Source organism: Allokutzneria multivorans (assembly GCF_039537405.1).
GTDB classification, from domain to species: Bacteria; Actinomycetota; Actinomycetes; order Mycobacteriales; family Pseudonocardiaceae; genus Allokutzneria; species Allokutzneria multivorans.
In genome coordinates this window covers 171,469-286,811 of sequence record NZ_BAABAL010000008.1, presented here as the reverse complement: position 1 = coordinate 286,811, position 115,343 = coordinate 171,469, and the positions used below count along the sequence as shown (strand labels likewise).

At 70.1% G+C, this 115,343-nt stretch carries 98 protein-coding genes and 1 pseudogene (1 of these 99 running past the window's edge); 31 read left to right on the top strand and 68 right to left on the bottom strand.

Going from position 1 to position 115,343, the window contains the following annotated elements; translation table 11 throughout:
* From ABD798_RS14650 to ABD798_RS14545, 22 genes are all read right to left on the bottom strand, one after another.
* A protein-coding gene (locus ABD798_RS14650; RefSeq protein ID WP_344874886.1) for an eCIS core domain-containing protein crosses the window boundary here: on the bottom strand, positions 1-928 show its 5' portion. 527 nt of this gene lie to the left of the window's left edge; 928 of the gene's 1,455 nt are visible here — the first part of the coding sequence; the start codon lies at positions 926-928; its stop codon lies off the left edge, out of view.
* A gap of 22 nt (positions 929-950) precedes the next feature.
* Positions 951-2,393 (bottom strand): DUF6519 domain-containing protein, encoded by a 1,443-nt coding sequence (locus ABD798_RS14645; RefSeq protein ID WP_344874884.1) that lies wholly within the window; start codon positions 2,391-2,393, stop codon positions 951-953.
* An 11-nt stretch (positions 2,394-2,404) separates the two neighbouring features.
* Positions 2,405-4,537: a hypothetical protein gene (locus ABD798_RS14640; protein WP_344874882.1), complete on the bottom strand. Its 2,133-nt coding sequence runs from the start codon at positions 4,535-4,537 to the stop codon at positions 2,405-2,407.
* Entirely contained in the window at positions 4,537-7,818 is a 3,282-nt protein-coding gene (locus ABD798_RS14635) for a putative baseplate assembly protein (protein WP_344874880.1), read from the bottom strand. Before ABD798_RS14635 ends, ABD798_RS14640 begins: the two co-directional genes overlap by 1 nt.
* A gap of 35 nt (positions 7,819-7,853) precedes the next feature.
* Positions 7,854-10,718 (bottom strand): putative baseplate assembly protein, encoded by a 2,865-nt coding sequence (locus ABD798_RS14630; protein ID WP_344874878.1) that lies wholly within the window; start codon positions 10,716-10,718, stop codon positions 7,854-7,856.
* The gene (locus tag ABD798_RS14625; protein ID WP_344874875.1) at positions 10,715-11,077 is read right to left on the bottom strand and encodes a GPW/gp25 family protein; all 363 of its coding nucleotides are present in this window, start codon (positions 11,075-11,077) and stop codon (positions 10,715-10,717) included. Before ABD798_RS14625 ends, ABD798_RS14630 begins: the two co-directional genes overlap by 4 nt.
* Entirely contained in the window at positions 11,077-11,406 is a 330-nt protein-coding gene (locus tag ABD798_RS14620; protein WP_344874874.1) for a hypothetical protein, read from the bottom strand. Before ABD798_RS14620 ends, ABD798_RS14625 begins: the two co-directional genes overlap by 1 nt.
* Before the next feature lie 10 nt (positions 11,407-11,416).
* The gene (locus tag ABD798_RS14615; protein WP_344874872.1) at positions 11,417-11,947 is read right to left on the bottom strand and encodes a phage baseplate assembly protein V; all 531 of its coding nucleotides are present in this window, start codon (positions 11,945-11,947) and stop codon (positions 11,417-11,419) included.
* Positions 11,944-13,071, bottom strand: coding sequence for a hypothetical protein (locus ABD798_RS14610; RefSeq protein ID WP_344874870.1), 1,128 nt, complete (start codon positions 13,069-13,071; stop codon positions 11,944-11,946). Before ABD798_RS14610 ends, ABD798_RS14615 begins: the two co-directional genes overlap by 4 nt.
* Positions 13,061-13,423, bottom strand: a complete 363-nt coding sequence (locus tag ABD798_RS14605; RefSeq protein WP_344874868.1) for a LysM domain-containing protein — start codon at positions 13,421-13,423, stop codon at positions 13,061-13,063. The genes ABD798_RS14610 and ABD798_RS14605 overlap by 11 nt, the downstream gene beginning before the upstream one ends.
* A 4-nt stretch (positions 13,424-13,427) precedes the next feature.
* Positions 13,428-14,081 (bottom strand): hypothetical protein, encoded by a 654-nt coding sequence (locus ABD798_RS14600; protein ID WP_344874866.1) that lies wholly within the window; start codon positions 14,079-14,081, stop codon positions 13,428-13,430.
* Positions 14,082-14,121: 40 nt separating this feature from the next.
* Positions 14,122-15,081, bottom strand: a complete 960-nt coding sequence (locus ABD798_RS14595) for an OmpA family protein (protein ID WP_344874865.1) — start codon at positions 15,079-15,081, stop codon at positions 14,122-14,124.
* Between the two features lie 12 nt (positions 15,082-15,093).
* Positions 15,094-16,563 carry an eCIS core domain-containing protein gene (locus ABD798_RS14590; protein WP_344874864.1) on the bottom strand — a complete coding sequence of 490 codons (1,470 nt, stop codon included), beginning with the start codon at positions 16,561-16,563 and terminating at the stop codon, positions 15,094-15,096.
* Positions 16,553-16,798: a hypothetical protein gene (locus tag ABD798_RS14585; RefSeq protein ID WP_344874862.1), complete on the bottom strand. Its 246-nt coding sequence runs from the start codon at positions 16,796-16,798 to the stop codon at positions 16,553-16,555. The genes ABD798_RS14590 and ABD798_RS14585 overlap by 11 nt, the downstream gene beginning before the upstream one ends.
* Positions 16,798-18,813, bottom strand: coding sequence for an ATP-binding protein (locus ABD798_RS14580; RefSeq protein ID WP_344874860.1), 2,016 nt, complete (start codon positions 18,811-18,813; stop codon positions 16,798-16,800). Before ABD798_RS14580 ends, ABD798_RS14585 begins: the two co-directional genes overlap by 1 nt.
* Positions 18,813-20,021, bottom strand: coding sequence for a Pvc16 family protein (locus ABD798_RS14575; protein WP_344874858.1), 1,209 nt, complete (start codon positions 20,019-20,021; stop codon positions 18,813-18,815). Before ABD798_RS14575 ends, ABD798_RS14580 begins: the two co-directional genes overlap by 1 nt.
* The gene (locus ABD798_RS14570) at positions 20,018-20,761 is read right to left on the bottom strand and encodes a hypothetical protein (RefSeq protein ID WP_344874856.1); all 744 of its coding nucleotides are present in this window, start codon (positions 20,759-20,761) and stop codon (positions 20,018-20,020) included. Before ABD798_RS14570 ends, ABD798_RS14575 begins: the two co-directional genes overlap by 4 nt.
* The gene (locus ABD798_RS14565; RefSeq protein ID WP_344874854.1) at positions 20,758-21,459 is read right to left on the bottom strand and encodes a T4 family baseplate hub assembly chaperone; all 702 of its coding nucleotides are present in this window, start codon (positions 21,457-21,459) and stop codon (positions 20,758-20,760) included. Before ABD798_RS14565 ends, ABD798_RS14570 begins: the two co-directional genes overlap by 4 nt.
* Positions 21,456-21,989: a phage tail protein gene (locus tag ABD798_RS14560; RefSeq protein WP_344874852.1), complete on the bottom strand. Its 534-nt coding sequence runs from the start codon at positions 21,987-21,989 to the stop codon at positions 21,456-21,458. Before ABD798_RS14560 ends, ABD798_RS14565 begins: the two co-directional genes overlap by 4 nt.
* 13 nt (positions 21,990-22,002) lie before the next feature.
* Complete coding sequence (locus tag ABD798_RS14555; RefSeq protein ID WP_344874850.1) at positions 22,003-23,661, bottom strand: phage tail sheath family protein; 1,659 nt, start codon at positions 23,659-23,661, stop codon at positions 22,003-22,005.
* A 7-nt stretch (positions 23,662-23,668) separates the two neighbouring features.
* Entirely contained in the window at positions 23,669-24,493 is an 825-nt protein-coding gene (locus ABD798_RS14550) for an N-acetylmuramoyl-L-alanine amidase (RefSeq protein ID WP_344874848.1), read from the bottom strand.
* 138 nt (positions 24,494-24,631) lie between these two features.
* Positions 24,632-26,143, bottom strand: coding sequence for a peptide ABC transporter substrate-binding protein (locus ABD798_RS14545; RefSeq protein ID WP_344874846.1), 1,512 nt, complete (start codon positions 26,141-26,143; stop codon positions 24,632-24,634).
* Positions 26,144-26,226: 83 nt separating this feature from the next.
* Between ABD798_RS14545 and ABD798_RS14540 the strand changes: the two genes are divergently transcribed.
* The 3 genes from ABD798_RS14540 to ABD798_RS14530 all read left to right on the top strand — a co-directional run bounded on the left by ABD798_RS14540 (position 26,227) and on the right by ABD798_RS14530 (position 29,134).
* Positions 26,227-27,615 carry an LVIVD repeat-containing protein gene (locus ABD798_RS14540; protein WP_344874844.1) on the top strand — a complete coding sequence of 463 codons (1,389 nt, stop codon included), beginning with the start codon at positions 26,227-26,229 and terminating at the stop codon, positions 27,613-27,615.
* The gene (locus ABD798_RS14535; protein ID WP_344874842.1) at positions 27,605-28,369 is read left to right on the top strand and encodes an SDR family oxidoreductase; all 765 of its coding nucleotides are present in this window, start codon (positions 27,605-27,607) and stop codon (positions 28,367-28,369) included. The genes ABD798_RS14540 and ABD798_RS14535 overlap by 11 nt, the downstream gene beginning before the upstream one ends.
* Before the next feature lie 342 nt (positions 28,370-28,711).
* Entirely contained in the window at positions 28,712-29,134 is a 423-nt protein-coding gene (locus ABD798_RS14530) for a hypothetical protein (protein WP_344874840.1), read from the top strand.
* Here the strand turns inward: ABD798_RS14530 and ABD798_RS14525 are convergent.
* The 3 genes from ABD798_RS14525 to ABD798_RS14515 are packed head-to-tail and all read right to left on the bottom strand — an operon-like array spanning position 29,131 to position 33,622.
* Positions 29,131-30,618, bottom strand: coding sequence for an FGGY-family carbohydrate kinase (locus tag ABD798_RS14525; protein WP_344874838.1), 1,488 nt, complete (start codon positions 30,616-30,618; stop codon positions 29,131-29,133). The two genes, ABD798_RS14530 and ABD798_RS14525, sit on opposite strands and share 4 nt — an antisense overlap.
* Positions 30,619-30,628: 10 nt before the next feature.
* Positions 30,629-32,200: a family 43 glycosylhydrolase gene (locus ABD798_RS14520; RefSeq protein WP_344874836.1), complete on the bottom strand. Its 1,572-nt coding sequence runs from the start codon at positions 32,198-32,200 to the stop codon at positions 30,629-30,631.
* Between the two features lie 6 nt (positions 32,201-32,206).
* Entirely contained in the window at positions 32,207-33,622 is a 1,416-nt protein-coding gene (locus tag ABD798_RS14515; protein WP_344874997.1) for an L-fucose/L-arabinose isomerase family protein, read from the bottom strand.
* Between the two features lie 140 nt (positions 33,623-33,762).
* On the opposite strand from ABD798_RS14515, the gene ABD798_RS14510 reads away from it, so the two are divergent.
* On the top strand, positions 33,763-34,758 hold the full coding sequence (locus ABD798_RS14510; RefSeq protein WP_344874834.1) for a LacI family DNA-binding transcriptional regulator: 996 nt from the start codon (positions 33,763-33,765) through the stop codon (positions 34,756-34,758).
* Positions 34,759-34,766: 8 nt separating this feature from the next.
* Here the strand turns inward: ABD798_RS14510 and ABD798_RS14505 are convergent, their stop codons facing one another.
* The 8 genes from ABD798_RS14505 to ABD798_RS14470 form a co-directional block, all read right to left on the bottom strand.
* Complete coding sequence (locus tag ABD798_RS14505; RefSeq protein ID WP_344874832.1) at positions 34,767-34,895, bottom strand: hypothetical protein; 129 nt, start codon at positions 34,893-34,895, stop codon at positions 34,767-34,769.
* Between the two features lie 52 nt (positions 34,896-34,947).
* Complete coding sequence (locus ABD798_RS14500) at positions 34,948-37,569, bottom strand: glycoside hydrolase family 172 protein (protein ID WP_344874830.1); 2,622 nt, start codon at positions 37,567-37,569, stop codon at positions 34,948-34,950.
* Positions 37,570-37,609: 40 nt separating this feature from the next.
* Entirely contained in the window at positions 37,610-38,260 is a 651-nt protein-coding gene (locus tag ABD798_RS14495; RefSeq protein ID WP_344874828.1) for a YwaF family protein, read from the bottom strand.
* A 60-nt stretch (positions 38,261-38,320) separates the two neighbouring features.
* The gene (locus ABD798_RS14490) at positions 38,321-41,011 is read right to left on the bottom strand and encodes a glycoside hydrolase family 172 protein (RefSeq protein ID WP_344874826.1); all 2,691 of its coding nucleotides are present in this window, start codon (positions 41,009-41,011) and stop codon (positions 38,321-38,323) included.
* Between the two features lie 48 nt (positions 41,012-41,059).
* Positions 41,060-42,007, bottom strand: coding sequence for a substrate-binding domain-containing protein (locus tag ABD798_RS14485; protein WP_344874995.1), 948 nt, complete (start codon positions 42,005-42,007; stop codon positions 41,060-41,062).
* A gap of 59 nt (positions 42,008-42,066) precedes the next feature.
* Positions 42,067-43,080: an ABC transporter permease gene (locus tag ABD798_RS14480; RefSeq protein WP_344874824.1), complete on the bottom strand. Its 1,014-nt coding sequence runs from the start codon at positions 43,078-43,080 to the stop codon at positions 42,067-42,069.
* The gene (locus ABD798_RS14475; RefSeq protein WP_344874822.1) at positions 43,077-44,627 is read right to left on the bottom strand and encodes a sugar ABC transporter ATP-binding protein; all 1,551 of its coding nucleotides are present in this window, start codon (positions 44,625-44,627) and stop codon (positions 43,077-43,079) included. The genes ABD798_RS14480 and ABD798_RS14475 overlap by 4 nt, the downstream gene beginning before the upstream one ends.
* A 134-nt stretch (positions 44,628-44,761) precedes the next feature.
* Complete coding sequence (locus ABD798_RS14470; RefSeq protein ID WP_344874820.1) at positions 44,762-46,339, bottom strand: hypothetical protein; 1,578 nt, start codon at positions 46,337-46,339, stop codon at positions 44,762-44,764.
* 785 nt (positions 46,340-47,124) lie between these two features.
* On the opposite strand from ABD798_RS14470, the gene ABD798_RS14465 reads away from it, so the two are divergent.
* Complete coding sequence (locus ABD798_RS14465; protein WP_344874818.1) at positions 47,125-48,138, top strand: aminotransferase class V-fold PLP-dependent enzyme; 1,014 nt, start codon at positions 47,125-47,127, stop codon at positions 48,136-48,138.
* Between the two features lie 130 nt (positions 48,139-48,268).
* On the opposite strand, the gene ABD798_RS14460 is transcribed toward ABD798_RS14465, so the two are convergent.
* Positions 48,269-49,147 carry a ScbA/BarX family gamma-butyrolactone biosynthesis protein gene (locus tag ABD798_RS14460; RefSeq protein ID WP_344874816.1) on the bottom strand — a complete coding sequence of 293 codons (879 nt, stop codon included), beginning with the start codon at positions 49,145-49,147 and terminating at the stop codon, positions 48,269-48,271.
* Positions 49,148-49,374: 227 nt separating this feature from the next.
* Here ABD798_RS14460 and ABD798_RS14455 point away from each other — a divergent pair, with 227 nt between their 5' ends.
* The 3 genes from ABD798_RS14455 (at position 49,375) to ABD798_RS14445 (ending at position 52,751) form a co-directional block, all read left to right on the top strand.
* Positions 49,375-50,034 carry a ScbR family autoregulator-binding transcription factor gene (locus ABD798_RS14455; RefSeq protein WP_344874814.1) on the top strand — a complete coding sequence of 220 codons (660 nt, stop codon included), beginning with the start codon at positions 49,375-49,377 and terminating at the stop codon, positions 50,032-50,034.
* A gap of 279 nt (positions 50,035-50,313) precedes the next feature.
* Complete coding sequence (locus ABD798_RS14450) at positions 50,314-51,384, top strand: helix-turn-helix transcriptional regulator (RefSeq protein WP_344874813.1); 1,071 nt, start codon at positions 50,314-50,316, stop codon at positions 51,382-51,384.
* A gap of 536 nt (positions 51,385-51,920) precedes the next feature.
* Positions 51,921-52,751 (top strand): SDR family NAD(P)-dependent oxidoreductase, encoded by an 831-nt coding sequence (locus ABD798_RS14445; protein WP_344874812.1) that lies wholly within the window; start codon positions 51,921-51,923, stop codon positions 52,749-52,751.
* 347 nt (positions 52,752-53,098) lie between these two features.
* On the opposite strand, the gene ABD798_RS14440 is transcribed toward ABD798_RS14445, so the two are convergent.
* A complete protein-coding gene (locus ABD798_RS14440) occupies positions 53,099-55,210 on the bottom strand; it encodes a transglycosylase domain-containing protein (RefSeq protein WP_344874810.1) in 2,112 nt (703 codons plus the stop codon).
* Positions 55,211-55,485: 275 nt separating this feature from the next.
* On the opposite strand from ABD798_RS14440, the gene ABD798_RS14435 reads away from it, so the two are divergent.
* Positions 55,486-57,162 (top strand): bifunctional 3'-5' exonuclease/DNA polymerase, encoded by a 1,677-nt coding sequence (locus ABD798_RS14435; protein WP_344874808.1) that lies wholly within the window; start codon positions 55,486-55,488, stop codon positions 57,160-57,162.
* A gap of 143 nt (positions 57,163-57,305) precedes the next feature.
* Here ABD798_RS14435 and ABD798_RS14430 read toward each other — a convergent pair whose 3' ends face one another.
* On the bottom strand, positions 57,306-60,242 hold the full coding sequence (locus ABD798_RS14430; RefSeq protein ID WP_344874806.1) for a helix-turn-helix transcriptional regulator: 2,937 nt from the start codon (positions 60,240-60,242) through the stop codon (positions 57,306-57,308).
* 52 nt (positions 60,243-60,294) lie between these two features.
* Positions 60,295-60,498 (bottom strand): hypothetical protein, encoded by a 204-nt coding sequence (locus ABD798_RS14425; protein ID WP_344874804.1) that lies wholly within the window; start codon positions 60,496-60,498, stop codon positions 60,295-60,297.
* Between the two features lie 321 nt (positions 60,499-60,819).
* Here ABD798_RS14425 and ABD798_RS14420 point away from each other — a divergent pair, with 321 nt between their 5' ends.
* The 4 genes from ABD798_RS14420 to ABD798_RS14405 all read left to right on the top strand — a co-directional run bounded on the left by ABD798_RS14420 (position 60,820) and on the right by ABD798_RS14405 (position 67,544).
* The gene (locus ABD798_RS14420) at positions 60,820-63,744 is read left to right on the top strand and encodes an AfsR/SARP family transcriptional regulator (protein WP_344874802.1); all 2,925 of its coding nucleotides are present in this window, start codon (positions 60,820-60,822) and stop codon (positions 63,742-63,744) included.
* Positions 63,745-63,895: 151 nt separating this feature from the next.
* Entirely contained in the window at positions 63,896-65,431 is a 1,536-nt protein-coding gene (locus ABD798_RS14415) for a glycoside hydrolase family 10-like protein (RefSeq protein WP_344874800.1), read from the top strand.
* A 110-nt stretch (positions 65,432-65,541) separates the two neighbouring features.
* Entirely contained in the window at positions 65,542-66,783 is a 1,242-nt protein-coding gene (locus ABD798_RS14410) for a C39 family peptidase (RefSeq protein WP_344874993.1), read from the top strand.
* Positions 66,784-67,022: 239 nt separating this feature from the next.
* On the top strand, positions 67,023-67,544 hold the full coding sequence (locus ABD798_RS14405) for a DUF4240 domain-containing protein (RefSeq protein WP_344874798.1): 522 nt from the start codon (positions 67,023-67,025) through the stop codon (positions 67,542-67,544).
* A gap of 51 nt (positions 67,545-67,595) precedes the next feature.
* Here ABD798_RS14405 and ABD798_RS14400 read toward each other — a convergent pair whose 3' ends face one another.
* From ABD798_RS14400 to infC, 10 genes are all read right to left on the bottom strand, one after another.
* Positions 67,596-68,252, bottom strand: a complete 657-nt coding sequence (locus tag ABD798_RS14400) for a DUF3558 family protein (protein WP_344874796.1) — start codon at positions 68,250-68,252, stop codon at positions 67,596-67,598.
* Positions 68,249-69,277: a hypothetical protein gene (locus ABD798_RS14395; RefSeq protein WP_344874794.1), complete on the bottom strand. Its 1,029-nt coding sequence runs from the start codon at positions 69,275-69,277 to the stop codon at positions 68,249-68,251. Before ABD798_RS14395 ends, ABD798_RS14400 begins: the two co-directional genes overlap by 4 nt.
* Positions 69,278-69,290: 13 nt before the next feature.
* Positions 69,291-70,031, bottom strand: a complete 741-nt coding sequence (locus ABD798_RS14390; protein ID WP_344874792.1) for a hypothetical protein — start codon at positions 70,029-70,031, stop codon at positions 69,291-69,293.
* On the bottom strand, positions 70,028-71,131 hold the full coding sequence (locus tag ABD798_RS14385; protein WP_344874790.1) for a hypothetical protein: 1,104 nt from the start codon (positions 71,129-71,131) through the stop codon (positions 70,028-70,030). Before ABD798_RS14385 ends, ABD798_RS14390 begins: the two co-directional genes overlap by 4 nt.
* 210 nt (positions 71,132-71,341) lie before the next feature.
* Entirely contained in the window at positions 71,342-73,840 is a 2,499-nt protein-coding gene (gene pheT, locus ABD798_RS14380; RefSeq protein ID WP_344874788.1) for a phenylalanine--tRNA ligase subunit beta, read from the bottom strand.
* 5 nt (positions 73,841-73,845) lie between these two features.
* On the bottom strand, positions 73,846-74,913 hold the full coding sequence (gene pheS, locus ABD798_RS14375; RefSeq protein WP_344874784.1) for a phenylalanine--tRNA ligase subunit alpha: 1,068 nt from the start codon (positions 74,911-74,913) through the stop codon (positions 73,846-73,848).
* A 237-nt stretch (positions 74,914-75,150) separates the two neighbouring features.
* A complete protein-coding gene (locus tag ABD798_RS14370) occupies positions 75,151-75,942 on the bottom strand; it encodes a TrmH family RNA methyltransferase (protein WP_344874782.1) in 792 nt (263 codons plus the stop codon).
* 29 nt (positions 75,943-75,971) lie between these two features.
* Entirely contained in the window at positions 75,972-76,352 is a 381-nt protein-coding gene (gene rplT / locus ABD798_RS14365) for a 50S ribosomal protein L20 (protein ID WP_344874780.1), read from the bottom strand.
* Between the two features lie 69 nt (positions 76,353-76,421).
* A complete protein-coding gene (gene rpmI, locus ABD798_RS14360; RefSeq protein ID WP_344874778.1) occupies positions 76,422-76,616 on the bottom strand; it encodes a 50S ribosomal protein L35 in 195 nt (64 codons plus the stop codon).
* A 50-nt stretch (positions 76,617-76,666) separates the two neighbouring features.
* A complete protein-coding gene (gene infC / locus ABD798_RS14355; RefSeq protein ID WP_344874991.1) occupies positions 76,667-77,263 on the bottom strand; it encodes a translation initiation factor IF-3 in 597 nt (198 codons plus the stop codon).
* A 294-nt stretch (positions 77,264-77,557) separates the two neighbouring features.
* On the opposite strand from infC, the gene ABD798_RS14350 reads away from it, so the two are divergent.
* Positions 77,558-77,905, top strand: coding sequence for a DUF1844 domain-containing protein (locus tag ABD798_RS14350; protein ID WP_344874776.1), 348 nt, complete (start codon positions 77,558-77,560; stop codon positions 77,903-77,905).
* On the opposite strand, the gene ABD798_RS14345 is transcribed toward ABD798_RS14350, so the two are convergent.
* From ABD798_RS14345 to ABD798_RS14330, 4 genes are all read right to left on the bottom strand, one after another.
* Positions 77,899-78,495 carry a hypothetical protein gene (locus ABD798_RS14345; RefSeq protein WP_344874774.1) on the bottom strand — a complete coding sequence of 199 codons (597 nt, stop codon included), beginning with the start codon at positions 78,493-78,495 and terminating at the stop codon, positions 77,899-77,901. The genes ABD798_RS14350 and ABD798_RS14345 overlap by 7 nt on opposite strands.
* A gap of 213 nt (positions 78,496-78,708) precedes the next feature.
* Positions 78,709-79,092: a RidA family protein gene (locus tag ABD798_RS14340; RefSeq protein ID WP_344874989.1), complete on the bottom strand. Its 384-nt coding sequence runs from the start codon at positions 79,090-79,092 to the stop codon at positions 78,709-78,711.
* Positions 79,093-79,106: 14 nt separating this feature from the next.
* Positions 79,107-79,892 carry an IclR family transcriptional regulator gene (locus ABD798_RS14335; RefSeq protein WP_344874772.1) on the bottom strand — a complete coding sequence of 262 codons (786 nt, stop codon included), beginning with the start codon at positions 79,890-79,892 and terminating at the stop codon, positions 79,107-79,109.
* Positions 79,889-80,869: a sugar kinase gene (locus ABD798_RS14330; protein WP_344874770.1), complete on the bottom strand. Its 981-nt coding sequence runs from the start codon at positions 80,867-80,869 to the stop codon at positions 79,889-79,891. The genes ABD798_RS14335 and ABD798_RS14330 overlap by 4 nt, the downstream gene beginning before the upstream one ends.
* Positions 80,870-80,961: 92 nt before the next feature.
* Between ABD798_RS14330 and ABD798_RS14325 the strand changes: the two genes are divergently transcribed.
* The 3 genes from ABD798_RS14325 to ABD798_RS14315 are packed head-to-tail and all read left to right on the top strand — an operon-like array spanning position 80,962 to position 85,243.
* Positions 80,962-82,242: an amino acid deaminase gene (locus tag ABD798_RS14325; protein ID WP_344874768.1), complete on the top strand. Its 1,281-nt coding sequence runs from the start codon at positions 80,962-80,964 to the stop codon at positions 82,240-82,242.
* Complete coding sequence (locus ABD798_RS14320; RefSeq protein WP_344874987.1) at positions 82,239-83,843, top strand: N-acyl-D-amino-acid deacylase family protein; 1,605 nt, start codon at positions 82,239-82,241, stop codon at positions 83,841-83,843. Before ABD798_RS14325 ends, ABD798_RS14320 begins: the two co-directional genes overlap by 4 nt.
* Before the next feature lie 5 nt (positions 83,844-83,848).
* On the top strand, positions 83,849-85,243 hold the full coding sequence (locus ABD798_RS14315; RefSeq protein WP_344874985.1) for a GntP family permease: 1,395 nt from the start codon (positions 83,849-83,851) through the stop codon (positions 85,241-85,243).
* Positions 85,244-85,607: 364 nt separating this feature from the next.
* Here ABD798_RS14315 and uvrA read toward each other — a convergent pair whose 3' ends face one another.
* Positions 85,608-88,568 (bottom strand): excinuclease ABC subunit UvrA, encoded by a 2,961-nt coding sequence (uvrA, locus tag ABD798_RS14310; RefSeq protein WP_344874766.1) that lies wholly within the window; start codon positions 88,566-88,568, stop codon positions 85,608-85,610.
* A gap of 147 nt (positions 88,569-88,715) precedes the next feature.
* Positions 88,716-90,017: an MFS transporter gene (locus ABD798_RS14305; protein ID WP_344874764.1), complete on the bottom strand. Its 1,302-nt coding sequence runs from the start codon at positions 90,015-90,017 to the stop codon at positions 88,716-88,718.
* Positions 90,018-90,196: 179 nt separating this feature from the next.
* On the opposite strand from ABD798_RS14305, the gene ABD798_RS14300 reads away from it, so the two are divergent.
* Entirely contained in the window at positions 90,197-90,997 is an 801-nt protein-coding gene (locus tag ABD798_RS14300; protein ID WP_344874762.1) for a maleylpyruvate isomerase family mycothiol-dependent enzyme, read from the top strand.
* A 152-nt stretch (positions 90,998-91,149) separates the two neighbouring features.
* Here the strand turns inward: ABD798_RS14300 and ABD798_RS14295 are convergent.
* Positions 91,150-92,067: pseudogene (locus ABD798_RS14295) on the bottom strand (acyltransferase family protein); the annotation flags it as partial.
* Between the two features lie 171 nt (positions 92,068-92,238).
* Here ABD798_RS14295 and ABD798_RS14290 point away from each other — a divergent pair.
* Complete coding sequence (locus ABD798_RS14290; protein WP_344874760.1) at positions 92,239-92,916, top strand: MBL fold metallo-hydrolase; 678 nt, start codon at positions 92,239-92,241, stop codon at positions 92,914-92,916.
* 280 nt (positions 92,917-93,196) lie between these two features.
* Here the strand turns inward: ABD798_RS14290 and ABD798_RS14285 are convergent, their stop codons facing one another.
* Positions 93,197-93,754, bottom strand: a complete 558-nt coding sequence (locus ABD798_RS14285) for a hypothetical protein (RefSeq protein ID WP_344874758.1) — start codon at positions 93,752-93,754, stop codon at positions 93,197-93,199.
* Between the two features lie 192 nt (positions 93,755-93,946).
* Between ABD798_RS14285 and ABD798_RS14280 the strand changes: the two genes are divergently transcribed.
* Positions 93,947-94,645 (top strand): DUF5710 domain-containing protein, encoded by a 699-nt coding sequence (locus tag ABD798_RS14280; RefSeq protein WP_344874756.1) that lies wholly within the window; start codon positions 93,947-93,949, stop codon positions 94,643-94,645.
* A gap of 228 nt (positions 94,646-94,873) precedes the next feature.
* Here ABD798_RS14280 and ABD798_RS14275 read toward each other — a convergent pair whose 3' ends face one another.
* Entirely contained in the window at positions 94,874-95,629 is a 756-nt protein-coding gene (locus ABD798_RS14275) for a glucose 1-dehydrogenase (protein WP_344874755.1), read from the bottom strand.
* Between the two features lie 422 nt (positions 95,630-96,051).
* The gene (locus ABD798_RS14270; protein ID WP_344874753.1) at positions 96,052-96,885 is read right to left on the bottom strand and encodes a helix-turn-helix transcriptional regulator; all 834 of its coding nucleotides are present in this window, start codon (positions 96,883-96,885) and stop codon (positions 96,052-96,054) included.
* A 54-nt stretch (positions 96,886-96,939) separates the two neighbouring features.
* Between ABD798_RS14270 and ABD798_RS14265 the strand changes: the two genes are divergently transcribed.
* From ABD798_RS14265 to ABD798_RS14250, 4 genes are all read left to right on the top strand, one after another.
* The gene (locus ABD798_RS14265) at positions 96,940-97,506 is read left to right on the top strand and encodes a hypothetical protein (RefSeq protein WP_344874751.1); all 567 of its coding nucleotides are present in this window, start codon (positions 96,940-96,942) and stop codon (positions 97,504-97,506) included.
* A 186-nt stretch (positions 97,507-97,692) separates the two neighbouring features.
* A complete protein-coding gene (locus ABD798_RS14260) occupies positions 97,693-98,874 on the top strand; it encodes a S8 family peptidase (protein ID WP_344874749.1) in 1,182 nt (393 codons plus the stop codon).
* Positions 98,875-98,973: 99 nt separating this feature from the next.
* Complete coding sequence (locus ABD798_RS14255) at positions 98,974-99,624, top strand: hypothetical protein (RefSeq protein WP_344874747.1); 651 nt, start codon at positions 98,974-98,976, stop codon at positions 99,622-99,624.
* A 157-nt stretch (positions 99,625-99,781) separates the two neighbouring features.
* Entirely contained in the window at positions 99,782-101,719 is a 1,938-nt protein-coding gene (locus ABD798_RS14250) for a UvrD-helicase domain-containing protein (protein ID WP_344874745.1), read from the top strand.
* Here the strand turns inward: ABD798_RS14250 and ABD798_RS14245 are convergent.
* Entirely contained in the window at positions 101,692-102,132 is a 441-nt protein-coding gene (locus ABD798_RS14245; RefSeq protein ID WP_344874743.1) for a VOC family protein, read from the bottom strand. The genes ABD798_RS14250 and ABD798_RS14245 overlap by 28 nt on opposite strands.
* Positions 102,129-102,479 carry a PadR family transcriptional regulator gene (locus ABD798_RS14240; RefSeq protein ID WP_344874741.1) on the bottom strand — a complete coding sequence of 117 codons (351 nt, stop codon included), beginning with the start codon at positions 102,477-102,479 and terminating at the stop codon, positions 102,129-102,131. Before ABD798_RS14240 ends, ABD798_RS14245 begins: the two co-directional genes overlap by 4 nt.
* Positions 102,480-102,540: 61 nt before the next feature.
* Between ABD798_RS14240 and ABD798_RS14235 the strand changes: the two genes are divergently transcribed.
* Entirely contained in the window at positions 102,541-102,921 is a 381-nt protein-coding gene (locus ABD798_RS14235) for a glyoxalase superfamily protein (protein WP_344874739.1), read from the top strand.
* Positions 102,922-103,049: 128 nt separating this feature from the next.
* On the opposite strand, the gene ABD798_RS14230 is transcribed toward ABD798_RS14235, so the two are convergent.
* The 3 genes from ABD798_RS14230 to ABD798_RS14220 all read right to left on the bottom strand — a co-directional run bounded on the left by ABD798_RS14230 (position 103,050) and on the right by ABD798_RS14220 (position 105,117).
* The gene (locus ABD798_RS14230) at positions 103,050-103,565 is read right to left on the bottom strand and encodes a hypothetical protein (RefSeq protein WP_344874737.1); all 516 of its coding nucleotides are present in this window, start codon (positions 103,563-103,565) and stop codon (positions 103,050-103,052) included.
* Positions 103,566-103,612: 47 nt separating this feature from the next.
* Entirely contained in the window at positions 103,613-104,530 is a 918-nt protein-coding gene (locus ABD798_RS14225) for an exonuclease domain-containing protein (RefSeq protein WP_344874735.1), read from the bottom strand.
* Positions 104,531-104,655: 125 nt separating this feature from the next.
* Complete coding sequence (locus ABD798_RS14220; protein ID WP_344874733.1) at positions 104,656-105,117, bottom strand: NUDIX hydrolase; 462 nt, start codon at positions 105,115-105,117, stop codon at positions 104,656-104,658.
* Positions 105,118-105,243: 126 nt separating this feature from the next.
* Between ABD798_RS14220 and ABD798_RS14215 the strand changes: the two genes are divergently transcribed.
* Complete coding sequence (locus ABD798_RS14215; protein ID WP_344874731.1) at positions 105,244-105,840, top strand: class I SAM-dependent methyltransferase; 597 nt, start codon at positions 105,244-105,246, stop codon at positions 105,838-105,840.
* 16 nt (positions 105,841-105,856) lie between these two features.
* Entirely contained in the window at positions 105,857-106,231 is a 375-nt protein-coding gene (locus ABD798_RS14210) for a YchJ family protein (protein WP_344874983.1), read from the top strand.
* Here ABD798_RS14210 and ABD798_RS14205 read toward each other — a convergent pair.
* Complete coding sequence (locus ABD798_RS14205) at positions 106,212-107,330, bottom strand: endonuclease (protein ID WP_344874981.1); 1,119 nt, start codon at positions 107,328-107,330, stop codon at positions 106,212-106,214. The two genes, ABD798_RS14210 and ABD798_RS14205, sit on opposite strands and share 20 nt — an antisense overlap.
* 276 nt (positions 107,331-107,606) lie before the next feature.
* Between ABD798_RS14205 and ABD798_RS14200 the strand changes: the two genes are divergently transcribed.
* Positions 107,607-108,176: a TIGR03086 family metal-binding protein gene (locus tag ABD798_RS14200; RefSeq protein ID WP_344874729.1), complete on the top strand. Its 570-nt coding sequence runs from the start codon at positions 107,607-107,609 to the stop codon at positions 108,174-108,176.
* A 68-nt stretch (positions 108,177-108,244) separates the two neighbouring features.
* Here the strand turns inward: ABD798_RS14200 and ABD798_RS14195 are convergent, their stop codons facing one another.
* Both ABD798_RS14195 and ABD798_RS14190 read right to left on the bottom strand, forming a co-directional pair.
* Entirely contained in the window at positions 108,245-108,565 is a 321-nt protein-coding gene (locus tag ABD798_RS14195; RefSeq protein ID WP_344874727.1) for a hypothetical protein, read from the bottom strand.
* 110 nt (positions 108,566-108,675) lie between these two features.
* A complete protein-coding gene (locus ABD798_RS14190) occupies positions 108,676-109,875 on the bottom strand; it encodes an MFS transporter (RefSeq protein ID WP_344874725.1) in 1,200 nt (399 codons plus the stop codon).
* 122 nt (positions 109,876-109,997) lie between these two features.
* Here ABD798_RS14190 and ABD798_RS14185 point away from each other — a divergent pair, with 122 nt between their 5' ends.
* Positions 109,998-110,798: an IclR family transcriptional regulator gene (locus tag ABD798_RS14185; RefSeq protein WP_344874723.1), complete on the top strand. Its 801-nt coding sequence runs from the start codon at positions 109,998-110,000 to the stop codon at positions 110,796-110,798.
* Between the two features lie 4 nt (positions 110,799-110,802).
* Here the strand turns inward: ABD798_RS14185 and ABD798_RS14180 are convergent, their stop codons facing one another.
* Positions 110,803-111,336, bottom strand: a complete 534-nt coding sequence (locus tag ABD798_RS14180) for a hypothetical protein (protein ID WP_344874721.1) — start codon at positions 111,334-111,336, stop codon at positions 110,803-110,805.
* A 134-nt stretch (positions 111,337-111,470) separates the two neighbouring features.
* Complete coding sequence (locus tag ABD798_RS14175; protein ID WP_344874719.1) at positions 111,471-113,066, bottom strand: carboxylesterase/lipase family protein; 1,596 nt, start codon at positions 113,064-113,066, stop codon at positions 111,471-111,473.
* A gap of 267 nt (positions 113,067-113,333) precedes the next feature.
* Here ABD798_RS14175 and ABD798_RS14170 point away from each other — a divergent pair, with 267 nt between their 5' ends.
* Positions 113,334-113,708: an FKBP-type peptidyl-prolyl cis-trans isomerase gene (locus ABD798_RS14170; RefSeq protein ID WP_344874717.1), complete on the top strand. Its 375-nt coding sequence runs from the start codon at positions 113,334-113,336 to the stop codon at positions 113,706-113,708.
* A 51-nt stretch (positions 113,709-113,759) separates the two neighbouring features.
* Here the strand turns inward: ABD798_RS14170 and ABD798_RS14165 are convergent, their stop codons facing one another.
* Positions 113,760-114,170: a hypothetical protein gene (locus ABD798_RS14165; RefSeq protein WP_344874715.1), complete on the bottom strand. Its 411-nt coding sequence runs from the start codon at positions 114,168-114,170 to the stop codon at positions 113,760-113,762.
* 142 nt (positions 114,171-114,312) lie between these two features.
* Here ABD798_RS14165 and ABD798_RS14160 point away from each other — a divergent pair, with 142 nt between their 5' ends.
* Positions 114,313-115,281, top strand: a complete 969-nt coding sequence (locus tag ABD798_RS14160; RefSeq protein ID WP_344874713.1) for an isopenicillin N synthase family dioxygenase — start codon at positions 114,313-114,315, stop codon at positions 115,279-115,281.
* Positions 115,282-115,343: the final 62 nt, after the last annotated feature.

Genomic DNA, 115,343 nt, shown 5'->3' with positions numbered 1-115,343 from the left:
CGTTGGCGACGAACACCGCCCTCGTCTCGATCACGTCGATCTGGAGCAGGTCGAACGCCTCGTTCATCTTGTCGAGGTAGCTGAGGACCTTGGCGGTGACGTCGGCCTCGCCCATCGACTTCGGCGCGTTGCCGACCGCCTTCTCCTTCCATTTCGGATCGATCAGGGTGAGCTCGCGCTCGGTCACCGGCGGGAGCCCCTGGACGTCCACGGCGCTCTCCTCGATCCAGCCCTTCGCCTTCTTGAGATCGGGAAGGGCGCGCAGCTGCAGGAACCCGTTCTCCGCCGGTCCGACGAGCACCTTCCGCCCGGGCGGCAGGAGGAACTTGTGCTTGCCTTCGGCGCCCGGCTTCGACCGGACGGCCGCGGCCGGCGCCACGACCACGCCCACTCGTGTCCCCGTGTACTTGCGGCCAGCGACCGGTTGGCTGGACGGGGTCAGCGGGTCGATGCCCTTCTTGACCGCCTGGTAGTTGCCCGGTTCCTTGCCGCCGTAGGCCGAGCCCCACGTGGACGCGACCTGGCGGGCCACGACCGGCCGGTGGGCGGCGATGTGACCGCACTCGGTTCCACGCGACACCGCGTCGGCTTGGTACTCGGTGCCGTGGTGTTCGGCGCCGATCTCCAGGTCGGACGGTGGGAGGGCGCCGCGGTGCTGGACCACGTGCGTCAGTTCGTGCGCCAGCAGGCGATCGCCCGCTGCGGAGCCGGGGCGGTACTGGCCGGGAGCGAACGCGATGTGGTCGCCCACGGTGTAGGCGTTCGCTCCCACGGCTCCGGCGGAGTCGGCGGCCTGCTGGTCGGTGTGCACGCGGACCTGGCTGAAGTCCTTGCCCAGGCGCGCTTCCATCACCTGGCGGGCCGTGTCCTCCAGCGGAAGGCCCGGCGTCCGCAGAACGTCGTGGACGATCTGCGGCGCCCTCGTCACGTGTTCGCGGTCGCCGGACACCTCAGGCGGGCTTCCGGGAGCGCTTGGCGGGCTCGGCAGGCTCGGCGGGCTCGGCGACGGGAGCCGCCGGGGTGACGTCCTCGGCCCGGCCCGCGAACTGCTTGCGGTAGTCCAGCTGAGCGCCGGTCATCGGCACGAACGCCAGCGGTGCGTAGTGGTAGGTCACGCCGTGCGCGGGCACGTACGCGGGCCCGGAAGGGTCTTGGGGCCACTGCACGTCGCCGAGCAGAGTGCGCGCGGGGATCAGCCAGTGGTCCCCGGTGGTGTAGCTGCCGTCGGGCTCGAACATGATCCGGATGCCGTCCTCCAGCTCGATCCACTCGCCCTCGACCAGGGTGATCGCGTTGTCGTCGGCCCGGTAGGGCCCGGAGGAGCCGTCCTTCGGCTTCTCCTCGGGGCGCTGGTCCCACCGCCGCAGGAACGGGTGCAGGGTGCGCCGGGTCGCGCGGGGCGGGCCGCTGAGCGTGATCCACTGGCGTTCCGCGTCGATCGACTCGACCTGGAGCAGCGACTCGGACCGCCCGCGCACCGCGTAGGCGTCGTCGACGAACTCGACCCAGTCACCGACGTCGAGGTCGAGCTTGTGGTCGCGGCCGGCCGAGGCGAGCCGGACCTTCTCCCCGGACACGGCGGCCACCGGGAACACGACGGAACCGTTGTCCCGAGACCAGGTGAAGGTCGGCTGGTTCGCGAGCGCGTCGGTGTTGCCGACCTCGCCGCCCCGGTGGATCTCCACCCGGTACAGCTGGTTCTCCAGGCCGCGGTAGCGCGCGTCGGGCGCGGCGCTGCACGGGTTTTCCTTGGCGTCGTTAGGGGTTTTCGCGCTGACCTTGAGGCGTCGGTAGAGCTGCTCGTCGCGCTTGCGCCAAGCCTCCCACTCCGCCAGCACCTTCGCGCGCACGTCCGCGGTGATCTCGTCGAACTTCGTGCCGCCGGGCAGCTGTGGCGTCGCGATCACCTGCCAGCTCACCTTGCCGCGCACGGAGGTGTCCGGGGCGAGGTCGCCGAGCGCGACCTCGCGCAGAGCGGGGTCCTGCACGGAGCTCACCATCCGGTCCCAGACCTTCAGGTAGACCAGGAAAGCCTTGTCGGAGGGCAGTTCCTCGGCGTCGGCCACCCGGTCGAGGTAGCGCTCCGGCTGGGTCCAGAACGTCGTGTCCTCGTCGTTCTCGGCGGGCGAGCCGTCGACGTAGTACCGCCCCTTGGTGATGGTGAAGTCGTTGCGTGACACGGGTTGCGTCGGCAGCTTGACCTCGAAGCCGAGGCTCGCCGCCGGGCCGCCGTGCTGCCCGACCACGTCCGCGACGACCATGCGCAGCAGGTGCTGCTGGATCGCGGCCTGCTCGTTGAGGTCAGCGTCGAGGTTGACCCGGCCCTGCTGGGCCAGCACCCCGGAGTGGTGCTTGCTGCGGTCGAAGGTCGACCGAGAGAAGTCGCCGTGCATCGGAGGTCCCCCTAGGAAACGAAGAAGAGTCCGGCGTCGCAGCCGGCCGGTGTGAACTCGTCGATCCGGGCGCGCAGGTTGTCCTCGCGCTGCGGCTGGAACAGGTCGTGGAACGCGCCCATCTCGGAGCCGTCGTCGGCGCCTCGCCGGACCTCCTCGGAGCAGTCGAGCGCCAGCTGCGCGTACCCCGGTTGGCCGTAGCGCAGGCTGGTGAAACGCGGACGCAGTCTCCCGACGGACTCTGTCGTCTCCGGCTGGCACTCGTGCCGTCGTGGTGTGCGCGAGCCCGGCTCCACCCAGCTGAACCGGATGCAGCCGTCCATCCTGCGCGCGACGCACACTTCGCCGAGCAGAACGCTGTTGTCCACCAAGCCGATCTGGTGCGTTCGTATCCGACCGACCACAGTGGACCGTGCCGCGCTGAACACGGCGTGCGCGTGGCAGTCCTGCGGCGCGGTGAGCGCGTCCAGGTGCGTGGCGGTCGCGTCGAGCACGCTGTCGGACAGGAAGATCGGCAGCGGCTCGGTGCTGACCTCGTTCTGGTTCACCCGGATCGTGCCGAGGACGCTGTGCTCGATCTGCGTGCACGCGGTCGTGTCCACGAGTTCGAGACTGGGTTCCTCTTCGAACGCGGGTTCACAGCGCTGGTCCAGCGACCAGCCCGGCACCAGCGTGCAGTGCCGGATCTGGACCCTGCCCAGCCATCCGCTCACGCACACGCTGCGCCCGGTGATCACGAGCCCGTCGAGCACGACCTCGGGCTTGGCACAGCAGTCCGCGTCCTCCGGCGGGCACTCGGGTCCGCTGATCCGCAGCGCGTCGGGCCGGTTGCTGTACCAGTCGAGCAGCCGCAGAACCGGCCGCTTCCCCTGTGCGGCGCGGAGGACGAGCCGTTCGCCGGGACGCACGTCGAGATCGATCTGCTCCTGGTAGGCACCGTTGTCGCAGATCTCGATGATCGCGTGCGGGTGCTCCTCGCGTTCGCGGTACCACCTGACGACCGCGTCCATGATCCGCCGATGACCCCCGTCACCGCCGACGGAGTAGACCTCCGCGTCACCGGTACTGAGTTCCCGGTGGTACTCACCCCCGCCGATGTCCGCCGAGAAGCCGTGGTGGTATGTCACCCACACCCCGGAGTCCGGTGGGCGCCCGCCGAAGACGAACCGGCCGAGCTCGGGATCGACGGCCACCTGTCCCGGCTTCGGCCGGTAGCCGTCGCCGCTGAGGTTCGCGGGCACGATCGCGCTCAACGGCACCGGGTCTTCCTGATCTCCACGCCAGATGCACAGGCTCTTGCCCTCGCCGTAGTAGTCCGCTGTGCGCTCTTCGAACGCGCGCCTGCGGATGAACGTCGGCACGTTGTCCTCGGCGGCGATGTGCAGAACAGGTGGTTCGGGCACAGGCTTGGTCATCAGGGGGATTTCGTTGCCCAGAATGGAGAACGTGTAGGTGGCGCTCTTGCGCTCCTCACAGTTCGCCGGAGCGTCTGTGACGGAGTACGGGCGCAGCCGCCACAGGAACACGCCGACGTTGGGGATGTTCGTGCGCCCCTGCCGACGCCGCGAGGACGACCGCGACACCTCGACGGTGTGGCTCAGCTCGTCGAACGGACCGGACAGCCCGGCGTGCAGCGTTCTCCCGCCGGAGAGCCGGTCGAGCGCGTCACCGTCGCGCAGGTCCGCCAGGCGGCCCCGGCGGCGGCGCACCGCGTTCATCCCGGCATCGGTGCCGTACAGCCGCACGGGCTGGGTTTGGCTCAGCAGTCGGTAGAACTCGACCGCGCGGGCGGGCCAGGCGGCCACGTCGAGCGCGAGTTGTTCGAGGAGCGCGAGGCTTCCCTTGCGGCGGCGGTTGGCGATCGTGTTCGCGATGTCCCGTCGCGGGGCGAGCGCGGAGATCAACCCGGGCGGCCCCTCCTCACCCGGGCCTTCGAGCGGCCGGTAACCGACCAGATCGCCGATGTAGGGCGCGATCCAGTCCTGGCAGGTCTCGATGAACCAGTTGTCGTAGAGCTGGTCGAGGTCCGCCCCGATCAGCCGCGCCTGCTCCTCGATGACGCCGAGCAGTTCCCGCAGCGGGAACCCGAGTTCCTCGTCCTTGCTCCGGTGCACCGCCGGTAGCAGTTCGTACAGCCTGCTCATCACAGCCTCCGCAGGATCAGCGTGTCCCGGACCGCCGGGTTGAACACCACCAGCTCCGCCGGGGAAAGTCCTTGTGCGACAACGAGCTTCTGCCCGGCGGTCAGCTCGATCGAGATCAGCCCCGGGTTCAGCTCGACCAGCTCGGCCAGGTCCAAGCCGTACTGCTGGGCGACCGAGGTCAACGTCTCCCTTGCCGTCACCACGTGCACCGTGTCCAGCAGGCGCGCGGGGCGCGCCGGGACGACCACCCTCGGCTCCTTCAACCGCTGGGCCAGGTCCACGATCTGCTGCGGGGTGAGCCGTCCCGGGACCCCGTCGAAGACGTCCACATCGACGTGGTCGACGCCCTCGGTGCCCTGGATGACCGAGACGATTTCGCTCTGGTACACCGGCTCCGCCAGCTCCCGCGCGGTGAAGTCGAAGTGGCTCAACAGGTTCTGCCGAACACGCGGTTCCACCTGCTCCCACTCGTGGTCCGGGTGCACCTTCACCCCGGCGCTGAGCACGAGCACGACCAGGTCGCGATTGTCCACCGTGACCGGTAGCCCCAGCTGGCCGAAGTGGCTCAACGAAGCCACCAGCGACCGGTGCAGCCGTGAAGCGGGGTCGATCGGCGCGTCCTTGATCCCGGCGATCGTCACGTGCACGACATCGCGCTGGCCGTCGGAGAGCTCACGAACGCTGGCCTTGCCGATTCCCGCGCGCGCCTTGGTGAAGCTCTCGTAGTCGGCGACGGAGACCAGGCGGTCCAACGCGATCGTCCTCAGTGGAGTGACGCGGCGCGCGTCCGCCGGACCGTCGCCGTCGCCACCACCGGAGGCCGCGATCGGGTTGGTGACACCCGCGACCCCGAGCGGCCTGCTGACCGGCTGAGTGATCGTCTCCGCGTCCACGTTGCCGCCGTTGCCCGCACCCGCGCGGTAGCGGGCTTGCACGTTCTCGGCCCCCGTCGGCAGCCGGGAGCCGTGCACGCCGTCACCGAAGGCCACCGTCGTGGCGCCGCCATCAGCCACCCTGGTCAGGTGTGCGCGCTCCTCTGGGCCGAGCAGGCTCACCGCTTCGGCCTCGTGCCAACGAACTCCGCCGACGCTGACCCGCAGCGTGCTCGTCGCGCCGAGCGGGGTGTCCGAGGGCAGCCAGGTGATCGGCGTGCCGCGCACGGGGAAGCTCTGGTTGGCCTGGCTCGCGTCACCACTGCCGAGCACTTCGAGGCGGCTCTCCCCCTGCGTCGCCTCGACCACGTTGCCGTGCAAGCGAACCGTGTCGCGGTGGTAGGAGTACGCCAGCGGCTCCGCCAGCACCAGCGTGGTCAGCGGTTTGCTGCCCGGGGTCGGTTTGGTGCTGCCCGGCTGGGTGTTCGCCGACTGCTGGACGCCGCCGATCATCACCAGCTCGCTGGCGCGCACCCCGCGCATCCGGCGCGGCAGGTCGGAGCGCTCGCCGGAGACGATCAGGTAGCGACCGCTGCGCAGGTCGGAGTGCAGCTCGGCCAGCTCGATCCGCTTCCCCTTGACGTCGGCCGTCACCGGGTCGCCGAGCGGGGTCAGCGCGTCGGCCTTGAAGCGCACCGAGTACCGCGCGACCTTGGCGAGGTCATCGGCCGGGGCCCGCCAGTCCTTGTCGAGGGTGAGCACGGTGACCGTCGCGGACGCGCGCTGGCCGTTGACAGTGAGCGAGACGAGCTTCTGTTCGACGCCCGTCACCTTGAAGAACGCGTCGTTCCTCGAAGGGTTGTCGCCGCGCGGCTTCTCGACCAGGATCCAGCTGCCGGGCGCGATCCCCTCGTACGGGCCGGAGAGTGCCAGCTCGTTGAGTTTGTCGGCCCCTTCGGGCGCGTACTTCGCCGTTTCCTCCGCTGCGAGGTGAACGCCACCACCACCCGACGGCGGTGTCTTGGGCACGAGGTTCGCGCCGAACACGGTGCCGTTCTGCCGCAACACGTACAGCGTGCTGAGCTTCGGCGGATCGGCGAGTTCCAAACCGCGCCAAGCCTTGTAGAGCGTCGGCCGGAGTCGCGGTTGCGCGGCGGCGATCAACTGCGGTCCGACGTCGGAGCCGGGCGCGAAGGCGTCCTCCACCTTCCGGTCCAGGTTCGACGAGCCCGCGGGCGGACGCGACGGCTCCTTCGTCAAGGGGGAGAGCAACCGGGCGAGGGCGACGACGGCGGTGGGATCGTTGTCCGGCAACGGCTCGCACGTGCACTCGTCCGAGCCGTCGTCAAGCAGCTTGGCTCCGCCGCCACCGCACTCGCAGCCGACCGGGGGCTCACCCGGCGGGCGCACACCCAGCAGGGCCGCCCGCAGCACGAGGAACTCACGGAGGTTCGTGGCGATCCCGGCCGCCGCACTGGTCCAGACGGGGTCCGCCAGCGCGTTGCCCTCGGCGAGCGCGGCCGCCTCCTCCGTCTCGAAGAGGTAGCGCACGAGCCTGTCGAACTTGCCCACCTCGGCACTGCTCGCCAACTCCGCTTGGAGCTTGAGGACCACCTGCGTGTTGACCTGGTCGCTGAAGGTCGTCCGCGCGGTGGTGGGCGCGAGCGCGACGGTCATCGCCGCGACCAAACGCTCCTGCGACGGCACGAGTTCCGCGCCGACGCTGCCGCCCTCCAGTTCGACGACGGTGTGCCCCTGCTCCGCGTCGACCTCGCTGGACCTCACGACGACGCGGTCCGGCGCGGTCGCGGCGAAGCCGTAGTCGAAGAGCAGGCGGTCGCCGCCGGAAAGGTTGGCGGTGACCCCCTTGACGAGGATCTTGCGCAGCGTCGTCGCTTTGCCGGGCGGGACGTCGAACGGGTAGTACTTGCGGACGCCGAGGTCGTTCCACGCGGTCTTCGCGCGGATGTCCTCCGAGGTCTCGAACGCCTGCGGGGAGCCGCCGGCCTCGGGGACGCTGTTCGCCCGCGATCCGGCGGGGATGACGGTGTCCTGGCCGGGATCGAGGTTGTAGGACAGGAAGACGCTCGCGCCGACGGCAGGCCTCGGCCGGTGCCCGACGAGGCGGCCGAGCTGGTCGACCGACCACTGCTCGGTCGCGGTGCGCAGGTAGCCCTCGTTCGCGACGCGCTCGGTGTAGAAGGTGAGCACGTCGCCGAGCACCGCCCACGCGTCCAGCAACGCGATGGAGAAGTCATCGGTGCCGCGCTCGGTCAGCCCGTCCAGCTCGCGACGACTCGCCAGCCTGGCAAGCATCGTGTCCAGGAACGTGCCGTGTGCGCCGACCCGGTACCGCAAGGCACCGAGTCCCGGCCGGTGGTGCACGCGCTGCGGCGTGCGGACGCTCACCCCCGCGCAACCACAGGTGCACCCTGTTCTGGCACTCATCGTCCACCCCCGACGTTCACCTTGAGCACGCCGTTCTCCGGCCGGGAAAGATCGTTGTCGAGCTGCGCGACCTCAAGGTCACCCAACGGCAGCAGGCCGTTCTCCAGCTCGCGGCCGGGCGGCTCGAACTGCCGCTGGAACCTGGTGAGCCACGCGCCCCGCACCCCGGGAACCGCCGCGGCGGCCGCGATGAGCGCGCTGGCGCGGATCGGCGTTCCGAAGGTCAGCCGGTCCGGGTGGAAGAACGCGCGCATCGCCAGCACCACGGCCTCCTGGACGTGCGAGGCGATGTGGTTGGCGTGCACGCAGATCTCCAGCTCGATGTCCAGCGGCACGAGCTTCGCCGGTCCCACGAGCAGATCGTGGCCGATCCGCCGGTACCGCCGGAGGTGATCGCGCACCGCGTCGATCAGCGCTTCAGACGGTTCCGCAGTCGCGCCAACGCTCGATCCTGCAAGCAGATCTTCGGAGAAGGGATCGAGTCCCACCTGGGCCTCGTACCAACTACCGGTCCACCGCAGGCTCGCGGCGGCGCGCTGCACTCCGGGAACCTGACCGGCGAGCGCCGCGTAGTCCTCAGGGACGATCGCGCGCAGCAACCTGAGACGCGGTTCCACCGGGGCCCGGTCGCGGACCTGCCACAGCGGCTCGGGGTCGGTGCCGCCGCGCGCGGGCACCGGGTTGCGCACCTTGCGGATGCCACCGGCGTCGGTGTCGCGGCAGACCACGCGGGTGATCGACTCGCGGCCGATGTTTCCCGCGATGCCGTTGCCGACCCAGTAGTGCGCCACAAGCGTGGAACCGGGTTCCGGCTGGGCCCCGTGCACGCCGTCGCCGAAGCGCAGCCACAGCGTGCCGTCGTCGTCCAGTTCGCCGACGAAGTGCTTGTCGTACGGACCGCTGCCGAGCAGGTCGCGCCTCGGCGTCCACGTGTCACAGCCGTCGGTCAGCACCACGTCCGGCAGCGCCGTCCGCGCGTCCGGCCGGAGCGCGGTACCTGCTGGGCCGAGGAACAACGCTCTGTCAGGGTGAAGCTGATGCCCCAAGTCGTCGTTCCAGGACTGCTCGATCTCCGCGACCGCGCCGTCGTCGAGCACGACACCGCAGCGAGCCCGGCGGGCGAGCATCCGCACCCGGCGGAGCTTGGCGTGCAGCAGCTCGTCGAAGTCCGACAGCAGTCTGACCATGGTGGACAGCGGGTCCTTGCGGATGCGCCGCACCGGTTTCGGCCCGAAGACCAGGGTCAGTTCGGCGATCTCCTCCTTGGTGGGGCGATGCCCGTCCCGCACGGCGGCCCACAGCGCGCGGACGCGCTCGCGCACCTGCTCGGGGATGCGCAGGAGGATGTCCGCCTGCTGCTCGGCGATCTTCTCGTGGTCGCCGAAGGCCGCCCGCTGCGTCACCGGAGAGCGCTTCAGTGCCACACGGAACGGAGTACCGATCGGCGGGTACGCCGGGACCTCGACCGGCTGGTCGTCGCAGCCGAAGCCGTCGCGCGGCGGGCACACCGTCTCGGTCGGGCGCTCCGGAACGCAGATCTCCTCGGCCTCGCCGTCGCACCAGGTGATCGGGCGGCCGTGCTCGGCGAGAACGACGTTGCCGCGGGCGAGGCTGACGTCCTCGACGGGACAGCAGTCGGGCCCCCTGCTGGACAGGCACAACGGGAAGGTCAACGCGTCCTCGGCGGCCCACGTGACCTCCAGCAGCGGCTGGTCGCAGTAGAGCGGGTCGACCGACGGTTCGACGGAGGTGAGCCGGACGACCTGGCGCTTGGCCGGATCGGCGTCGGCCTCCTTCCCGGTGTTCGGGCCGAGGACCTCCTCCAGCAGAAGGAGATCGCCGGGCTCCAGGGAGAGCAGGCGCCGCTCGCACTTCTCGTCCGCCCAGTCGTCCTTCAGCGTCGCCGACGTGCTTCCCCTGGCGATGACGCGAACCTCACCACCCCACGTCCACAGTGGAATCCTGTTGTGCGCCTCGCGAAGCACGAGATCGCCGTCCACCAACGGCCGGTAGACCTCGTAGGAGTCCTGCGGGATCTTGTTCGCGACCAGGTCCCGTTCGCGCAGCGCGTGCCGCCCGTACAGCACGTCCGGGTCGAGCGCGATGAACCGGTAGTCCTCGCGCCGCAGCTCCACCTTGCCGGTCACCGCGACGTGGACCGGTGTCCGCGACGCACAGCCGTCGTGCATCGGGTAGTCCATCAGCCGCACGTGCCTGCGCACGGAGATCCGCTCGCGCGCGGTGCCCAGGTACGCCTCGGTGGCCACGGCGTCCTGCCGGTAGCTGAGCTGATCACCGACGTAGGCGAGCAACTCCACCAGTGTCACGCCGACGTCGGGGACGTGCCGCTCTGTCCACTGTGGAATGGTGAGGCTGAGCCGGTCCAGCATCAGCTGCCGGAAGCTCGCGTAGTCCTTGGCCAGGTAGTCGATCGTGGGCGTCGGCCGTTCAGCGGGCGGGCCCGGCGGCTCCGGCTTGCAGTCCAGGCCGGTCGGGCAGTTCTGCTTGAAACTGAAGTCGATCCGCGCGTAACGCGGGTCGAAGCACGGGTGCGGCCCGCCGGTCGCCGCGTCCACGACGACGAGCGTGTAGGTGGAGAAGTCGCCGGGCCGGTCCACGGTCAACCTGATGCGGTCCTCCAGGTCCGGCTCTTCCGTACCCAGCGAGGACATCGCGGTGACCTGGATGTCGGTGACCCGCCTGCCGCCGAGAACGCGGAAGTTCTCCGCGCACAGGTCCTCGGGCGTCTCACCGAACAGCAGCACGGTCAACGACCGCTGGTCCGCGCTGACGTCGACGGCGTCCACACCGTTGCGGCCACTGGTACGGAGTTTCAACCGGCGAGCGATCCCAGCAGTCATCGGTAACCCCTCTCGAACACTTCGGTGCGGCGCTCGCCGGTCGCGAGGAGCCGGTACACCAGCCGCACGCTCAACGTCGCGTCCTCGGCCTTGACCGTGAAGGACTCCACCACGATCAGGTCGCCGAGGTGTTGCAGCAGCGCGGCGTGCGCGGTCGCCTCCAGCACCGCGGCCAGCTCCGGGCTGTTCGGCGAGAAGACCAGTTCCATGAGCCCGCAACCGAAATCGGGTCGGTTCACCCGCTCGCCCGGCGCGGTGAACAGCAGCTGCTCGATCATGTCGCGGACGTGCCCGGCGTGGTCGACCCGCGCGGTCCGGCCGCGGTGGTCGAAATGCAGCGGAAAGTCGATGTTGGTCATCAGAGCCCCCGTACCCGCGACTGGATCGCCATCACTGTCGGCGGTGCCGGCGGCACGCCGTTGGTCATGCCGTTGCCCGGCCCCAGGGCCGCCTCGTAGAGCACCACCGGCTTGCCCGATGCCTTGACCCGCGTGGAGAAGTTCGCCCACACGACGGTCGTGCACGGCGCGATCAGCAGCGGGCAGACGGTGAACGCGCTGACGACGTCGGCGGTGGCAACGGTCTGGCCGCTGACCCGCACCCTGACCTGCCCCGGCACGGTCACCGTGAGCGGCCCGGCGTGCGGGCAGGTGACGACGGTGAGCTGGTGGAACAGCAGTCCTGGCATCCTCTCCCCCTCACAACACCGTCAGCGCGGGACCGTTGACGCTGACCTGCCCGGCGGGCGTCAGCTCGATCGAGGACGCGCCGCACTTGAGCGTGATCCCCTTCTCCGTCAACGAGATCTCCGACAGCCCGACCTTGAGCGTGATCCCGCCCGCCACAGGCGTGTCGTCGATGACGATCGAGTTCTTCGCCGATGTCGCCAGCACGATCACCGAAGCCTTGGGGCTGGCCGACTTCACCGCGATCGGCGTGTCCAGCGTGGCGTCGCCGCGCCAGAAGCCGGTCCACAGTGGATAGTCGAGGTTGCCGTCAAGGAACTCCACGAGCACACCGGCGCCCTCAAGGCCCCGCATGTACACACCACCACCGGCGAGCGTGGCCATCGGGGTGGACGGCGCGGCCCAGACGCACGGGTCGTTGCCGAGCACCTCGGGCACCGCCACCAGCAGCCGCCCCTTGTTCAGCGGGTCGATGCTGTTGCGCACCACGCCCTGGTAGCGCCCTCGGTACTTCATCGGCTCGGTGCCGTTCATCTGGGTCATGGCTGCACCACCGGACTCAGGGGACCTAGGCCGTCCCGGCTCAACGTGAAGCTCTGCTTGTACTCACCGCGTTTGATGTCACTGGTGACGCTCTTGACGTAGTAGAGACCGTCGTAGGCGATCCCGGCGCCGCGCACGGTGACCAGGCCGCGCGCCTTGAGCACGTGCCCGTAGCGCAGCACGTCGAGCTTGCCCTGACCGCTGATCGCGTCATTGACATTCTGTGCGCGCCCGAGCGCGAGAGCAGCAGCTTCGGCGAAACCTGCCTTATTGGTTTCCTCAAGGGGCTTTTCTCGCAGCGTCACCGCCGGTTTCGGCGCCAGCAACGGTTGGAGCAGGCTGATGTTGGGCACCGGGATGGACACGCCGAGCTTGGTCAGCGGCTCGGTGATCGGCACGGTGTACTGAATCCGGGACAGCCCGTCGTAGCTGAAGCTCAGTGACTCCACATTGGACGCTGTCCCGGAGTTGATCGTCAGCGCGGGTTGCGGGGCCCCGACGCGGATCTCCGGCCCCCAGTAGGCGATGTTGGTGCCTGGAGCCGGTCCTGGCTCGACGTAGAAGGTGTAGCCGGCGTCCTTGGCCAGCCCGCTGACGTAGGCGAGGTCGGTCGCCGACTGGGTCGGGATGCGCTCCATGACGCTGGGGATCACCGGGATGATCGGCGGAACCACCGCGGGGGCGATGCCGTACATCAGGTACTTCGGCTTGGTCAGCGCCTTCAGCACGGCGAGGTCCGCGCGCAGCGCCGGGTAGCACGCGTGCTCGTGCGTGAGGTCCATCAGCAGGCTGAGGTCCTCGCCGGTGACGGTGAACGTCGACCCGGCGGGATCGTTGCTGGGGCTCATGTCCTGGCGGGTGATCACGCCGTCCACCAGCACGTGCGGGAACCCCTTGATGATCGCCAGCAGGATCACCCTGGTCTTCGGGTCGAAGACCCCTGCGGGGATCAGCGCGCCGGTGATGATCGACCGCTTGCTGACCGCGAAGTCCAGCCGGAAGCCGGATCTGGCGCCGGCGCTGGTGATCACCTGGATCGACTGGAGCGCGTCGGTCACCTCGGCGGGGGCCGGGATCACCGCGACCTTGCCGATCAGCAGGCGCACCTGGAGGTCAGTGAACATGGCCGCCCGCCGGTGGGGTGGGCGGCGCTGCGAGGGAGAACCCGGCGGCCGACGCTCCGGGAACCCCTTCCGGCAACGTGATCCGCAGCCTCCGTCCGGTGTGGACGGTCAGCTCCTCGGGTTCGAACGCGCCGTTGCCGTCGGCCAACCGCCACGCCAGTTCGGCGGAGCCGAAGACCTTGTGCGCGATGTGGTCTGGCCGCTCGCCGGGCGCGACCACGTGCTCGCCGATCACCCCGAGGGTGTCCGGCCGGGGCAGGACGCGGCGGCGCACGTAGGTCACGACCCGGCCGTCCGGCAGCGCGATCTCGGCGGTCGGAAGTCCCTGGTATCGACTGGTGATCGAGAACATCGCGTCAGCCTTCCCTCGCCAGCTGGTTCAGCGCGGCGGCTTCGGCGCCGCCGTTGGTGAAGTGCAGTGCGGCCAGGTCCTGCCGCTTCTGGAGGTTGCGCCGGAACAGCAGCCCCGCCGGGTGGGTGAAGCCGACGTCGTCGACGGTGAGCGCGCGGGCGCCGATGGAAGCCTTGGCGCGGATGGGGTTCAGCTCGATGTCGAAGGCCTCCTCGGTGACGCTGAACTCGGTGATCCGCACCGGAACCACGCGGTTGCGTCCCAGTACCAACAGGGTCAGCGGCCCTTCGACGGGCTCGATCTCTAGCACGCCCTGGCCAGCGCGCTCGTCCTCCCGCTCCAGCTGGAACAGGGTCGGTGAGAAGCACGCCTCCAGCGCGGCGAGCACCGGGTGCAGCCCGTGTCTGTCCACTTCGGACCGATCGAGCTGGTCGGCGGCGTCGAACTCCGCGTCGAACTTGTAGCTCTCCTGCGGTGGCCCCTTGAGCCGCAACGCCTCCAGCCGGTCACCCGGCTCGTCCGGTGGCACCTGCGGCTTCATCGTCCTGGTCAGCGTGTCCGGGTTGTACTGGAACACGATCACCCGCCGCGGCCCGCCGGGGTGGGACAGCACGAAGCCGCCGCGCACCACCTTCGGTGAGATCCCTGGAACGCTCACAACCGCCCACCCTCCTCGTCATCGCTGCCGTTCCGCCGCATCAGAAGCTCCCCGTGAGCTGGAAGCTGATGCCGATGTCGGCCGGGCCGACGGTGCTGCGCGCGTAGCTCGGCAGGAACTGGACCTTGACCCCGCCGGCACCGGGAACCGGCAACGAGGGGCTGACCGTTCTGAGCATCCGCACGACGAACTCGCCGACCTCCGGGTCCTGGATCGACCCGACGGTGAGCCCTCCGCCGATGCTCGCGGCCACCGCGCCCAGCGCCACCCACTCACCCGGCTTCATCTTGGCGACCGCCTCGCGCCACCGTTGCTCGGCGACCTGTGTCAGCAGCTCGATCGCCTTGGCCGCGACGGGGAGCTTGGCGGCGGCCTCGAGCGCGTCGCCCGCGTCGGCCGTCCTGGGCTGCTCGGACTCCGTCCCAGATGGGTCCTTGCGCCACAGCGATCCCGGTGCGGGCGTCGGCCCCGGCGGCAGCGTCGGCCGAGGCGGAATCGGCTTCGGCGACGGCGGAGTTCCGAGCCCGATGCCGGGAACCGGTCGCGGTGGCGCGTCGGGAAGACCGTTGAGCACCTTGATCTCGACGCGGCCGTCGTCCTCGCCAGGGACCGTGTCCACGACGAGCGCCCGCGCCGGGACCTTCGCCGCGATCAGCAACCGGCGGATCTCGTTGGCGCGCCGCGATCCCAGGTCCACCGAGCCGTGCCCGACGATGCTGAACCGCATGCCGGGCGTCCTGCTCAGCCAGCTCGTCAGCTGCGCCGCGACGAACTTCGCGTCCTCGCGGTGCGCGGCGGTGACCTTGGCGCCGCCCTCGCCGAAGCCGTCGAACGACGCGATGTTCAGCCGGAGATCGCCGCCGAGCGAGGGCACCGAACTGAAGTCGCCCCGCATCGCTGTCGCGCCGGGCGGGGCCATGACCGGTCCCGTCGGCTTCGGCCGCCATGCCGTCGCGCCGGGGTTCGCCGGTAGCTTCTTCGCCTCGCGCTCATCCCCCATCACACACCCCCTTCAGTTCCCCGCGGCCTTGATCAGATCGGCCTTGACGGTGGCCGGGATGTGCTCGCTGAGCGCGAGCGCGTACTCCATCTCCTCGCGGTTGAGCGCCTCGGCGAGCTTGCGCAGTCGCCAAGGGCTCTTGTCGAACAACTTCTGCTCGCGGGGCGGGAGCGCGCGGATGCGGTCTCCGACCTCGCGCTCCTGGACGTCGAGGTCGTTGAGCAGGGCGTCGATGTGGTGCAGCTGCGGCATGGTGTTGACCCGGTCGAAGGTCTCCCGCAACTGGCTCCCGTACGCCGGGCTCACCTCGGGCATCGGGATCGCCGGATCGGGGGCGGGGGCGCGGTCGACCCGGAACAGGCGGCGCCTGGTCGGCGGGGCGGAGAAGTGGGCGCCGACCCGCATGCCGTACTTCCACCGGTCCTCGGCCCTGCGGATGTCACCGGAGAAGCCGGGCATCTCCCCGCCGACGACGTCGCGGTGGCCGTCGATCGGGAAGCCCTTGATCGTGCCCAGCCCGAAGGCCTTGCCGAGGTTGAGCCGGACTCCCCGGCCCGAGGCCAGCTCGCCGAACTCGTCCTTGGCCTCGGAGTTCGCGCCCATGTACACGCCCTCGATCAGCTGCTGCTCCTCGGCGAGGGTGTTCGCGTCCCACGCGGTCGCGGCGGAACCCTTGAGCGGCTTGCCGTTCCACAACTCGCGCAGCTTCGGCAGGACGTCGTCGAAGATGACCTGGTTGCCCTGCCGGACCATCGTCTGGATGTCGTTGGTGATCGTCGAAAGACCCTCCGGGGCGCCGCCCGTGTCGACGACCTCGGCCGCGCCGCTGGCCACCGCGTACGCGGCGAGCGGCCACTTGGTCTCGTGACCCTTCTTGGTGATCTCCCCGAAGAACCAGCGGTAGAAGTCCCGCCGCTCGGCCACCTGCTGGTAGGCCTCGCGGTTCAGGGTCAACAGGTTGTGCTCGCACGCCTTCTTCCACACGTCCGTCCACTTGAGACGGTCCGACTCCCGCCAGTCGCCGAGCGCGGGCTCCCCGGTTCCTTCAGGAACTTCGCGCCGCTGCACGACCAGCTCGTGCGTGCCACCACCGGAGGACCGCACCGGACTCCCGGTATCGGCCGCTCGCTCGAAGTTGCTGCTGCCCAGCTTGAGTCCGGGCGCGATCTGTTCTCCGCCAACGGTTTCGTGCCGCTGCTGGAGCACGTGCGCCAGCTCGTGCCGCAGCAGGTCCTCGGATCCGGAGCGCCCGTCGCGGAACAGGATGTGGTTTCCGACGGTCGCCGCCTCGGCCCCGAGGTCCACCGCCGCCCGGTGCGCCGCGTCGTCGGTGTGCACCCGCACCTCGGCGAAGTCCCCGCCGAGCCGGGCTTCCATGTGTTCGCGAGTCTCCTCGGGAAGCCGTTGGCCGCCTTGAGCGAACCGGAACGAGCGGTCCTCGTTCTGCACCGCCCGCGCCATCCGCGTGTGCTCACCGGCCATGGCGGATCACCCCGTACACCGATCGCGCGACCGACCTGCCCAGCTCCGCCGGACTCGACAGTCCACTGTGGACTTCGGCGGAGGCCTTGCGCACCTGGTGGTCCGCCCACGACGCACGGCCCGCGGCGAACAGACCACGCAGCTCGGCTTGCACGGCTTCCTGGATCGCGCCGGCGTGCAGCCTGTCGACGCCGTCGAGCACCAAGCGGTCGATGTGCACTTCGATCCGGGTCATCACGCATCACCTGTCCAGGCGAAATCCCTTTCGTGGAACGGGATCTCCAGCTTGCGGAACTCGGTCCGCGCCGCCCGCAGCACCAGCGGCATGGTGATCACGCCACCGTCGCCGGCCGCCAGGAACGCCGCGTTGAGCGCGATGTTGCGGACCATGCCCCCGCTGGCCTGGAGCTGGCTCAGCCTGGCGAAGTCCAGTCCGGAGCTCGGCGCGTGCACGGGGAACGCGCGCTGCCACAGCTCGCGCCGCTGTTCGGCACCGGGGAACGGGAAGTCGATGGTGAACCGCAGCCGCCGCAGGAAGGCGACGTCCAGCGCGCTGCGCAGGTTCGTGGTGAGCACGGCGAGGCCGTGGTAGGCCTCCATCCGTTGCAGCAGGTACCCGGTCTCGATGTTGGCGTAGCGGTCGTGCGCGTCCTTGACCTCGCTCCGCTTGCCGAACAACGACTCCGACTCGTCGAAGAGCAGGATCGCGCCACCGGTCTCGGCCGCGTCGAACAGGCGGCGCAGGTTCTTCTCGGTCTCGCCGACGTACTTGCTCACCACGGCGGACAGGTCGATCCGGTACAGGTCCAGGTTCAGCTCCGCCGCCAGCACCTCGGCCGCCATGGTCTTGCCGACGCCGCTGGGGCCGCTGAACAGCACGCTCACCCCGAGTCCCCGGACGATCCGCTCGCCGAAGCCCCACTCGTCGTAGACGGTGCCGCGGTTGGCGACCTGCGCGGCGATCTGCCGCAGCACGGTCATCTCCTCCTGCGGCAGCACCAGGTCGTCCCAGCCGACCGCGGGTTGCAGCCGCTGTGCCAACGAGTCCAGCCGAGGCCGGGTGCCGTGCAGGCACGCTCGCCACAACCGTTCCCTGCCAACGCCTCCGGCGGCGATCTCCGAGATGGCACCGACGTCCAGCGCGAACTGCCCGGCCAGCTCGCCCACCAGTTCCGCGGGCGCGTCGCCGCCCAGTTCGCCGCGCCACGCCTCGGCGCGCTCCCTTGCCGTCGGGGGCGACACGTCCACGACGACCGTGCGCCTGCCCAACTCCGGCCAGCTCTCCCGCGCGACGAGCACGCTCGCCCCGCCGACCCGGCTCAGGAACCTGGTCACCGGCGAGAACTTCCCGGCCTCCTCGGAGAGATCGCCAGCGTCGAGGTACAGGGCCAACGGCAGCATCATGGCCTCGCGCCGCCACAACCGCGCCAGTTCGTCCAGTTCGGACGGTGCGGTCGGCAGCAGCGACGCCTCCAACCGGTAGGGCACGACGCCGACCTCGATCGCCGCGCGCGCGGCGACGAGGAGCTTGCTCGCCTCGTCCGCGCCGACGAGCTGCACGACCGCGTTGCCGCCGCTGAGCCATTCCTCCCGCAACGCCGTCACCGCGTCCTGTTGCGAGGGTGGCAACGCCGGCGCAGCTCGCGTTCCGAGCGGCGCGACCAGCGGCTCCAACCGGTCGTCGAGGTAGTTCAATCCCTTGAGGTAGTTGACGATCCGCTCCTGCGCCCGCAACGTCGCGGTCACCAGCGGCTGCCCCGCGCCCTGCACGATGTCGAGCAACCGCCACCTGCGAAGCCCTCGGTGCGGTGCGACCACGTCCCATGCGGGCTCCGGCAGGACGCTCAGCGCGAGGCCGAGCGTCGGGTGCGCCATGCCCGCGTTCCCGTGTGCCTGCGCGCACAATCCGCCAAGGGCCGGGTCCAGCTCCATCGCCGCGCACAGCAGCAGCGTGTCCCGTTCGAAGTCGGAGAGCCCGAACAGCCTGGCCACCGTGTGCAGCGCGGGCTCGGGCGAGATAGCGGCGGCCTGCGCGCGTGCGGTGGCGGCCTGCTCCACCTCCCCCGGCGAGACCTTCCGTGATGGTTGCGCCACAACGGGTTTCGGCTTCGATCCCCACCACCGCGTGCGCTGTTCGAGCTGCTGCGGGACCACCGTTCGGTTGTCGATCGCCAGCATCAGCCGCATCCGCAGCCAGGTAAGCGACGCCGACAGGTACCGATCGTTGTTCTGGAGCCAGGCGAGGTCCATCAGACGATCACCACCTTCTGGCTCTCGTCGAACACCGGCGGCTCACCCGGGCGCTTGATGATGATCCGACTGTCCACGCCGTCCACGCGCAGGCGGGTCAGGTAGGCGCCGGGTTTCGCGTCGGCCATCGTGAAGACCAGCGACCTGGTGGCCGTCGTGATCGGCTCCGCGGTGACGGTGTGCGGTCCCACCAACAAGAACGCGCGTTGCCCGGGATGCACGCTGAGCTTGGTGGAGACCGGGATCGTCGCCACTCCGCCCACTCGCGTGATGGTGCTCGGCACCCCGGCGGTGATACCGGCGCCCACTGGCAACGGCACCGAGTTCGTCACCCGCTCGCCGTCCGGAGTGGCGAGGTGCACCGCCGCCGACCACAACCCACCACCGAGACCGGGATCGTTCGGGAACTGCGTCCTCAGTTCGGTGGGGGTCACCGCGATCTGAGTGCCGGACAGCTCGACCACCTTCGGCACCACCGGGTGGGTGAGCCGCAGCGTTGCCGGTCCCGCGTCCAGGTTCAGTCCGCGGAGGACGAACGATTCACCCGCCAGCACGTCGTTCTCGGAGATGTCGGCGGCGGTGAGCAACGGGAACGGCGGGGCGGCGCTGCCCTCGACCACCGGGCCCCGGTCCTCCTTGCCGCGCCGGAGCACCGGCGGCGCGGCCGGGACACCGCGCTCGCTCTCGATCAGCACGATCCGCGCCTCGTAGCCGACGGAGATCCGGTACTGGGTCTGGAAGGCCGACCACAGCTTGGAGATCTCGTCGGTGGAGATCGCGAACGGCGTGATCTTGACCGACTCGACCTGCCTGGCGACGTCGGCGTAGCTCGCGCCGTCGGCCAGGTCCTTGCCGGTGAACTCCGGGAAGTCGTGCAGCTTCCGCATCGCGGCACCGAGTACCACGTGGGCCTGGAGGTCGTTCGCTTCCTTGACGAACGGGGTCACCAGGTAGCGCAGGACCAGCGGCAGCGGTGGCCTCGGGCGCTCGCCCGGCTTGGTGTGCGCGCCGGGGAACGGCTCGTTGCGCCAGTGGCCGTCCACGGTGACCTGGTAGAGGAAGAGGTTGACGATGGAGGTGCTGACCGCAGCCGCGGCCTTGTCCGGCGACTGCACGGTCACGACCGTCGACCCCACACCCCCGACGGCTTCCTGGAGCCGCAGTTGCAGCAGTTCGGTGACGGCCTTGATCGCCTGGTGGTTGCTCATGCCGTGCCACCTCCCCTGCTCCGGAGGTAGTCCTCCAGGCTCGTGGTGGGCTGTCTTCTCGGCGCCGCGCGGCGTTCGGGAGCCTTGTCCGAGGGGGCTTTGACCTCGACGCGGCCGATGGTGATGTGCACCGTCTGCTCGACGGCCTTGGCCCGCCTCGGCACCACCGGCGACTGCGGTCGCGCTGCGGGGAGGACCGGAGTGATCGGCGCGATGACCGGGATCACGGTGTTGACCCCCTGCCGCACAACGGTTTTCTCGACCTGCTGCACAACAGGGATCTCTTGGGGCTTAGCAGCGACCGGTTTCCCTCGCGTGCTCTTCACCGGTGCAAGAGGCTCTGGCGACCGAGTCGCGAGCACTTCCGGTGCGCGCCTCGGCACGACGGCCTTCGGCTCCGGCAACGGCGTTTCCTGGACTGTCCTACGAGGACTCTTCGGCTGCGCAGCTTCTCGCTTCGGCACCTCCGGCAGAGCCGCTCGTGGCGGCGCTGAGGGTTGCGGCCGCACCGGCTGCTCCGCCTTCGGCTCGCGCACCACCACCTCCGGTTCGGCGGCCGCCACGCGTGGCTCCGGCTGAAGGCTCTGCCGTGCAACGGGTTCCGCGAACGGCTCGAATGGCTCGGACGGCTCAGGCGCGGGAACGGGGTCGAAGAGCGAGGGCAGCAGTGGGCGGACGGCCAGCTCGGCGCCGTCACCGAGCAGCCTGCCGACGAAGTCCGGCTGGGGGATCGTGGTCATGTCCGCGCCGCCTCCAGGTAGAACCGCCTGCGGGCCGGACCGACCGAGAGCACTTCGCGCTCGGTCCAGCCGTAAGCGGTCGCCAACTCGTGGATCTCGTACAACAGTCGCCGGGCGTGCGCGTCGAGCACCGCCCACAGGTATCCGGCGATGTCGAACGGCGCGCCCCACTCGTGCTCGCAGGACGCGCAGCTCATCCCGAGCGACACGTCGGCCTGCGGGTCCAGGTCGGGAAGCGCGGCCGCGACGGCGTCGAGCGCCTCCTCCGGCAGCTCCGAGGGAGGCACCGCGCGCTCGCCCTTCCTGGCCGAGCGAACGCACCGCACGAGCAGTGCCCGCCGGTCAGCCGCCGCGAGCAGATCCGCGGTGCTGACCGGCCGCACGTCCAGCTCCACCCCGGCCGCGGTGACCGGGCCGCCCGTTCCGGCAGGCACCCGAAGGTCCACTGTGGACACTTCGGTCTCCAGCCGCCCCTGACACGACGGGCAGGTCACCGAGCACCGCAGCCGCTCACCGAACCAGGACTCGTGCAGCGAGAGCAGGATCGCGTCCCGCCGCCCGAGCGGAAGGTCCCCGGCGGTGCCCCGATCGGCACCGCCGGACTCCGCCAGCACCAGTGCCCTGCCCGCCGCGGTGAGCGAGCAACCCCGCTCCCACAAGGACAGGAGTTCGTCCTCTCCCGGTGACACGGCGATCACGCCGGGTCTTGGAAGCTCGTCTCGGCTGGCGGTCCCTTCGGGCCCTCGTGCACCCAGCCCTCGTTCTCCAGCTTGATGTGCTCGATCAGCACCGCGTTGGCGTTGGCGTCCAGATCGGACAGCGCCTGGTACTCCGACACCCACGCGCGGTGCAGGCTGTAGCTGGAGACCACGCTGCCGCCGTCGTCGAGCACGTCGATCACGAGGTCCCTGCGGAAGGTGGCCAGCGAGGTCGCGACCCCGCCACCGACCCTGCGGAAGCTCCACACCGAGTTGGCCCAGTTGGCGAACTCGGTGTCGAATGTGACTCCGCGCTCCAGGGTGACCGCCTCGTACTCGGTGCGGCCCGGCAGTTTGCGGCTGGTGGTCGGGTCACCGCCCGCGCGGTGCTTGACCACCTCCGTCGAGCGCTTCAACCCGGAGATCTTGCTGACCGCCGCGATGTAGTCGCTGCGGTCGGAGTACCGCACGCGGAACCGGAAGTTCTTGTAGGGATCGACCGGGATTCCCTTGGCTGAGACTTGTGGCATCGCCCTACTCCTCTCAGACCTGGATCTGGCCGGCGAGCTGCTGGATGCTGATGACGACGAACTCGGCGGGCTTCAACGGCGCGAAGCCGACCAGGACGTTCACGATCCCGAGATCGATCTGGTTCTGCGGGTTGTTGTCCCGGTCGCACTTGACGAGGTAGGCCTCGTCCGGGTTCGTGCCCTGGAAGGCGCCCTGCTGGAACAGGTTGTTCATGAAGGCGCCGACGTTGAGCCGGATCGAGGCCCACAGCGGCTCGTCGTTGGGCTCGAACACCACCCACTTCGTGCCCCGGAACAGGCTCTCCTCGATGAACAAGGCGAGACGCCGTACCGGTAGGTACTTCCACTGGTCGTTGGCGACGTCCGCCCCCGCCATCGTCCGCGCGCCCCACGACAGGTTCCCGTAGACCGGCAGCTGCCGGAGGCAGTTCACCGCGCGGGGGTTGAGAACCCCGTTCTCCAGGTCGTTCATCTGCACCGACGGAGCGACGACACCTCCCAGGGAGGCATCCGTGCCCGCAGGTGCCTTCCAGACGCCGCGTTCGACGTCCGTCCGCGCCCACAACCCCGCCATGACACCGGAGTTGAAGGTGTCCACCACCGCGTAGTCCTGCGTCGGGTCGGCGATCTTGACCTCGGGGAAGTACAGCGCGGCGTTCTTGCGGTTGGCCCTGGAGATGGGGAACCGCTGACTGAGGTCCTTCGCGTCACCGATCGAGGCCATCGGGATGTCCGGGATGAACATCGCGCGCATCTCGACGCAGAAGCGCGCGATGTCGTCCAGTTTGGTCCGTTCCTGGAAGTCAGGAGCGCACAGGATGTTGAAGATGTCGGCGTCGCGCAGCGCGTGGATGCCGCTCTTGGCCTCCTGGTTGCCCAGGTAGTCGCCGGTGGCGGGAGGCGCGTAGTCACCACCCGTCGCGACCGCGTGGCCGAGCGGGTTCTTCCAGACGTCCGGCTCCTCCTCGCCACTGACGTCCGGGTGCGCGGCCGGGATCAACCCGGGATCGGCCGGGGTGTCGTACTCGACGAGGGTGGATCCCGCGAGGACGTTCTTGAGGCTCCTCGGGTTCCGGTCGTCGATGCTGATGTTGAGGAAGCGCTCCTCCTGACCGGTCCCCTCGTCCCGGATCGTCAGGTTGTAGAGCGTCGGCGGGGGCGGCGGCGGAACGCCCGGCCCGGGCACCGGCAGGTCGAAGGTCTCCCTGGTGTCGAGGTCGACCCGGACCTTCAGCTGCAATCCCCAGCTGCCGGGCCCTCTCGCCTTGAGCTTGGCGACCTCCTTGGGACTCGGCGGGTCCTGGGTGTCCCCGGGCTTGCGCACCTTGTCCTTGAGGCTGATGGTCGCCGGGTAGGACTTCACCTTGGCGTTGGGCTCCTCCGGCGGCGGCGTCGGATCGGCCACCATGCCGACGACGCGGACGATCTCCGCCTCGCTGCCGCCGTTGGTGTAGAAGTGGTAGACCGCGTGGCCCATCCTGTGGTCGCGGTCGAGCCCACCGAAGATCCGCTCGAACTCGGCGAAACTCGTGATGTGGACGGCCTTCTCGGCGGGACCGCGGGTGGCCGGGCCGACGAACGCGGCGACCGAGGTCGGGACGCCGGTGATCGTGCGGACCGCGCTCGGCAGCTCCTGGATGTAGACGCCCGGGTAGGTCGGGTTCACAGGCATGCGCGACTCACCCCTCGCCGGTGCCGGGGGCGACCGGCGCGGACTGCGCGATGGCCTCGCTGATCGCCTTCTTCAGGTCGTCGGCGCTGACGCCCTGCGCGGCGCCGACGGCCTCGGCCAGCTTCTCGACGGCGGCGCGGAGTCCCGCGATCTCCTTCTGCGCGCCCGCGGACTGCCAGGCGGCCATGTTGGCGCCGACCAGCCACACCGCGGCCGAGTGCACGGTCTCGGGGTTGTTCAGCTCGTGCGCCTTGAAGTCCCAGATGCGGAAGATGTCCTGGTCGCTGAGCGGCATGTCGTCCTCCATGTACGCGCGAACCGAGTCGCGGAATCCGTTGATGTCACCCGGCCACCCGGCCGGGTCGATCTTGCGGCCCTTCGGCAGCGCCCACTCCTTGTGCGCGATCGCGCGCTCGGCGGGCAGGTCGAGGTGCTTCAGCAGGGCGGCGACGCCGCGCGGGTAGCTCTCCAGCTGCTCGGCGGTCCAGTCCCCGGAGGCCTCACCGGTGGACTCGGCCTCGACGCCGATCAGGTGGGGATTGCCGTTGTTGGTGGGCAATCCCGGCCACGCGCCGTCACCGGCGTGGTTGGCCACCCCGGCGGAGACGGTGAACCAGGTGCCGTCGCGCGCCAGGCCGAGGTTGGCCAGCGGCGGTGGCACGCGGGACGTTCCGCGCAGCAGCGCGCCGAGCGAGGGCATGTTCCCGGTGGGCGGACCCACGGTGTGGTGCAGCAGGACGCCGCGGACGTCGCGCATGGTGCCCGCGCCACGGCTGCGCCAGCCGTCCACCTCTTCGACCCGAAGTCCCGCATCTCGCAGGACATCGGCCATCCATGTCAGATTTGGCATTCAGACCCCCACGGCCGGGCCACGCGGAGCTGGCGTGGCTCGACACCGAGAGTCCGGCAGATCCCCCGCAGCGACAAGGAATCAGCGGCGGGGGTGCACTTTGAGGAAGCGGGCGCGCCTTTAGGTGCGGCCGCGCACCTCGATCCGGTCGAGCAGCGCGCCGCGCACAGGATCGGTGACAACACCGGAAAGCGCCTTGGACCAGTACAGGTGCCCGTGTGCGCTCCACAGCGGCGTCATCGGCAGGTCGCGCAGCACGGTGTTCTCCGCCAGCCGGTAGTAGCGCCGCGCCGCCGCCGGGGTCTCCGCGACGGCCGCCTCACCGAGCATCGAGTCCACATCAGCGTTGGTACCGCTCAACATCGGTTCGAGCAGCGCCTGCGGGCTGGGGTAACCGGCACTGGCGCGAACCACGTGTGGTCCGTCAAAACTCTTGCTGGACAAGGCTTTCCGGTACTCCTCGCCGGGAAGGCCGCGCACCGTGACATCGAGCAGCCCGAGCCCGGAGCGCAGCTGCTCGGCGATCCGGGAGACCCACCCGCGCTGACCGGCTTCCTCCAGCTCGAAGTACAACGTCACCCTGCTGAGGTCCGCATTTCCTTGGCGCAGAAGAACTCCAGCGGCCTGGGCGTCGTGCGTGCACGGCCGGCACGCGCCGGGAGTCCCTTCACCGGTCAGTCCGGGCGGCACGAACGAGGCGGCCGGAGTGACCTGGTGGCCGAGCGGCCCGGTCGCCAGCTCCGCCCTGTCGATGGCCAACGAGACCGCATGCCGAACCGAATCCTCCGAGAAACGCTTGTCCGCCAAGGGAAAAGCGAGGTAGGTCGTCTCGGGCTCCGGCCAGTTCCAGTGCCGGTCGGCGTACTGCTGCTGCATCGCGGCGTGCCTGCTGGGCGGCACCTCCGTGGCCAGGTCGAGCACACCGGAGGAGACCTGCTCGAACTGGTCGACAGGATCGCCGACCACCCGGAAGTCCACGCCGCGCGCCTTCGGCCGCACCGAGCCCGCGAACCCGTCGAAGGGTTCGGCGCGCGCTCCCTTGTCCCGAACCCACGGCCCGGTCAGCCGGAACGGCCCGTTGCCGATCGGACGCTCGGCGAAGCGGTCCCAGTCCCGCGACGCCAGCACCGACTCCGGCAACGGCAGCAGCGCGGGACTGGCCAGCGCCTTGGGGAACTCGCCGAGCGGTCGGTGCAGCCGCACTTCGATCGTGCGCTCGTCCACCGCGCGCAGCGCTGCGACGCGGAGCTGGTCGGTGAGCACGCGCGCGGCCGGCCAGCCTTCGCGCATCGCGGCCTCCCACGCGCCGACGTAGGAGCGCGCGGTGACCGGGCTGCCGTCGTGGAAACGCCACCCCTGCCGGAGCACGACCGTCCACAAGAGACGGTCCGGGCCGGTAACCGATTCGGCCGCGACCGGAATGGGCGGTTGGTCCGCCGCGCCCAGTTCGGTCAGCGGCGTCCACAGCGCGCCGACGATCTCGCGCCCCGGCAGGTCGTTCACCCGTCCGGGGAGCAGGCTGGCGGGCTCGCGCAGGCCCACGGAGATCACTCCGGGCTCGGCGGCCGGCCCTGTGGAACACCCCGAAAGGAGCAGCAGCACTGCGAGCAGACCAGCCACTGTGCGACGCATGGCGTGAAGCCTACGAAAACCCTTGAGAGAAATCGTTGGCGGTTCTAAGTTCCCACACGGACATCCAGCAACGGGGGTGCGCGATGCCAAGGCGTTCCGGACTGCTCACCGCGATCACAGCGGTCGTGCTCGCGATGGGGGTGCCCGCGTGGGCGTGCGGCGACGCGCCGGCATTCGGTACCGCGTCCGAGTCGGGTCACTCCCACGCCGCGAGCGCGCCGAAGGCCGCCAAGAGCTCAGCGGTCAAGAACGTGGAGCTGCTGGGCACGCTGCCCGAGGCGCAGGGCGCGATCTCGGTCAACTTCCTCCAGTACTCCCGCCCGAACCGGGACGTGATGATCGTCGCGGGCGAGTTCGGCCTGAAGTCCTACGACATCACCGCCGATCCGGCCAGGCCACGCCTGCTCAGCGAGATCTCCATGCCCGGCATGTGGGAGATGGAGGACACCGAGCTCGACCCAGAGCGGAAGCTGATCTTCCTGGCCCGCGACCCGCGCGCGTTCGGCGGCACCACCGCGACCGGCAAGTCCGGCGTCTACATCGTGGACGCGGCCGACCCGGCCAAGCTCACCACGCTGACCTTCGTGGAGATCCCGGCTGGCCACACGACGAGCTGCGTCAACGCCTGCCGCTACCTGTGGACGGGCGGCCCGGCCAAGGCCAGCCACATGCCCGCCGACTGGGGCGGGCGCCCGGTGTGGGTCACCGACGTGCGCGACCCGCGCAACCCCAAGGTCTTCCCGAACCCGATCGACACCGCGCGCAACGACGGCAAGACCGACTACGCGCACGACGTCCAGGTCGACGCTGACGGTGTCGCGTGGGTCTCCGGCCGTGGTGGTGTTCGCGGGTACTGGACCGACGGGCTGCGCTTCGACCCCGTGCAGCGCAAGCTCCGCAGGGCGACGGCCGTCGACCCCGTGCCCTTCGCCGGAGGCGGGATCTCCGAGCTGTCCGCCACCAGCAAGTTCCTGCACAACAGCTACCGCCCGGTCGGCCGCAAGGTGCTCGACGGCCCCGACATCGGCGCGTGGGGCAACGGCCAGACCGTGTTCGCCACCGAGGAGAACTTCGCCGACGGCTGCGCGGCCGACGGCGTGCTGGTCATCTCCTCGCTGAAGGGCTCCTACGGCGGCGAGGGCTGGCGCTCCACCCCGGAGAAGCCGTACCGACTGAGCACCATCGGCACGTGGAGCGTCGCTGGCCAGGAAGGCAGCGACCCCAGTAGTGGGGACTGTTCAGCGCACTACTTCGATGTTCGGGGCAAGGTCCTCGCGCAGTCCTTCTACGGTCAAGGCACGCGTTTCCTCGACATCAGCGACCCCAGCAGGCCGAAGCAGGTCGGCTACTTCCGCCCAGCGGACGCCCGTTCGTGGCAACCGCTGTGGCACCGTGGACTTCTCTTCGTCGCCGACAACGCGCGCGGCGTCGACATCCTGAAGTTCACCGGGGGCAAAGGACATGACTCGTAGCGCCGAAGATCCGCTTGCGGGGTCGAGCGTCAACGCTGTGGTGACAGGTGGCTCGCGCGGCATCGGCAGGGCCGTCGTGCACCGCCTCGCCCGCGACGGCGTCACCGTCGTGTTCACCTACGCCAGCAACGCTTCGGCCGCCGCCGAAGTCGAGCGCGCCGTCACCGAGGAGGGCGGCAAGGCGCACGGCATCCGGGTCGACCTGTCCGAGCCCGGCTCCGTCGCGCGGATGTTCGAGGCCGCTTCAGCACACATCGACGGCCTGGACATCCTGGTGAACAACGCCGGGACCACCGTTCCCAAGCTGCTGCCCGACCTCACCTCGGCCGACTTCGACCTGCTGTTCGCGCTCAACACCAAGGCCGTGTTCGAGGCCGTCCAGCACGCTTCGCGGCACATGCGCGACGGCGGCCGCATCATCACCGTCTCCACCGCGAACGTGCAGCTGCCCCTGCCCACCACCTCCGCCTACGGCGCCAGCAAGGCCGCAGCCGAGCTGATCACCCAGGTCGCCGCGCGCGAACTCGGCGCCCGAGGGATCACCGCCAACGTCGTGCGCCCCGGTGCCACCGAGACCGACCTGCTCCTCTCGTCGAGCACGCCCGAGGTGCGCGACCTGCTCACCCAGTTCACCCCGCTCGGCCGCATGGGCCAGCCCTCCGACGTCGCCGACGTGATCGCCTTCCTCGCCGGCCACGACGGCCGCTGGCTCACCGGCGAGATCCTCAACGCCACCGGCGGCCTCCACGCCTAGCCCGCACTCCGCCAGGTGCACCAGTCTTCAAGACCCCCGAACCCCGCCCCCAGCGGTCTCCAACCACCCCAAACCCTCAACGCTGAAGCCCTGAACGACCCGTTCAGTGCGCTCACCGCACCGAACGGGACATCGACTACGAGCGGGCAACGGAAGGGTCTCGGTCACTGGTAGTAACGGGTGACGAAGCGGAGACGCACTCGTTTGCATGCGCCGGTCGGAGTGCAACGTGCATTACGCTCCATCTCCGGTCGCCGCTCCCCCGGTGGCCGTAGATCCCGGAGGTGACCCGAGGCATGGGCAGCTACGCGCATACACCCACGGCACGAGGAGCGTGCCGGGATGCTTGAGCTCACCCTGCCGCCCCTGCTGGTCATGACGACACTCGCGCTGCTGCACCGCTTCCACGTGCTGAACAGGCTGTCCTTCATCGGCCTCAACCGCCCGCGGCCGCTGCGCGGGCTGATCACGGCGTGGCGCACGCACCGCACCGCCGAAGCCGTGCGCGCCACCCGCACGCAGCCCTTCGCCGACCTGGACGAGCCGAGCTATCGCGGCCGCCACCGCCACAGGGGCCCCGTCGTGATCGCCCGCGGCGAGGAGCAGCCGACGATCCCGATCCTCGTGCACGCACAGTCACTGCACCGCCCGCGCCGTCCCTTCACGCTGAGCAGGCGGAAGTTCCCACGCAGCCTCGCCGGCGCGCACAAGCACGTCGACCGCAACCCGGTTCGCCCAGCGGGCCGCCACTCCACCGCCGCCTAGGACGCGTGGTGCTCCGCGGCCAGGAAGTGCGCGATGTCCACGGTCGAGGAGTACAGCTCGCGATAGCGCGCGTAGTACGCGGAGTACCGCTCGTGCCGCTCGGGATCGGGCGAAACGGTTGACGCCACGGGGTTCCACGAGTCGGGCGACGAAGCCGCCCCGGTTGCCACACCGGCAAGCAACGCGTCGCCGAGGCACGCTCCGACGGTCTCGGCGGGAACGTCCTGGGACTGCCCCGTGATGTCGGAGACGATCTGCGTCCACAAGCCGCCCTGCGTCCCACCGCCGACCGCGACGAGCCGCGACGGGTTCCCGCCCGCGGCCGACATGGCCTCCAGGTTGTGCCGCACGCCGTAACCGATGCCTTCGAGCGCGGCGCGGTACAGCTCGGCCTGCCCGTGCCCGAGCGTCAGCCCGGCGATGATCCCGCGCGCGTCGGGGTCGAACAGCGGCGTCCGCTCCCCCGCGAAGTACGGCAGTACCAGAAGACCCCGGCTCCCGGGCGGTACCGAGGACGCCGACTCGACGAGCCCGGCGAACTCCCCTCCGACGAGTCCGCGCAGCCAGTCGGTGACCGAACCCGAGGTCGCCATGCCCGCGGCCAAGGTGTAGGTGTCGGGGAAAGCCCCGCAGGTGCCCCACAAACCGGAGTGCGGGCGCGGATCGGTCAACACCTGCACGAGGAACATCGTCGTGCCGTACATGATCATCATCTCGCCCGGAGCCCGGACGCCGACGCTGACCGCCTCCGCCCAGGCGTCCACGGTCCCCGCCGTCACCGGCAACCCGGCCGGAAGCCCGGTCAGCGAAGCGGCCTCCGAGGAAACCTTCCCGACGATCTCCGTCGGCCACGCCAACTCCGGCAGCGGCAACCCGGGCGCCACCGAGGAAGCCCAGTCGTGCGCCCAATCCCGCGCGCCGAGGTCGTACATCGGCGTGCACTGGCTCGCAGAGTGGTGGTCCAGCACGTAGCGCCCGGTCAGCCGGTGCACCAGGAAGGAGCTGGCCATCAACAGCATCCGGGTGCGCGAGTACACATCGGGCTCGTGCCGTGCCAACCACCGCACCTTCGGCCCGACCGCCTGACTGGTCAGCCTGGAGCCGCAGCGCGCGAGCACGGCGTCAGCGCCGAACTCCTCGGTCAGCTCGTCGATCTCCCTGGTGGCACGGGTGTCCACGCCGTAGAGGATGCCGGGCCGCAGCGGAGTGCCCGAGGAGTCTGCGGGCAACAGGCACGGGCCGATCCCGCTGACCGCCAAGCCCACCGGCGAACGTCCGTCCAATTTGGACACAAGTTCCCGGGTGATCTCGACGAAGTCCTGCCACCACACGGTCTCCGCGTCGTGCTCGAACCACCCCGGGTGTGGTGACGACGTCGCATGTGGACGGTCGGCGCGCGCGAGGACGCGACCGTCCACTGTGGTCAGCACGCCCTTGGAACTGGACGTGCCGATGTCCACCCCGAGCAGCAGTTCCTCCGCCACGCCAACGCTCCTAACGTGTGTTGATACCGTTCGCCAACCGCTCGGCGAGGTCACGGTCCCGACTCCGAGGGCTCACCCCGATCCGCCAGGTGCCGCCGAAGTAGTCGCCCGGCGTGATCGAGCCGCCGTTGGGCTGCCACACCGACTGCCAGCAGATCGAGGACTCCCCGTCGGAGTACCACCGGTTGGCCTCCGCCCACGCGGAACCCCTGCGGTAGGCCATCGCCATGGTCGCCGAGATCCCCGTCGCCATCGCCCACCGCGTGAAGCCGGGCGCGTCGCCCCTGCGCGGGAAGACCTGGTCGTCGCCGAGCGTGCCGAGCCAGGTGTCCACGGAGAACGCCAGCTCCCACAGCGGGTTGCGGGTCGGCGCGGCCACGTGCCAGGTCAGCGAGCTGTCGAAGCTGTCGGCGTGGAAGTCCAGCTTCCAGTCGACGGTGATCTTCTCCTGCCCGATCGGAACGCCTTGCAGAGCAACGGTCGCACCCTCGACGCGGACCTTGGGAGCCGCGCGCGCCTTCTCCGTCGCCCCGAACAACCCGACGCCGAGGTACGGCCCGGAGCCCCGGTGGTGGTTGTCCAGCACGTTGCGCCAGGTGCCGTCGCGCATCCGCACGGACAGCTCGCGCAGCTCCGACGTCGGTGAGGTCTGGAGATCGACTCGATAGTCCGGCGCGGTGACGCGCACGCCCTTGAACGTGGTCTGCCAGTTCAGCGGCGCCAGGTACACCCCGCGCTGGCCCCATCCCGCGTGGGTGACCCAGTGCCGCCCCTCAGCGAAGATCACCTCGGCGGCGTGGGAGGGGATGTTGCCCACCCACGAGTTCGCGTTGAAGCTGAAGGGGTCCTTGCTGCGGAACACGTCCGTGCCCACGTAGCCCCGGCGCGGGCCGATGAACAGGTACCAGTCGGTTCCGCGTTGCACGAGGAACGGCGACTCGGTCATCACCCCGCCGAGCGGCTCGGAGTACGCGAACTTGCGACCGCTCCAGTGCACCAGGTCGTCGCTCGTGCGGTAGGCGACGACGAAGTTGCCGCCGTCCGGGTAGATCGTCGCGGTGTAGTAGATGACCCAGCGGCCGTCGATCCGCGTCACGAAGGGATCTCTGGCATCGAAGCCGTCGCGGAACAGCGGCCCACCCGGGTGCCGGGTCCACGTCCGCAGGTCGGTGGAGGTGGCCAGGTTGATCGCGTAGAAGCTGTGGTCGGCGTCGCCGCCGCAGTAGTACATGTAGTAGCGGCCGTCGTGGAAGATGATGTGCGGCGCCCACAGGTGCGCTTCCCCGTGGTAACCCGGGTCCACGCTCATCGCGAAGGGCTGCTTCGCCCACGGACCGTGCAGGAACGGCGCGGTCGCGTGGGCGAAGTGCTTCTCGTCCAACGGGTTCAGCGGTTCCGCGTGGGTGATGCCGATCATGTGCCAGGTGCCGTCGGCGTCGCGGACGAACGTGTGGTCGTTGAGGTACCAGTTGCGGTCCTCACCGACCGTCGGGTCGTAGAGGTGGCGCCACTCGCCCGCGCTCACCTCGTCTCGGACCTCGGCGTACTCCTGTAGGGAAACTCCGTCCGGTAGCGCGGGCATCTCCGCTCACCCCCTGGTGAACTCGTCCAACTCCACTCCGAGCAGCTCGCAGGCGGCCCTGACCTCGGCGCGGTGATCGCCGGGGACCGCGTGGATGTGGTTGGCGCCGAAGCGCGAGAGGAAGTCGTCGGCCTTCGCGTCCAGCCGCGCGAACGCGTGCGGCCACTCGAAGGTGGACTGGCGCATCAGCTGCGCGTTCGTCTCGTCGTCGTAGGTCTCGAAGTCGCCCAGCATCAGGTGCATCCGGTAGTTCCCGCCGCGCCGCGTGAGCCGGGCCAGCGTCATCTGGCCGGGCGCGGCGAGGTGGTGCACGGACGCGCCACCGGCCGGGAAGAAGAACACCTCCGGGTAGAAGTGCACCTTCGACAGGTTCTCCGCCGGGTCGTCGCTGCGCGCGGCGTACCAGGTGGCGTGCTGGCCGGAGTTGCACAGGTCCCAGATGTCGCGGTCGGCGTGGTAGTGCCGGACGTCGGCGAAGAGCACCGGCGTGCGCGCGATGTGCTTGAGCAGCTGCATGGTCAGCGCCCCGTCCATGTCCGCCTCGGTGGCGCAGACGTGGGTCTCCTTGGGGCCGTTCCAGTCGTAGGGGTCGTTGAGGAAGGCCTCGACGATGTCCATGGTGGCGAAGTACTGCGTCATCTCCGGCTGGCCCTTGATGCCGGAGAAGTCGAGGTTCCACTCGTCGATCAGCTCGCGCATCGCCAGGTACGAGCGGATCTGCCGCTCCAGCAGCTCCGGCGTGAGCTTCTTGCCGTCGTAGTGCACCCCGGCCGCGTTGGTCTCCAGCCACTCGCGCGCCCTGGTGACCTCCTTCTGGTCAGCGAGCTCGGAGCGCCGGACGATCTCCCACTGGTCGATCTCCTCGACGTCCACGCCGAAGACCGACTGCCACTGGTCGGTGTTGGCGACGGCGGTGTTCATGCCCATGGGGCGCCCGCCGATCCGGCCGAAGGTCGATCCGCGCAGCGAGGCGACGGCGGAGGACGCGGTGGCCTGGACACCGATCTTGTCGATGAGCGCGCGCTCGTCGGGGTCGCCCCAGAGCCGGGTGTGCACGCGGCCGATCTGGTCGAGCGCACCGCCTCCGGCGAGCATGCCGACCATGCCGGGCTGCACCGGGTCGATGTTGGAGAGCAGCAGCAGCGGGCCGGGGGTCGCGCCCGCGGCCAGCATGGTGAAGTGCGGGAAGGCCCAGACCGCGTAGTGGAAGACGGTGAGGTCCACCCCGGCGGCGGCGACCTGGCGGGCGACGGCGCTCGCGCCGGTGTTGGTGGCGACGATCTCCTTGCCGCGCACCACCTCGTGGCCCGCGGCGGTGAGCCGGTCGACCAGTTTGTCCTCGGTCGTCGCGATGAAGTCGCGAATGCCGTCGTGGACGTAGTCACGACCGTCCGAGAAACTGATCACGCCGATCCGGGCCACGGTGCCCTCCAGGTCACGATTGGCAGCTGATAACACGATGGAACACAAAACGGCTCAGAGCACGAGCAATCGTTTTCTCGGAAGCTATGCTCAGCGGTGACGGCTGTCAATAGGCCGATGGCGCACGAGGAGCCCTTGCGATGACGACGATCAGCGATGTCGCGGCACGTGCCAACGTCTCCACGGCGACGGCTTCCCGTGCCCTGAACGGAAAATCCTCGGTCGACCCGGTGCTGGCCGCCCGCGTGGTCGCCGCGGCGAGCGAGCTCGGTTACCGCCCGAACGGGTTGGCGCGCAACCTCCGCAGGCGCGAGACGGCGGTGCTCGCGCTGATCATCTCCGACGTGGAGAACCCGTTCTTCACCGCCATCGCGCGCGGCGTGGAGGACGTGGCGCAGGCGGCGGGCTACTCCGTGGTGCTGTGCAACACCGACGAGGAGTCTGCCAAGGAGCGGCGCTACGTCGAGGTGGCGATCGAGGAGCAGATGGCGGGGGTGATCCTGTCCCCTTCCGGCGTGCTCGGCTCCGTGGAGGCGTTGCGGGACAGGCGAACCCCGATCGTGGCGGTGGACCGCCCGCTGCCGGGTGAGCAGACCGACACCGTGCTCGTGGACAGCCGCTTGGCCGCGAAGCAGGCGACCGTGCACCTGGCAGAGCAGGGCTACGGGGTCATCGGTTGCATCACCGGCCCGTCCGGGGTGCGCACGGCCGACGACCGCCTCGCGGGCTACCGGGACGGCCTGCGCAGCGTGAAGCAGCGCAGCGCGGCCAGGTTGGTGCGGCGCGCGGAGTACCGCTCCGCTGGCGCGCGCGAGGCGACGCTGGACCTTCTGTCGCAAGCCGAGCCGCCGGACGCGCTGCTCGTCGCGAACAGCGCGATGGCCGTCGGAGTCCTGCAAGCGTTGGCAGAGCTGAAACTGCGGCCCGGCCGCGACATCGGCGTGGTCGCCTTCGACGACGCCCCGTGGGCCGAACTGCTCGACCCGCCGCTGACCGTGGTGGCGCAGCCGGCCTACGAGATCGGCACCCTGGCCGCGCAGCTGCTGCTGAACCGCATCACCGGCTCGCACACCGACCCCACCACCACGACGCTCTCCGCCCAGCTGGTCGTGCGCGGAAGTTCCCGGCGCCGCTAGGGCGTGTTTCACAAGTCCGTGTTCGCGATAGCCGGGCCGAGCCCGCCCCTGGCGGCGCCGTCGACAAGCCCACGTACAACACCGGTACGCGGACTTCCCGCCGTCTTGCCAGGAACGACCTCGATCCCGGCTCTCATCGAACGAGACCTATGAAACACGCCCTAGAACGCGACGCCGGGAACCCCACCGTCACCCGCCCGTGGTGCCCTTCTTCGGCGAGATCGGATCGCGCTCGGTGCGAACCATGGGACCGCGATCCTTCGGCGACCAGTCCATGCCCTGCGGCCGCACCTGAGCCGTCACACCGTCAGGCGCGAACGGCGCTACGAACGACCTCACGTGGTAGTCCGAAGCCGACCACGGCGCAGACCCCAGCACCGGCCGGAGCGTGATCGACAGCGACCGCTTCCCCGCACTGAGCTGAGCCGGAACGGTGAACGAGTCCTGCACCCACCGATGATCTGCGTTGCCGTAGGGCTGCGACCAGGTGCCCGCCGGTACTCCGTCCACCAACACCTCGACCTGCTGACCGGAGCGCGCCTGATCAGCTGTGCGCACGAGCTGCACACCGGAGTTGCCGGGTTCCACAGCCACCTTGAAGCCGACCCGCCCGGTGCTGGCGGTGACCTGGCCGCTGGCGACGGAGTGGTCGTTGTCGCCCTCGAAGCTGGACGTCACCTTGCCGACCGTCTCGCCGACCGCCGTGTAGCCGTGCTCCGCGCGGCTGGCCAGATCGGTCGGGTTGAGCCGGTCGGTCTCGCGCAGCGTCCACTGCCGCTGGCCGTACCAGTACGAAGTGGAACTGTAGTCCGCCGGAACGTCCGCCAAAGGCCCGTGCTCAATGCCGAAACGCAGCGCGGTGTGGAACGGGATCGCATCTGGAACCATCAACCGGTAGGCACCCGTGCAGTCGAACTGGCAGCCGTCGCCGCCGATCTCGTGCGCGGGGTAGCCCGCCAACGGCATCGCGAACGCGCCGGTACGGAAGTACCACCCGGACTCGTAGAAGTCCTCCGTGCCCGTGCCGTGCTGGATCGGAGTCAGGAGCCCGTCCGCGTAGGCCCGCTCATCGCCCTCCAGGTACAACCGGGGCACCTCGACGGCCAGCGGGAGCTTGCCGCGCATGGTGTGCGTGACGCCGTAGAACACCCCACGCCCCGAAGCGTCCATGAACAGCCAGTCGTTGCCGTTCTCCGTGGCCGAACGCCTGTGCGTCGCGTTGAAGTAGCCCAGCGAACCAGTGGCGCGCAACGCTGTCACGACCGTCGGATCAGCCGCCGACGTCACTTCGAGCGCGACACCGGGAATCCGCCGCCCGCTGCCGTTGACGATCTCCACCACGGCCCGTTCGGCGAAGGGCATCGGCCACCACGAGGTGTACCAACCGTCCTTACCGGGGTCCATGGCGAACATCAGCGAGCGCACGTCGTACTCGCCGAGGCCGGAACCGAAGAACTCCCCGATCGGCGCGTCCACGGTGGTCTGCCCGTCGAAGCTGATCCGCAGACGAGCCCCCGCGAGCACCTCGTCGGAGGCGGTCACCAGCGCGGGGTCGATCGGGTAGTAGAAGTGCCGCCTGCCCTGCCACGCCTGCTTCTCGACGCGATAGCCGTGCGCGGCCTCGGTGCTGAGGTGGTTCTGGCCCAGGTCCACCACGTCCGTGCGCACCCACGAGCCGTCGACCAGGCTGTGCACGTCGTACCGGAACTCGTTGTAGTCCACAGTGGACGACACGAACTCGTTGCGCACCACGATCTTCGACTTGCCCGCCGTGAAGGAGGCGGCCACGTCGAGCGTCTGGTCCGCCCACGTCATCGGACCGATCTTGGACTCGTGGTACCACTGCCCGGCAACGCGACCGTCGATGACCAGGTTCGCCCGCTGCTTCTCGATCTCCGGATCGAAGCGCCGTGTCACCCGAACGCCGGAGTTGCGCGGGTGCACCGCAACGGTGAACGCGCTGAAGCCGCCCGTGCCGAAGGCCCGCCCATCGTCGTCGACAGCGGGACCGGGCACCACGTCAGGCAACCGCACGCGCAGCTGACTGATCCGCGCAGGACCGGAAAGCTCAGCGATGCGCGCGGTCGCACCGGGCTCAATGTCCACAGTGGACCGCGTCGTGTGCGAGCCCGGACGCGCGGGCTTCGGGTCGGCGAGGCCGAAGGACCGCAGCTTCTCCACCACATCGAGCGCACGGTCAGCGGGGTCGAACGCGGGAACTCCTACCGCGTCAGGAAAACTCCGGTAGACCACGTGGTGGAACAACGGGTTGTTCTGCGTGGTGACCCGCATCGACTTGCGAAAGGGCATGGGCACCTTGATGACCACGCCGCCGGAGGTGTCGTCGCGGTTGCCCACCAAGGGCCACACGAACGGCGCTCCGAGCTTGCCGTCGACCACGTCCTGGAGCGGCGCGTTGAGCACGGTCCGTCCGTCGAGGTCGATCTTGATCCACCCGGTGCGCGACACAACGCCCTCGTCGCGGGTGAACCAGATGGAGCCGATCTCACCGGCCCCCGTGCGCTCGGCGATCACGCAGCCGTTCGCGTCCTGGCGCAGGCAGGAGAACTTCCCGTCGAAGCCGTCGTTGTTGCGGCCGGAGCGGTCGTAGCTGGAGAACTGGCGGGTTTCCGAAGCACCGCGCAGCGCGGCCATGCCGTCGAGCTGGCGGTAGCTGGCCCAGCCCAACGGTCCCTTGTCGGAGGGGGCGTTCTGGGCTGCGATCTCGGGTGCGGTGATCTCAAGGGCGGCCGTCATGGCGACGACCGCGAGCAGGAGTGCGGACAGTAAGGGACGACGCTTCTTGCGCATGACGATCCCATCTCTGGAGCGAGGCAGGGCAGGGAAAGGCTCAGCGAGAGGAGCGGGTGAAGGGCGCGGTCATGAGTGCCCAGACCCCGGCCAGCAGCAGGGCGGCGACCACCAGGTAGAGCGGCCAAGGACCGAAGAGGTCCAGCACGGAGCCGCTCGGCTTGGCGTTGAGGAACCCGTAGTTGGCACCGGCCACCGCGTTGAACCCCAAAGTGATCACCATCCACACCGCGGTCACGCCCAGGGTCAGCCGGTAGCCGCGCCAGTCGGGCCGGACACCGGCGCCCCAGGTCAGGTGGACCGCGGCCCACATGGTGAACAGGTGAATTCCCCAGAACATCAGGAACTGCCAGTCGGGGAAGTCCGGGCCGCGGTAGGCCGGGGTGAGCAGGGCCTGTGCCGTCAGGGTCAGACCCCAGTAGTAGGTCAGGGCGCTCGCCCCCGGGCTGTGCGTCCACAACGCCCAGACGGCGGCGATCAACGCCAGATCGCACAGCTGCAACGGCAGGGAGTACGCGATGTCCCACTGCCCCGGCAGCATGGTGTGGATCTGGAACGGCAGCTGCACGGCCACGATCACGATCGCGAGCACGCGGCTGGTCCACGCCGAGCGGAAGATCAGCAGCAGCGCGGACACAGCCACGAACACCACGGCGACGACGCCGTGCGAGAGGCCGTACGGCTCGAACACCCCGGCCACTCTAGTCCGGTGTCCGCGCCGGGAGAACCGGCGCGGACACCTCAGCCAGGGTCAACGGCCCACCTGACCTTCCTTGGTGGAGACCGGGTCGCGCGGTCCGAGCACGTGCGGGCCCCGGTCCGGAACGGTCCAGTCCAGTGCGGGCGGATCGATGCGCTGCATCCCGGTGCGGCCGGGCTCGAACGGTTCCACCCACGAGCGGATGTGGTAGTCCGAGGACGACCACGGCGGCGAGCCCGGGATCGGCTCCAGGGTGATCCCCAGCGTCCGCTTCCCCGAGCTGAAGCGCGACGGGATCATGAACGTGTCCTGGAGCCACCGCTGGAACATGTTGCCGGAGGACATCAGCCACACGCCGACGAACTGCCCGTCGACGAGCACCCGCGCCTGTTGGTAGGAGCGGACCTGGTCGGCCGTGCGGATGATCTGCACGCCCGCGTTGTTCTGGTCGACGGCGACGGTGAAGGTGATCGGGCCGGTCGCGTGAGTGACCCGGCCGCTCGCCGTCGCGTGGTCGTCGTCGCCCTCGAACACCGATGTGAGGGTGCCGCTGGACTCACCGGCCGCGCGGTAGTTGTGCTGGTCGCGGCTGACCTGGTCGCTCGGGTTGAGCCCGTCGGTGCTGCGCAGCGCCCAGCGCGACTGGCCGTACCAGTACGCCGTGGAACTGTAGTCCGCGGCGACGTCGGCGACCGGCCCGTGCTCGATCCCGAAACGCAGTCCCGTGTTGAACGGGATCGCATCCGGAACCATCAACCGGTAGGCACCCGTGCAGTCGTAGACGCAGCCGTCCCGGCCGACCTCGTGCGCCGGGTATCCCGCGAGCGGCATCGCGAACGAGCCCGTGCGGAAGTACCACCCCGACTCGTAGAAGTCCTCCGTGCCCGTGCCGTGCTGGATCGGCGTCAGCAACCCGTCCGCGTAGACGCGCTCATCGCCTTCCAGGTAGAGCCGGGGAACCTCGGCGCTGAGCGGGATACGGCCGCGCATGCTGTGCGTGACCCCGTAGAAGACCCCGCGCCCGGGTGTGTCCACGAAGATCCAGTCCTTCGCGTGCCCGGTCGGCCCCTGGCGGTGCGTCGCGTTGAAGTAGCCCAGGGTTCCGTTGGGGCGCAAGCGGTCCCGAACCGAGGAGTCACCCGCCCAGGTCAGGTCCACCGAGGCGTCGGAGATCCGCACCCCGCTGGAGTTGACGATCTCCACGATCGCCCGCTCCGCGAACGGCATCGGCCACCACGAGGTGTACCAACCGTCCCGAGTCGCGTCCATGGAGAACATCAGCGACCGCGCGTCGTACTCGCCGAGGCCGGAACCGAAGAACTCCCCGATCGGCGCGTCCACGGTGGTCCGGCCGTCGAAGGTGATCCGCAGCCGCGCACCGGCGAGCACCGCGTCCGACGCGGAGATCATCCCGGCGTTGAACGGGTAGTTGAAGTAGTGCCGCCCCTGCCACTTCTGCTGCGTGACGCGGTAGCCGTGGGTCAGCTCCTCGCCGGGGCGGTCCGGCCCGACGTCCATCACGTCGGTGCGCACCCAGGTCCCGTTGACCAGGCTGTGCACGTCGTAGCGGAACTCGTTGAAGTCTAAGGACGACGCGACGAACTGGTTGCGGATGTTCAGCCGGGACTTGCCCGAGGTGAACTGCGCGCCGATGTCGATCGACTGGTCGGCCCACTGCGTCGGCGGAGCCTTCGGCGCGTGGAACCAGTCGGCGACGAAGGCGTTGTCCACCAACAACCTCGCGCGCTGCATCTCGATGTGCGGGTCGAAGCGACGGGTCAGCCGCACGCCCTGGTTGCGCGGGTCGACGGTGACCCGGAAGGAACTCTCACCGCCCGGCCCGAAGGCCCTGCCGTCGTCGTTGACGTGCGGGCTGGCCTGCACCTGCGGCAGGCGCACCTTCAGCTGGCTGATCTGACCCGGTCCCGTCAGTTCACCGACCCGCGCGGTCGCGCCCGGGTTGATGTCCACAGTGGACCGTGTGCTGGCCGCGTTCCACTTGGCCGGCTTGGGATCGCCGAGCCCGAAGGAACGCAGCTTCGCGATCACGTCGTTGGCCTGGTCGTTGCGGTTGAACGTGGACACCCCGTCGGCGTCGGCGAACGCGCGGTACACCACGTGCTGGAACAGCGGGTTGTTCTGCGTTGTCACGCGCATCGACTGCCGGAAGGGCATGGGCACCTTGATGACCACGCCGCCGGAGGTGTCCTCGCGGTTGCCCACCAACGGCCACACGAACGGCGCTCCGAGCTTGCCGTCCACCACGTCCTGCAACGGCGCCTCAAGCACCGTGGAGCCGTCCAGCTCGATCCTGATCCACCCGGTGCGCGACACCACGCCGTCGTCCCGGGTGAACCAGATCGACTCGATCTCCCCGGCACCGGAGCGCTCGGCGATCACGCAGTTCGGACCGATCATGCGCAGGCACGAGAACTGCCCGTCGAACCCGTCGTTGTTGCGGCCGGTCCGGTCGTAGCCGGAGAACTGCCGGGACTCGACCTGGCCGCGCAGCGTGCCGATCGAGTCCAGCTGGCGGTAGGTGGCCCAGCCGACCGGCCCCTTGCCGGAGGGCAAGGCCGAAACGGCCGGTGGCTGGGCCTGCGCGGGGGTCACGGCGGTGCCGGCGAAGGACAGCGCCGCGACGGATGCCAGTGATACGAGGAGCCGGAGTGTCCGGTGCCGTCCCTTGCGGAGCCGGTACCCCGGACGCGCGGGATCGTGGTGGATGACGTGTCTGCGCATGATCCGCCCCCTCACTGGCGAATGTCCTCACAGGACGTGGAGCAGGGACTAGCCGTTCGCCTCCCGGTACACCCGCTCGGCGTTCTCCTTGGTGATCAACTGCGTCGGCAGGGTCTGCTTCTTCTCGACTTGCTTGCAGTCCACCAGGAGCGTCTTGGCGGCGGCGATCGCTTCCTTGCCGCCGGTGGGGTAGGTGAAGGTAGCCGAAATCCGGCCCTGCTCCACGGCTTTCACCCCTCCGGATGGAATCGGGAGAGCGTCGATGCCGATGAACTTGATCTTCGACTCGCGGCCCGCCGCCTTCGCGGCCAGGTAGGCGCCCTCGGCCATCGGGTCGTTGTGCGAGTACACGACGTCGACCTCGGCGTTGGCCTTCAGGATCGCGTCCAGCTGCTGCTGGCCCTTCTCCCGCAACCAATCCCCGACTCCGGTAGCCACGATCTGCACCTTGGAGCCCAGCGTCTCGTGGAAGCCCTCGCTGCGCTCCTGGGCGGGTGTGGAGCCCGGCAGCCCCTTCAGCTCGACCAGCTTGCCGCCGTTGGGAAGCAGCTTCTCTGCGACGTACTTGCCCGCCTGGCGGCCGATGTCGCGGTTGTCCGCGCCGATGAAGCTGGTGTAGGCGTCGCCGTCGACCTTGCGGTCCAGCACCAGGACCGGAATGCCCTTGTCGTAGGCCTTCTTCACCACCGCGGTCAGCGGCGTCGCCTCGTTCGGACTGATGATCAGCAGGTTGATCTGCTGGGTCAGGAAGTTCTCCACGTCGGAGACCTGTTTGGCGTTGTCCTGCGCGGCGTCGGCGAACTTCACCTCGAACTGCGGCACCTTCGCTGCGGCAGAGCGGATGTCGTCGTCCATCCGCTGCCGGTACGGCTCGGCCACGTTGGCCTGGCTCATCCCGATGACGTACTTGCCGCCCGGTCCCTCGCACTTGGCGGGCGTCGCCGGGCCCTTGCCGCTGTTCTGGCTCGTGGTTCCACAAGCCGTGACCGCCAGCATCAGGCAAGCGGTGGCAGCGATGCTTCTCTTCACGTCGGAAGTCCCTTTCCCCAGGCGGTTCATGACGTGGGCCGCAGTCGTTGCAACGCGGCCGCCGCCACGATCACCAGACCCTTGATCAGGAGTTGCACGTTGGCGTCGATGTTGTTCAACGCCAGGATGTTGTTCAGCACGCCCAGCAGCAGCGCACCGGTCACGGTGCCCACCACGGAACCCCTGCCGCCGGTGAGCGCGGTGCCACCGATCACCACGGCGGCGATCGCGTCCAGCTCGTAGCCCGCGCCGTCGTTGGGGCTGCCCTGGTTGAGCTGCCCGGCATGCACGATCCCGGCCAGCGCGGCCAGCAGACCCGAGATGCCGAACACGATGATCTTCACGCGGTTCACCGGGACACCGGAGAGCCGCGCCGCCTTCTCGTTGCCGCCCACCGCGTACAGGTGCCGGGAGAACGCGCTGGTGCGCAGGAACAGGATGGCCAGCACGGCAAGCCCCGCGAAGATCAGCGCGGGGATCGGCACCACACCACCGAAAGTGCGCTCGCCCAGCAGCGAGAACGTCACCGGGGCCTCGTTCGGCCCGTCGCCGTAGGCGATCGCGACGCCCTGACCGTCGGACCAGATCCGCGCGAGCCCTCTGGCTATCTGCAGTCCCGCCAGCGTCACGATGAACGCCTGGATGCCGAACAGCGCGCTCGCCATCCCTTGCAGCAGACCGAAGACCAGGCCCACCGCGAGCACGATCAGCACCGCCGGGACCACCCCGAGGTCGTCGTGCACCAGCAGCACGGCCGAACCCACCGCCGACAGCCCTAGCACCGCGCCGACCGAGAGGTCGATGCCGCCGACCAGGATCACGAAGGTCATCCCGATGGCGATGATGCCGATCTCGGAGACCGCGCGCACCACGTTGAACAGGTTGTCACTGGTGAGGAACAGGATCTCGCCGTTGCGCCTCGGCGAGAACACGATCGCGGCCACGAACACCGCGATCAGCCCGAAGAAGCTCTGGAAGGAGAACAGCGTCTCCCGCCAGTCCACCTTGCGCTTCGCGCGCACGTCGGGTTGCAGGCTCATCGCACACCTCCCCCGGCGGTCTCGCCCATGGTGGCGGCGAGCAGGTCCGCCTCCCCGATCTCACTGGTGCGCAGTTCCCGCACGTTCCGCCCTCCCCGGAGCACGACGACCCGGTCGCAGACGCCGATCAGCTCGGCCAGCTCCGATGAGGCCAGCAGCACCCCGATGCCCTGCCCGGCGATCTCGCCGAGCAGTTCGTAGATCTCCGCCTTGGCGTTGATGTCCACGCCGCGGGTCGGCTCGTCCAGCAGCAGCAGCTTCGGCTTGGTCAGCAGCATCCGGCCGAAGACGACCTTCTGCTGGTTGCCGCCGGAGAGCGTGCCGACCGGGTCCGCGAGCGAGGAGAGCTTGACGCGCAAGCGTGTGGCGCTCTCCGCCGCGTGCTCGTGCTCGGCCCGGCGCGACACCACCACGCCCGCCGTCCTCAGTTTGTCCACAATGGACAGAACAGTGTTCGCGAGCACCGAGTGCTCCAGCACGAGACCGCTGACCCGCCGGTCCTCCGGCACGAACGCGATGCCCTTGGCCAGCGCGGCGCGCGGACCCCTCGGCCGCACGTCCACGCCGTCCACGAGCACGCGGCCGTCCCAGCGACCGGCGGAACCCGCCCCGTACAACGTCTCCAGCAGCTCGGTGCGCCCGGCCCCGAGCAGTCCGGCCAGCCCGACGATCTCCCCGCGCCGCACCGTCAGGCTGATCCCCGCGGGCTCCTTGCGGCCCGAGCGAGGACGGCGCGGGTGCACGGTGAGGTTCTCCACGCGCAGCAGCTCCTCGCCCGCTTCCCCGTGGGAGGCCTGGAAGAGCGTGCGCACCGGACGGCCCACCATGGCCTCGGCGGCCTGCTCGGCGGTCATCTTCCTGGCGTCGAACTCCTCGACGATCCTGCCGTTGCGCAGCACCGTCGCGCGGTCGGCGACGCGGCCGATCTCGTCCATGCGGTGCGAGATGTAGACGATGCCCGCGCCCTCGCGCCGCAGCTCGTCGATGACGCCGAACAACTGCTCCACCTCGGCCGTCGACAACGCCGAGGTGGGCTCGTCCATGATGAGCACCTTGGCGTCCAGGGAGAGCGCGCGGGCGATGGTGACCAGCTGCTGCTCGCCCACCCTCAGCTCGCCGACCGGGCGGCGCGGGTCGATGTCGATCCCGATGCGCCGCAACAGGTCCGCGGTCCACACGCGCATCTGCTTGCCGTCGACCGTGCCGATCCGCGTGCGCGGTTCCCTGCCCAGGTACAGGTTCTCCGCGATGGAGAGCCCCGGTACCAGGTCCAGCTCTTGGTGGATCATGGCGATGCCCGCGCGCTGCGCGTCGACCGGGCCGCCGAAGCGCACGGTCTCGCCCTCGATCGCGATCTCGCCCGAGTAGTCGGTGATGTCCCCCGACAGGATCTTCATCAGGGTCGACTTGCCCGCGCCGTTCTCGCCGAGCAGCGCGTGCACCTCGCCGGCTCTGATGTCGAAATCCACGTCCTGGCAGGCAAGAACGCCGCCGTAGCGCTTGCCGATGCCGGTCAGCCGGACCAGCTTCGGTGCGTCGTTGGCCATACCCTGCTCCACCGGACGAAGTGAACGGGACGTTACGGGAAAACGATTACTGCGGACGCTAGGACCGGCCCACCGGTGTGTCAAGCGTCACGTGGTCACAGCACGGGCATGACGCGCCATTTCCACCGTTCGTCTCAGCCGGGCTGTTCGCGCATCACCAGCACGTCCCCGTGCCCGCCGTAGCCCAGGACGCTCTCCGCGTACTGAGTCCCGTCAAAGGTCACCAACCACCACTGTGTTTGTCTTGTCGGCGGGCCTCCGGGCAAGGGCACCTCCACGAGCTGCGGATGCGGAATGTTGGTGCGATAAGGGGCGTCCAGCGTGCCGAGCAGGTTCATCGCGAGGTCGTAGACCCGGTACTCTCGGGCATCGCCGTCGCTGGCGAGCAGGTACCACTGCCCGCCGACGCGCTGGATGATCGTGCCCTCGGTCTGGTCCAGCGAGGTGTCCGCCCCGATCAGCTTCAGGCCCTGGTGGTACTCGGCACCAACTGGTCCGACCGCCAGTGCCGGGTGGAACTCGAAGGATGGCGACTGCCTCGGGCTCTCCACGAAGGCCACGTGCCACTGATCACCGATCTTGGTGAGCGACGGGTCCCACGCGCTGACAGCCGTCGGCAGCGGGAACCGCGCTGTGCGCAGGACGTGCACCCCGGACAGCACGTTCGCGGCCGTCTCCACGTGGCGCACGTGCACCCCGTTGAACGCGAAGTCGCCCCAAGAGCTCATCGCCACGATGTACCGGTTTCTGCGCTCGTCGTACACGACCTGCCCGGCGTGGTCCCCAACGATCACCCCATCGCGTTGGAAGAACAGCTGCGAGACCTGCTCCAGCCGTTGCGGATTCGCGAGGTCCATGGCCCACACCCCCCAGTGCGCCTGCTGGAAGAACCCCAGCCCAGCGCACGTGAAGGTGAAGTAGACCTTGTTGTCCCGGATGAGCGGCTTCCCCTCAGCCGTCTGCACCAGGTGCCCGTCGCGCAGCCCCGCCTGGCCGAAGTACCCCGCGCGGATCCGGCCGAGCGTGCTCGTCCCCGAGCCGCCGAAGGCGTAGCGCATCTGCCGCAACCTGTCCGGCACGCGGAGGTCGACCAGCCCCGAGACGCCTTCGCGCTCACTGATCAACGGCGTCCACGCCGTGCCCGTGTTCGTTGCGTCGACAAGCACCGTGACCGCGTTCTCGTTGAGCACGAACGCCAATCGGAACGGAGTGCGCAGCGGTACCTGCTTCACCGAGTCCACAATGGTCAGCTTCCCGCCGACCGTGACCTCGATCGTCGCCGAGCCGTCCGAGCGGTAGCGCGCGAGCACGGAATTGGCCTGGTCCAAGGCAATCCCCGCCACCGCGCTGGAGTCCGCGCCGAGCGAGGCGACCTCCACGAGCACCGAGCAGAACGGCGCGCGCGGCCCCGCCGAGGTGACCACGAGGGAGTCCCCCGCCAGCCGCACCGCTCCGCCGTCGCTGATCCGCACGCCCCGCGCCGCCACCCCGGCACGGTCGCGCGCCGTCGCCGTGTCGAACTGCTCGAAGCCCGGCGCCAGCAAGGCGAACGGCCGGAACTGGTCCGTCACGCGGAAACGCAGGTCCAGCGGCCCTCGCCGCTGGGCCGCCACCGCGGCCCCTGGCGTGGCACCCAGTGCCGCGAGGGCCCCGAGCCCGCCCAGTCCCCTCAGCACTCCGCGCCGGTCGAGCACGGGCTTCTCCGCAACCACGCCGCCTCCTCCCGACCCCCGGCGCCGTTGCCGGGGAGTGAGGTCCGTTCCTCCCGGACTCGGCCGGGTGGTTGGAAATCATGCAACCGCGCGCCACCGGGCGAGGTCAACGCGTCCGATCGGGAACACCCCCGCCCACCGGCCCGCGATCATCCACAGTGGACACAGCCGGTGAGCGCCGCGCCTACCCCAGGTGGAGGCCGCCCACCCCGATCAGACCATCGGGGACACGGAACGGAGGACACTGAACGTCCCCGCCGCGCTCCGCCCACGCCCTGCATGAGGATGACGCCGTGTCACAACAGCCCAACCCCGCTCCGCACTCGAACCCCCAACCGCCGACCCCGCGCTCTCGCCCCACCACCCCCTCCGCACCACCCTCAACGTCCGCCCACACCAACGCCCCGTTTGGTGCGTCCAAGTCCCTGAACGACCCCTTCAGTGCGTTGAGCGCACCAAACGACCCGTTCAGCGCCCTCAACGCACCAAACGAGGCGTTCGCTGGCGGCACCAGCACCGACGGCACCACAACCGACGGCACCGGCGGCCCGACGACGGCCACGTCCCCGCCGCGCCGCGCAGGACAACCGGAACCGACGCCCCACGCCGAGGCGGAACCTCGACCCCAACCGACGGCAAAGCCCAGTCCACGCACCATCACCACGGCGGACGAACCGACGTCGGCGCCCCTCACCGCGGCACCCAACCTGAACGCAGTACCGCGCCCACCGGACGCAGCGCCGCACTACCTCGACTTCGCGCGTTTCGGGCCGCCGACGCCACCGGTGCGCGACGCGTTGCTGGACGCGATTCGCCTCTCGGCGACGGGCGCGCCCGGTGTCGTCGACGAGCTGCACGATCGCGAGACCCGCGCGGCCGATGTCGCGGCGAAGCTGACGGGCTTCGACAGAGCAGGCGTCACGCTGGTGCCGTCGACCAGCGCCGGACTCTTCCACGTCGCGTTCGGGCTGAACGGCCCCGGCCGGGTGTTGGTGCCCCGCCACGACTTCCCCGCCAACGTCTACCCGTGGCTGCGCGCGCAGGAGCGCGGCGGGCTCACCGTCGACTTCCTCGACACCCCGGACGGCCACGCCTCCCCGGAGCGCGTCGCGGCGGAACTGCGTCCCGACACGGTCGCGGTCACAGTCAGCGCGGTGGACTACCGCACGGGGTGCCGAGCTGACCTGCCCGCGCTGCGCGAGGTGATCGGCGACCGCCTGCTGGTCGTCGACGCGATCCAGGGCTTCGGCGTGAGCGACCAGCCGTGGCACCTCGCCGACGTCGTGGTCGCGGGCGGGCAGAAGTGGCTGCGTTCAGGCTGGGGCGCTGCGCTGTTCGCCGCGTCGCCGCGAGCGCTGGACCGGCTCACCGGCGGCCTCACGGGTTGGTCCGGTGTCGAGGACCGCGCGGTATTCGATGCCACCGAGCACCCGGTGCTGGCCGACGCGGGCCGCATCACGATGACGATGCTCAACCCGCTGGCGATCACCGGTCTGCTCACCTCGCTGACCGAGCTGGAGCGCGCGGGCCAGCGCGCCGTCGCCGAGGCCGTCACCGGCGGGGCCGACCTGCTCGTCGAACGCCTGCTGTCCTGCGGCGCGGAGCTGCTCACCCCGGCCGAGCCGGGCCGGCGCGCGGGCATCGTCTCCGTCCGGCTCGACGAGCCGAGGTGGTCGGTGGTCACCGAACGGCTGCGCGAGCTGGGTGTCGTGGCCACCGCCCGTCCCGGCTACCTCCGGTTCTCCGTGCACGCCGACACCACCGTGGACGCGGTCGAACTGGCCGCCTCCGCCCTGTAGCCCACTCCAGACTCGCGCGACAACGGTCCACCCGTTCCGATTGGCAGGGAAGTGCCGACCCACAATTCACCACAACCGGCAAACATGAATCGATCACAACAACACGAAGATCAACTTCCCTGACCATTTGTCAGCGCGGGTTGGGAACTCTCCACCCGCCATCGGGGGACATAAACCAGGACACCGTTCCGGTGGTTTTCCCGCCCTGTTCGAGATCGAACACGGGATCACCGGGACCGGGCCGCAGCACCACGGCGGCGGGCGGGTCCAGCTCCACGTACCTGGTCAGTTCGGCGTGGCAGCCCAGCGGCAGCAGTCCCCGCCCGGTGTAGGCAAGTGCCTGCCGCGTCGCCTCGAACACCAGCATCCCCGGGACGTGGTCGAGCGGGTGGTCGAAGAGCACCGGATGACCTCGATCCACCCGCACCAGCCAGGTCGACGGATCGGCTCCCGGGCTGAGCACGACGTCCTGCTCCCGCGACCGGTTGACCCGGCGCGGCTCGACCGGGGGCAGGTCGGCGGTCTCGCCCACCGCCTCCCCCGGCAGGGACCTCGCCCGCAGGTTCCGGTAGAGCGCCTCCGGCAGGCAGGTCATCTCCCCCGTGCCTGATCCGAGCACCTCGCCGTCCCTGGAGAACAGGACGCGGATGCCCAGTCGCACCGCCCCGGTCGGGCGACGGCCGCGCACCTGACAGGTGACGTCGATCGTCAGGTCCGCGGGCTCCCGGCCCAGCCGCAGCAGCCGCGCGTCGACGTCGTAGCCGATGGAGTGCATGACGAAGTGGTGGCCGACCGCGACGCCCGCTCCGACGTGCGCGACGAGCAACCCGGCCTGCCGAACCGTCTCCAGCAGCAGCAGGGGATCGTGCGCCCCGGTGGGCAGCGGTCGGTAGAAACTATGGTCACGGGGCCACTGAGCACCGATCATGTAGCGGTCACCCGCCGTCCGGGCCCACCCGGTCAGCAGGACCTCGTGCACGGCGGCGCGGTGCACCAGCCTGCGGTCCACCGTGCTGTGGAATAGCGGACTGGGCGGATCTGGTATCGATTGGAGAAGGCCACACCGACAACCGAGCACGTTCTGAGTGAAGGATGAAGTCACTGCCGTCGAAGTCGCTACCGTCACTGCCATCGCTCTAGCACCTCAGTCCCTGACGGGGGACGCTTCCGCGTTCGATTAGCATACCGACGGGTAGGTATGCGAGCTTTCCCCAATTAGCATGATGGAGAGCGCCAATGCGCAAAAAGGAACGGGCGGAGCTGACCCGGGCCAAGCTGATCAAAGCCGCGGCGACGACCTTCGACGACAAGGGCTTCCGGGGGACGAGCCTGCAGGACGTGTGCGAGGCCGCGGGCGTGACCAAGGGCGCGCTCTACTTCCACTTCCCGTCCAAGGACGCGCTGGCGCTGGCCGTCATCGAGGAGCACTACCGGGGCTGGCCGCCCTCGGTGGACAGCCTGCTGCTGACCAGTGACGGCCGGGCGCTGCAGGCACTGGTGGACCTGTCCTTCCAGTTCGCGGGCCAGCTCGTCGGCGACCCGGTCATCCGCGCCGCCGTCCGCCTGGTCTTCGAGTCCGAGTTCGACGAGCCCGAGCCCCGCCGCGCCTTCTCCGGCTGGATCTCCGCCGCGGGCGCGCTGCTGGCGCAGTCCGCCGAGCAGGGCGACCTCCGCGACGGCCTCGACCTCACCGCCACCGCCGAACTGCTGGTCGGCGTGTTCACCGGCAGCCAGCTGGTCGCCCAGTCGCTGACCGGCCGCAAGGACATGATCGAGCGCATCCGCCACCTCTGGGTCTGCTTCCTGCCCGGCCTGCGCCCCGACGGCGCGCCCGCCGACCTGCGGCTGGAGCCGCCCACCCTGGAGCGCCCGAGGGTCACCTCCCCTTCTCTGTAGACCTTTCCCGCGACCCCTCCAGAGAACCGGGCGCCTTCTCGATTCGGGCACGTCCCGTTGCGATAACGAAGTCGTTCACTCACGCACGGTGATTGACAGCGGGGACGTCTTGGCGTTTGGATACCGGTTGGTCGGTATCTTTCGAGCCAGGTCGCGTGGGACCCGGGAAGTCGCGTGGAAGAGGTGGGCGATGTCGACGCGCAACAGGACGTTGACGCTGGTACGGCGCGCGAGTGGGGGCTCGCGGCGGTTCGGGGGCTGGTTCAGGTGAGCCGCCCGATGGACGCCGTGACACGCAAGGAGAGCAGCACACCGGTACTGGACGAGCCCGCGGTCTACCGCCTGCTCGTCCACTTGATCACGCACGGCCCCGTCGCGGTGTGCGTGCGCGACCCCGACGGCCGCTACCGCTGGGTGAACCAGGCGTACGCGGCGCTCTACGACCGCTCCGCCTCGGACATGATCGGCGCGCCGATGGACGAGTTCGGTCCGCGCGCGCTCGCCGGTGAGCAGCAGTGGCTGGACGCGGAGATGCTCACCAGGGCCTGCGAGACCACGATCATCCGGCCGCACCGGTTCGCGCTGCGGCTCAACAGCCGCCGCACCCGGCACGTCGCGGGGTACCTGGCGGCGGTGCGCGCGCGCAACGGGCGGGCCTTCGTCGCCGGTTTCTACCTCGACCTGACCGAGCAGATGCGCGCCAAGCGCGAGCTGTTCCAGATGCGCGAGCGGCACCGCGCGGTCGCGGAGCGCTCGACCATCCCGGTGCTCGTGTGCGATCCGGACGGCACGGTCAGCGACGCCAACCCGGCGCTGTGCGAGCTGCTCGGCCGCCAGCTGCACGACCTGCGCGGCGCGACGGCGGGCTCACTGCTGTTCAACCGGAACAACCCGCAGTGCGGCGCGTGGTGGGGCGACCTGCTCGGCGGCAAGATCCCCAGCCACCGCGCGCGGGTGCTGCTGGACCGCAAGACCGAGGCCCCGGTCGAGGTCCGCTTCACCGCGTCGGTCTCGCGCAGCCCGGACGGCCAGCCCGCCTCGGTGGTCTTCGCCGTGGAGGCCGTGCGGCAGATGCGCTGGGCCACCATGGCCGGGTCGACGCCGCTGCTGTCCGAGGTCCAGGCCAGGGTGCTGGAGCGGGTGGCCATCGGCGACTCCAACGCCGCGATCGGCCGCGCGCTGAACCTGTCCCGGCAGAGCATCGACTACCACCTGGCGGTGCTGCGCCGCCGGCTCCGGGCGCCCAGCAGGACCGCGCTGGTCTCGCACGCCTACGCCCTCGGGCTGCTCGACGCGGAGGAGTGGCCGCCGACCGTGCACGCGGCGGCCAGGCCAGCGGAACCGCGCTGAGCGAACGGCACTCACGGCGCCGGCACCCCACCTCGGGGGCCGGCGCCGTCGCTTTCGGCCACCCGCTCACCGGCGCCGCCGTCCGAAGTAGCTCGCACTGAGGCGAACGGCCCCAATTCGCGCTCACCCCGGCGGCGGTTCTCGTGAACGCGGTTCACGGAGCACGATAAGGGGATGCCAGGCCGAGGAATGGGCGGCCGTCCCGAGGCCGCCCTCTCGCCTGGCACGCAATTCGACCAGGAGTCGTGTTCGGTGATGTCGGCGAAAACGCTGCCGGTACGTCGCGCCGCCACAACGGGAGAGCCCTCGACGTGGGCCCTCACCTGCGCGGACACCCACCGTCGGCCCGGGGGAGCCTGGCTGGCCGCCACCACGGTCCCACCTTCCCGGAAGGCACGGCGAGGCATTTCCGGCGCCCCACTCCCGCCTTTTCCGGGAACCACGTGCCAGAAACCGGGAAAAGCTCGTTGCGGAGTGCAAGACGCAACTCCGGATAACCTGCCGAAAATCGGCGCGCGGTGTGGAAGACGGGGCCGATGAGCCCCATCACGGCGGCTCTGGTCACCGGGGCGACGGACGGCATCGGCAGGGCGACCGCGCGGCGGCTGGCCGGTCTGGTGGACACGCTGCTGATCCACGGCAGGCGGCAGGACGCGCTGGAGGAGCTCGCAGGGGAGCTGGCCCCGGCCAACCCCGGCACCACCGTGGTGCCGCTGCTGGCCGACTTCACCGACCTCGCCCAGGTCGAGCGGATGGCCGAGGCCGTGCGCGACCGGCTGGAGGTGCTGGACCTGCTGGTCAACAACGCCGCCGTCGCCGGAGGGCGGCCCGGGGTGAGCAGCCGGGACGGCCACGAGCCCGCGTTCCAGGTGAACTACCTGGCGCCGGTGCTGCTCACCGCGAAGCTGTTCGAGGTGCTCGCCCGCAGCGGCGCCAGCAAGATCGTCAACCTGTCGTGCGCGCAGCACCGCTCCGTGCGCTTCGCCTGGCCGACCACGTGGCCGAGCGTGCCGCAGCACCCCAAGGTCGCCTACGCGCGGTCGAAGCTGGCCCTCGCCGTGCACACGTGTTCGCTGGCCACCGCGCTGGAGGGCACCGGAGTGTCGGCGGTGAGCGTGGACCCCGGGGCGATCGAGACGAAGCTGCTGCGCGCCACCTTCGGCTTCTCCGGAGCACCTCCGGCGGCCGGGGCCGACCACGTCCTGCACGCGGCCACCACGCGCCAGGACGTCAACGGCGTGTACTTCGAGGGCAAGCGCCGCGTGCGCCCCGCCCAGGACGCGCTGCGCCGCGACGCGCAGTTCCAGTTGGACGCCGTGACCATGCGGTTGCTGTCGCTGCGCCCGCCGTGGCTGAACTCCACCTGACCTGACCGGCATCCGCCCCAGGCGTTAACCCGTTCGGCGCGCCCGGTGACGTGCGACGGAGCATAGAAAGGACGACGTCGAGCCCCACAGGCGTTGACACCGCGAACCGGGCCGCGCCGGGGTTTCTGGGAGGAGACCCCCGGCGCGGCCCGTTTCCCACTCCGGGGTCCACCGTCGCCAAGACCCCGCGCGCTGCTCAGCCAGGTTTGCGCGTCTTCAAGTACACCGAACCCCCACCTCAGCGGTCTCCAACCGCAGCAAACCCCTGGCCTGGCCCGGCGGGGTTCGGGGGTCTTGAAGACGGCTCAACCCCCCGCCAGGTGGTGGCAGGGGGTTGAGAGGTGGGGCTAGCTCATGTGTTGCGGGGACGCGGGGGGCAGCTCCTCGCGCTTCTTGTCCTTGTGGATCTTCTTCATGGCCTCGAACCACGTTCGCGCCGGGACCTTGCCGCCGTAGATGTTGCCGTTGCGGCACAGCGTGGGCTGGCTGCCATCGCAGATCGGGCGCGGTGAGTCGCTGTCGCTGAAGGTGAGCACCGCGCCGGAGTACTGCGGGGTGGCGCCGAGGAAGCCAGCGGACTTGTGGTCCTGGGTGGTGCCGGTCTTGCCGAGCATCGGCCGGTCCCACCCTGCGGCGCGCGCGGCCGCGGCGGAGGTGCCGTTGCCCTGGTCGTCCTTGCTCAGCGCCTGGGCCATGCTGTTGGCCAGCTCGGGGCTGACCACCTGCTCGCACGGGGCTTCCTTGACCGGGATCGGCTTGCCCGCGCGGTCGAGGACCTGCTCGATCGGGCTCGGCGGGCACCAGACGCCGCCGGAGGTCAGCGTGGCGCCGACGTTGGCCAGCTCCAGCGGGCTGACCGGGGTCACGCCGAGGGTGAACGAGCCGGAGTTGTCCTGCTTGATCAGCTGTTCCTGGGTCAGCTTGTACTGCCGGTTCTTGCTGTCCGGGTTGGGCTTGGTGCCCGCGTTGTTCACGCCCTGCATGCTGGTGCGCAGGCCCAGCTTGATCGACATGTCGACGACGTTGCCCAGCCCCGCGCGCTCCTCCAGCCAGATGAAGCCGGTGTTCGGCGACATGGCGAGCGCCTGCTGCAGCGACATCGCCTCGCCGTAGTCACCGGCGTTCTTGACGGTGTAGCCGCGACCGCCGTTCTTGTAGACCGGGGAGGTGTAGGTGGGCGGGGTCGGGATGCTGGTGTTGATGCCCGCCTTGCCCTCCTCCATGGCAGCGGCGGCGGTGAACACCTTGAAGATCGAGCCCGCGCCGAAGCGGGCGACGTCGCTGGGCAGCCGGTAGGAGGTCTGGCCGAGGTCCTGCTTGGTGCCGTAGTCCCGGTTCGCCGCGAGCGCGACGACGCGGTGCTTGTCCTTGCCGGGCTGCACCACCGCGATCACGTTGGCGATGCCGTCGGTGGTCTTGGAGACCTCGCCCTCGGCGGCCGACTTCGCCGCCTCGGTGGCGACGGGGTCCAGGGTGGTCTTGATCGTGTAGCCGCCGCGCTTGACCTGCTCGAGCGGGATGCCCGCCTTCTGCAGGTAGTCGATCACGTAGGCGCAGAAGAACCCGTTGACGTTGCCGCCGCCGGTGCCGACGCAGCCGTTGGACAGGGTGCGCAGCGGGTTCTGCGTGCCCAGCTCGGCGGCCTTGAGGTTGTCGATCTCCTGCTTGAGCTTGGCCGGGTCGGCGATCGGGAACGCCTTGTTCTCGGCCATCTTGTCGATCACCCAGTTGCGCCGCTTGACCGCGCCCTCGGGGTTGTTCACCGGGTTGAGCCTGCTGGGCTGGTTGGCGAGGCCCGCGAGGAAGGCGGCCTGCGGGATGGTCAGGTCCTTCGGCGAGGTGTTGAAGTAGGTGCGCGCCGCGCTGGCCACGCCGTAGATCTGGCCGCCGAAGGGCACGATGTTGAGGTAGCGGGTGAGGATCTCGTCCTTGTTCTTCACCTCGCGCTCCAGCTGCAGCGCGATCCGCGCCTCGCGGAGCTTGCGCGCGATGCTGCGCTCGGTGGCCTTCTCCCGCTCGTCGTCGGTCTTGGCGACCACGTAGGCCAGGTAGTTCTTGACGTACTGCTGGGTCAGCGAGGAGCCACCGCCGCCGTCGCCCTCCTGCACCACGTTGTCCACCGCGGCGCGGAAGATGCCCTGCCAGTCCACGCCGTTGTGGTCGTAGAAGCGGCGGTCCTCGACGGCGACGATCGCGGCCTTCATGTTGGGCGAGATGTCCTCGCTGCGCACGATGGTGCGGTCCTGCTCGAACAGCGAGGCGATGACCTTGCCGTTCTTGTCGAGCACCGAGGTCACCTGCGGCGGGTCGACGCTGACCAGGTCGGCGGAGATCTGGTCAACGGATTCGCTGGCGCGGTTGGACATCAGGCCGACGCCCCCGATGACGGGGAACATCATCGCCGCGACCAGGACCCCGGCCACGACGCACAACCCGATCAACTTCGCCAGTCCCGTCACGCGGGAGGCAACCACTTCTCGACAACCCCTTCCACGACTGCTCCTGGTCTCCGCCGCCTCGCGGCCGGAAACCTGCTTGCAGGGCCGAGCACCGGCAGGCACGCCCCGTTCGGGCGGCGCGGATCGACTCTCCCCCATGTATAGGTCGCCTCAGGCGCCCAGAAGGTTGCTTCGGGGGACCGACCAAGTTCCGTGTCACCACACTAGGTCACTCCCCCGACGGTTCACGGCGTCGCGGGGGCTGAGTGTCAGTGGGGACGCGCACAATCCCGGGTGTGCGGGTGGCGCTGGTGGTGACTGCGGACGGCGGCGGGGTGCTGTGCCCGCTCGCGGAGGACGGTTCCGCGGCCGGGCCGGTGCTGCGCGTGCCCGACGCGGTGGCCGCCGTGCGCGAGCGGGAGCGCGCCGACCGGCCGCGCTGGGTGTGGGCGAGCACGGCGGAGACCTACCCGAAGCTGCTGGCGGCGGGCGTGCGGGTGGACCGCTGCCACGACGTGGAGCTGACCGAGGCGCTGCTCAGCGGTCACGCGGGCCGGTGGGGCGAGCCGAGGGGGCTGGGCGCTGCGCTGGCCAGGCTGCGCGGCTGGCCGGTGCCGCCGGACCCGCCCGCCAGGACGAAGGAGCTCCAGCCGACGCTGTTCGAGACCGGTGAGGCGGCGCTGCCGGGCGGGGTGGACCCGCTGGACGCGCTCGTGGAGGTGCACGCCGACCAGCAGCGGCGGATCGGCGAGGTGGCGCTGCCCGCGCGGTTCCGGCTGCTGGTGGCGGCGGAGTCGGCCGGAGCGCTGATCGCGGTGGAGATGGGCGCGACCGGGCTGCCGTGGCGGGCCGACGTGCACGACGCGCTGCTGGTGGAGATGCTCGGCTCGCGCTCGGCGGCCGGTGCGCCGCCGCGCAGGCTGGGCGAGCTGGCCGAGCGGATCAGCCAGGCCTTCGGCGACCACCGGATGCACCCGGACTCCCCCGCCGAGGTGCTGCGCGCGTTCGCCAGGGCAGGCGTCAAGCTCAGCTCGACGCGCTCGTGGGTGCTGCGCGAGGTCGACCACCCCGCGGTGCCGTTGTTGTTGGAGTACAAGGAGCTCTACCGCATCCACGTGGCGCACGGCTGGTCCTGGCTCGCCTCGTGGGTCCACAGTGGACGGTTCAGGCCGGAGTACGTCGCAGGCGGCGTGGTGTCCGGGCGGTGGGCCACCCGCGGCGGCGGGGCGTTGCAGATCCCCCGCAAGGTGCGCGGCGCGGTGATCGCCGACGAGGGGTGGAAGCTCGTCGCCGCCGACGCCAGCCAGCTCGAACCCCGGGTGCTCGCGGCGATGGCGGCCGACCACCGGCTCGCGGCGGCCGCGGGGGACGGGGACCTGTACGCGGCGCTGGCCGCCGACGCCTTCGAGGGGGACCGCGCGCGGGCGAAGCTGGGCATGCTCGGGGCGCTCTACGGCCAGACCTCCGGCGGGATCGGCCCACTGCTGGCCACGCTGCGCCAACGCTTCCCCGCAGCGATGAACTACGTGGAGCACGCCGCGCAGCTCGGCGAGAGCGGGGCGTTGGTGCGCTCCTACCTCGGCAGAACGTGCCCGCCCGGGTCGGTGTCGGTGTCGCTGGAGGGCTCCGAGCCCGCGTTCGAGACGGCGGCCGGCGACGACCGCAAGGCCCTCTCGGCAGCGCGCGCCCGAGGTCGGTTCACCCGCAACTTCGTGGTGCAGGCGACGGCGGCGGAATGGGCGCTGGCGATGCTGGCCAGCCTCCGCGCCACCCTGCACGAGCTGGGCGACGCCGAGCTGGTCTTCTTCCAGCACGACGAGGTGATCGTGCACTGCGCGGAAGGCGTCGCCGAGCAGGTCGTGACCGCCGTGCACGACGCGGCGGTCACCGCGACCCGGCTGCTCTTCGGCGACACCCCCGTGCGCTTCCCCTTGGAGGCCAAGATCGTCGACTGCTACGCCGACGCCAAGTAGCTCTCCGCCGGGTTCAGCAGTCTTCAAGACCAGCAAACCCCGCTGTCGATCACCGCCAACCGCGCCCCACCTCAGCGCGGCCACGACTCAACGCGTTCAGCCTCAACCTCTTCAGCGCGGACTGATGAAAACGGGGCTGGGGGTCAGGTGAGGAGCTGGCGTTCGTAGGCGGCGGCGACGGCTTCGGTGCGGCTGCCCGCGCGGAGCTTGGCCATGATGCGGGTGAGGTGCACGCTGACGGTCTTCTCGCTGATGTAGAGCGCCTCGCCGACCTGGCGGTTGGTGTTGCCCTTGGCCACGAGGTCGAGCACGGCGCGCTCGCGCGGGGTCAGCGGGTTGACCACCGGGCGTTCCTGCGCGGGCACGGCCTCGCCCAGGGGCAGCCTGCCGCGCTTGGCGAACTGGCGCAGCGCGTCGCGCAGCGGGACGGCGCCGAGCCGGTCGGCGACCTCGTAGGCCAGGCACAGCTCGGTGGTCGCGCCCTCGCGGTCGCCCGCCTGCAACAGGGAGTCGGCGAGCCGCCACCGGGCTACGGCCTCCTGGTAGACGTGGCCGTAGCCGAAGGCGCGCACGGCCTCGCGCCACGCCTCGGGGTCGTTCCTGCCGCGCAGCCGCAGCGCCTCGGCCTCGGCCCTGGCCACCCACGCCCGCCCCTCCGGCCCGAGCTGACCGCTGCGCGGGCGGCCGAGGCGGACGGTGTCGCGGACGAACTCCAGCATCTCCATGCCCGAGGCGACCGCGTCCTGCTCGGCCTCGGTGTTGCCGCGCTGCCGGGCCTGCTTGGCCAGCTCGGTGTAGCAGACGACGCCGAGCGTGCCGAGCCAGATGCCGCGGGGGCCCCACTCGTCGTACTCGCGCTGCACGCGCAGCGCGTTCTCGATCCGCGCGGCGGCCTCGGCGGGGCGACCGCGCCACAGCTCCATCTCGGTCACGCACGGGTCGATCAGCACGAGGGTGAGCGGGTCGCGGCGCCACTGCTCGCCGAACTGGCGCAGCATCGAGCGGACCTCGGCGTAACGCCCCCTGCCGACCTTCACGTGCAGGTCGGCCGCTGCCACCTCGGCGGCGGCGAGGTCGGGGACCGCGCGACCGGGCAGCTCGGCGGCGGCCTCGGCCCCGTCCCAGTCGCCGAGCATGTAGCGCACGACCACCTGGAGCAGGCGCACTTCGAGGCCGTAGACGCTCCAGGTGAGGCCGACCTGCTCGGCGCGCGCGGCGCCCTCGTCGATCATGGTCAGCGCGCGGGTCAGTTCGCCCTGGTCGTAGAGGTTGACGCAGAGGTTGTACCAGGCCCGCAGCTCCACCGAGAGCGCTCCGGCCTCCACCGCGCGGTCCCGGGCGATCAGCTGCCGCTCGCGGGCCTTCTCCGGCCGCGCGGCGTACTCGTCGAAGATCGCCAGGGAGATCTGCGCGTCGGCCTCCGCGCCCGGGGCGCCCGCGGCCTTGGCCACGCGCAGCGCCTCCTCGGCGTAGCCCATCGCCACCTCGTCCGGCACGTCCATGTGCGTGGCCACGCGCGAGCGCACCGAGAGCACCCACGCCTTCACGCCGTTGTCGGGCTCGTCGCGGACCAGCTCCCACGCCCGCTCGATCGCGTCGGCGGCGATGGACAGCTTCGCCTCGGCCCACAGCTGGTACTGGGCGTACATCCGCAGCGAGTCCGCGGTGACGTCGTTGTCGCTGCCCTGCTCGGCGAGGCGGACCAGCGAGCGGGCGTAGGCGACCGCGCGATCCACCTCCCCGGCCTGGGAGGCCATGTAGGCGACCTTCCTGGTGAGGCTCAGCTCGTCCGTCCCTGCGACGGTCTCCGGCTCGGGAACCGCTTGCCAGAGCTTCAGGGCCTGCTCGTAGTAGTACAGCGCCTCGGCGTAGGCGCCGGATGCCTTGGCCTCCGACGCGGCGCGCACCGAGGCGGAGAGCGCGCGCGGCAGGTCGTGGCTCTCCAGGCTGTGGTGGGCCAGCGCCGAGGCGGACCCGCGCTTGTCGAGGGTGCTGGCGGCGTTCTTGGCGTAGGCGCTGTGCAGCCGGACGCGCTCGCCGGGCAGCAGGTCGCCGTAGACGGCCTCGCGCAGCAGGGCGTGCCGGAAGACGTAGCGCTCCTCGCCCTCGCTGAAGACCAGGACGTGGTGGGCGACGGCCTCGCGCAGCGCCGCCTCCAGGTCGGCCTCCACGAGGTCGGAGACCTCCTGCAAGCGGGTGTGCCGGACCCAGCGGCCCGCCACGGAGGCGGTCCTGACCACCTGCTGCGCGTGCGGGCTGAGCGCCTCGACCCTGGCCAGCAGCACGTCGGCGAGGCCGGTGGGCATGTTGCGGCAGGAGTCCGAGCCCGCCCACGCCGCGACCAGCTCCTCGGCGAAGAACGCGTTGCCCTCGGACTTCGCCGCGATCTCGGCGATCTTGTCCTCGGGCAGGTCGTGCTCGGCGAGCTGGGAGACGAAGGAGCGGGCCTCCTTGGCGTCGAAGGGGGCCAGGTCGAGCCGCTCGACGGCGGGCAGCCGGACCAGCTCGGCCAGCAACGGCCGCAGAGGGTGCCTGCGGTGCAGGTCGTCGGTGCGGTAGGTGGCCACGACGAGCACGCGCTGGGAGCGCAGCCGGGAGAGCAGGAAGGAGGTGAGGTAGCGGGTGGAGCTGTCGGCCCAGTGCAGGTCCTCCAGCACCACGACGACGCAGCTGGTCGTGGCCAGCTCGGTGATCAGTCCGTGCACGGCGTCGAAGAGCTGGAGCTGGCCGAGGTCCTGCTCGACCCTGCGGTCGGCGCCGGAGACGTGCGGCGGGGCCTCGACCATGTCCGGGGCCAGCCTGCCGAGCGCGGGGCGGGCCTTGACCAGGTGCACCTCGTCCTCGCCGAGCTGGCCGAGCAGCTCCACGTAGGGGAGGTAGGGCAGGCCGGTCTCCCCGGCGTCCAGGCAGCGGCCGACGAGCACCCTGGCGCCGTCGGTGGCGGCGCGCTCGGAGAGCTCCGCCACCATCCTGGACTTGCCGACCCCGGCGTCGCCCGCGAGCAGGACGGCGGCGGCCGTCCCGCGTTGGGCTTGCTGGAGGGCGGAGCGCAGTCGCCGTAGCTGCGAACTGCGCCCCACCAGCGGAATTCCGGACCCTAGGCGCGACACATCCAGGATGCTCGCACAGGGGTCAGACACTGCGCGGCCGAATTGCGGGTGAGCCGTCCCGCTTCGCGTCGGCGCGCGCACGCGCCGCGGTAGTTCGCGTGTCCGCGAGGTGCTGCCACCAGCTTGCGAAGGTGCTGCGGTAGGCGTTGCCCCTGGCCTCGGCGAGGCGCTCCCTGCGGTAGTCGATTTCGGCGTTGATGGCGTCGTGACCGATGTAGTGGTTCATCTTCTTCGTCCTCTTCTCCTGGTGTGAGGACGAGATTCGCCGTAAGGCCGGGATGGCGGCATCGGATGATCACGTAAGTTCCCGGCGCGGAGCCCTTACTTACTCGCCGTTAACCCGGACGGCCGCCTTACCCCGGGAGGCGCGCAGTGAACTGTCGGGGCCTTGTGCCACGCTGGTGTGACCGGGCGCACTGAGCCGCTTGGTGCACGCTGAACTGGACCGAACGGCCACCCGGCTGAAAAGGTTTGCGAGCGAGCAACCAGAAGGGCCCGTGACGACGTACAACTCCCGTTACGAACTGCGGCGCGGGGCGGTGGGGCCATGAGCACGACCGAGATGAGCTTCCGGGTCCTCGGACCACTGGAGGTCTCCGCTGGCGGGCGCGTGCTCTCCCTCGGCGGCGCCAAGCCGAGGATGCTGCTGGGCAGCCTGCTGCTCAACCCCAACCGGCTGGTGTCCACCGACGTGCTGGTCGAGGTGCTGTGGCCGCACGCCCCGCCGCGCTCGGCCGTGGCGAACCTGCGCACCTACGTCAGCACGCTGCGCGCGGGCCTGCGCGGCGGCACCGACGGGCACGGGGATCGCAACGAGGACCGGATCCGGGCGCTGACCTCGGGCTACAGCCTGCACGTCGAGCCGGAGGAGCTGGACCTGCTGCGCTTCGACCAGCTGGTGGAGCAGGCGCAGCGGGACCGCTCGACCGGGCGACCGGAGCGCGCGCTGGACCTGTTGCGGCAGGCGGGTTCGCTGTGGCGCGGACGTCCGCTGGAGGGCCTGCCCGCGAGCCCGGGGTGGCAGTCCGCGCTGGGCAGGCTCGCCGAGCGCAGGCTGGCCGCGACCGAGGAGCGGCTGGCGTTGCAGGTCGCCACGGGCGAGTACACCAACGCGATCTCCGAGTTGCAGGCCCTGCTGGAGGAGCACCCGTTCCGCGAGGAGCTGTGGCGGCAGCTGATGCTGGCGCTGCACGGCAGCGGGCGCCGGGCCGAGGCGCTGCACGCCTACACGGTGGTGCGGCGGCGGCTGGCCGACGAGCTGGGCGTGGAGCCGGGGCCGGAGCTGCGCCACGTGCACCGGCTGGTGCTCAGCGGGGAGCGGGCCGAGGAGCCGGGCGCGGTGGAGGTCGAGCCGCAGCACGTCTGCCAGCTGCCCCCGGACACCCCGGACTTCACCGGCCGCACGCAGCAGCTGGCCGAGCTGCTCGGGACGCTGGCCGAGCCGGACCGGATGCCGATCGCGATCGTGGTCGGGGCTCCCGGCATGGGCAAGACCACGCTGGCCACGCACGCGGCGCACCGCCTGCGCTCGCGCTTCCCCGACGGCCAGCTGCACGTCGACCTCGGCGGGACCTCGCGCACGCCGCGCGACCCCGCCGCCGTGCTCGCCGAGCTGCTGCGCTCGCTCGGAGTGCCCGGCGCTGCGGTGCCGGAGGGCGCGCACGAGCGGGCCGCGCGGTTCCGGTCGTTGCTGGCCGACCGCAGGATGCTGGTGGTGCTCGACGACGCGGTGAACGCGGCGCAGGTGCGGCCGCTGCTCCCGGCGACGGCGGGCAGCGCGGTGCTGGTGACCAGCCGCTCGCGCATCGCCGAGCTGCCCGGGGCGCACCAGGTCGAGCTGGGTGTGTTCTCCCCGGCCGAAGCGGTGACGCTGCTCGGTTCGATCGCCGGGCGGGACCGCGTGGACACTGATGACGAGGCGTGCGACCGGCTGCTGGCGGCCTGCGGGCACCTGCCGCTGGCGATCCGGATCGCCGGCGCGAAGCTCGCGGGGCGGCAGGGTTGGCCGCTGCGCGTGCTGGCGGACCGGCTGGACGACGAGTCGCGACGGTTGAACGAACTGCGCTTGGGTGAGCTGGGCGTGCGGGCGAGCGTGGACCTCAGCTATCGCGGTCTCGCTCCCGCGGCGGCGCGGGCGATGCGGTTGTTCGGCCTGCTGGAGGGGCCTTCGCAGCCGGGATGGGTGATCGGCGCGTTGCTCGGCTCGGGGGATTCCGGCAGCGCTGACTACGAGGACGTGCTCGACCAGCTCGTCGACGCGAACCTGCTGCGCCTTGCCGGGGTGGACTGCTCGGGCCAGCCGCGCTACGCCATGGCTGACCTGCTGCGGGTCTACGCGCGGGAGATGGTGCGCGCCGACCCGGCCGAGGAGCGCGACGCGGCGTTGGAGCGCGTGGCCGGGGGCTGGCTGACGCTGGCCGAGCGGGCTTGCGCGCACCTGCCGACCAGCATCTTCGCCCCGGCGACGGGCGCCGCGCCCCGGTGGAGTCCCGAGGCCGCCGTCCTGCGCCTGGTGACCGCTGATCCGGTCGGCTGGTTGACGGCGGAGACGCAGGCGCTGGTCGCCGCGGTCGAGCAGAGTCCGCGCGGGGCCGCGCAGGAGCTGGCCGCGTGCCTGGTGCCGTGGTTCGACCTGCGCAGTCACTTCGACGAGTGGCGGCGCACGCACGACGCCGCGCTGGTCGGCGTGACCGAGGACCGGGACCGCTGGGGCGAGGCGGTGCTGCGCCGAGGGCTCGGCCAGCTCGCGCTCTACCAGGACCGCTACCCCGAGGCGGTGGAGCAGTTCCAGCGCTCGCGCGGCCTGTTCGACGCCGTCGGCGACGAGCACGGCGCGGCGATCGCGGTGTCCGGGCTGGCCGCGGTGGACCGGGTGCTCGGCAACACCGAGGACGCGCTGCGCAACTGCACCGCCGCGTTGCAGATGTTCGTCAACGCCGGGGACCGGCACGGCGAGGCCTACGCGCGCAACGTGCTCGGCGTGATCCAGCTCGCGGCGGGCAGGCACGCGGCGGCGCTCGGCGAGTTCTCCTCCGCGTTGCGGCTGTCCAGGGCGCTGGCCGACCGGCACCGCGAAGCGCACGTGCTGCACGAGCTGGGCAAGCTGCACTTCACCCTCGGCCGCACGTCGGCGGCGGTGGCCGAGACCGAGCGCGCGCTCGGCGTCTTCGAGGCGATCGGCGACACCCAGGGCGAGGTCTACGCGCGCCAGCAGCTCGGCGAGATGCACGCGCGGCTCGGCGACGAGCCGAGGGCGGCGGCGCTGTTGCGGGCCGCGCTGGAGGGGCATCGGCGGATCGGGGACCGGCGGGGCGAGGCGAGCACCGCGCAGTCCCTCGGCGAGCTGCACCAGGCCGCCGGGCGGATCGACCCGGCCCGCACGCACATGGCGCTCGCTCGGCAGCTCTGGCGGGAGCTCGGCTCCGAGGACAAGGCTTCGGAGTTGACGGCAGCGCTGACGTCCTTGGGTTAGTCCTGGGTTGATCGGGCGACAAGCCGGGAACAAGGGGACGGCGGCACGGTTGGGCCGGTCGGACCCAACCGTCGGGCAGGCATTTACAAGTCGGCCCGTGATCACGAAAATCGCTGACAATCTCGAAGACGACGCAGTCGGAGGGTCGAGCATGGGTTGGCGCCGCGCGCTGAGGGCTCTGCTGGCCGCGCTCACGATGAGCGCGGTGCTGGTCAACCCCGCCTCGGCGGCGGAATCCGGCACCGTCGCCTGCCCGGCGCCCGCGAAGGCCCTGCGCGGGCTGTGGATCGCCAGCATCGGCAACATCAACTGGCCGAGCGCGCCCGGACTGCCCTCGGAGCGCGTGCGGACCGAGTACCGCGACCTGCTCGACGGCGCGCGGCGCGTGCGGGCGAACGCCGTGTTCGTCCAGGTCCGGCCGACCGCCGACGCGTTCTTCCCGTCGGAGTTCGAACCGTGGTCGCACTGGTTGACCGGAGCGCAGGGCAAGGACCCCGGGTGGGACCCGCTCGCCTTCGCCGTCGCTGAGGCGCACGCGCGGAACCTGGAGTTCCACGCGTGGTTCAACCCCTACCGGATCAGCAAGAACGACGACCTCACCAAGCTCGCGCCGAACCACCCCGCGCGGCTGCACCCGGAGTGGGTCCTGCGCTACGGCGGCGGGCTCTACTACAACCCCGGCATCCCGGCGGTGCGCGAGCTCGTCGAGAAGGTGGTCGTCGACGTGGTGCGCCGCTACGACATCGACGGCGTGCACTTCGACGACTACTTCTACCCGTATCCCGTTGCGGGACAACGACTTGACGACGACCAGACGTACGAGGAGAACGGCGCGGGCTTCCCCGACCGTGCCGCGTGGCGGCGGGACAACGTGGACCGCCTGGTCTCCGGGCTCTCCGCGAAGATCAAGGCGGCGAAGCCGTGGGTGAGCTTCGGCGTCAGCCCGTTCGCGGTGTGGCGCAACGGGAAGACAGACCCGGCGGGCTCGGACACCACCGCAGGGGTGCAGACCTACGACGACCTCCACGCCGACACCAGGAAGTGGGTCCGGCAGCGCTGGATCGACTACGTGGCACCGCAGATCTACTGGCACATCGGGTTCCCGGCCGCCGACTACGCGAAGCTCGTCGACTGGTGGAGCCGCGAGGTCCGGGGCACCGGCGTCGCGCTGTACCTCGGCCAGGCCGCGTACCGGATCGGCAGCTCGACCGCTCCACAGTGGACGGACCCGGAGGAGATGCCGCGCCAGATCAGGCTTTCCTCAGCCGTACCAGAGGTGTCAGGCCACATCTACTTCCAGATCCACAGCGTGCTCGCCAACCCGCTGGGCTTCCGGGATCGGTTGATCAACGACATCCACCGCCTGCCGGCACTGGCGCCCTCGCGCGAGACCGTGCCGGACTGGGGACGGCCGTGGCCGCCCTCCCCCACCACGTCCCGCGTCGACGGCGGCGTTCAAGTGCGGATCAGCCCCCTCGGCCTGCCGCCCACCTACTATGCGATCTACCGCGCGGAACGGCGCGGCTGCGCCGCCATGATCGACACCGTGCGCGCGGACGCCAGTGGTGGCGCGGTGTTCCTCGACCGTTCGGCCCGCCCCGGCGTCACCTATACGTACCTGGTGACCGCCGTCGACCGCGGTCACCATGAGAGTGCGGCCGGACGATCCTGGCCCACCACCGCCTGACCGACGAGACCACCCACGAGCGACCGCGGGAGCGTGCGATGCCGAACCACTCGATCCGCTGGCTGCGGCTGGCCCTGGCCGGGCTGACCGGAACGGCGCTGCTGACCTCGATGACGGTGACGCCCGCGAGCGGTTCCCCGGAACCCGAGGCGCGGCCCGGCAACTCCTCGGTCGACTTCCACGAGTGGCGCTCCCCGTGGGCGTGGCGCGCAGGGCAGCTCGAAGGCGTCGCCGTGGTGCCCAGCGGCGGCGTGGTGTTCAACCGTCCACAAGGGACGGTCGACTACACCGACCCGCACACCCAGACGACGAGGACCTACGAGTACTCCCGGTGGACTTCGCCGACGTACAAGCAGAAGTTCGCCGCGACCGAGCTGGTGGCGTCGTGGAACGCCAGCACCCCGGCGGGCACCTGGCTCCAGGTCGAGATGCGCGGGCAGACCTCGGCGGGCGCGGAGACCAAGTGGTACGTGATGGGCCGCTGGGCCTCCGGTGACACCGACATCCGCCGCACCAGCGTTCCCGGTCAGGGCGACGCCACGGGCAACGTGGACGTGGACACCTTCCAGGCCAAGGCCGGCCAGCCGCTGAGCGGGTACCAGCTGCGTGTGACCCTGTACCGCTTGCCCGGCACCAAGTCCAGCCCGCACGTGCGCATGGTCGGCGCGATGACCTCCGCCGTCCCGGAGCGCTTCACCGTCCCGATCAGCCCGGCGGGCGGCGCGTGGGGCGTCGAGCTGCCGGTGCCGAGGTACTCGCAGAACGTCCACCGCGGCAAGTACCCGGAGTACGGCGGAGGCGGTGAGGTCTGGTGCAGCCCGACCTCCTCCACCATGGTGCTGGAGTACTGGGGCCGTCGTCCGTCCACAAAGGACATGGCGTGGATCGAGCCCGGCTACGTCGACCCCTCCGTCGCCCACGCCGCGCGCTACAACTGGGACCACGACTACGAGGGCGCGGGCAACTGGCCGTTCAACACCGCCTACGCCTCCAGCTACGGCATGGACGGCCACATCACCCGGTTGTCCTCGCTGCGCGAGCTGGAGCGCTACATCCTCCAGGGCATCCCCGTGATCACGTCGCAGTCGTTCCTGGCCAGCGAGCTCGACGGCGCGGGCTACGGGACCTCCGGCCACATCATGGTGGTGGTCGGCTTCACCAAGGACGGCGACGTCATCGCCAACGACCCCGCCTCGCCGAACAACCCGGCCGTGCGCCACGTCTACAAGCGGGCGCAGTTCGAGACGATCTGGCAGCGCACCAAGCGCCACCTCGCCAACGGCTCCGTCGGCGGCGGCCCCGGCGGCATCGCCTACATCATCCGCCCGCCCCACTACCCCCTCCCCCGCTAGCTCCTCCCCGCCAGCCCGCACGCGCCCCGCACGCCGTAAGCCCTGAATGACTCATTGGTGTACCTGAACTCCCCGAATGACCCCTTCAGGTACTTGAGAGCCCTGAACGACCCCTTCGGGTACCTGAACTCCCCCAATGACCCTTTCAGGTCCTCCGTCAGCCCCGAAAGGGACGGTCGGGGGCTGGCGGGAGGCGTGAGACCGGCGAGTGTCAGACCCCTTTTGTAGCGTCCGGAGATATGGACAGGAGCGCGCTGGACGAGAACACGCTGTGGCGGCTGGTCGAGGAATCCGCTGCGGGAGCGGCGGGCGTCGAGGAGCAGGCTCGGCGGCTGACGGAGCTGCTGACCGCGCGGACGCCGAGCGAGGTGGTGGAGTTCGAGCGGCTGTTCGCCGCGCAGCTGGCGCGGGCCAACAGGTGGGACCTGTGGGCGGCGGCCTACGTGGCGCTGGGCGGGTGCGGCGACGACGGGTTCGACTACTTCCGCGCGTGGCTGATCTCGTTGGGGCGCAAGGCGTTCGAGGTCGCACTGGCCGATCCGGACGCGCTGGCCGGGCTGGGCTACGACGACGAGGACTTCGGCGACGGCGAATGGCTGATGTACTCGGCGGCGCACGCCTACGAGCAGTTGACCGGGCAGGAGCTGCCGCCCGCGGAGAGCCGTCCGGCGGGCACCGCCGGGGAACCGTTCGACGAGGACGACTGGAACGGGCTGGTGCTCCGGTTCCCCCGGCTCGCCGCCCGTTTCGACCTGAGTTGAATCAGGTAGGGCGGGAGGTTTTCCCGCCCTACCTTGGTGTTCACAACACGATCACTGCACGCGGGACAGCAGCTTCTCCATCAGCGACTTGGCGACGTCGCAAGCGCCGCCCTTGTCGGAGAAGCGGCCGTTGCGCACCTCGATGCCCGCCCCGCCCTTGGACAGCGGCATCACCACGGAGCAGTAGGGCTCCTTGGCGGCGCCGAAGGTGGACTCGCGCAGAGAGCCCGCCTTTCCGGCGATCGTCACCGGGGTGCCGTTCTTCACCGACGCGGGGCTCAGCTCCGGCCCCCAGAGCACGTCGACCATGAAGAGCGTCTTGCCCTGCGGCGCGTTCCCCCCATCGGGATTGAACGAGATCTTCCCGCTGTTGTCGAAGGTGCACTGGAGCGTGTACGCGAACGTGGGCTCCACCTGCTGGGCCTTGGGCGCGCTGGTGCCCCGCATCGCGTCGGGGAAGTCCTCCCACTTCAGCGTGGAGCAGGGGTCGAACGGCGCCCCCGCCTCCTTCCAGTCCTTGATCGGGAACTGGTCGCCGAGCTGGATGACCGGGCGCGGTGGTTTCGGTGGCCCCGCGGGCCCGTCGGGAGTGCCTCCGCCTCCAGCGCCCCCCGTGCCCTGGGCCGCGGGTGAGCCGACCACGGTGGTCGTGCACCCCGACACCAACGCCAGGCACACCGCCGCGGCGACAGCTGATCGCGTCCTCATTGCGCCCCCTTCACCGCGAGCTCGGCGGCGGGCTGCGCCACGTCACACGATTTGGCGACAACGGTGATCGTCTGGACGTCGCGGCCGTCGGGTTCGCTGGCGTAGCGCTCGGGCACCATCGTCGGGTCGTACTGGAGGTCGACCTGGCACTTCTTGTCGATGCTGCGCTCGGCCATGTTCCCCGGTTTGCCCCCGATGGTGATCGGCTTCTCCGCCTTGTGCGCGGGGTTGCGCGCCCAGCGGAAGCTGATCTCGATCTCCTCGGCCCGCTCCCGCGTCTGCAGGTTCATCGGGACCACTTCCAGCGAGCAGGAGAACGGCGAGCTCGACTTCATCTTCGGCGGCTGTCCCGGCTGGGCGAAGCGCTTGGCCAGCTCCGGGATCGCCGCGCACGGGTCCTTGGTGGGCAGCGTCAGCTCGGGCTTGGTCGCGCCCTCACCGCGCCGCGAGGGGGTGATCAGGTAGGGCGCCACCTTCGGCAGGTACGCCTTGGCGAGGTCGCACTGCGGCTTGGGCGGCGGCTCGTCGCGCATGCCCCGCCAGCTCACCGAGAGCTCCACCGGCGGCGCGCTCGGGTTGTCGGAGAGCAGCGCCCACGCGCAGCTGAAGTCGACGAATCCGGGCAGCTCCCGGTCCTTGCGCCGGGCGAAGGTCCGCCCGTGCAGCTCCAGCGTCTCCGCGTTGTCCTTCTTGGTCACCGTGCTGAAACCGGTGTTGACCGCGATCGACCAGGACCTCGACGAATCCCCGGTCGGCTCCACCTTCATCGAGCAGGAGTCGAAGCCGTTCAGGTCGATGTCCCTTGGCGGGGCGCCGAAGATCTCCTTGACCGACCCGGGGTCCAGCAGCGCACACGTGTCGATCGTGCGTTTCACGGCGTTCTCGGGGAGCTTCGTCTTCGTGTACTCGTCGACGGCCACCCCCTCACCCGGCGACGGGGGCTGGGCGCGCAACGGCCCAGCCCCCGTCGACAGCACCACGGTCAGGCACACCAGCCCGACCGTGGCCACCCGGTGTGTCCTCATGGGCATACCTCGCTTACTGCACCCGCGAGGCCAACGTCTCCGCTAGTTTCTTCGCCGTCTCGCAGGTGTTCATCGTCGTCTTGAACCGGCCGTTGCGGAGCTGCACGCCGGCGGAGCCGTTGCTCAGCTTGACGATCACGGTGCAGAACGGGTCCTTGATCGTCCCGCCTGCCTCGCTCTCCTTGAACGCGGCGGGCTTACCGCCGAGCGTGACCGTAGTCCCACCGAGCCCCTCGACGGAAAACTCGGTACCCCACACGACGGTCAGCTCGAAGATCGGACTCGAGCCGGGCGGCCGCTGTTCCGTCGTCCTCGGCGGGGGCGGCGGGGCCGGGTTGTTGGGGTCCGGCGGGGTCGGCGCGTCGAAGCTGATCGACTCGTTGTTGCTGAAGCGACAGGAGGTCTTGTACGGGTCGCCCTTGCGCACCACCTGCAGCACCGGCGGCTTGTCCTTGGTCGGCCGGGCTTGCTGCGGGAAGTCCTCCCACTTCAGGGTCGTGCAGTTGTCGAAGGGCGCGCCGACGGACTTCCAGTCCGGCGGCGGTACCTGGTCACCCAGCCGGATGACGGGGCGCTCCGGGCGCGGGCCGCCCGGCTTCCAGACGAGGACGTCACCGTCCACACCGGCGGCGGCGCCACCCGAACCACCCGCGCCGCCCGCGGGCTCGGCAACGCCCTTGACCTGGGAGCCGCAGCCGGCGAGCACGGTCATGGCGGCCAGCGCCGCCACGGTCAGCCTCGTCGTCTTCCTCATGACAGCGCCGCCTTCGTCACGATCTTCGCGGCCTCCTCGGCCGTCTGGCAGTCGGGAGCACCCACCTGGACCACCTGCACCCGGTCGACCTCCGGGATCTCCAGCGGGTCGTACTGCACGGTCACGATGCAGCCGGTCGAGCCGGACGTCCGCTCGTTCACCAGTGCCGGCTTGCCCTCGACCTGGGTCTTGCGAACCGTCCCGCCCGCGCCGATGCCCTCGGCGGGGTCGATGCTCCACTTGTACCCGATGGAGATCTCCGGCCTGGTCCTCTGACCGGGGGTGTACTTCGAGCTGAACACCACGGTGCAGTCGTTGGGGCTGAGCCCCGAGGACAGCTTCGGCTGTTCCCCCGCACCGGTCAGGGACTTGAACTTCTCGGCGAGGTCCTTCACCGGGACGCACGGGTCCTTGCTCGCGAGCGGCAGCTGCGGCTCGGTCGCCTTCTCCGAGCGCAGCGGCGGGTTGACGAAGAACGGAGCGAGCGCGGTCATGTACTCCTTGGCCAGCGCGCAGGGGTCCTTCGGCGGGGGATCGGTCGACAAGCTGCCGCTCCAGCTGACCTGGAGCGAGAGCGACTTGGTCTTGCTGGTCTGCATGTCGTACTCACAGCCCGGCGAACTGGACGAGCCCTTCTTGGCCTGGACGAACTTCCGCCCAGCCGCCTCGAGGACCTCGCCGCCCTCCTCCTGCAAGTAGGAGGAGGCGATGCGGGTGTAGATCCGCCAGCTCCTGCTGCCCGTGCGGTCCAGCTTGATCGTCATCAGGCAACTGGTGAAGTCCGACGGCTCGATCAGCGCCACAACGTCGCTGAAGATCTTCGCCGCCGAGGTCGGGTCGTGCAGTGCGCACGGGTCCCACGTGCGGTAGATGGCCGACTCCGCGAAGCCCTTGAGGGTCTCGGGGTCCACCTGGACCGGACCGAAGTCCGCCGTCGGCGCCGAAGCCGCGGGGGCGCCGCCCTGCGCGGGGGCCTTGCCCGACGGCGGAGCCGCCGCCTGCTCGCCGCTGCACCCGGTCGCCAGCAGCGCCAGCGCGAGTGCGCCGACCACGGCGCGCCGACCGCGCCGGAACCTTCGTTGGATCGAGGAGGAACTCACCAGACCCCCACAGGTCTTCTTTACTCCACAGTGGACAGAGGGGCTCAACGCCGTGTTGCACGGCGGACAGGCCCGCGCGAGCACGCCCTCACAGAGCTGCCGCCGGGCTGCACTGTAGCCCAACGCAAGCCCCCGAACGCGCGAAACCCCACGGGGCGGACCCTGTGGGGTTTCGTACGCTGAAACAGCTTGCCAGGAGCAAGAAACGCGCTATACGCGCAGCGCCGCCCCGGTTCGCTCGGCGACGAGCGCGAGCGCGGCGTCACGCGCGGCCCCCGCCTCCTCGGCGGTGAGTGTGCGGTCTGGCGCGCGGAAACGCAGCGAGAAAGCCAAAGATCGCTTGCCCTCGCCGACCTGCTCCCCGGTGTAGACGTCGAAAAGCCTTGCGTCCTCTAGCAAATCGCCTCCGCCCGCCACGATCGCGGCCGTCACGTCGGCGACCGGAACGGCCGCGTCGGCGACGAGCGCGACGTCCAGCAGCACCGGCGGGTACGGCGAGACGACGGGCGAAGGACGCTCGTCGGTCAGCGGCAGCGCGTCGAGGTCCAGCTCCACCGCGCACGCCCGCGCGGGCAGCCCGAGCGCCTCAACCACCTTCGGGTGAAGTTCTCCAGCGTGTCCCACGACCGCGTCGCCGAGGCGCAGTTCCGCGCAGCGACCCGGGTGCCACGGGGCCAGCGCTCCGGCGGCCACGGTCAGCTCGACCCCGGCCGCGCGGGCGACGGTGCGCGCCGCCTCGACCGCGTCCGACCAGTTCGCCGCGCGGCCCTTGCCCCACCAGCCCGCGCGCTCGCGCTGGCCGGTGAACACCGCGGCGACGTGCAGCGGCTGCTTGGGCAGTGCGGCCAGCAGCGTTGCCAGCTCGGCGTCGGTCGGCCTGCGGTCCACCGGCAGCTCGGGCGCGGGCACCTGGCTCTCGTCCGGCAGCACGACCTGGCCGACCTGGTAGAGCGCCAGATCGCGCATGCCGCGCGAGACGTTGCGGCGCACCGCGTCGAACAGCCCCGGCAGCAGCGTGCCCGCCAGCTCGGGGCGCTCGGCCTCCAGCGGGTTGAGCAGCCGGACCGCCCTGCGGCGCGGGTCGTCCTCGGCGAGGCCGAAGGCGTCCCAGGTCTTGGGGTCCACGAACGGCATCGGCAGGACCTCGACGTGCCCGGTCGCGGCGAGCGCGCGGGAGACGGTGCGCCTGCGCCGCTGCGCCGCGGTCAGCCCCCGGCCCGCGGGCGCGGGCGGCAGCACGGAGGGGATGGTGTGGTAGCCCTCCAGCCGCAGCACCTCCTCCACCAGGTCGGCGGGCAGGTTGAGGTCGCTGCGCCAGGTCGGCGGGTCCGCGACCACCACGGCGGTGCCGTCGTCGGAGCTGCCGACCTCGATGCGGCAGCCGATCTGGCTCAGCCGCCGCGCGGTGACGCCCCTGCCGTAGCTGACCCCGGCCACCCGGTCCGGCAGCGCCAGCGGGATGGCGATCGCGGCGGGCAGCAGCGGGCGGCCCACGTCGGTGCGGCCGCGCTCGATGCGCGCGTCGCCGTAGCGGGCCAGCAGCTGCGCGGCCAGCTCCAGCGCGGCGGGCGGCAGCGCCGGGTCGACCAGGCGCTCGAAGCGGCGGGAGGCCTCGCTGGGCAGCTTGTGCCGCCGCGCGACCCGCGCGATCGTCGCGGGCTCCCAGTTGGCCGCCTCCAGCAACACGTCGGTGGTGGCGTCGGTGATCTCGGTGGAGGCACCGCCCATCACTCCCGCGAGCGAGATCGGGCCGGAGTCGTCGCAGATGATCAGGTCGTCGGCGTCCAGCTCGCGCGCCGAACCGTCCAAAGTGGACAGTTTCTCGCCGGGATTCGCCCTGCGCACCACCAGGTTCCCGCGCAGCGCCGTCGTGTCGAAGGCGTGCAGCGGGTGGCCGGTCTCCAGCATCACGTAGTTGGTGACGTCCACCGCGAGCGAGATCGGCCGGATGCCCGCCAGCATCAGCCTGCGCCGCATCCACCACGGCGTCGGCGAGCTCGGGTCGAGACCGGTGACCCGGCGCAGCACGAAGCGGCGGCAGCCCTCCAGGTCCTCGACGTGCACCGGGTACACCGCGTCGTCGGCGTCGGCGACCTCGATCATCGCCGGGTCGCGGTAGTCGGCGTCGAAGGCGCACGCCAGCTCGCGGGCGAGGCCGCGCGCGGAGAGGCAGTACCCGCGGTCCGGGGTGACGGCGAGCTCGATGACGGTGTCGTCGAGGCCGAGCAGTTCCTTGGCGTCATCGCCCGGCTGCGCGGTGCCCGAGGGCAGCACCAGGATGCCGGAGTGGTCATCGCCCAGGCCCAGCTCGGCGACCGAGCAGATCATGCCCTGGCTCATCCGGCCGTAGGTCTTGCGCTCGGAGATGGCGAACCCGCCCGGCAGCACGCTCCCGGGCAGCGCGGCGATGATCGTGTCGCCCTCGCGGAAGTTCCGCGCGCCACAGATGATCAGCTGCGGGACGACGGTCTCGCCGTCGTCCTCGCGGTTGCCGACGTCGACCTTGCAGTAGCGGATCGGCTTCTTGAAGTCGGTCAGCTCCTCGATCTCCATCACCAGGCCCGCGACGAGCGGACCGGTGACCTCGGCGAGGGGCTGGACGTCCTCGACCTCCAGGCCGACCCGGACGAAGGCCTCGGCGATCTGCTCGGGCGTGGTCCCCTCGGGCAGGGCGACGTGATCGGCCAGCCAGGACACTGGGATACGCACGGGCTTTACGCCTCCGTTCCGAAGGGCAGGGTGAACCGGACGTCACCCTCGACCATGTAGCGCATGTCGGAGATTCCGTTGCGGAACTGCAGGGTCCGGTCGACGCCCATGCCGAAGGCGAAGCCGGAGTAGACCTCGGGGTCGACCCCGCTGGCCCGCAGCACGTTGGGGTGGACCATGCCGCAGCCGCCCCACTCCACCCAGCCCGCTCCGCCCTTCTTCTCCGGGAACCAGACGTCGACCTCGGCGCCGGGCTCGACGAAGGGGAAGAAGGCCGGGCGCAGCCGGGTGCGCGAGTTCTCGCCGAACATCGCGCGGGCGAAGGCGTCCAGGGTGCCCTTGAGGTGGGCCATGGTGATGCCCTTGTCCACCGCGAGGCCCTCGATCTGGTTGAAGGCCGGGAGGTGCGTCGCGTCGGGCTCGTCGGAGCGGTAGGTCCGCCCCGGCGCCACGACGTAGACGGGCAGCTCGCGGGTGAGCAGCGCGCGGATCTGCACCGGCGAGGTGTGCGTGCGCAGCACCAGCCCGGAGTCGGCGGGCGCCACGTGGAAGGTGTCCTGCATGGTGCGTGCCGGGTGGTCCTTGACGAAGTTCAGCGCGTCGAAGTTCAGCCACTCGGCCTCGACCTCGGGCCCGTCGGCGACCTCGTAGCCCATCGCGACGAACACGTCGGCCACGTACTCCGACAGCGTGCTGACCGGGTGCCGCGCGCCGGGCTGGACCCGGTCCCACGGCAGGGTGACGTCCACGGCCTCCTCGCGGAGCACGCGCTCGTCCCGCTCGGCCCGCAGCGCGGCCAGCCGCTCGTCGTAGGCGGCCTGCACCGCGACCCTGGTCTCGTTGACCCGCTTGCCCGCCTCCGAGCGCGCCTGGGGCGGCAGTGCGCCGATCTCGCGGCGCGCGGTCATCAGCGGCGACCGGTCACCGAGGTGCGCGGGCTTGGCAGCGGCCAGCGCGTCCAGGTCGGCGGCGGCGGCGAAGTCCTTCGCGGCCTGCTCGACGGCGGCGGTCAGGGTCGCCTGCGACAGCGCGGCGACTTCCTTGGGATCGTAGGGGTCGTTGGCTCCGGACATGGGTGAAGGACGCTCCTGATGGGTCCGCGCGGCCAGTTGACGTGCTGCTACCCGTCACGACGGGCAACAGGCCGATCCTAGGCGACCCTGACTCGGCCCTCACACGCAGCCGCACAACCCCCGGCGTTGAAGCCCTGAATGACTCATTGGTGTACCTCAAATCCCTCAATGACTCATTCAGCGTCCTCAAGTACCTGAAAGGGTCATTGAGGGCGCTCAAGTACCTGAATGAGTCATTCAGGGAGTGCGGTGGGCGCGGGCGCTCGCGTAGAGGCAGACGGCGGCGGCGGTGGCCAGGTTGAGGCTCTCGGCCGCGCCGTGGATGGGCACGCGCAGCGACTCGTCCGCGGCGGCGAGGGCCTCGCCCGGCACGCCGTGTGCCTCGCTGCCGAAGAGCCACGCGGTGGGCTCGCCGAGCGTGGCCGCGGTCTCCAGGTCGTCTGCGGCGTTGCCGTCGGCGGCGACCAGGCGCAGCCCGGCGGCGCGGCACGCGTCGAGCACCGCGGTCAGGTCGCGCTCGCGCGCGATCGGCAGGTGGAACAGGCTGCCGGTGCTGGCGCGCACGCACTTGCCGTTGTGCGGGTCGACGGTGTCCCCGGCGAAGATCACGGCGTCGGCGCCCGCGGCGTCGGCGACCCGGCTGACGGTGCCCGCGTTACCGGGGTCGGCGACCCCGACGAGCACGGCGACGAGCTTCGGCGAGCCGGCGAGCGCGCGCTCCAGCGAGACGTCGACGAGATCGCAGACGGCCACGATGCCTTGCGGCGTCACGGTTTCGGAGAGCCCGGCGGCGGCGCGCTCGGTGATCTCGCTCAGCGGGACACCGGCCTCGCGGGCCGCGTCGAGCAGCTCGGGGTTGCGCTCGGCCGCGAGCGCGGTGAAGAACAGCTCGTGCACCCCGCTGGAGAACCGCAGCGCCTCGCGCACGGCCTGGGCGCCCTCGACGAGGAAGCGCCCGGCCCGGGTGCGCCCGGTGCGGCGGACCAGCTGCCGAGCCGCCGCGACCCGCGGGGTGCGCTCAGTGCACACCGCGGGTCGCGCGGAGTCGTGCCGGGTGCTCAGGCCGAGGCCTCGTTGACGTCCGCGGGCAGCGCGGCGCGAGCGGCCTCGACCAGCGCGGTGAACGCGGCGGGGTCGGAGACGGCCAGCTCGGCGAGGATCTTGCGGTCGACCTCGATCTCGGCGAGGCGCAGGCCCTGGATGAACCGGTTGTAGGTCATCCCGTTCTCGCGCACGGCCGCGTTGATGCGGGTGATCCACAGCTTGCGGAAGTCACCCTTGCGGGCACGGCGGTCCCGGTAGGCGTACCCGAGCGAGTGGAGCATCTGCTCCTTCGCCTTGCGGTACAGCCGGGAGCGCTGGCCGCGGTAACCGCTGGCGCGCTCCAGGATCGTCCGGCGCTTCTTCTGGGCGTTGACTGCCCGCTTGACGCGTGCCACTGATCAGTCCTGTCGTTCTAGCGGGCGACCGAGGTCACCCGGAATGTGCTTGGGATGCGGAAGGAGCGCTCAGCGGCCGAGGAGGCGCTTGACGCGCGGCACGTCGGCCTTGGCGACGACCTCGGTGCCCTCGAGGCGGCGGGTCAGCGTGCTCGGCTTCTTCTCCAGGATGTGCCTGCGGCCGGTCTGCTCGCGGCGAAGCTTGCCGGTGCCGGTGACCTTGATGCGCTTCTTCGTACCGCTGTGCGGCTTGTTCTTCGGCATGGTGTCCTCAGTCTTGTGCGGTCGAGCCACCCGTGGGGTGGCCGTGGTGCTCAGGCCTGCTGCGTGTCGTCGCCCGCCACGTCGCCCGACTCACCGGAGTCGTCCGCGGGCAGCGGCCCACGGGGGCGGGGCTTGATGTGCTTGTGCGGGGCCAGCACCATGATCATGTTGCGGCCGTCCTGCTTCGGGTTGGACTCCACGACCCCGAGGTCGACGACGTCCTCCGCAAGGCGCTGCAACAACCGGTAACCCAGCTCGGGTCGGGACTGCTCGCGGCCACGGAACATGATCGTGACCTTGACCTTGTGACCGTGTTCGAGGAAGCGCACCACGTTGCGCTTCTTGGTCTCGTAGTCGTGCGAGTCGATCTTCGGGCGGAGCTTCTGCTCCTTGATGACCGTGAGCTGCTGGTTCCTGCGGGACTCGCGGGCCTTCTGCGCGCTCTCGTACTTGAACTTGCCGTAGTCCATGAGCTTGCAGACAGGCGGGCGCGCCTGCGGGGCGACCTCAACGAGGTCGAGATCCGCCTCCTCGGCAAGTCGCAGCGCGTCCTCGATCCGGACGATGCCGACCTGCTCGCCCGCCGGTCCGACAAGCCGGACCTCGGGAACCCGGATGCGGTCGTTGATGCGAGTCTCGGAACTGATGTGGCCTCCTAGGTTCGTGGTGTCCCCGTGCTCGGGGGCGCAGGAAGCGCCGAACCCAGGAACGAGTTCGGCCCCGTCACGCAAACGCGCGCGCGGGGCCCACTGTTCCTACCGATCACGCCACGGCGGGCGCACACCACCCTCGCACCGCGTGGCGGTGGGGGTGGGACCGGACCCGGACATCTGTTGTCGTGAGACTGTGTCGCACGGCTGGCGATGACTCGGGTGGGAGCGGGGCTCCACTTGCCGCCCCCACGTACGCGGGGGCTGGTCGCTCGTGGAAGGGTACCAGGCGTGAATCAGGAGCAGGAAACCGAGCCCGACCAGCAGGTACGTGATCTCGCCGACGTCCCGGCGATCGAGGTCATCAGCCGATCCGCGGTGCTGCTGATGTCGGCCGCCGCCGAGAAGCTGGGCCTGTCCGGGGACGGCACCGACCCGCGCGTCGACCTGGACGAGGCGCGCAGGCTGATCAGCGGTCTCGCGGGCCTGATCACCGCATCCGGTGAGTACCTCGGCCCGCACGCCGCACCGCTCAAGGACGGGCTCCAGTCGTTGCAGCGCGCCTTCCGCGAGGCCTCCGCCGTGCCCGACGAGCCCGGCAAGGGCCCCGGCGAGAAGTACACCGGTCCCGTCTACTGACGTGCCCTGCTGGTGCGCAGGCCGAGCCGGACCAGCTCCCGCTCGGCCAGCGCGTCCAGCTCGCCCCGTCGCCACGCCACCGCGTCGGCGTTGGTCAGCCGCTTGAGCGGGAGGTTCGCGATCGCGCGCGCGGCCAGCAGCTCGCGGGCGTCGCCCAGGCGCAGCAGCTTCACCGCCGCCGTGGCCTCGCGGACGAACCGCACCCGCCACGGCAGCCACGTCGCCAGCAGCAGCACGAGCGGCAGCAGCACCACGACGAGCGCGAGCCAGAACCCGGTCTGCTCAACGGCGTCGATCTGCCTGCCGCCCGCCGCGACGAGCTGGTCGCCCGCGTCGACGCCCGGTGCGAACGCCTGGGCCAGCGACTCCCCGACCAGCGGGATGCGCTTGGCCCACTCGGCGGCTCCCAGGAAGACGCCGCGCAGCACCGATCCGGACTCGGCCAGCTTGTCGCCGGGCATGCGCAGCTTGAGCACGTTCTCGTAGAGCCTGCTCGCGCCGATGACGGCGAACACCATGACGGCGACCGCGGCGAGATCGGCCAGCAGTTGCCCGGCACGCCGCCCCGCCTGATCCGCGTAGAGCTTCACGCCCGCCACCGTAGCGGCGCTACTCCACCCGGCCCCCTCAACATCAACTATTCGCCGCACTCCGTCGGCCACCCCGAAGCCCTGAACGACCCGTTTAGGTACTTGAACGCACTAAACGACCCGTTCAGGGCTCCCAACGCACCAAACGACCCGTTCAGTGCCTTCAGCGCACCAAACGGGGCGTTCGCGCGAGGGGAGGTTGTGCGAGAGGGGTTAGGAGAGGACGGCCAGGGCGTCGATCTCGATGAGCAGGCCGGCGGGCAGGCCGACGTAGACGGTGGTGCGCGCGGCGAAGGGCTCGGTGGTCATGAACTCGCCGTAGGCCTCGTTCATCTCGGCGAAGTGGGCCACGTCGGTGAGGTAGACGCGGATCATCACGGCGTCGTCGAGGGAAGCGCCCGCCTCGGCCAGCACGGCCTGGACGTTCTTCAGGGTCTGCCGGGTCTGCTCGGCGACGGTGGTGCCGACGACCTCGCCGGTCTTGGGGTCGAACGCCACCTGGCCGGCGACCTGGAGGATGTTGCCCTTGCGCACCCCCTGGGAGAACTTCGCCACCGGGGTGGGGGCCTCGGCGGTGCGGATCTCCTGCTTGCTCATCTCAGAGTCCTTCCTCATCTCGGGGTCCTTCCCCGTTCGGGATTCTCCGGAGAGTCCTCCGGCCGCCACCCGCAGTCCGCCGACGCGGCGCGCGCCGCGGTCAGCAGCTCGGGGAGCAGGCCGAGCAGGCCCTCGAAGTCGAGCAGCATCTCGGGCACCGACAGCGACATCGCCGCCAGCACCTCTCCGCGCGGCCCGCGCACGGGGGCGCCGATGCAGTGGATGAAGTCCTCGTGCTCGCGGCGGTCGACGGCGTAGCCGCACTGCCGGACCTGCTCCAGCTCGGCCAGGTAAGCGTCGGCGTCGGCGATGGTGTTCGCGGTGAGCCTGGGGTACGGGATGGAGCGGGCGACGGCGCGGCGCTCGTGCTCGGGCAGCGCGCCGACGAGGATCTTGCCGACAGCGGTGCAGTGCAGCGCGGCCTGCTTGCCGATGCGCGAGTACATCCGCACCTGGTGCCTGCTGTCGTACTTGTCGATGTAGATCACTTCGCCCGCCTCGTAGCTGGCGAGGTGCACGGTGTGGCCGGTGCGCGCGTTGAGCTCGCGCAGGTGCGGCTCGACGGCGCGGCGCACGTCGCGTTCCTCCAGCGCGCGGAAGGACAGGTCGAACAGCGCCGTGCCGAGCCGGTGGTGGCGCGCGCCCTCGCGCTGGACGAAACGGTGCTTCTCCAGCGTGCGCAGCAGCCGCAGCACGGTGGACTTGTGCACGTCGAGCGTGGTGGCGAGGTCGTCGAGAGTGCGCGGCCCCTCCCCCAGTTCGCGCAGGATCACCAGCGCGCGGTCCAGGCTCTGACTCATCCCAGCCTCACCCCTTCGGTGCTGACGCGAGCTCCGCGCCACGCGGGTTCGTCGGCCTCCAGAAGCGCCGACACCAGCTCGGCGGGCAGTGCCTCGCCGACGTCCTCGTGCGTGAGCAGTGTCCCCGCTGCGCTCAGGTGCCCCGCGCGCAGCCGTCTCCCAGCGCCGTGCCCGTCCAAAGTGGACGCCAAGAATCCGGCCGCGAAGGCGTCTCCGGCGCCGACGGGCTCGACGACGTCGACGGAGAGCGCGGGCTCGAACACCCGCTGACCGTCTTCGAGAAGCGTCGCGCCGTCGGCTCCTTGTTTCACCACAAGGGTTTTCGGCCGGGGTAACAGCGAGCGAACCCGAACGGGGTCATCGGTCCCCCACAGCGAGTCGGCCTCGTCGGAGCCGACCAGCACGATGTCGGCGGAGTCGGCCAGCTCGCGCAGCAGCTCCGGCCCGCCGCCGCGTTCCCACAGTGCGGGCCGCCAGTTCACGTCGAAGGACACCAGGTAGTCCCCCCGGCGGTCGCGCAGCACGGCGCGCAGCAGCTCCAGGCAGCTCGGCGAGAGCGCGGCGGTGATACCGCTGATGTGCACCAAACGCGTGTGCGCCAAGGAGATCCGGTCGAGCAGCTCCGGGCCGAGCGCGGACGCGGCCGACCCGTGCCGGTAGTAGGTGACGGCGCCGGGCTGTTTGAAGTACAGGCCGGTCGGCCGAGTGGGGTCGACGTGCACGTCCGCGGTGTCGACACCCGAAGCGCGCACCCGGCTGAGCACCGCGCGGCCGAAGGAGTCGTCGCCGAGCGCACTCACCCAGCGGCTGCGAAATCCGTGTCCGGCGAGGTGGCACGCGACGTTGGACTCCGCGCCGCCGACTCCCTCGGTCCAGCTCCTGGGCGCGGTGGCGGGCACGAACACGGCCATCGACTCGCCGACGCAGACCACGTCGCCCGACCTCTTCACCGTGCCGCCCCCGTGTTGATCTCGCATGTGTTGACCGTCCAGCCCGGCGAATGCTACACACCCTCGCAGCACATAGCGCAATAGTTGTTGCACTGTACGCAACGAAGGAGCGGTGTCCGATGTCCCTCGACCGTGCGGCGATCGAAGCGAGCCGAGCCGAACGCATCGACTGGCGCTTCAAGGGCCTGCCCGAGGCACTGCGCGGGCTGACCATCGCGGAGGCGGCCGAGCGGCGGCTGGACCTCTTCGAGGACGGTTTCTTCGGGCCGGTCGTGGTGCTGGACGCGCACGCGATGCGGCACAACCTCGACACCATGGCCGAGTGGTGCGCCGGGCACGGGCTCCGGCTCGCCCCGCACGGCAAGACCACCATGGCCCCCAAGCTCTTCGCCGACCAGCTGGACGCGGGCGCGTGGGGCATCACCGCCGCCAACGCCAGCCAGCTGCGGGTCTACCGAGCCTTCGGCGTGCAGCGCGTCGTGTTCGCCAACCAGCTCGTCGATCCGGCGGCGCTGCGGTGGCTCTCCGCCGAGCTGGACCGCGATCCGGCGTTCGAGTTCGTGTGCTGGGCCGACTCCGTGCGCGGCGTGGAGCTGATGACCGAGACGCTGACGGCGGCAGGCGGTTCGCGGCCGGTGGACGTGCTCGTGGAGCTGGGCGGGGAGAACGGCCGCACCGGCGCGCGCGACCTGGACACCGCCGTCGCGGTCGGCGAGGCGATCGCCGCCAGCCCGGTGCTGCGCCTCGCGGGAACAGGCGGCTACGAGGCCGCTGTGGCGCACGGGGACTTGGCCACGAAGCAGTCCACTGTGGACACGTACTTGGCGAACCTGCGCGAGCTGACGATCCGGCTCGCCAAGCACTTCACCGGCCCGGCGATCGTGACGGCTGGTGGCAGCGCGTACTTCGACCAGGTCGCCGCCGCGATCACCGAGCCGTGGCCGGACGGCCTCGACGTGGTGCCCGTGCTGCGCAGCGGCGCGTACCTGACGCACGACGACGGTTTCTACCGGGGGATCTCGCCGTTCGCGCGCGAGCACCGGCTCGGCGGCGGTACCAAGTTCCACTCGGCACTGCACGCATGGGCGCAGGTCAGCTCGCATCCCGAGTCCCGATTGGCACTGCTGACCGTCGGGAAGCGCGACGTGTCCTTCGACGAAGGGCTTCCCGAGCCGCAGCTCGTGCGCTCCGGGTCCGAGGTGTCCACTTTGGCTGGGTGCACGATCAGCGCGCTCAACGACCAGCACGCCTTCCTCCGCCTGGCCGAGGACGACCAGGTGGCCGTCGGGGACTGGGTTTCACTCGGGCTCTCGCACCCGTGCACGGTCTTCGACAAGTGGCAGTTGATCCCGGTCGTCGAGGGCAGCACGGTCGTCGACTACGTCAGGACGTGGTTCTGATGCTGGTCTTCCGTGGCGCGCAGGTCGCGGACGGCACCGGCGCGGACCTCTTCCGCGCCGACGTGGCGGTGGACCGGGGGCGCGTCGTGGAGGTCGCGCGCCACGAGCGGCTGATCGGTTCGCGGGTGATCGACGCGGACGGCTTGGTGCTGGCACCGGGTTTCATCGACATGCACTCGCACTCCGACCTCCAGCTGCTCGCCGAGCCCTCGCACGAGGCGAAGGTGTGCCAGGGCGTCACGCTCGAAGTGCTCGGCCAGGACGGGCTGTCCTACGCGCCCGCCGACGACGCGGTGCTGGCCCAGCTCCGCCAGCAGCTCGCGGGGTGGAACGACGACCCGGCGGGTTTCACCTGGGACTGGCGCAGTGTCGCGGAGTACCTCGACCGGCTCGACAAGGGCATCGCGGTCAACGCGGCGTACTTGGTACCGCAAGGAACTGTGCGGATGATGTGCGTTGGCTGGGAGGATCGTCCGCCGACACCGTCCGAAGTGGACGCCATGAAAGAACTGGTCGCTCGTTCACTGCGCGAGGGCGCGGTCGGGATGTCGTCGGGGCTGACCTACACGCCCGGCATGTACGCGGACACCGCCGAGCTGGTCGAGCTGTGCCGCGTGGTGGCCGCGCACGGCGGCTACTACAGCCCGCACCACCGCAGCTACGGCGCGGGCGCGGTGGAGGCCTACGCGGAGATGGTCGAGGTCTCGCGCGGTTCCGGGTGCCCGCTGCACCTGGCGCACGCGACGATGAACTTCCCGGTGAACAAGGGAAGGGCGGGCGAGCTGCTGTCCATTGTGGACGAGGCGATCGCCGAGGGCTGTGACATCAGCCTCGACACCTACCCCTATCTCCCCGGCGCCACCTACCTGTCCGCGCTGCTGCCGAGCTGGGTCTCCGAGGGCGGCCAGGACGCCGCGCTCGCCCGGCTGTCCGATGTGGACACTCGCGAGCGGATCAGGGTGGAGCTGGAGGAGACCGGCTCCGACGGCTGCCACGGCGTGCCCGTGGACTGGACGACGATCGAGATCAACGGGACGCGGCGCGCGGAGAACTCGCACCTGGTCGGCCACAGCGTCGCGGAGTCCGCGGCGGCGGCCGGGCGCGCGCCGAGCGAGCTGTACTTCGACACGCTGATCTCCGAGCGGCTGGGCACCTCGTGCCTGATGCACGTCGGCCACGAGGAGAACGTGCGCGCGATCATGCGCCACCCCGCGCACACCGTGGGCAGCGACGGCCTGCTCGTCGGCGAGCGCCCGCATCCTCGCGCGTGGGGAACCTTCCCACGCTACCTCGCCCGCTACGTGCGGGAACTCGGCGTGCTGAGCCTGGCCGAGTGCGTCGCGCACATGACCGGGAACGCGGCGCGGCGGCTGCGGCTACCGGACCGGGGGCTCGTGCGCGAGGGCTACCGGGCCGACCTCGTGCTCTTCGACCCGGAAAAGGTGGCCGACACGGCCACGTTCGACCAGCCGCGCAGCCGTCCGACTGGTATTCCGTACGTCTTCGTCAACGGGGTCGCGGTGGTCGACGACGGCGCCAGGACCTCGGCACTGCCCGGCCGGGCAGTGCGCAACTCCCACACCTCTGGAGTCGTGGCGTGACAGGATTGCTGAACTGGCTCCAACACTCGACGGGCGGGCTGCTGACCCTCTCCGGCGTGGGCATCGCCGTGCTGCTGTTGATGATCATCAAGTTCAAGGTCGAGCCGTTCATCGCGCTGCTGATCGCCGGCCTGCTGGTCGCGCTCGGCGCCGGGCTGTCCATCGAGGCGATCGTCGGCTCGGCGCAGAGCGGCAAGAACTCCTTGGTGGAGAGCGGTTTCGGCGGGGTGCTCGGGCACGTCGCGGCGATCATCGGCCTCGGCACGCTGCTCGGCTCCATCCTGGAGGCCTCCGGCGGCGCCGAGGTGCTGACCCGCAGGCTGCTCGGGGCGTTCGGGGAGAACCGCGCGCCGCTGGCGATGGGCCTGTCCGGCCTGATCTTCGGCATCCCGGTGTTCTTCGACATCGGCATCTTCGTGCTGGCGCCGCTGGTGTACGTGGCGGCCCGGCGCAGCGGGCGCTCGATCCTGCTGTACTGCCTGCCGCTGCTGGGCGGCCTGTCGGTGATGCACGCGTTCCTGCCGCCGCACCCCGGCCCGGTCGCGCTGGCGGGGCTGCTGAAGGTCGACCTCGGCTGGCTGATCATCATGGGCCTGGCCTGCGCGATCCCCGCGTGGATCGTCGGCGGCGTGCTGTTCCCCGCGTGGATCGGCAAGCGCATCGACATCCCCGTCGCCGAGGAGTTCATCGAGGCGGCCAAGGTCGCCGCGGAGAAGAACAAGGGCCGCGACGAGCCTTCGCTGGGCCTGGTCAGCTTCATCATCGGCCTGCCGCTCGTGCTGATCCTGCTCGCGACGTTCGGCAGCATCCTGCTTCCCAAGGGCAGCCTGCTGTCGGTGTTCACCTTCTTCGGCAGCCCGCCGGTCGCGCTGACCATCGCCGTGCTGCTGGCGTTCTGGCTGCTGGGCACGCGGCGCGGCATGAGCGCCAAGGACATCGGCGAGCTGTCCAGCGCCGCGCTGCGCCCGGTCGGCATGCTGCTGCTGGTGATCGGCGCCGGTGGCTTCTTCGGCGCGGTGCTGTCGGCGACCGGTGTCGGCAAGGTGCTCGCCGGGACCCTCGCTTCGGCCGGGCTGCCGCTGATCGCGCTGTCCTACGTGATCTCCTGCGGCCTGCGCATCGCCCAGGGCTCTGCGACCGTGGCGATCGTGACCACCGCGGGCATCGTCGGCCCCCAGGTCGCGGAGGCCGGGCTGACGCAGCCCCAGCTCGCGCTGATCGGCGCGGCCATCGCGGCGGGCTCGATCATCGCCTCGCACGTCAACGACGGCGGTTTCTGGATCGTGTCGCGGTACTTCGGCATCTCCACCAAGGACACGCTCAAGACGTGGACCGTGCAGGAGACGATCTTGTCCGTGGTCGGCTTCGTCGTGGCCGCCGCACTGATGGCCGTGGTCTGACCCAGGAGCGGCCCGTCCTCGATGGCTCCGGTCCGTGCTACCGCTTCCAGCTGGCCGAACTGGAAGCCACCACGAAGTAGCCCTCCTCATGCGCACGGGAGGTTTGTCGGTCTTGAAGACCGGCGAACCCCGTCGCAACTGTCACCAACCACAGCAAACCCACCACGCCCCACCACCACCGAGCTGTCGGCGCGCTCTCCCAGCCGCACCGATCAGCAACGGCTCCACCGCACGCGCGGTGGAGCCGTTGGCGTTGCTGAGGGTTCACCACCGTTGACGACCGCCGCGACCGGGGTTCGCTGGTCTTGAAGACTGGCAAACCCCGTCGCGGCGAGTGTCGTGGAACGCAGTGGTGCGGAGCGGGTCAGCGGGCGGCGGCCACCTTGGTTGCCTTGCGCGTGCGCTTGGCGGCGTCGGCCTTCTTGGTGGCCTTCTGGGCGGCGGTCTCCTTGGCGGGCGCGGCGGAGGCGGCGGCCAGCAAGGGCTTGAGGAACTTGCCGGTGTAGCTGCCCTTGGTCCCGGCCACGTCCTCCGGAGTGCCCTCGGCGATCACCGTGCCACCGCCGGAACCGCCCTCGGGGCCCATGTCCACGAGCCAGTCCGCGGTCTTGATCACGTCGAGGTTGTGCTCGATCACGATCACGGTGTTCCCCTTGTCCACCAGGCCGTTGATCACGCCGAGGAGCTTGCGGATGTCCTCGAAGTGCAGGCCGGTGGTGGGCTCGTCCAGGATGTAGACGGTCTTGCCGGTGGAGCGCTTCTGCAGCTCGCTGGCGAGCTTGACGCGCTGCGCCTCACCGCCGGAGAGCGTGGGCGCGGGCTGGCCGAGCCGCACGTAGCCGAGCCCAACCTGCACCAGCGTCTTGAGGTAGCGGTGGATGGCGTTGATCGGCTCGAAGAACTCCGCGGCCTCCTCGATCGGCATGTCGAGGACCTCGGAGATGGTCTTGCCCTTGTAGTGCACCTCCAGGGTCTCCCGGTTGTACCGGGCGCCCTTGCAGACCTCGCACGGCACGTACACGTCGGGCAGGAAGTTCATCTCGATCTTGATGGTGCCGTCGCCCGCGCACGCCTCGCAGCGCCCGCCCTTGACGTTGAAGGAGAACCGGCCCGGCTGGTAGCCGCGGACCTTCGCCTCGGTGGTGGCGGCGAAGAGCTTGCGGATGTTGTCGAACACGCCGGTGTAGGTCGCCGGGTTGGAGCGCGGCGTCCTGCCGATCGGCGACTGGTCGACCTGCACGAGCTTGTCCACCGCGTCCAGGCCGTTGACCCGGACGTGCCTGCCGGGCACCTGGCGCGCGCCGTTGAGCCGGTTCGCCAGCACCGTCGCCAGGATGTCGTTGACCAGCGTCGACTTGCCGGAGCCGGACACGCCGGTGACCGCGACCAGGCAGCCGAGCGGGAAGGACACGTCGATCCCGCGCAGGTTGTGCTCGCGCGCGCCGACGACGGTCAGCTGCCGCTTGGCGTCCACCGCGCGCCGCACCAGCGGCAGCGGGATCTCCCTGCGCCCGGAGAGGTAGGCGCCGGTCACGGACTCCTTGTTCTTCAACAGGTCCTTGTACGGTCCACTGTGGACGACCTTGCCGCCGTGCTCACCGGCGCCGGGGCCGATGTCCACCACCCAGTCCGCCGCCTGGATGGTGTCCTCGTCGTGCTCCACGACGATCAGCGTGTTGCCGAGGTTGCGCAGCCGGGTCAGCGTCTCGATGAGCCGGTGGTTGTCCCGCTGGTGCAGGCCGATCGACGGCTCGTCGAGCACGTAGAGCACGCCGACGAGGCCGGACCCGATCTGCGTGGCGAGCCGGATGCGCTGCGCCTCGCCGCCGGAGAGCGTGCCGGAGGCGCGGTCCAGCGAGAGGTAGTCGAGCCCGACGTCGAGCAGGAAGCTCAGCCGCTCCTGCACCTCCTTGAGCACGGCCGCGGCGATCATCTTCTGCCGCCGGTCGAGCACGAGGCCGTTGAGGAACTCCGCGCACTCGCCGACGCTGAGCGCGCAGACCTCGGCGATGGACTTCTCGCCGCGCTGCTTGTGCTCCAGGGTGACCGCGAGGATCTCCGGCTTGAGCCTGCTGCCCTGGCAGGCCGGGCACGGGATCTCCCGCATGTAGCCCTCGTACCGCTCGCGCATGTAGTCGGACTCGGTCTGCTCCTGGCGGCGCTCCAGGAACGGGATCACGCCCTCGTAGTTGGCGTAGTAGGCGCGCTCGCGGCCGTAGCGGTTGCGGTACTTCACGTGCACCTGCTGCGAGACACCGTGCAGCACGGCCTTCTGCGCCTTCGCGGAGAGCTTGCGCCACGGCGTGTCCATCCGGAAGCCGATGTTCTCCGCGAGCGCCTCCAGCAGCCGCTGGAAGTACTCGGCGGTCTGCCCGGTGGACCACGGCGCGATGGCGCCCTCGGCCAGCGGCAGCTCGTCGTCGGGAACGACCAGCTCCGGGTCGACCTCCTTGCGGACGCCGATACCGGTGCACTCCGGGCACGCGCCGTAGGGCGAGTTGAAGGAGAACGACCGCGGCTCCAGGTCGTCGACGGCGAGCGCGTGGCCGTTGGGGCACGCCATCCGCTCGGAGAACCGGCGCTGCCGTTCCGCGCTGCCCTCCGGCTGGTCGACGAAGTCCAGCACCACGAGCCCGTCGGCCAGCCGAAGCGCCGTCTCCACCGAGTCGGTCAGCCGCTGCTTGGCGCTGGACTTCACGGTGAGCCGGTCGATCACGACGGAGATGTCGTGCTTCTCCTGCTTCTTGAGCTTGGGCGGGTCGGTGAGCTGGTGCACCGCCCCGTCCACCATCACGCGGGAGTAGCCCTGGCCCTGCAACTGCTCGAACAGGTCGACGTACTCGCCCTTGCGCCCGCGCACCACGGGCGCGAGCACCTGGAACTTGACGCCGTCGGGCATCGCCAGCACCTGGTCGACGATCTGCTGCGGGGTCTGCCTGCTGATCAGGTGACCGCACGTCGGGCAGTGCGGCTTCCCGGCGCGCGCGTAGAGCAGGCGCAGGTAGTCGTAGACCTCGGTGATGGTGCCGACGGTGGAGCGCGGGTTGCGGCTGGTCGACTTCTGGTCGATGGAGACCGCGGGCGAGAGGCCCTCGATGAAGTCGACGTCCGGCTTGTCCATCTGTCCGAGGAACTGCCGCGCGTAGGCGGAGAGCGACTCGACGTACCTGCGCTGCCCCTCGGCGAAGATCGTGTCGAACGCGAGGCTGGACTTGCCCGACCCGGACAGGCCGGTGAAGACGATCAGGCTGTCCCTGGGCAGGTCGATGTCAACACTGCGCAGGTTGTGCTCGCGCGCTCCGCGAACAACGAGGCGGTCGGCCACGGGGGTCCCTTCGAGGCTTGCTTTGGGTGGCGGCGGGCGGCCCGTCCCCTGTCTTGTCAACAAGGCGGGAAGGGCGTCCACAACTGGCCGGGTCCCATGCTAGGCGGGGGGTCTGACAATCTCGGCTCCCCGCCCTGTTCGCGCAGGTCAGGAGCCACTACCGGCAGCTGCCGACTCCAAGACTACGTCCTTGGTCTCCCTGGAGCGGACGAACACGACCAGGCTCACCAAGCACAGGACCGCGATGTACCACGGGTACAGGTGCGCCAAACCGACCGCGCCCAGCTGTTCGACCACCAGCGGCGCCGTTCCGCCGAAGAGCGCGACGGTCAGCGCGTAGGGAAGGCCGATGCCCGCGGTGCGGACCTCGGTCGGGAACAGCTCGGCCATCGCGGTCGGCGCGACGGCTCCGTACAGCGCGAAAAGTAGCAGCCCCAACGTCATGCTCAGGAACAGCGACCACGCCGATGAGTTGAGCAAGGAGAACAGCGGGACCACCAGGAGCACGTACCCGGCGGCGAAGCCGATCAGCAGTGGACGCCTGCCGATCCGGTCGGACAGCGCTCCGAACAGCGGCAACGCGGCGATCATGATGAGCTGCGCCGCGGTCGAGGCCCACAGCGCCGCGCTCTCGTCGACCTTGTGCGCGGACTTCACGTAGGTCGGCAGATATACCGCGAACGTGTAGTACGCGATGGTCGCGCCCGCCGTGAAACCGACGACCTTGAGCGCTGCCAAGGGATAGCGGCGCAGCACCTCCAGCGTCGGCCGAGTGACCTTGCGCTCGCGACCGCCGGAGAGATAGGCCTCGGTCTCCTCCAGGGTGCGGCGGAGGTACAGGCCGTAGAGCCCCAGCAGCGCGCCGATGAAGAACGGGATGCGCCAGCCGCCGTCGATCAGGCCCTGCTTGCCCATCACCGCGACCAGCACCGTGGCGAGCAGCGTCGCGGCCAGCGTGCCCAGCACGTTGCTGACGTAGATGAAGCTGGAGTAGAAGCCGCGCTTGCCGGGCGGAGCCAGCTCCGCGAGGTAGGACGACGCCGCCGCGAACTCACCGCCGGTGGACAGCCCCTGCGCGATCCGGCCGAGCAGCAGCAGCGCCGGCGCCAGCACTCCGACCTGTTCGTAGGTCGGCGACACCGCGATGACCAGGCTCCCGCCCGCCATCAGCAGCACGGACAGGGTCAGCCCGGCGCGACGGCCGTGCCGGTCGGTGAACGCGGCGAGCAGCATCCCGCCCAGCGGCCGGAAGAAGAAGCCGACCGCGAAGACCGCGAGCGTGCTCAGCGTCGCGGTCACGCCGTCGCTGCCCTTGGGGAAGAACTGCGTCGAGAAGTACACGGCGAAGATCGCGTACGCGTTCCAGTCGAACCACTCCAGGCCGTTGCCGATCGAAGCGGCGACCAGCCCGCGCCTGCGGTTCTGGGGTGGTGCTGCTTCGCTGCTCACGGTGCCTCCGCGGACTCGATACCGACTGGTACCGGCATTGAACGCGGATTCGCGTTCGGATACTCCGGCTTCCAGCCAGTGGGACGGGCGCCCATCCACGATCGGGTGGTACCCGGACGGGGCAGTCCCACCTAGGCTTGCTGGTTCCATCCGAGCACCTCCAACGCGGGGAGGACGCCATGGAAGGCACTGAGACCGGATCGAGGACCCGTTCCGTTCGGGCCAGGGTCCCCCGGCCGAGGATGAGCGCTGAGGAGGCCACCGCTCGCGCAAACGATGGCCTCCTCGCTCTGGAGCACGCGACCGAGCGGCTGCTGGACGTCGTCGCCGGGCTGGATGAGGGGACAATCCGCGGCGAGAGCGCGCTCGCCGGCTGGAGCCGAGGGCACGTCATCGCGCACCTCGCGCGCAACGCCGACGCGCTGCTGAACCTGGTGACCTGGGCCAGGACCGGCGTCGAGCACCCGATGTACGCGAGCCGCGCGGACCGCGACGCGGACATCGAGGAAGGCGCGCGCCGGGCGGGGCGGCTGCTGCGGGAGGACCTCATCGCGGCGTGCGAGCGCTTCGCCGCCGCGGCCACGGCACTGCCCGAATCGGGCTGGCGGGCTGAGGTCGTCGTCGGTGACGGATGGCCGTTGACCGGGCACGAGATCCCGTGGCTGCGCGTGCGCGAGGTCTGGATCCACCTCGCTGATCTCCGGTGCGGCTTCGACCTGGCCGACCTCCCCGAGGAGGTGCAGGAGGAGCTGATCGACGACGCCGTCGCGCACTACGACGGGATGGACGGCGTGCCGCCCTTCACGCTGCTCGCCGAGCTGCCCGACGGCACTCAGCGCGAGTGGATCGTGAACGGCACCAACGATTCTTCGGCGGGCGCGGTGCGCGGCGACGCGATCACCGTGCTCGCGTGGTTGACCGGCCGGGGCGACGCGAGCGCCCTGTCCGGGGACGCGCCCAAGCTGCCCGACTGGATCTGACCGGCGACGCCGGCGCGCACCGCCCAGCCGAGACGGACGGCGAGGGCGAGGCGCATCGTGCGCAGCACCTGCACGCGCGCGGCTCGGCGCAGCGGTGGGACGGCGGCGGTGAGCGCGTCGTAGATCGGCTGCTCGACCAAGCGCGTCAGCAACCAGCCGAGCACGATCGCCATGGCCACGACCAAGAAGAACCTGGGCCACGGACCGACACCGACGTCGAGGAGCTTGCGCGCGAGGATGTACCCGAGCTCCTGGTTGGCCAGGTAGATGCCGTAGGAGATGCCCGCGAGCCACCTGATCGGCTTCGCCAGCGCGCGGATCGGCGCGATGTCCCAGTCCGGCCCGAGCGCGGCGAAGCACATCAGCACGACCATGACGCCAACGCCGATCGAGGACGGGATGTCGTCGCCGAGCTGGACGATCTGGGCGTAGGTGGCCGCGCCGAGCAGCGCCAGCGCGTGGACCGCGCCGATGCGCCTGGTCGACCAGAGCCAGATCACGATGCCCACCGCGAAGAAGTGCGCGTGGTGCAGGACCAGCGCCCCGAAGATCCGCGCGATGAACGGGTCGTCGAGGAACCACCGCATCCCCAGCGGGACCGCGATGATCAGCCACGCCAGCACCGCGACCCCGCGCCCGCGCACCAGGCCGGAGCCCGCGAGCGCCGCCGCCGCGATGAACGCCGGGATCTGGATCGTCAGCGTCCAGTAGGAGAAGTCGATGTAGGCGGCGCCGACCCAGGGCTGCATCAACATCATGTTCGGCAGGATGTCGCTGGACTGCACGGCTTTCCAGCCCTCCGGCGCGATGAGCTTGATCGCGGCGTAGGTGAGCAGGATCGCGAACAGGTACACCGGGATCAGCCGCGCGAGGCGGTGCTTGAGGAAGTAGATCGGCGGCCTGCGGGCCAGCGTCACGCACACGAAGTACGCGGAGATGATCAGGATCGAGTTCGCACCGATCAGCAGCGTGAAGGCCCAGGGGAGCCCGCCGATCTCCGGGTGGTCGTGCGGTCCGGTGTTCGTGGCGTGCTGCACCACGACGGCGAGAATGGCAATGACGCGCAGCACGTCCCAGCTGATCCGTCGGCCGGATCGTCGCCGGGGACGCTCTGGGGCGGTTCGCGAGTTCAGCACGGCACTCACCGGGGGCTGGGGAACATGATCTACGGCGGTAAGCCTAGAGCCGCCTCCTGAAGCGGAGCTGAGGGCTGTTCGGTTGAGGGACTACCGTGTGCTCCCGTGGACGTAGTTGACGAGTACACCGGGCATGTCGACGCAGGTGGAGCGGCCGCGCGCCGCACGCTGGACGAGTTGACGATCACCAAGCTGTCCGTCGGCCCCATGGACAACAACGCTTATCTGCTGGTGTGCCGGCAGACCAACGACGCCGTGCTGATCGACGCCGCCAACGACCCCGAGCGCCTGTCCGACCTGCTCGGCCACGACGCCGACCGGCCGCAGCTGCGCACCATCGTGACCACCCATCGCCACGGCGACCACTGGCAGGCCCTCGGCGCCGTCGCCGGAGCCACCGGTGCCAAGACCGCCGCGCACCCCCTCGACGCCCCCGAGCTGCCCGTCCCCTGCGATCTGCTGCCCGAGCACGGCGACACCCTGAAGGTCGGCGCGTGCGTCCTGGAGGTCATCCACCTGCGCGGCCACACCCCCGGCTCCATCGCCCTGCTCTACCGCGACCCCGCCGGGCACCCCCACCTCTTCACCGGCGACTCGCTCTTCCCCGGTGGCGTGGGCAAGACGTGGTCGCCCGAGGACTTCACGTCGCTCCTCAACGACGTTGAGTCACGCCTGTTCGACGTCCTGCCCGACGACACGTGGTTCTACCCCGGCCACGGCGACGACTCGACGCTGGGCGCTGAGCGACCCTCTTTGGCGGAGTGGCGCGACCGGGGTCACTGAACTTTCTCGGCGGGCCGCCGCACGATGCGGCGGCCGTCGACATCGAGACGTTGCGTGTCAACCAGGAACACTGTGGCTCAACGAGTCATGGCAGCCGTCGTGCGGAGCCTTCGCTCTCCGCACGACGGCGATCTGCTCGACCACCGTGACTGGCAGGTCCGGAAGCGAGGCGACGCGCTAGACGAACTTGTCTGTCAGACCGAGGAGCTCGGCTTGTACGACTGAGACACGCCAGGGCTCACGCCGAGATGACCCGTTGGGCCATCCCGGCGTGATGCGGTCAGACGCGGTAGAACCACTCCTGGACCTCGTAGTCCGGGCGGGCCGGGTCGACGAAGTCGGTTCGCCAGAAGACCCACAACTGGCCCGGCCGGTACTGCGACATCTTCGCGTAGACGTGGCGCTTCGCGAATCCGTGGTCGTAGAAACCGTGAATGTGACCCGATGACATGCGGAACTCGGAGTTGCTCCAACCCCAGTCGCAGTTCGTCGGCGAGCACTTTCCGAACACGCGCATCGCCCAGCCGGCGTCGTGCACGATGTGGCAGACGCTGCCCTCGCACACGGTCACGGAAAGGCAGTCCTGCAGCTCGATCCGAGCGATGCCGGTGGCGTTCGGATCGGTGTTGACCCACTTGCCGTACTCGGGAGGATGACCGGTGCAGAGCATCTTGCTGACGTCGCCGCTGGCAACGGGCTTCTGCGCCGCGACGCCCGCAGGCGGGGTCTCGACGGGGATCTGCGGTGCCGCTGCCGCGCTCCCCGCGGCCATGCTGCACGTCAGCAGCACAACCGCGACGATTCCCAGTAATGAGTCCCGGATTCTTCCACGTTCCACGATGAGCCCCCGTTGCGTGATTGAGAAAACACGGTGAAGTCACCATAAGGACGCCCTGAAAGACTGACGAGATCGAAGCGACGAAACGTCCCCAATGGGCAGCGGACCAGGACAGGCATTCGCCCGATGTCTTTCGTTCAACCGGACTGGTAGGGATAGCACCGCACCGACTCACTTCAGGGGGCTGAGATCGTGGGAGAGCGCGTGTGGCTGGACGTGCCGTTCGCGGAGAAGGACGAGGCGAAGGCGCAGGGGGCGCGCTGGGACCCGAACGCCAAGCGCTGGTACGCGCCGCGCCCGGGAATTGCCGGACTGCAACGTTGGGCAGCGCTTCCGGACGTGCCCGACCTGCTCCCCGGCGAGGACCGCTCGTGCGGAGCGGGTCTCTTCGTGGACCTGGTGCCGTCGTCGTGCTGGTTCACCAACGTGCGCTCCTGCGTCAGCCCGCGCGACTGGGAACGCCTGCGTCGGATGATCACTCGCAGGGCTGGGCAGCGGTGCGAAGCCTGCGGTGTGGGCGAGGACCGGGCCGAGCAGCGCTGGCTGGAGGCGCACGAGCGCTGGACCTACGACGAGCGGAGTCGCACGCAGACTCTGCGGCGGCTGATCTGCCTGTGCACCCCGTGCCACACCGTGACCCACTACGGACTCGCGACCGTCAAAGGCGTTGAGGCCCAAGCCTTCGCTCACCTCGTGTCTGTGACAGGCATGGGTCACCAAGCGGCGAACGAGCACGTGCGGTCAGCTTTTGCCTTGTGGGAGCGGCGGTCCGCAGTGACGTGGACGCTGAACCTGGACATCCTGACCAAAGCCGGTGTGACCCTCACACCTCCACCGCAGGCCGCCGCGCGAGTGTCCGTCGCTGAGCAGGCCCTCCGCCGGAACGGTTGAGGCTCGCCATGGGACTGTTTCAGTTCTTGTTCGGCCGCGCTCAGTCGTCGCACTTGCCAGGACGCCGAGTCCGCCCCGGTGAGACGTGCCGTTGCGGTCGGGGCACGATCCGTCCGACAGAAGGTCGCCACGGGCCGTTCCTCGGCTGTTCGGCATGGCTTTGGGGTGGTTCTGGTTGTAACTACGCCTGGAAGCTCAACGGTTCCCGGCTGCCTCGGCACTGGCGCGCTACAGCAGGGCTCCTGGGATCGCGGCGACGAGGCCGCCGTCGATGATCAGGTCCTGGCCGTTGACGTAGGACGCTTCCGAGGAGGCCAGGAAGGCGACGGCGTCGGCGACGTCCTCGGAGGTGCCGACGCGGCCGCTGGCCACCTCGGCGATGACGGCGGTCTTGGCCTCGTCGGAGACGGCGGCGTGGAACATGGCGGTCTCGATGTAGCCGGGGCTCACGGAGTTGACGCGGATGCCGCGCGGGCCGAGCTCGGCGGCGAGGGTGTGCGCCAGGTTGTGCACGGCGGCCTTGGTGGCGGAGTAGAGGGTGCCGGTGACGAGGCCGCGGTGCAGCGTCCACGAAGCGTTGATCACGATGGCGGCGTCGTTGGACAGCAAGGGGATGCTCTTCTGGATGGTGAAGTACACGCCCTTGAAGTTGATGTCCACGACGCGGTCGAACTCGGCCTCGGTGACCCCGCCGACGGGCTGGAAGGACGCGACTCCGGCGTTGGCGAAGACGACGTCGAGGCGGCCGTGGCGTTCACGGATCGCGTCCATGAGCGCGGAGAGGTCGGCCAGGTCGCCGACGTCGCCGCGCACGGCGAGGACGCGGTCGGTACCGAGTTCCTCGACGGCGGCGTCGAGGCGGGTCTTGTCGCGGCCGGTGATGACGACGTGGGCGCCCTCAGCGAGCAGCCGCCGCGCGGTGGCGAGGCCCATGCCGCTGGTGCCACCGGTGACGAGCGCGATCTTGTTCTCGAATCGGGTCATGGTGCCAAGCCTGCGGCGGCGCGCGCGGGGCGAACAGGGCGGAGTTGTCCGGGGTCTGGCACCACCAGGCTGAGCGCTGGGCGCTGTCCTGTCAGTCGCGGGGTTCGTCGGTCTTCAAGTACCCCCAACCCCTGCTCGCACGGTCTTCAACCACGGCAAACCCCCGTGGTGCAGCGGGTGCGCCGTGCTGAACCAAGCTCCAGGAGAGCCTAGGCGCTGTCCTGCAAGTCGTCAGGTTTGCAGGCCTTCAAGACCACCCAACCCCCGCCCCAGCCGTCTTCAACGACGGCAAACCCCGCAACACCGCAGGGTTTGCGGCGGTTAACGATGATCAACAGAGGGGTTTGGTGGTCTTGAAGACACCCGAACCCCCGGCGGCACCGTGACCGGAACACGCGGCGCAACCGCTTACAGGACAGCGCCTAGGCGGGCGGGGCCAGCCGGATGCGCATGAGCCGGTCGACCCGCTCGGCGGTCTCCGTGCCGGGGCGCGGGTTGAACAGCTCAAGCCGCCAGTCGGGGTGGTCGGCGACCACCATGGTCGTCTTGTCGAAGACCAGGTCGCCGACCTCGGGGTGGTGCGCGGCCTTCACCGCCTGAGCGTGCGCGGCAACGTCGTGGCGCGCCCACAGCTCGGCGAACTCGGGGCTCACGGAGCTGAGGTCGTCGATGACGCGGGTGAACCCGGGGTCCTCCGGGAAGTGCGCGACGTCCGCTCGGAACGAGGCGACGACGTCGGGCGCGATCGAAGCCCAGTGGATCTGCGCGTCGCGGTAGCGCGCGTTGGTGAAGAACGTGATCAGGCAGTTGTGGTCGGTCTCGTCGTACCCGAACACCGCGCGCGTGGAATCGTTGACCGCCAACACGTTCCAGTACCGGTCGTGCAGGATCGCGGGCCGCGGCGACCAAGCGTCGATCAACTGCCGGAGCTCCTGGGTGACCGCCGTCGTGCGCCCGGCCCGTGGTCGCGGCGGGTTGAGCCCGGCCAGCAGGTAGAGGTGCTCGCGCTCGGGCTCGCTCAGCCGCAGCGCCGTGCCGACCGCGTCGAGCACCTCGGCGGAGACGGTGATGTCGCGCCCCTGTTCGAGCCAGGTGTACCAGGACACACCGACCCCGGCGAGCACGGCGACCTCCTCGCGCCGCAGCCCCGGGGTCCTGCGCCTTCCCCCCGCCACCATGCCGACGTCGGCGGGGCTCAGCCGCGCCCGGCGGCTGCGCAGGAAGTCGCGGAGCTGCTCGCGGGACTCGCTTGCCATGCCTTCCACGGTAACAAGATCCGCACGGCCGAACCGACTGCCAGACTGCTCGGTGTGAACGTCGCGCAGCAGATCATCACCCTGGTCGGGGTCCTCGTCGGTGGCTTGATGTCCTTCGCCGCCACCACGCTGGTCGAGCGGAGCAAGTGGCGGCGCACGCACTCGACGCGCTGGGACGAGAAGAGACTGGACGCCTACAGCGAGTACGCCAACGCCGTGAAGACCTGTTCGCAGTTGTCGTACCGGCTGGCGGCGGCACGGGGCTACCCCGCCGGTGCGCAGCCGATCGACCTCGACGAGGGGCTGAAAGCCTTGGCGGAGGCGGAGATCGAGCGCACGGTGAAGTGGGAGTCGGTGCTGCTGCTCGGTTCCCCCGAAGCCGTCGCGGCGGGCCGGAGCTGGCACGAGACGATCTGGAAGCTGAGCTGGGTGGCGCGGGGCCAGGACGTCGACCGCGACGAGTTCATCGGCATCTACGAGGTCACCGGTCGTCGCCGCGACGAGTTCTACCGCTGCGCGCGGACGGATCTCGGGGTGCGCAGCGGCGAGCTTCCCAGGACGACGCGGGACTGGTTGCCGCCCGAGAGCAAGCACGACGGGGACGTCACCGACCAGCAGTGACCCTGAGTCACAACACGAGCCCTTTTCACCAGGGCCGATCGGAGGGTTCCTGGCGTTGAATCACCACTGTTGACCAATACGTCGTGACTGGTCAGGCTAAGGGCGCGCCACGATCGTGTGAAGGTCTGTCCCGCCAACCCTGCGGCGGGGCGCGCGCGGTCGTTGGTGACCCAAAGGAGCCAACACGTGCATCCTGTCAGCAAGGGTGTCGCCGTCCTTTCGGCGGCGGCCACCATCAGCGCCCTGGCCATGACCACCGCGACCGCGGCGCCGCACGAAGCGCCGCTGTTCTCCACCGCCGCCTCGGCCACCGTGCAACCGGTCAAGGACTCCTACATCGTCCTGTTGGACCCGGCGAAGTCCGGTGCTCGCGCGACCAACGTCGCGGCCGCCGCGAACGTCGTGCCCAACGCCGTCTACGACTCCGTCACCGGCTTCTCCGCGACACTGACGCCGGAGCAGCTGCGCACGCTGCGCCGCGACCCCGCGGTCAAGAGCGTCGAGCAGGACGTGCTCGTCACCGACGCGCTCGACGCGACGCAGGCCAACCCGCCGTCCTGGGGCATCGACCGGGTCGACCAGAAGAACCTGCCGCTGTCGAAGAGCTACACCTACAACGTCAACGGCTCCGGCGTGCACGCCTACATCATCGACACGGGCATCACGCCCAGCCACCCCGACTACGGCGGGCGGGCGAGCTTCGACCACAACGCCGTCGACACCAACAACACCGACTGCCACGGCCACGGCACGCACGTGGCGGGCACCATCGGCTCCAACACCTACGGCGTCGCCAAGGGCGTGCGCCTGCACGGCGTGAAGATGATGAACTGCTCCGGCGGTGCCACCACCACCTCGGCGCTCAACGCGATCAACTGGGTCACCCAGAACGCCCAGAAGCCCGCCGTCGCCAACACCTCGTGGAACTTCACCGCCTCGGAGTCGCTGGAGACCGCGATCCGCAACATGATCTCCTCCGGTGTCTTCCTCGCCACCTCGGCGGGCAACACCAGCGGCAACTCCTGCGAGCGCCTGCCGCGCAAGGTGGAGACCGCGACCGTGGTGGCGTCCTCGGACAGCAACGACGGCCGGTCCTCCTTCTCCAGCACGGGGTCGTGCGTCGACCTGTACGCGCCCGGCGGCAACATCATCTCCACGGTGCGCACCGGCGGGAACGGCTCGATGAGCGGGACCTCCATGGCGACGCCGCACGTCGCGGGCGTTGCCGCGCTGTACAAGTCCAAGCACGGTGACGCTCCCGCCAAGACCGTGCACGACTGGCTGAACGCCAACGCCACGCCGAACGTGGTCACCGGCGGTGCCACCGGCGGCACCGTGAACCGCCTGCTGTTCACCGCGGGTCTGTAAGGGAACCAGGGGTCCCGCGCCCAGGTGCGGGACCCCTGGCATCTGCCTGAGCCGCCGGGTTTCCGCGTCACGGGTGGTCCCCTGTTCCGTTGACGCCACATGGCTGACAGAAGAATCGGCGGTGCCGGAGGCGGTTCGGACCCGGGCAGGAAGGGTCCGGCCGTCGTGGCGATCGCCGCGGCGGGCGCGCTCGTGGTCGGAGGCGGAGGCATCGGCGCCGGCGGCAGCGCGGCGGTTGAATCAGCGGCGCTGCGCAACATCAGCGCGAAGAAGGCTGACGGCACCAAGGCCGCGCAGAGCGGCAACGCGCAGCAGGCCTGGCGCCGCTTGGGGTTGCGCGAGCTGAAGAAGCACGCGAAGAGCGACCTGAACTGTGTGATCAACTCCTTCGGCGAGATTCGCGGGTTCCTCGTCCGCACACCGTGCAAGTCGTTGGAGCGCGGGCTCTTCGCGATCGGCGACGACGAGGGCAACGCCGCTGTGGTGTCCGTGGCCTGGGTCCGCTTCCACACGCGGGGTCACGCGGAGAGCTTCGAGGAGCTCCACAAGATCCACGGCAACGGCGACATCACGCCGCTCGGCAGCTCGCTGCTGGGCATGGCGGGCGTGCGGTTCACCGCCGACCACTACGGATCGCGGCGCAGCGGAACCACGGTCACCATCGCGGAGGCCGAGTCGGGCAAGGGGAAGGTCAGCGGCGAGGCGCTCAAGGTGATCGCGGAGGTTTCCTCGTACTTGCCGCACCCCTGAGTCAACACCGCTGTTCAGTCAACACTGCTGTTCAGTCAACACCGACGGAGGACGATTCGTCAGGCTGTTCCCCTACACGAAGGTGCGCGTTTCCCTCCTTTGCGCGACCGCCGCTGCCTAGCGTGCTGAGCAGGGGTGAACGGACAAAGGGGGGCTCGTGGCTCTGACCAACCAGGCACGGCGACAGGTGGAGCGGGAAGCGGGCGCGGTGCTGACGTCCGCTTTGCCGGGCCTTCGTCCGGAGGCCCGGCAGATCTTCGTCGCGCTTCTCGCGAAGACCGCCGAGGGCTGGCGGCTCTTCGTCCGCCGGGATTCAGCGCGAACTGGCGCGGACGCCTTCCTGGTCGGGCACAACGGGGTGTCCGCCATCGTCGTGAGCGAGACCGCCCCGGCCGGAGAAGCCGTTGTGCGGCACGCGGAAGGACGGTGCTCTGGCATTCGCGGTCCCGGCGCCCAGGCCCTCTCGCCGAGCTCTGTGCACTTCGTGCTGGTCAAACCCGGAGGTTCCGCTTCTGACAAGAGCAACGGGGCATTCCGCTGTTTGACGGCTGCCACCCTCCAGAAGCTGTTCCAGCGCGATCTCGCGCACCTGACCAAGCGCCAGGTGGAGGCGATCGCCGACCAGCTAGGCACTCGCCTGACCGGTTACGAGGAAATGCGAGTCGACGCGCCGGAGAGCGCCCCTGAGCAGGCCGGTCTGCTCGATGCCGCCGATCTCGAAGAAGACCACCTGACGAACGCACAGGAAGGCACCTTCGAATCCTGGAGAACCTTTCTCCACCCGCACCAGCAGGCGGTGGCCACGCGCAACTACAACGGGCCAGCGCGGATCAGCGGCCCGGCCGGAACGGGCAAGACCGTGGTGGCGCTGCACAGACTCCGTTACCTGGCAAGGCGTTCCACCGGACCGCTGTTGTTCACCACGTTCGTCCGGTCTCTTCCGCCGGTTCACCGCAACACCTTCCGCAGGCTCGCACCGGAGCTCTCCGAGCGCGTGGAGTTCGTTCACCAGCACGCGTGGGCACGCGAGTTCCTGAATCAGCGGAACGTGGTGGTGAACCTCGACCGCAGAAGCGTCTCCAACGCGCGCAGCAGTGCTTGGGTGGAGCACCGCGATTCGCTGGCACCGCTGAACCCCAACCCCCACTACTGGAACGACGAGATCAGCAGGGTCATCAAGGGCAGAGGTCTCACCACGTTCGCCGAGTACGCCAAGGTGGATCGTCCCGGACGCGTTCTGCGCCTCCACCCGAGCCAGAAGCAGCTCGTGTGGCAGTTCTTCGAGACCTATCAACAGAAACTGGCTGACAAGGGACTGCACGACTACGCCGACGTCATTGAACTGGCGCTGGCGGAGTTGCGGCGCGAACCGCTCGTCAAGCCCTACGCGGCGGTGGTCGTCGACGAGGTGCAGGACATCACGCTTTCTGGACTGCGCATGCTGAACGCGTTGGCGGGCGAGGGTCAGAACCGGCTTCTCCTCGTGGGAGACGGGCAGCAGCAGGTTTACGCCGGTGGTTGGCGCCTGTCCGACGCGGGAATCGCCATCCAGGGACGCGGAGAAGTGCTGAAGGTGAACTATCGGAACCGGGACAAGGTGTTGTCCTTCGCACAGGGTTTCGACGCGAAGAACCACGTCGACGACCTGGACGGAGCCGCCGGGGTCGCGTTGCGCGATGCGGAGTGCGCCAATCCGGGCGGCACGACTCGTTCCTGGAAGGGTCCGGAGAAGGAGTTCGCGGACGAGCTGCTCAAGGTGATCCGCGAACTGCCGGTGCCGCTGGGAAACGCGGCCGTGATCGTGTTCCAGCACAACGCGCTCGAACGGTGCAAGGAACTGCTGCGCAGGGCGAAGATCGCTTACCAGGACCTGGAGTCCTACAACGGCGAACACAACGACAAGCTGAAGATCGGCACGGTGCTCCGGGCGAAGGGGGTGGAGTTCCAGGCGGTCCTCGCCGTCCACTTCGCACAGTCCACTGTGGACGACGAAGAGCTCCAGGGGCGCCAGCACCTCGTCGCCGCCACGCGGGCGCGCGATCACCTGTGGTGGGGTGTCGTGCGGGCTCAGACCTCCGGCGGCGTGCGGCCGTAGATCTCCTCCGGGCTCAGCTGTTCGCGCGCCGTCGAGACGGCCCAGCGGTGCCCGAACGGGTCGCGGAACGCGCAGAAGCGCTCGCCCCAGAAGGCTTCCTGGAGCGGGATCTCCTCCTCGGCACCCGCCCATCGAGCCCTGCGGTGGACCGTGTCGACGTCCTCGACCTCCACGTGCAGCTGCACCGGGCTGCCGCCGATGGTGGGCGGGGCGAGCGCGTCCAGCGACGGCGTCTCCTCGCTGATCAGCAGACGGTGGTCGCCGATGGCCAGCTCGACGAACAGGACCGTGCCGTCGGGCAGCCGGTTGCGCCACAGCTCGTGGGCCTGGAAAACCTTGGCGTAGAAAGCGATCGCGGCCTCGGTGTCCTTGACGAACAGGTGCGGCGCGAAGCCGGTCGGGCGGGTGCTCACGCGCACTTCCGCTCGGTGAGCAGTCCCGCGGTCCTTGCGGCCTCGACGAAGGCGGCCATCAGCTCGGCCTCCTTGCGCACGGCCTGGCCGCCGAGCGCGGTCAGCTCGTAGTAGCGGCGGCGCGCGTCGTGCGGGGCGTCCGGGTCGGCGCCCTCAGTCTCGGTGACGAGCCCGTCGGCGACCAGGCGCGCGAGCGTCCGGTACAGCGTGCCGGGGCCGAGCTTGACCGTGCCGCCGGAGGTCTGCTCGACGAAGGTCATCACGCCGTAGCCGTGCCCCGCGCCGCCCGCGAGCGCGAGCAGCACCTGGAAGGCCGCCGGGGTCAGCGGTGCCGTTGCGGAACTCACCCCCGAAGGATACAGTCCGGCCTCGTTGTATCCATGATGGATATACGAGGAGGGGTCTGACGTGATCACGGGTGTGAGCAAGGTCGTGCTGACGGTGCGGGACTGCGACGCGGCCAAGGAGTTCTGGGTGGGGCGCATGGGCTTCGCGGTGGAGACCGACGCCGAGTACGGCGAGGGCGCGCGCTGGCTGGAGGTGCGCTCCCCCAGCGGCGTGACCCTGGTGCTGGACGGCAAGAGCCCCGACCGCGCGGGAGATCGTTCCGTGCCGGAGGAGCTTCCGCACTCCAACGTGTTCTTCACCTGCGAGGACATCGAGAAGACCTACGCGGAGCTGGTCGAGCGCGGCGTGCGCTTCCCGCAGCCGCCGGTGAAGCAGCCGTGGGGCTGGTGGTCGCTGTTCGAGGACCAGGACGGCACGCGCTACGCGCTCAACCAGGGGTAGCCGAAGCGGGCGGTGCAGTGCCACAGGCGCTTCAGACGCTGCGAGCCGCGTCGCCGATCACGCGCGCGTCAACAAATCCTGACCACGCAAGGGGTTCCAGTGCGCAATCGCCCGCTCGCGCGGAGTCCTCACGCGGCCCCGCGCACCGCGAGCGCGACCGGGCGCCGCTCGCGGCCGTGCGGCAGGTACTTGCGAGTGGAGCGCTCGCCCTCGATCTCGTCCCAGACGATCGCCATCCGCTCCAGCCACCTGGCGACCGTCAACGCGGGCTCCGCGCCCAGCCCTGCCCTGTCCAGCGCAGCCATGTCCAGCGGCTGGGGCAGTGTCGGCCAGCTCGGCTGCTTCGGCTTCTTCTCCAGCGCTTCGTAGACCGCCTGGAGTTCCTCGCACAGCGCGGCGAAACCCTTGAGCGTGGCGTCCGGGTCGATGTGCGCCTCGACCCGCACGCCGAGTCGCCGCAGCGCCTTCTCCCCCGCCGCCGTCGCCAGCACCCTGCGCCCGCGCACCAGCAGGTCGATCTTCGCGACCTCGCGCACCGCCAGCACCCACGCGCCCGTGAGCCGGGGCATGCCCGTGTCGAAGCCGGTGTGCACGTGCCAGATGGCGACCTCGTCGCTGCGCGCGTCGACAACGCAGTCGGTCATCTTCTCCTCCAAGTGCGGGCGAGCCCCGTTCCTACCAGAGCCGCCGTTCACGAAGCCATCCGGAGCAGCCACTCGAACTCGAACTCGGTGAGCACTTCGATGGGCTGTCCTTTCTGACGCAGCTTCAGCGCTTTCGCGGCTTTGCCCGTCATGAACTCGTCCTGGCTGTCGCCGGTGAACCCGCCGCCGATCACCAGCCGAGTGGTGCGTTTCGTGACGCCCGGCTCCGGAGTAGCGCCCAATCTCGCCACGGCATCCCACGCGTCCTGACGTCGACGGGACAAAGCCCCGGTGAACACGATGACCTGTCCGTGCAGCGGGTGGTCGACGGCAGCATCGGTGACGACAATGGGAGCGACCAGTCCTTGCGATGAGCCAGAAACGCATCCGCGCCAGGAATCGGAGCGCAGTTCTCCGAGCCGCGCGCCGACGGTCGTGCCGAACTCCTCCACCGTCGCACTCCCGCGCTTGTCCGCCATCGCCAGGAAGATCCGGGCGCACGCCTCCGCGTCCTCGGCGGCGTCGTGGTGCGACTCCAGTGGAACTCCGAGCGCCTCGGCGACGAAGGGGAGTCGGTAGCTGACCAGGTCCAGCTCACGGCGCGCCCACACGAGCGTGCAGCCGTACCGCAGCGTCGGCCAGCTCGTGCCCTCGGCGTCGCAGGCCTGGCGAAGGGCGCAGGTGTCGAAACCCGCGTTGTGCATGATCACCGGCCGGTCCCCGATGATCGCGAGAGCGTGATCGAGCCGTTCCGAAAAACGCGGTTCTCCCGCGACCATTTCCGGCCGGATCCCGTGCAACCCCACGTTGAAACCGTCGAAATGACCGATCGACTCCGGTGGGCGGCAGAGCCAGGAATACCGTTGCGCGATCGAGCCGTTCTCGACGACCACCAGCCCGATGGCGCAGATCGAACCCCTGCGCGCGTTCGCGGTTTCCACATCCAGAGCGACGAAGTCCAGCACGTGACCTCCCAGCACCGCCGATGATCGACAGCTCGGAGATCGACAAGAACGGGCGCCGCGTTTCTCCTGTCAGATAACGAAAAGGGAGCGCCTCACGAGTATTGGCACTTGCCCAATGCGATCACTCAGTCCAGGACCTCTTCCAGGCGGTCCAGGAAAACGCGTTGTCCGCCAACGATTTTCTCCCTGGCCTCGGCGAGGGGGAACCAGGCGACGCGGTCGACCTCGGGGAACTCCCGCACGGTCCCGGAGCCCTTGGGCCACTCCATGGTGAACGTGCCGGGGACGACGTCGGCCGGGTCGAGGTCGCCGCGCACGGCCCACGCGGTGACCTGCTTGCCGCCGGACTGCTTCACCTCGCCCAGCGGGACCAGTTCGCCCTCCGGCACGCTGAGACCGAGTTCCTCGGCGAACTCGCGCCGGGCCGCGGTCTCCGGTGTCTCGTCGTCGCCGTACTCGCCCTTGGGCAGCGACCACGCGCCCGCGTCCTTGCGCGCCCAGAAGGGCCCGCCCATGTGGCCGAGGAGGACCTCGGGCCCCTCCTCCGCCGAGCGGAACACCAGGATTCCCGCGCTTCGCCGCACCATGGGCCGAGCTAACCACGTGTGACGGAGAACTCAGCGAGGTGACCACGATCCAGTGAGGGGGAATTGTCAACAGTGCCGTCGTGCCGCCACGATCAAGATCAGCGGCCCGAGGTACGAGGAGAGCGGTTGTCCACCAGAACCGGCCACGGCGAGGCGTTCGCGCGGGCCTACGACCGGCTGCACGCGGACCGGGACGACATCCCCACGCTCGTCGACTTCGTCAGGACCAGGGCTGATCCCGGGGTCCTGTTGGAACTGGGTGTCGGGACGGGCCGACTGGCGATCCCGCTGGCGAAGGCGGGGGTGCGCGCCTACGGGGTGGACGCCTCCGCCTCGATGTTGGCGCGGCTGCGGGCGAAGGACCCCGAGCGGCTGGTCACCGTGTTCGAGGGGTGCATGACCGAACCGCCGATCACCGCCCCGTTCGGGTGCGTGCTGATCGCGTGCGACACGCTGGCCGCGCTGCCGGACCGCGTGGCGTGGGCGAAGTGCTTCGGCGCGGTGGCCCAACGGCTCTCGGCGGACGGCAGGCTGATCATCGAGGGCGCACTGCCCGATCCGACGTCCTGGGGCAGGCCGACGCGCATCCCCCGGCCGGAGGAGCTGGACCTGCTGGGGCGCAACGTGGCGCTGCGCCTGACCGAGCGCTACGAGGACTACGCGCAGCGGCCGTTCACCCAGGTCTCGCCGAAGTGCGTCTCGGTGTACCAGCGCGTGCTGTGAGAATCAGGGCGTGGCCATGACCTGCCCGTGCGGGCTCGACAAGTCCTACGACGAGTGCTGCGGTGCCCTGCACTCCGGAAGCGCCGCCGCGTCGACGGCCGAGCAGCTGATGCGTTCGCGCTACAGCGCCTTCGCCGTCTCCGACGAGGCCTACCTGCTGCGCACCTGGCACCCTCGAAGTCGTCCGTCCACAGTGGACTTCGATCCGCGCCAGCGGTGGACGGGACTGCAGATCCTGTCCACCACCGGCGGCGGGGTGTTCCACACCGAAGGCACCGTCGAGTTCGTCGCGAGCTACCGCGTCCGAGGTCGTGCCGGCGAACTGCGCGAGAACAGCGACTTCGTCCGCGTCGACGGGCTGTGGGTGTACGTCAGGGCCAGATCAGACTGACCCACTCGGGGTGGTCGATGAACGGGTTCCTGTTGTGCTGGAAGCGGTCGAAGATGAGCTGGTTGCGCTTCTTCTCGAAGGCGTCCGGCTTGTCCTGCTCGCTCCACTGCTTCAGCACCGACAGCTTGCCCATGAACGGGTTCGTGCCGTTGTTGACGGTGTCGTTGACCTCGAGGTCGGGGAAGCCGTCGCCGCCCGCGTAGCGCACCGCCATGTAGAAGATCATCCGAGCGACGTCGCCCTTGGCGTGGTCGGCGGGCTCCCACGAGTCCTCGTCGGTGCGGTTGCCGGGCGCCTCGGACACGGGCGAGCCGCCCATGTCGAAGTCCTTGTTGCCGCGCGTGGAGTTCACCGAGACGTCGGTCGGGCGCAGGTGGTGGATGTCGGTACCGGGTCCGGTCGCGGTACCGAAGTTGCCGTGGGACTTGGCCCAGACGTGCTCGCGGTTCCAGTTGTCGGGGTTGCCACCGCTGGCGGCCTTGCTCAGCGACCGGTTCTCGTAGAACAGCATCACGTTGGCGCTGTTGTTCGGGTCCTCGTCGGTGACCTTGAGCGCTTCCCACACCTGGTCGTAGGAGAGCTTGGTGTTGGTCTTGATGATGGTGTGCAGCGCGGTCTTCAACGCGGGGCCGGTCTTGCCGATCGCGTCCTTGTAGTAGTCGTCGGCGCCGACCGGCGGCGGGCTCGTGGTCGGTGGCGGAGTGGTCGGTGGCGGAGTGGTCGTCGGCGTGGTCGGCCCGCTCGGCGCGATCGCGGTCGGCGAGGTCAGCCCGGCGTGGCTGAAGTACGGGCCGAGCTTGCCGGTGACGTCCAGCCGCTTGCCCAGCAGGCTCGGCGTGCTCCTCAGGCCGTAGGCGGCCCGGAACGACGAGGTGATCTGGACGTAGAGCATCCGCGAGGTCGCGGTCTCGCCCGCCGTGTCGGCCAGCGCGATGGCGGTGTCACCGGTGAAGTTCGAGCGCAACACCGTGGAGGCGGCGGTCGGTTGACCGACGACGTAGCCGCGCACGGTCGCGGAGGAGCCGTTCTGCTGACCCATCGCCTGGGCGACGGTGAGCGGGGTGGCCGCGCTCGCGGTGGTGGGACCTTGGACCAGCACGACCGCGGCGACGACGCCCAACGAGACGGCCAGTGAACTCCAGCGACTTCTCCGGGTGGCAAGCACAGGCGGTGTCCTCTCCCCGACGTTGACGGAGAGTGTCCGGATGTCGCCATATCGAGGGAAGGGAGCCTTTCAATCTTCTCCGAAGAGTGAACAGATTGAGGCTTTCCGTTGTCAGAGCGCCAACTCTGCCACTCAGCCAGGAGACGAGAGGCCATCGCGTTTTGCCGGTCGCATAATCTTGCGCGCACTCGAAGCGGCGGAAGGAGCACGGTGAGCGACGCGGTTGCGCGGTACCAGCGGGCCATGGCGGGATTCGACGCGGTGGCGGGGGCGGTGCCCGAGGACCGGTGGACCGCCGCGTCCCCGTGCCGGGGCTGGACCGCGCGCGATCTCGTCGGCCACGTCCTGAGCTCGCAGGACATGCTGTTCGCGTGGATCGCCGGGAAGCGGCCTAGCATGCCGGACGAGGACCCGGCGGCCAGGATCGGCGACGACCCGCGCGGAGCGTGGCGCGCCACCTACGCCGAGGTCGGCACCGCGCTCGCCGAACCCGGTCTCGCGCAGCGCCCGGTGTCCACCTATCCCGGCGGACCGTCCACTGTGGACGAGATCTTGGACAGTGGACTGGTCGAACCGCTCGTGCACGCGTGGGACCTGGCGCGCGCGGCGGAGGTGGAGTACACGCTCGACGACGCACTGGCCACGGAGTGCTTGCGCGCCATGAAGGAGCACGAACGGCGCGTGCGCCTGTCCGGCATGTTCGGCTCGGAGAACCCGGTCAGCGACGACGCGACCCCGGGCGAGCGGCTGCTGGCCTTCCTGGGCCGCACGCCGAACTAGACACCTCTTGTCCGTTTCGTACGCACAGGGGTCACAAGCTCCGCCATGCGTACGAAACGGAGGGCGGGTCAGGGCGCGGGGGCTTCCTCGGTGGGCTGTTCCTGCTGCTCTCCGAGGGCGAAAGCGACCTGGCCGTCGTCGGTGACCTCGGCGTCGAGGATCTTGTCGTCGAGGTAGACCGCGGCGAGCGGGTCGAGGAAGACGTGCGTGCCCTCGCCCGCGAGCACCTGGTCGTCCTCCTCGGGCCCCGGGGTGATCGACATCTCCAGCGCTCCGGGCTGGCCGCCGTCGGTGGTGGCGGCGATCCGCAGTCCTGATCCATCGGGCACCCCCTCGGCGGAGGTGATGGTGCGGACGACCTCGATGGCCGTGGGGGTGAAGACGAGCATTCCGCTCTCCCTTCCGGGGATCTCGGCGATCGAAGCCGGCAACGCTAGCCGGGTACCCGGAACCTCGCAGGATGAACGCGCGGGCCGATGAAGAGTTCTCGAAGCAGACCCTACTTCCGTTGGTGGGCCTTGCCGACGCCGAGCAACGCCACCGCGCCGAACGCGCCCACCACCGCGAAAGCGTAGAAACCCCAAGGGTATGCGAGCCCGGCGGTGAGCAACGCGCCGCCGAGCAGGGGCCCGGAGATCGCGCCGATCCTGCCGACCCCGGCAGCCCAACCCAGCGCCGTGGCACGGTTGTCCGCCGGGTAGACCCGCCCGATGCAGGCGTACACGAGGACCTGCGAGCTGAACACGAAGAACCCGGCTGCGAACACCGCCGCGTAGACACCGAACTGCGGCAGGCGAACGCTGAGCAGCGCGAGCGCGAGCGCCGCGACGGAGAACCACGCGATCCCGGAGCGGCGCACGCCGAGGCGGTCGGCGATCGAACCGGCGACGAGCAGGCCGACGATCGCGCCGATGTTCAACGTCAGCAACAGACCGAGCGCGTCGCCGAGCTCGTAGCCGGCCGCGCGCATGATCTGCGGCAGCCACGTGTTCAGGCCGTAGACCAGCAGCAGTCCCATGAACGAGGCCGCCCAGAACGCCACGGTCGACCGGCCGCGCCCGTCGCGGAACAACGACGCGATGGTGGCCAGCGAGGAGCTGGACCGGTTGCGGGAGAACGACTCCGACTCGGGAAGGTGACCGATCATGAGAGGTACCAGCACGAGGGCGGGCGCGGCACCGATCAGGAACATCGCCCGCCACCCCAGGCTCGGGATGACCACGATGCCCAGCAGCGCCGTGAGCACCGCGCCGACGTGGTAGCCGGTCATGATCGTCGTGGTTCCGCTGACCCGGCCCTCCCTCGCCTGCTCGGTGACCAGGGTGATCGCCGTCGGCAGGCAGCCGCCGAGCCCGATGCCCGCCAAGAACCTCAGCAGCCCGAACACCTCCGCCGACGGCGCGACCGCGCACAGCGCCGTGCACAAAGAGAATCCCGCGACGGCGAAGACCAGGGCCCTGCGCCTGCCGATCTGGTCGGTGACCGTCCCGATCACCAGCGCCCCGACCATCATGCCGAGCAGGCCGACCGTCGAGACCACCGAGGCGCTCGCCGGGGTCAGCCCCCACACGGCCCCGTCCAGCAGCGTCGGCAAGACGGTACCGAGTACCACGAGGTCGAAGCCGTCGAGCAGCACTGCGCTCCAGCACAGCGGGAGGACCCACCGTGCGTCGAGCTGGACCTGGTCCTGCGTGGCCATGAGACCTCCGGCGCGAGAAGGGCTTGCGGTGCGCCAAGGGTGCTGGCAACACTTCCCCCGCGCACAGAGATCTTCCGTTCACCGGAAGCCCCGGCAGTCTCCCACCGACGAAAGGCACCGCGATGCCGAGCCCACCGCCGAGCGTCTCCGCGCGGCTGCTCAGCGTGCTGGAGGCGTTCAGCCCCGGCAGCACGCGGCTGACGTTGTCGGAGATCGCCCGGCGCACGGGCCTGCCGCTGACCACCGCGCACCGCCTGGTCGGCGAGCTGACCGCGTGGGGAGGCCTGGAGCGCGACAGCGCGGGCGGCTACCAGATCGGCTTGCGGCTGTGGGAGATCGGCGCGCTGGCCCCGCGCGGGCTCGGCCTGCGCGAGACGGCGATGCCGTTCCTGGAGGACCTGTACGAGGCGACGCACCAGAACGTGCAGCTCGCCGTGCTCGACGGCAACGACGCGGTGTTCCTGGAGCGCCTGTCCGGCCGCGAGGCCGTGCACGTGGTCACCCGCGTCGGCGGACGGCTCCCGGCGTACGCGACCGGGGTGGGGCTGGTGCTGCTCGCGCACGCGCCGCACGAGATCCAGGAGTCCGCGATCTCCTTGCCGCTCAAGCGGTTCACCGACAGGACGATCCCGAGTGGAGCCGAGCTGCGGCGGGTGCTCGCCGATGTGCGGCGCCAGGGCTTCGCGATCAGCGACGGCCAGATCGAGCTCATCGCCGTGTCCGTCGCGGCCCCCGTGCACGATCACGACGACGCGGTGGTCGCGGCGATCTCCGTCGTTGTGCCCTCGGAGGACGGCGACGCCTACGCGCTGCTGCCCGCCGTGCGAGCGGCGGCCAGGGGAATCTCCCGCGCGCTGGGCTCCCCCAGCGCGCGCCGCCTGCCCGGCCCGGTGCACCGCGAGACGTTCAGCGCACCGGGCTAGCGGCTCAGGAGATCGTCAACTCGCTGCTGAACTCGGTGGTTGCTTCTTCGGCCTGGGCGAGCACGGCCGAGCGCTGCGCGGGGCCGCTCACCCGGTAGGCGAAGGAGAAGCGCAGGTTCGCCATGCCGGTCTTGCCGCCGACGTTGACCGGGAACGCGCAGTGGCCCCACAGGTCGTAGTTCTTGTTGCGCGCGTTCCTCGGGACCGACGAGTGCCAGGTGTAGGTCACCGCGATGTTGGCGTGGTGGTCGGAGTACGGCAGCTGCATGTGCCCGGCCTTGCAGGTCATCCGGCCCGCCGCGATGGCGCGGATCTTGGGCGAGACGGTGAAGGACCACGGCATCGTCACGGCGTCGTTGGCCATCCACCTCGCGCTGACCTGCGCGGTGAAGGTGCCGTTGGAGTCGACGCGCTTGTAGGACGGCGACGGGCTGGCGAAGGTGTGCCGGGGCCCGATGGCCTCGGCGGGGATCGCCGTCCCGGCGAGCACGACCGCGGCGAGGGCGGTGACCAGGGCGGAGGAGAGCGAGCGGCGCATGAACTTCCTTGTCAGGCTCTAACCAAATGCTGCGATTTCTCGCCAAGTAGAACCCGCGAACGCGCTCGAACAGCCCTTTTGTCGCCGCAGTCACACAAGGTAATCACTTCTCACTACGCTGGGTAGCGAGTGGATCACCTCAGGGAGTTCCAGAAAGCCAGCTTGTGCTGGGCCGCGTAGTCGACCCGCCCGATGTTGCGCTCACCCGGCGCGAGCTGCTGCGCGGACTCCCCCGCGCTGAACGGCTCCCACCTCGGCAACGACGGCCCGTTGGGATCCGCCGAGCGCGCGAAGTTCGCCCAGTACCGCATCATGTCCGCGGAGAGCGTGCGCTGCGCGGGAGTGATCCGGCCCTCGAAGTCGGCGTCGCGGAAGAGGTACGGCACGTCGGCGGCGTGGAAGGCGCCCGGCGGCAGGCTCGGCGGCAGCGGCAGGTACATCGGCGCGCCGCGGTCGGCGAAGGAGTAGAGGTAGGTCGGCGCCTTCCCGGAGAACAGCCCCGCCTGCTCGAAGTTCGCCCGCGCCCACATCCCGTCGGTCAGCAACGCCGCCCACGCCACGCTCGGCGAGGCGTAGTCGGAGAGCGGGTAGTTCGCGATGATCTTAGGAGCGCGAGCCCCGTACGCCTCGGCGACCAACTGCGGGAACCTTTGCGGCGTAACAGGTTTGCCGAGCATGTCGTGAAAGAGCCCGACGAAGGCGGTGTGCTCGTCGCGAGTGGTGCCGGTGATCACCGGAACCGGCTGCGCCCGGCCTTCGCGGAGCACCTTGGCGGGAAGCTCCGGCAGTGCCGTCGTGCCGAAGGCCAGCGGCTGGAACAGCTTCATCTGCGGGAGCAGTCTCGCCACCGGCAGCGCGCGCAGGCAGTCCAGCGCTCGTACGGGGTCCGCGCAGCCCGCTTCGGCGGCGATCCTGGCTCCGTCTCCCTCGGCTTCGGCGAGCGAGCGCCAGCCGTACCACTCGATCGCGGGCAGGTCGGGCATCATCGTCGCGGCGGGCAGGTCCATCAGCGCGAACCCGCTCTGCACGATCGCCCGGTGGAACAGGCCCTTCGAGGCCGGCGCGGTCAGGTGCGCGGAGGTGGCCAGCGCGCCGTAGGACTCGCCGAAGAGCGTCACGTTGCCCGGGTCGCCGCCGAACTCGCGGATGTTGTCCCGCACCCAGCGCAGCGCGGCCTGCTGGTCCTGCAACCCGAATGAACCGGAGTCCCTCAACCCGGGGTGGGCGAAGCCGCCGAACACACCGAGCCGGTAGTTGATCGTCACCACGACCACGTCGCCGGTCTTGGAGAGCTGACGCGCGTCGAAGTAGCTTCCCGCGCCGACGACTCCGTCCCCGTGCACCCACACCATGGTCGGCTTCGGCGCGCGCGGGGTCGCCGAACGCGGCGCGGTCACGTTGAGGAACAGGCAGTCCTCGGTGGAGCTGTCGGACTGCGCGTACGCGGTGGACTCCTGTGGGCACGCGTTGCCGGGCTTGGTCGCATCGCGGACTCCGGCCCAGGACTCGGCGGGCTGCGGCGAACGCCAGCGCAGCGGGCCGGAGGGCGCGGCGGCGTAGGGAATGCCGGAGAAGGCGCGGTGTTCGGACGTCACGATTCCGCGCAGTGTTCCGGCGGTTGTGCGCAGAACAGCGCCGTCGTCCCCGCCCGGACCGAGCGGTCCAGCGCAGCCGACAGCCATCAGGAGAAGGGCGGACAGCAGGATCGCGGAGACACGTCGCGTGCTCATGTTAAAGGAATACCCACTCGTCGTTCGCGCAGACCGGGCCATCGGTCATGAATCTCAAGTACCCTTTGTCATGCGATTTTCATGTTATTCATCATGCTCGCCGTCGCGGCAATTCATCGAGGCCGCACGAGTGGACCACAACACGCCGGGGAAAACTACCTCGATCGAGTTAATTAACGTGAAGACGAACCCGGTACGCGTCCCGCTCGGCCCACACCGCATGATGGGGGCTCAGCACTGGACGGCAACAGCACAGGAGGAGCCGGCATGGCCCTGGAGAAGCCCGAGGTCGACAAGTACGAGGGCGACGCGCCCGCTGACCTGGTCGCCACCGACCTCGTCGTCGGCGAAGGCGACGAGGCGACGGCGGGCAGGCTCGTCAGCGTGCACTACGTCGGGGTGTCGCACTCCACCGGCGAGCAGTTCGACGCGTCCTGGGACCGCGGCGAGACCTTCGAGTTCCCGCTCGGCGGCGGCCGCGTCATCGCGGGCTGGGACCGGGGCGTGCAGGGGATGAAGGTCGGCGGGCGCCGTCACCTCGTCATCCCGGCGCACCTCGGCTACGGCGACCGCGGCGCGGGCGGCGTGATCAAGCCCGGCGAGACGCTGATCTTCGTGGTGGACCTGCTCGCGGTGCACTAGTCCTTGTCCTGCAAGACGGCCCGGGTGTCGCGCACCCGGGCCGTTGTCGTGTCAGGAGCGGTAGAACCTGGTCGGCTTGCCGCACTTGTCGGTGCCGTCCAGCAGGTGGCGGCAGACGCGGAGCTTGATGCCGGTGACCGGCGTGACCGTCTCGTAGACCATCCGCTGCGTCCGGCTCCCGGCGTGGGAATCAGGGCCCGCGAAGTACTTCCACGAGTAGTTCGGCTGGGCGCGCAGCGCGACCTCCACCTGCACGCCGACGCGGCCGTGCCCCGGCGCCGGGTGGAATTCGACGGACAGCGTCATCGGGTAGTGCATGTAGCTGGACTTGCCCCAGGTCACCGAGCCCTTGGCCCAGCCGTCCGCGCTGGAGAACCTGGCGATCGCCTCGGCCGACGCCGGGCTCGCCAGGCCGACGGTCACCACGACGGCCAGTGCCGCGGACAGGAGCGCGCGCTTCATCTTCGGGTGGTCCTTTCGCTCGTACGACCGGCAAACTCGCCCGGGGACCGGCGCGAGCACAACCCGGTGGTTCAACGTTTCCTTGCCCCGGCTTCGGTTCTGGGCAGAATGTCGGAGCGGGTCCCGCGAGCGGAGGGTGGCCATGACTGTTCCCCACGACGACGTCCCCAGCATCGACCTCGAACCCTGGTTCCACGGTTCGGAGTCCGACCGTCGCGCCGTAGCGTCCACAGTGGACAGTGCGCTGCGCGAGTCGGGTTTCCTCCTGGTGACCGGCCACGGCGTTCCCGCCGAGCTGCGCGCGTCGGTGCGCGCCTCGGCCAGGGAGTTCTTCGCCCAGCCCGAGCCGGTGAAGCAGCGCTACGCCGTGAAGGTCGGCGAACGCGGCTGGCTCCCGCCCGGCGTCGAGGCCAACGGGCTCGCCGAGGGCACCGTCACGCCTCCAGATCTCAAAGAGACCTATTCGGTCGGCTCCGAAGAGAAGACCGGCGACGCCGAACTCGACGAGTTCTGGTTCCCGGACAACGTGTGGCCCGCCGAGTCCCCGTCACTGCGCGCGCACGCCCAGGAATACCTGTCCCGAATGCGCGCGCTCGCCGACGAACTGCTGACCGTGTGCGCCGTCGCACTGGACAAGGACGAGGACTTCTTCACCCGGGAAACGCGCCACCCGTCGTTCACCATGAACATCAACCGGTATCCGCCGATGACCGACATCGGCGAACCCGAGCCCGGCCAGTTCCGCATCGGCCCGCACACCGACTTCGGCACCGTGACCATCCTGGACCGCGAAATGGGCCTGGGCGGGCTTCAAGTGCACACACTGGACGGCCGGTGGGTGGACGCGCCGTACGACCCGGCGGCGTTCACGATCAACATCGGGGACCTGCTGGCCAGGTGGACCGGGGACCGGTGGCGTTCGACGCGACACCGGGTTCTACCGCCGGACCCACGGGCGCCCGCGGAAGAGCTGGTTTCGCTGATCTTCTTCTATGAATGTTCGCCGAAGACGGTGGTGACGTCGCTGGGACCGCCGGTGGGGGTTCGGGAGTATCCGCCGGTGTTGGCCGATGCTTATCTTCGGGGGAAGTTGGCGGCTATTTCTGTGTGAGGTTGTGGGTTTCGGGGCGGGGATGGGTGGGGGTTCCAGCTGGGGGACGGCTGGCTTCCGGG

What these genes read in the sequence shown, in the direction of transcription:
- ABD798_RS14485 (WP_344874995.1), bottom strand. Translation starts at nt 42,007, where the DNA reads ATGCTGGCGGTCACGGCTTGTGGAACCACGAGCCAGAACAGCGGCAAG.
- ABD798_RS14520 (WP_344874836.1), bottom strand. Translation starts at nt 32,200, where the DNA reads ATGCCCGCGCTACCGGACGGAGTTTCCCTACAGGAGTACGCCGAGGTC.
- ABD798_RS14480 (WP_344874824.1), bottom strand. Translation starts at nt 43,080, where the DNA reads ATGAGCCTGCAACCCGACGTGCGCGCGAAGCGCAAGGTGGACTGGCGG.
- ABD798_RS14625 (WP_344874875.1), bottom strand. Translation starts at nt 11,077, where the DNA reads ATGACCAACATCGACTTTCCGCTGCATTTCGACCACCGCGGCCGGACC.
- ABD798_RS14325 (WP_344874768.1), top strand. Translation starts at nt 80,962, where the DNA reads ATGTCCCTCGACCGTGCGGCGATCGAAGCGAGCCGAGCCGAACGCATC.
- ABD798_RS14575 (WP_344874858.1), bottom strand. Translation starts at nt 20,021, where the DNA reads ATGAGCAACCACCAGGCGATCAAGGCCGTCACCGAACTGCTGCAACTG.
- ABD798_RS14505 (WP_344874832.1), bottom strand. Translation starts at nt 34,895, where the DNA reads ATGAGAGCCGGGATCGAGGTCGTTCCTGGCAAGACGGCGGGAAGTCCG.
- ABD798_RS14560 (WP_344874852.1), bottom strand. Translation starts at nt 21,989, where the DNA reads ATGCCACAAGTCTCAGCCAAGGGAATCCCGGTCGATCCCTACAAGAAC.
- ABD798_RS14445 (WP_344874812.1), top strand. Translation starts at nt 51,921, where the DNA reads ATGAGCCCCATCACGGCGGCTCTGGTCACCGGGGCGACGGACGGCATC.
- ABD798_RS14535 (WP_344874842.1), top strand. Translation starts at nt 27,605, where the DNA reads ATGACTCGTAGCGCCGAAGATCCGCTTGCGGGGTCGAGCGTCAACGCT.
- ABD798_RS14220 (WP_344874733.1), bottom strand. Translation starts at nt 105,117, where the DNA reads ATGGTGCGGCGAAGCGCGGGAATCCTGGTGTTCCGCTCGGCGGAGGAG.
- ABD798_RS14300 (WP_344874762.1), top strand. Translation starts at nt 90,197, where the DNA reads ATGGAAGGCACTGAGACCGGATCGAGGACCCGTTCCGTTCGGGCCAGG.
- ABD798_RS14415 (WP_344874800.1), top strand. Translation starts at nt 63,896, where the DNA reads ATGGGTTGGCGCCGCGCGCTGAGGGCTCTGCTGGCCGCGCTCACGATG.
- ABD798_RS14410 (WP_344874993.1), top strand. Translation starts at nt 65,542, where the DNA reads ATGACGGTGACGCCCGCGAGCGGTTCCCCGGAACCCGAGGCGCGGCCC.
- ABD798_RS14405 (WP_344874798.1), top strand. Translation starts at nt 67,023, where the DNA reads ATGGACAGGAGCGCGCTGGACGAGAACACGCTGTGGCGGCTGGTCGAG.
- ABD798_RS14640 (WP_344874882.1), bottom strand. Translation starts at nt 4,537, where the DNA reads ATGAGCAGGCTGTACGAACTGCTACCGGCGGTGCACCGGAGCAAGGAC.
- ABD798_RS14180 (WP_344874721.1), bottom strand. Translation starts at nt 111,336, where the DNA reads ATGCGCCGCTCGCTCTCCTCCGCCCTGGTCACCGCCCTCGCCGCGGTC.
- rpmI (WP_344874778.1), bottom strand. Translation starts at nt 76,616, where the DNA reads ATGCCGAAGAACAAGCCGCACAGCGGTACGAAGAAGCGCATCAAGGTC.
- ABD798_RS14185 (WP_344874723.1), top strand. Translation starts at nt 109,998, where the DNA reads ATGCCGAGCCCACCGCCGAGCGTCTCCGCGCGGCTGCTCAGCGTGCTG.
- ABD798_RS14275 (WP_344874755.1), bottom strand. Translation starts at nt 95,629, where the DNA reads ATGACCCGATTCGAGAACAAGATCGCGCTCGTCACCGGTGGCACCAGC.
- ABD798_RS14330 (WP_344874770.1), bottom strand. Translation starts at nt 80,869, where the DNA reads ATGCGAGATCAACACGGGGGCGGCACGGTGAAGAGGTCGGGCGACGTG.
- ABD798_RS14595 (WP_344874865.1), bottom strand. Translation starts at nt 15,081, where the DNA reads ATGGGGGATGAGCGCGAGGCGAAGAAGCTACCGGCGAACCCCGGCGCG.
- ABD798_RS14160 (WP_344874713.1), top strand. Translation starts at nt 114,313, where the DNA reads ATGACTGTTCCCCACGACGACGTCCCCAGCATCGACCTCGAACCCTGG.
- ABD798_RS14335 (WP_344874772.1), bottom strand. Translation starts at nt 79,892, where the DNA reads ATGAGTCAGAGCCTGGACCGCGCGCTGGTGATCCTGCGCGAACTGGGG.
- ABD798_RS14570 (WP_344874856.1), bottom strand. Translation starts at nt 20,761, where the DNA reads ATGACCACGATCCCCCAGCCGGACTTCGTCGGCAGGCTGCTCGGTGAC.
- ABD798_RS14620 (WP_344874874.1), bottom strand. Translation starts at nt 11,406, where the DNA reads ATGCCAGGACTGCTGTTCCACCAGCTCACCGTCGTCACCTGCCCGCAC.
- ABD798_RS14170 (WP_344874717.1), top strand. Translation starts at nt 113,334, where the DNA reads ATGGCCCTGGAGAAGCCCGAGGTCGACAAGTACGAGGGCGACGCGCCC.
- ABD798_RS14540 (WP_344874844.1), top strand. Translation starts at nt 26,227, where the DNA reads ATGCCAAGGCGTTCCGGACTGCTCACCGCGATCACAGCGGTCGTGCTC.
- ABD798_RS14255 (WP_344874747.1), top strand. Translation starts at nt 98,974, where the DNA reads ATGGCTGACAGAAGAATCGGCGGTGCCGGAGGCGGTTCGGACCCGGGC.
- ABD798_RS14450 (WP_344874813.1), top strand. Translation starts at nt 50,314, where the DNA reads ATGGACGCCGTGACACGCAAGGAGAGCAGCACACCGGTACTGGACGAG.
- ABD798_RS14210 (WP_344874983.1), top strand. Translation starts at nt 105,857, where the DNA reads ATGACCTGCCCGTGCGGGCTCGACAAGTCCTACGACGAGTGCTGCGGT.
- ABD798_RS14630 (WP_344874878.1), bottom strand. Translation starts at nt 10,718, where the DNA reads ATGACTGCTGGGATCGCTCGCCGGTTGAAACTCCGTACCAGTGGCCGC.
- ABD798_RS14165 (WP_344874715.1), bottom strand. Translation starts at nt 114,170, where the DNA reads ATGAAGCGCGCGCTCCTGTCCGCGGCACTGGCCGTCGTGGTGACCGTC.
- ABD798_RS14585 (WP_344874862.1), bottom strand. Translation starts at nt 16,798, where the DNA reads ATGACCCGGATCGAAGTGCACATCGACCGCTTGGTGCTCGACGGCGTC.
- ABD798_RS14645 (WP_344874884.1), bottom strand. Translation starts at nt 2,393, where the DNA reads ATGCACGGCGACTTCTCTCGGTCGACCTTCGACCGCAGCAAGCACCAC.
- ABD798_RS14610 (WP_344874870.1), bottom strand. Translation starts at nt 13,071, where the DNA reads ATGTTCACTGACCTCCAGGTGCGCCTGCTGATCGGCAAGGTCGCGGTG.
- ABD798_RS14190 (WP_344874725.1), bottom strand. Translation starts at nt 109,875, where the DNA reads ATGGCCACGCAGGACCAGGTCCAGCTCGACGCACGGTGGGTCCTCCCG.
- ABD798_RS14500 (WP_344874830.1), bottom strand. Translation starts at nt 37,569, where the DNA reads ATGCGCAAGAAGCGTCGTCCCTTACTGTCCGCACTCCTGCTCGCGGTC.
- ABD798_RS14230 (WP_344874737.1), bottom strand. Translation starts at nt 103,565, where the DNA reads ATGACCGACTGCGTTGTCGACGCGCGCAGCGACGAGGTCGCCATCTGG.
- ABD798_RS14340 (WP_344874989.1), bottom strand. Translation starts at nt 79,092, where the DNA reads ATGAGCAAGCAGGAGATCCGCACCGCCGAGGCCCCCACCCCGGTGGCG.
- ABD798_RS14605 (WP_344874868.1), bottom strand. Translation starts at nt 13,423, where the DNA reads ATGTTCTCGATCACCAGTCGATACCAGGGACTTCCGACCGCCGAGATC.
- ABD798_RS14400 (WP_344874796.1), bottom strand. Translation starts at nt 68,252, where the DNA reads ATGAGGACGCGATCAGCTGTCGCCGCGGCGGTGTGCCTGGCGTTGGTG.
- pheS (WP_344874784.1), bottom strand. Translation starts at nt 74,913, where the DNA reads ATGTCCGGAGCCAACGACCCCTACGATCCCAAGGAAGTCGCCGCGCTG.
- ABD798_RS14420 (WP_344874802.1), top strand. Translation starts at nt 60,820, where the DNA reads ATGAGCACGACCGAGATGAGCTTCCGGGTCCTCGGACCACTGGAGGTC.
- ABD798_RS14395 (WP_344874794.1), bottom strand. Translation starts at nt 69,277, where the DNA reads ATGAGGACACACCGGGTGGCCACGGTCGGGCTGGTGTGCCTGACCGTG.
- ABD798_RS14615 (WP_344874872.1), bottom strand. Translation starts at nt 11,947, where the DNA reads ATGACCCAGATGAACGGCACCGAGCCGATGAAGTACCGAGGGCGCTAC.
- ABD798_RS14175 (WP_344874719.1), bottom strand. Translation starts at nt 113,066, where the DNA reads ATGAGCACGCGACGTGTCTCCGCGATCCTGCTGTCCGCCCTTCTCCTG.
- ABD798_RS14510 (WP_344874834.1), top strand. Translation starts at nt 33,763, where the DNA reads ATGACGACGATCAGCGATGTCGCGGCACGTGCCAACGTCTCCACGGCG.
- ABD798_RS14195 (WP_344874727.1), bottom strand. Translation starts at nt 108,565, where the DNA reads ATGCTCGTCTTCACCCCCACGGCCATCGAGGTCGTCCGCACCATCACC.
- ABD798_RS14530 (WP_344874840.1), top strand. Translation starts at nt 28,712, where the DNA reads ATGCTTGAGCTCACCCTGCCGCCCCTGCTGGTCATGACGACACTCGCG.
- ABD798_RS14580 (WP_344874860.1), bottom strand. Translation starts at nt 18,813, where the DNA reads ATGGACCTCGCCTGGCTCCAGAACAACGATCGGTACCTGTCGGCGTCG.
- ABD798_RS14390 (WP_344874792.1), bottom strand. Translation starts at nt 70,031, where the DNA reads ATGAGGAAGACGACGAGGCTGACCGTGGCGGCGCTGGCCGCCATGACC.
- ABD798_RS14475 (WP_344874822.1), bottom strand. Translation starts at nt 44,627, where the DNA reads ATGGCCAACGACGCACCGAAGCTGGTCCGGCTGACCGGCATCGGCAAG.
- ABD798_RS14555 (WP_344874850.1), bottom strand. Translation starts at nt 23,661, where the DNA reads ATGCCTGTGAACCCGACCTACCCGGGCGTCTACATCCAGGAGCTGCCG.
- ABD798_RS14425 (WP_344874804.1), bottom strand. Translation starts at nt 60,498, where the DNA reads ATGAACCACTACATCGGTCACGACGCCATCAACGCCGAAATCGACTAC.
- ABD798_RS14270 (WP_344874753.1), bottom strand. Translation starts at nt 96,885, where the DNA reads ATGGCAAGCGAGTCCCGCGAGCAGCTCCGCGACTTCCTGCGCAGCCGC.
- ABD798_RS14490 (WP_344874826.1), bottom strand. Translation starts at nt 41,011, where the DNA reads ATGCGCAGACACGTCATCCACCACGATCCCGCGCGTCCGGGGTACCGG.
- ABD798_RS14550 (WP_344874848.1), bottom strand. Translation starts at nt 24,493, where the DNA reads ATGGCCGATGTCCTGCGAGATGCGGGACTTCGGGTCGAAGAGGTGGAC.
- ABD798_RS14455 (WP_344874814.1), top strand. Translation starts at nt 49,375, where the DNA reads ATGCGCAAAAAGGAACGGGCGGAGCTGACCCGGGCCAAGCTGATCAAA.
- ABD798_RS14590 (WP_344874864.1), bottom strand. Translation starts at nt 16,563, where the DNA reads ATGGCCGGTGAGCACACGCGGATGGCGCGGGCGGTGCAGAACGAGGAC.
- ABD798_RS14545 (WP_344874846.1), bottom strand. Translation starts at nt 26,143, where the DNA reads ATGCGTCGCACAGTGGCTGGTCTGCTCGCAGTGCTGCTGCTCCTTTCG.